Here is a 110,918-nt window from a genome sequence, read left to right as displayed (position 1 = left end):
AGGGGCGTCGTTGCTTGCTCTTGATGGATGAAGTCATTCTCTCTAATTACGGGCAGTGTTCCGTCAATTATGATTGTAGAGCGCTCATCGGACGCTACGGTCAGAATAGAGTTCCCGACATATACTTTCTCGCCAGAACGCAAATCGATTTTAAGCGACATAGCTTATAGCCAAAGGTTTGTGCGGAGGCAGGTCGCCGCCTCCGCACCTATTTGAACTAGCGGATGAGCTGCAGGATCGACTGGTCGGCCTGGCTGGCCAGGGACAGCGAGTTCTGCGACAGGGACTGACGGGTCTGCAGCGCCAGCAGGTTCGCCGCTTCCGTGTTCATGTCGGCCAGGGTCAGGTTGCCGGCACCGTCTTCGAGGGTGTTGATCATCGAGTCGGTGAAGGTCTGGCGGTTTTCAACGATCGACAGGTTCGAACCGAAGGTCGAAGCCTGCGACCGCACTTCATTTAGGGCGGACTTGAGCTTGGCCAGTTCGGCGTCGATATTGGTGTCGCTGTCCAGGTCCTTGGCCTCCATTGTGGTGGAGACGCCAAGGTTCGCTGAGTTGATGGTCTCGCCATCCTTGGTCTGGATGTCGATGGACGACGTGCCGGTCTCGTTGAAGGTGATGGCCAGCTTGTCGCCGCGCAACAGGTTGATACCGTTGAAGGTGGCATCGTCTGCGAGCTTGTCGAGCTGGTCGCGCAGTTCGTTGAACTGGTCGGCCAGACCGGCGCGGACGGAGTTGCCGGCAATGCTGGCAGTGCCGATTGTAGAAGTGCCGTCGATGGCCCCCGAGGAAGACACGCCGCCAACGTCTAGTTTCTGGGTCGACTGGTTCTCGATCCGCAGTTTGCCATTGTCGTTGGAAGCGCGAATCTTGCCTTCAAGGCTGGCATTCGCGTTGATCTGCGAGACCAGTTCGTCGGCCGTCTTGTTGACGGTGGCGTCAGTGCCGAAGGCAAGGACTGCCGCGCCGCCTGTAACAGTGCCTTCCGCAATTGTGAGCGCTGCGTTCGACTGGCTGGTCAGCTTGAGGACGCCGTCCTCAACAGTAGCCACTGTGTCCTGGCCGGCAGCTTCGGTGGCCGTATTGATCTTGGAGGCGATGGTCTCGAGCGTGTCACCTGTGTTGAGCGTAATGTCGGCAGTAATGGTGCCGTCAGCGGCACCGTTGTCGATGGTGAACTGCTTGCCGTCGTCGGCAGCTTCGACAGGGCCGGTAAAGCTGGAAACTTTCTCGGTCTTGACGGTGCCGACATCGACAGCAGTGGAGCCAACCGCGCCACCCTGGAAGGAGATTTTGTCGCCGGCGGCGGCAACGGTGTCCATGGTATAAGACGCGGTCTGGAAGGACTTGTCCTGACGGGCCTGACGCAGGGTCGACTGCATCGATTCCAGCGTCTTGGTCATGGCGCTGAGGCCATTGTCGGCGGCTTCAAGCGTCTTGACGCCATTGGCCATGGAGTCCAGCAGCGAACCGAGGTCGGAAGCGCGGTTGGTGAGGCCCTTGGCGGTGAACCAGCTTGAGGGATTGTCCAGAGCCGAGTTGACCTTGTTACCGGTCGCAAGGCGGTTCTGGGTGGAGGCCATCATGTCGGCAGTGCCCTTGAGGGACAGCAGGTTCGAGCGGACGGCTTTGGACAGAGAAATATCAGACATTTACTATTTCCTTCTGGTGTCTTACGCGTTCTCATTCTTGAGGAACGGAGCGACAATGCCCGTGCCGAACTAACAAGCAATTAAACAGCTCGCTAAAATTTCTCATGCGACTTCCAGTTGATTGCGATCGCGCCGGTTTAGGCCATCGATTTGTCTCCATTTTGTCTTCTTGCGCGCGCTGAACCCACGGGGATCCGCCAACAGGTCAGTGCTGGTGTTCGGGAGGCGCGATCAGGATCAGTTTGACCCGATCGGTACCTTCGACATAGGCGTCATGCCTTGGCGGGATCTCGAAGAAGTCGCCCGATCTGATGTGAGTTTCTTTGCCCGTGTCCATCATGCGGACGACGAGATGGCCAGGCGCGCCACCTCGTCGCGGCTCAGCACCACTGGCAAATTGCGGGGACGGCTCACGCGCACCAGCTTGCGCGCCAGATCGGGCCGATCCAGGGTATTGGTGAAGAAGAACCGCAGCGCCGAGACCACGCTGTTCATGGTGGGCACCGGAACGCCGGCTTCACTCTGGGCCAGCTGAAACTGGCGCACATCCTCGGTGGTCGCGGTATCCGGTGGCCGCCGCAGGAAGCTGGCGAAGCGCCCCACATCACGGATGTAGTTGCGCTGGGTCGCCACCGAGAAGTGGCGCATGTTCATATCGTCGATCAGCTTCTGGCGCAGCGGGCTGACAGGGGTGTTGGGGAGTGGCGTGGTCATCGTTCGGCTCCTGGGTTGAAGGAGCCAAAAGGGAACGCCTGAACCAGGCGATCCTCAATAAAGCCGTGACGACCAATGCCTTGCCCTTATCTCACCGCGCGCACCCTCCCGCGCAGCGGGTTAGTTCATCGGCCCCATTCTTGCCGTTTGTCGATTCCTGATGAATGGCAGAATGGGGGCCGTTTGTAGCCTGTCGGCTTTCGGGCCGACCTAGTGGATTAACTGCCATTCGCTGGCCCTCGCGTTGTCACTCATGAGTGTCAAATGAAAGCCAATACGGGTCTACTGCGGCGCCCATACTGGCAAAGCCACGAGCCAACGCAGCTGTTCAATCAGCCTCTTCCAACTATTTCCAGACCAGCCGTCGGTAGAGGGTCGAGCGGTCGATGCCGAGAGCGCGCGCAGCGGCGGAAAGATTGCCGTTATTCTGGTCCACCGCGCGACGCATTGCGGCTTCGGTGAGACTGCCCAAATCGTTCTGGAACAGCAGAGGTGCCGCGGTGACCTGTTCGGTGAACTGGGGTAGATCGGCCAAAGTGATGGGCTGTTCTGGTTCACACAGCGCTGATAGGGCGCGCAGCGTCCCGGTCAGTTCGCGGAAATTGCCTGGCCATGGCTGGGCGGCGAGGCGGGCAAGCACCGGGGCGGGCAGCGGCGGATGGCCCGTCGCGAGCTGGGACCAGAGGCTCGAGACGACAGTGGCGCGATCGGGGAAATCACACAGGGCCGGCAGGCGGATGGTGAACTGGGCGATGCGGTAGTAGAGATCGGCGCGGAAGGTGCCTGCCTCGACCATGGCCTTGAGATCGCGATTGGTGGCGCAAACGGGCACGAAATCAGCCTTCTGCGCGGTGCCGCCGCCCAGTGGCACGACTTCCTTGTCCTGCAAGACGCGCAGGAGGCGCGACTGCAGCAAGAGCGGCATGTCGCCGATTTCATCGAGGAAGAGAATGCCGCCCTCGGCTTGTTGCACCAGGCCAATGGCGCCCTGCTTGCGGGCGCCGGTGAAGGCGCCGGGCTGGTAGCCGAAGAGTTCGGATTCGATCAGGCTCTCGGGCAGTGCAGCACAGTTGATGGCGACAAAGGGCTTGCCGGCGCGCTGGGTGAGGCCATGCAGGTAGCGGGCGAAGACTTCCTTGCCGGCACCGGTTTCCCCAGCGATGAGCAGGGGGATTTCGGCATTGACCAGGCGGATGGCCTTGGCGAGATCGGCGCGGGTTTCGGGAGTGAGAAAAGGCGCTGGCTCGCCCGACTTGGCGACGCGCGGCAGGGTGCCGGTGACGCGCAGCGGCGACTTGCGCGGCTCGGACACGGCGGCAAAGAAGCGCTCGCCATTGCGGGCGCGCAGTTCGCCGCGCTGTGTGGCGAGCGCCGCGGTTTCAAAGATTTCCTCGGCGGTGGACTGGCGCAGCGCCTTGCGGTCGAGCCCGACGAGATGGAGCGCGCGACGATTGCCGGCGATCAAACGCCCGCCATCAAAGACCAGAATGCCTTCGCGGGCGGTGCCCAGGAGATCAGCGGCACGGTGGAAGCGCACCACGGTCATGTCATCGAAGCCGCGGGCGAAGAAGCGATGTTCGATCTGCTCGACGGCGAGGCGCACCAGGCCCATGGCATGGGTGTGCTCAGCCGAGGCATGGCCGGAGAGATCGAGCACGCCAGCGAGCTTCCCGAAAGGGTCGAAAATGGGCGATGCGGCGCAATGCAGGATACCATGTGGTTCGAAGAAGTGTTCTCCCCCATGCACCTCGATGGCGCGACGTTCGGCGAGAGCCGTGCCGATGGCATTGGTGCCAGTGGCAGTTTCGGACCAGGTGACGCCGGGGCGGAGCGCCACTTCGGCGGCGCGGCCGGCGAATTCGGGGCTTCCCGTGGTATCGAGCACGAGGCCCTTGGCATCGGTGAGGATGACGACACTGTCGGTAAGCCGCGCTTCGGTGCGCAGCGACACCAGTTCAGAGCGCGAGAGGAGGCGTAAGGTCTCGTTCTGCTCATGCAAGGCGCGAAGCTCGGGTGCGGTGACCGGTTCGGCATGAATGACCGCCGAGGCATCGAGGCCCTGTTGTGCGCAGCGCTGCCAGGACCGCAATATGGGCGCAGGCACCAGGCCCTCAGGTAGATCGTGCCCAGAAAAGAAACGCTCGCGCGCGGCTACCAAGGCAGCATCGGACGCCTGTTGCATGGCTCTCTCCCTACCAGTTGTGGCAGTTTGCAACAGGTGTTGCATCGGCCATCGCGTCTGGTTGTTGCAAAGTGTTGCATCCGAATTCGCACCGCGTCCACCCCTGCTTGGTGCCACAAGAATTCCCTAACAGCTTCAACAGGTTGATATCATCTGGCACGCCGGTTGCAATGACGGTGGCATCCAAGAACAAGGGAGGATGCCATGAATAAACCTGAATTCGTCGGCCAGCGGACCAAGTCTCCGTACAAGGCGAAATACGGCAATTATATCGGCGGACAGTGGGTGGACGCACTCGACGGCGAGACCTTCGAGAACACCTCGCCAGTCACTGGGCAGGTGATTTGCGAAGTCGCGCGCTCCAAGGCTGCGGATGTCGAGCGGGCGCTGGATGCGGCCCATAAGGCCGCGCCGGGCTGGGGCCAAACCTCGGTGGCGCAGCGCGCGGTGATGCTCAACAAGATTGCCGATCGCATGGAAGAACATCTCGACGAGATCGCGCTGGCCGAGACCTGGGACAATGGCAAGCCAATTCGTGAGACGACTGCTGCCGATATTCCGCTGGCGATCGACCACTTCCGCTATTTCGCCGGTGCCATCCGCGCCCAAGAGGGCGGCATTTCCGAACTTGACCATGACACGGTGGCTTATCATTTCCACGAGCCCCTCGGCGTCGTGGGGCAGATCATTCCGTGGAACTTCCCTATCCTGATGGCGGTCTGGAAACTGGCGCCCGCGCTAGCGGCAGGCAATGCCGTGGTGCTCAAGCCTGCCGAGCAGACGCCGGCATCAATCCTCTTTCTCATGGAATTGATCGAAGACATCCTGCCGCCCGGCGTGGTCAATATCGTCAACGGCTTTGGCCTTGAAGCCGGCAAGCCGCTGGCCAGCTCGAACCGCATCGCCAAGATCGCCTTTACCGGCGAGACCACGACGGGCCGGCTGATCATGCAATATGCCAGCCAGAACCTGATCCCGGTGACGCTGGAACTGGGTGGCAAATCGCCGAACATCTTCTTTGCCGACGTATTGGCCGAAGACGATGATTTCTTCGACAAGGCGCTCGAGGGCTTTGCCATGTTCGCGCTCAATCAGGGCGAGGTGTGTACCTGCCCGAGCCGCGCCCTGATCCAGGAAAGCGTCTATGACCGCTTCATGGAACGGGCGATCAAGCGGGTGGAAGCCATCAAGCAGGGTTCTCCCTTCGAGATGAGCACGATGATCGGGGCCCAAGCCTCGTCCGAGCAACTCGAGAAAATTCTCTCCTATCTCGATATCGGCCGGCAGGAAGGCGCCACGGTGCTGACTGGCGGCGAGCGCAACAATCTGGGTGGCGAGTTGGCGGGTGGTTACTACGTCAAGCCGACGGTGTTTGCTGGCAACAACAAGATGCGCATTTTCCAGGAGGAAATCTTTGGCCCGGTGGTCTCGGTGACGACCTTCAAGACCGATGCCGAAGCCCTCGAGATCGCCAATGACACGCTTTATGGCCTGGGCGCCGGCGTGTGGACGCGTGATGCCAACCGGGCCTATCGCTTCGGCCGAGGCATCCAGGCGGGGCGCGTATGGACCAATTGCTATCACGCCTATCCTGCCCATGCCGCCTTTGGTGGTTACAAGCAGAGCGGCATCGGACGCGAAAACCACCGCATGATGCTTGACCACTACCAGCAGACCAAGAACATGCTGGTGAGCTACTCGCCCAAGAAGCTGGGCTTCTTCTAAGCCGCTCCTCCCTGAGCGGGCGCCCGGGGAGAGCTCCGGGCGCCAGAAATCATTCCGGCGGGAAGAGCCCTAACCCCACTCTCTCCCTGGCCACCTCCCGCTGGAATGATCGTCGAGCAAGGAACCCGCCATGACTGATCTCGTTCCGCGCGTCGTCGCCACCGACGCCGCCTTAAGTCTTATCGCCACCATCACGGCCCGCCATGGGCCGGTTATGTTTCATCAGTCCGGCGGGTGTTGTGATGGCTCGTCGCCGATGTGCTATCCTGAAGGCGAATTCATCGTCGGCGACCATGACGTCAAGATGGGTGATATCGGCAGCGCTCCCTTCTACATGTCACCCAGCCAGTTCGAATATTGGCAGCATACCCAGTTGATCATCGATGCGATTCCAGGTCGTGGCGGCATGTTCAGTCTCGATAATGGCACCGAGCGGCGGTTCCTCACGCGCTCCCGCTTGTTCACCGATGACGAGTACGCACGCCTTGGGCCAATAGCACGGCGAGGAACGCCAACACTCTTTTCCTGAAGCCTTGTCTCTTCTGCGGAGTGACTGATGCTGAAGTTTGGTCCATTGCGATTTTTTGATTTTGCATTCTCACATCAGGTGACAATCCAGGTCATGTCCGTTTTCTCGTTGATGCAATAATCCGTTGAATGACCGAAATTGGGCGCGTTGCGGATCGGCAGGTCCCGACCCCATGCACGAACCCGCTTCGCGGGAGGGTGCGCGCGGTCAGTTCAGCGTCATCGTTTAGGTCTTTGAGCGGCTGAGGTCGCAGTCGGACCATGGAGTTTCTTTCAACGAGAGGAACTCCCCATGGTTACGTCACCGACCGCCGCTCCCACCACGCCGCTCCGCCAACGCATGCAGCAGGACATGCTGATGCGCGGCCTAGGCGTCCACACCCAGCACGATTACGTGCGTCACGTCCGGCGCTTTGCCGCCTTCCTAGGGCAGAGCCCTGATGTGGCTACGGCAGATGATATCCGCCGCTACCAGCTCTTTCAGCATGAGAACGGCGTCGGCCCCTCCACGATCAATGGCGCGGTCTCGGCATTGCGCTTCCTGTTCGATGTGACGCTGAAGCGGCGGGATCTGTCGCGGGCCCTGGTGATCACCCGTTATCAGCGCCAGTTGCCCGACGTGCTCAGCATCGAGGAGGCGGCCCGGCTGCTCCAGGCGGCGCCGGGCATCAAGTACAAGGCCGCGCTCGGGGTCGCCTATGGCGCAGGCCTGCGCGTCTCTGAGGTCGCCCACCTCAAGGTCGACGATATCGACAGCGCACGAATGCTGATCCGCATAGAACAGGGCAAAGGCCGCAAGGATCGCAACGCCATGCTTTCGCCCCAGCTGCTGGAGCTGCTGCGACTGTGGTGGCGCGAAGGCAAGCAGCGGGGCGTGATGCTGCCCCATGGCTGGCTATTTCCGGGGCGCTCGCGCACCGATCCGATCTCGTCACGGCAATTGCATCGCGCGGTGCAGGAGGCGGCCGAGGTTGCCGGCATCCGCAAGAAGGTCAGCCCGCACACCTTGCGACACAGCTTTGCCACGCACCTTTTGGAGCAGGATGTCGATATCCGGGTCATCCAGGTGCTGCTCGGGCACTCCAAGCTTGAGACAACTGCGCTCTACACCAAGGTCTCGACCCGCACGATCCAGGCGGTTGCCAGTCCCCTCGACCGGCTGATGGCCCTGATGGAGGACAAGCCTCCGCCCGCCTGAGCGGTGCGCGCCACCATTGAGGTCGCCGATATCTTCCGCTCTGCCGGCCCCGCCTATCGCGCGGCCCATGCCGGGCATCTGAGCCTGGGCCAACTCAAGGTGATGTCGGCGATCGAGACCTGTCGCACTGCTGCTCTGGGCGGTCACGTCGAAGCCTGTTCTGACTGCGGGCATCAGCGGATCGCCTACAACTCCTGCCGCAACCGGCACTGTCCACGGTGCCAGGGCGCGGCAGCACGCACATGGCTCGAAGCCCAGGAGGCCAATCTCCTGCCAGTCGGCTACTTCCATGTCGTCTTCACGCTGCCCGCCCAGATCGGCGACATCGCCTTCCACAACAAGGCGCTGATCTACGATCTGCTGTTCAAGGCGGCGTCCGAGACCATGCTGACCATTGCCGCCGACCCAAAACATCTGGGCGCCCGCATCGGCATTACCGCCGTGCTCCATACCTGGGGCTCGGCCATGACCCATCATCCGCACATCCACATGATCGTGCCTGGTGGCGGCCTTACACAGGATGGGCGGTGGATCTCATCGCGCCCAGCCTTCCTGTTGCCGGTCAGGGTGCTGGGGGCGGTGTTCCGCCGGTTGTTTATGAACCGCCTGATCGAACTGCATTCCGCCGGAAAACTCGCCTTCTTCGGCAAGCTGGCAGGGCTCAGCGACCGCCGTGCCTTCCAGCGTCATCTCTCGCCGGTCCGCAGAAAACGCTGGGTGGTCTACGCCAAAGCGCCCTTTGCCGGGCCTGAGGCGGTGCTCGCTTATCTCTCCCGCTACACCCATCGTGTGGCGATCTCGAACAGCCGCCTCATCGCCTTCGACGGCAATGAGGTCACCTTCCGCTACAAGGATTATCGCCGCAGCTGCGCCAACCGGCAACGCGTCATGACCCTGGCCGCCGATGAGTTCATTCGTCGCTTCCTGATCCACGTCCTGCCGCGCGGCTTCCACCGCATCCGGCACTACGGCCTGCTCGCCGGTTCCGCTCGCAAGGAGAGCCTCGCCCAGGCCCGCGACATGCTGGAGGTGGCGCCGGCGACGGACGAACCGCCGGCCGCCGAGACCGCCCCAGACCCGTGCCCGCCTTGTCCCTGTTGCGGCGGCACCATGGTGATCATCGAGACCTTCGCGGCATGGTGCCAGCCGCGGGGCCCGCCGACCGCGCGACCTCCAACCCGGGAGACCATCCATGACCCGGCGTGATCCGCTCGTCCAAACGGCCGCGCCACATCGTGGGCCGACGGGATGGTTCGCGCCAGGCGCCACGGCGACCATCATCACGTACGCCAATCTCAGCAACACCGTCGCCGCTGAGGCTCAAAGGCTGCCCGGACGACGTTCAACAGGCAGGTGCGCCACGCCATATGCCGCCGCGCGCAGCAGGACTTCGGTCACGCCAAATCAGAAAACCCCATAGCCCAGCGCATGCGGACCGCGGGTTCCTGCATGGGTGGCTTTGCGACGCCGAACGGCATCCCAAACCCTTCACCATTACGGCCGTTCCGGGCATTCTCTCGAGATCATAAAACCAGACATTTAAATGGGGCGCTTTGCCCGGTAACGGATTGTGAAGCCGCTGTCGGGCCGAGCGTACTGGTAGCTGTGACCAGCGAGCAAAAAGCCGCGAGTGTAAAGCGACCTAGCAGGTGCCTGTATCTGAGGAGACGCAATTTGGTCTGCTGATGGCATGGCAGCGGCGGTAGTGATCCATTCAGCCAAGCAAATATCCTTGCCGACCACACTCGACGCCGCCACCGTTGGCGGCGATCGCCAATCCACAAAGGTCGGGGAGGGCAGTGGCTTGTTGTGGTGAATGGGGAGGAACGTACTGGGCGGCCTAGATCGTTCGCTTCTGATTTGGGCTCGTCAAAAGCTTTCCAGTGAAGCTAGGTTCCATAAAGCTAGCGCTTGATTTGATCGTTCTTCTCCGCGTCAATCAGGGCGATCATGTCGTCGGCTGGCTCCAAGACCCACCCCAGTGGATCGCCCATCATTCCACGTCCATCGGAATTCGCCTGAGGGCCTGCTTAACAACAGTTGCTAGGTACCTTCAGAGCCTCCAGCTTGTCGAGCACCATCCTTGCCATGGCGGACCGGGTCTCCATGGTGTTGCTGCCGGCATAGGGGGATAGCAGCAGGCGCGGCGCAGCCAAAATGGTATCGGATACCATGGGTTCGGACGCGAAAACGTCGAGGCAAGCGGCGCCAAGCCGCCCGTCGTGCAGCGCAGCGACCAGCGCCGTTTCGTCGACAATGCTTCCCCGTGCAACATTGACCACAATCCCATCCGGTCCGAGCCTGCCGAGGATATCGGCATTGATGGCATGGCGCGTGCCATCGCCCCCAGGCGCGGCAATGGCGAGCACGTCGGCCCAATCTGCAAGGTCGGCGAGGGTGGGAAAATAGGTCTCGCCGCGGCCCTGGATCATCGAGCGGTTGTGGTAGCCCACGTCCATGCCGCCCGCGGCAGCCCGCCGGCCGATCGACTGGCCGATGGCGCCGAAGCCGAAAACGCCGAGCCGCTTGCCCCAGAGCTGGCCGCTCATTGGAAATACCGCGCCCGCTCCCCAAGCTCCGGAGCGCACGAAGCGATCGGCACCGAGCAGATTGCGCGAGACAGCCAGCATCTGGGCAAAGGCCATTTCAGCGACGCCCTCGGACAGGGCACTGGCGGAGGTGAGAATCTCGATGGTGCGGTCCTGGCAAAGGCCGAGGTCAATATTGTCGGTGCCGGCGCCATAGACGACGATGGCACGCAGCTGCGGCATTGCGGCGATCACCTCGCGCGGCACGCCAGTCGACCCGCTCGTGACCACGAACTCGATACTCGAAATGCTCGCCGCCGCCAGGTCGGGTCGATAGGGAAGCACGGCAAAGCGGCTCTCCAGCTCGGACTGCATGGGTGCGAGCAGGCTGTCGAACTGCAGGACTGCCGGACGGCTCATATTTTCTCTTCCAGGCGCTGGGCCAGTTCGAACAGCGTCCTGGTGCGGAGAGCGGTCATTTCTGGGGTCACCGAGGTCTTGAGCGCGGTGAGGCTGATGGCGACCAGGCCGTCTTCGCGGTGGGCGGTGCTAGCCGTGCAGGCGATGCAGAATACTCCTGGCAGGACTTCCTCGTCGTCGGTTGAAAAGCCGTCGCGCCTGATTTCCTGCAGCCGGTCACGCAACACGCTGGGCGAGGAGATGGATTTGTCCGTCATGGTTGCCAGAGTCCTAACCCCGGCGAGCCGCGCTTCCAGCTCATGCACGGGCAGGGCGGCCAGCAGGGCCTTGCCGATGCCGGTGCAGTTGGCCGGTGTGCGGCGTCCGATTTCGGCGCGCAGGCCGAGCCGCAAGCCGCTGTTGCAGTCCTGCCGGGCGAGGTAGACGGCGTCCAGGTCGTCGCCGAGTACGGCCAACTGGACCATGGCGTCGATATTGGACGGCAGGTTGCGGCAGGCGTCATAGAATTCGCGTACCAGGTCGACGCTCGCCACATAGGCCGAGCCGAGTTGCACCAGACGTCGACCCAGCTGATAGCCATCCTCCGAGCGGCGGACCAGCTGGCCGTCGACCAGCGCATTGCACAGGTTCAGGGCGGTGGATTTGGGTATGTCGAGCGCCCGGGCGATTTCGGAAACGCCGAAGCGGTGTTGCGGCGCCGACTCCAGCAGCCCGAGTAGGCGGATCGATCGCTCGACGGCCGGTACCAGCGTTCGTTTGTCCGCGGTGTCGATGATCTCGTCCACATTCCCCTCCATCCGATCAACAGGTTGAACATTTAACGAGGAGTACGCGCCTGTTCAATGGACATTTGTTCGGGGCGGGCGGTAATGTGCCGTACTTTTTCATGGTCATTTGTGATGCGTTCAATAGACTGACCGTCATTCAGTATGTAGGTTGACAGTTATCGGAAGGTAGGCCATTGAAAAGGGCGCGCCAAGATGCTGGGTGGTTGGATCGTCGCGAGATGATGGAACCCGGCACGGGCGGCAATGCAATCGTCCCGCAAACGGACTGGCCCCGCTGGCCAGGGAGGAAGTTACGTGCAGAAATTTGTGAAGGTCGTATCCGCCGTGGCGGTCGCCACCGCGTTGTTCACCGGGCTGGCGCATGCCGACAGTGCGCTCGAACGGATCCAGGCTGCGGGCAAGGTCCGCATCGCCATGGATCTTGGCGTGCCGCCCTGGGCCTATAAGGATGCCAATCTGGAAAACACCGGGTCGGAAGTTGCCACGGCGAAGCTCCTGGCCGAGGACCTTGGGGTCGAACTCGAGATCGTGCCGACCACTGGCGCCAACCGCATCCCCTTCCTTCTCTCCAACAAGGCCGACATCGTGCTGTCGACCCTAGGCATTACCGAGGAGCGCAAGGGCATCATTCTCTATTCCATCCCCTATTCTGGCGCCAACAATGTGGTTGCCGCTCCCAAGAGCATAGAGATCAAGGGTTTTGAGGACCTCTCCGGCAAGTCCATTGCCGTGACGCGCGGCACCATGCTGGACACAGCCGTGACGGCCGGCGCGCCGGCGGACGCCAATATCGTGCGCTTCGAGGACGAGGCGACAACCATGACGGCCGTGGTGACCAATCAGGTCGATATCATCGGTCAGACCGAGTCGCTGATTGGCCAGATCAACCAGCAGAACCCCTCCAAGGATCTCGAATCCAAGTTCGTGCTGACCACTGTCTACTATGGCATTGCCATGCCGCTGGGCGACACGACCACCAAGGCCTGGCTCGACGAATGGGTCCGCACCAACCTCGCCAATGGCAAGCTGGGCGAGATCTACAAGACCTACCAGAATGCCGAAATTCCCGCCGAAATCCTCAAGGGCGAAGACCGCTAACGGTCCCATGGACTGCCGCCGGCCGCGTCTATCCCGCGTGGCCGGCATCCGTACCAGCCGAGGCGTGCAATGAGCTACCAATTCAACTTTTCGGCCGTTCTCGGCTATTGGCCGCTGGTCTGGACCGGCGTGCTGGTCACCCTGCGGCTGGCCTTCTTCTCCACCATCTTCGGCTTTACTCTCGGCACCCTGTGCGCCCTGGGGCGCACCAGCGGCTCGGCGTCGCTGCAGCGCGTGATCGCCGTCTATGTCGAGGTCATCCGCAATACACCGCTGATCATTCAGGCCTATTTCCTGATTTTCGGCCTGTCGAGCGTGGGCGTTCGCTGGCCCATCGAAGTGGGCGCGACGCTGGCTCTGGTCATCAACATCGGCGCCTATACGACCGAAATCATGCGCGCCGGCATCGAATCCGTGCGCAAGACCCAGCTGGAAGCCGCCGAATGCCTCGGTCTCAACCGCTGGCAGACCTTCATCCACATCGTGCTGCGCCCTGCCATGGAGCGCGTCTATCCCGCGCTGACCGGCCAATATGTGCTGCTGATGCTGGTGACCAGCATTCTCTCCTCGGTGGGCGTCGAAGAACTGTTCGGCATCGCCAATCGCATCCAGACCGAGACCTACCGCAACTTCGAGGTCTTCATCGTGCTGGGCTTTGCCTATCTGGTGCTGTCGCTCTTCGTGCGCTTTGTCTTTTACCTGCTCGGACTTGTCCTGTTTCCCCGCCGGCGCAAGCTCGGCACAGCGCTGTGAGGCCGCAATGAACTGGCAACAAGCCTATTTCCTGCTGCAGGGCCTCTGGGGCACGATCGTGCTCAGCCTGCTGACCTTTCTCTTCGGCGGCATCCTGGCCTTCGTGCTGGCGCTGACGCGCATCTCCCCGCTCGTGCCGCTGCGCTTTCTGGCAGCGACCTATATACAGATCATCCAGGGCATTCCCCTGCTGGTCATCATGGGCATCTGCTACTTCGGGCCCGCCATTGTCGGGGGCTATGACATGCCGGCGCTCGCCGCCGCCACCCTGGCGATGACCGTCTATTCCGCCGCCTTCCTCGCCGATATCTGGCGCAGCGCCCTCCAGGCCGTGCCCAAGCCGCAATGGGAGGCTGCCGAGTGCCTGGGCCTGACCCGTTGGCAGCGCATGCGCCAGGTGATCATTCCCCAAGCCATCCGCATCTCGACCCCACCTACCGTGGGCTTCATGGTTCAGATCATCAAGAACACGTCCATCGCATCGCTAGTCATCGGCTATTCGGAACTGGGCTACTTCGCCAAGCTGCTCAACAACTCCACCTTCCAGCCCTTCCTGTTCTTCGGCGCGGCGGCCGCGCTCTATTTCATCATCAGCTATCCGCTTTCGGTCGGAAGCCGCGTTCTCGAGAGGAAACTCAATGCCGCCAATCGTTGAGCTGAAAGACGTCCACAAGAGCTTCGGCCCGGTCGCCGTGCTCAAGGGCGTGAGCTTTTCCGTCGACAAGGGTCAGGTCGTCGCCATCATCGGCCAGAGCGGCTCGGGCAAGAGCACGGCCCTGCGCTGTCTTGACCGGCTGGAGACCATCGACTCCGGCGAACTGCGCGTCTGTGAGCAGGAACTCTCAGGCAAGGATGTCGACCTGCGCGCCCTGCGTCGCGACGTCGGCATCGTGTTCCAGAGCTATAATCTGTTTCCCCACCTGACCGTGGCCGAGAACATCATGCTGGCACCACGTAGCGTCAAGAAGATGGGTCGCAGCGAGGCGCGGCAACTGGCCGCCGACGTGCTGGGTCGGGTCGGTCTCGCCGACCGGCTCGATGCTTATCCGGAACAGCTTTCCGGCGGGCAGCAGCAGCGTGTCGCCATTGCGCGCAGCCTCGCCATGCAGCCCAAAGTCATGCTGTTCGACGAGGTGACCTCGGCGCTCGATCCCGAACTCACTGGGGAAGTGCTTAAGGTGATCGAGAAGCTGGCCGCCGACGGCATGACCATGATCCTCGTTACCCATGAGATGGAATTCGCACAGCGCGTCGCCGATCTCGTGATCTACATGCGCGACGGCAAGGTGCATGAGAGCGGGCCGCCCGACATCATGACCAATCCGTCAACGCCCGAACTGCGTCGCTTCGTCAGCGCCGGCCAGCATGCCCGTCCGCATGCCGTGGCCGACGATGCCGGCACCATTCCCGTGCTTGGCACCCCGGCGGAATGAGCATGGCCAAGGTTCTGCTGCCCCATCCGCTTGACGACATGATCCTGCTCTATGGCCGGGGGCTGCTCGACCGGCTCGATCCGCTGGCCAGTCTCGTGCTCAATGAGGATGGGCGGCACTGGTCTGCCGAGGAGGTCATAGACCGGGCAGGGGATTGCGACGTCATCCTGTCCTTCGGCGTCACGCCGGCCGGCAGCGACCTGTTCGCGGCCCTACAGCGCCTGCGCGCCTTCATGCGCTGGGCCGTCGATATCCGCAATATCGACGTGACGGCAGCCAGCGCGGCGGGCGTGCTTGTGACGCGCGGTCCGGCCGCCTTTGCCTCGGGCGTCTCCGAACTGATCCTGGGCCTGATGCTCGACCTGACGCGTGGCATCGCCACGGCGACGGAAAGCTATCGGCGCGGTGTCGTCCCGGCGCCCGCCATCACGCGCGACCTGCGCGGCGCGAAGCTCGGCGTCATCGGCTATGGCCAGATCGCCCGCTATCTCTGCGAGGTGGCGCAGGCCCTGGGCATGCGCATCCTCGTCAATGACCCCTATACGCCCGTGGAGGGCGAGGGCATCGTGGCCGTGGATCGCGCCCGGCTGCTGGCCGAGAGCGACTATGTCGTCTGTCTCGCCACCGCCACGCCGGAAACCGAGAACATGATGGACGCGGCCGCCTTTGCCGCGATGAAGCCCACGGCCTATTTCATCAACGTGTCGCGCGGCAACCTGGTCAACGAGGCCGACCTCAAGGCTGCGCTCGACGCCGGGACAATCGCCGGGGCTGGGCTCGACGTCGGCCGGGCACATCGGCAGATGCCTTCGCTCGAGCTGGCGCGGCATCCGCGCGTTGTGGCCACGCCCCATATCGGCGGCCTGACGCCCAATTCGCTGGAACTCCAGCACGACGAAGCGGCGCGGCAATTGCAGGCCATTCTCGCCGGAACCATGCCGGAGCGCGCCGTCAACCCAGCGCAGGCCACGCGCCTCGATCCCGCCTGGCGGGCGTGAGCCATGATGGCTACTGCGGGGGCAGTGCGGGCCGGCGGGTGGGACTGTGCCATCCACATCTATGAGCGCGATCGGCCGCTGGTGCCATCGGCGACCTTCCAGCCCCCTCACGCCCCGCTGGCCGACTATCTGCGCGAGCGCGACAGCCTGGGGCTGAGCCGGGTCGTCCTATCGCAACCCACAGCTTATGGCTTTGACAACAGCCTGCTGCTCGAGGGCCTCTGCCAACTGGGCGAGGCCGGCCGGGGCATTGTCGTCATCCACCCCGATATCGCCGATGCAGAGCTCGACCACCTGCATGCGCTGGGAGTGCGCGGCGTGCGCTTCATGCTGTTTGCAGGTGGCGTGCTGGACTGGGCTGCGGTCGAGCCCATTGCGCGGCGCGTGGCCCGTGTTGGCTGGCACCTCAAGTTCCAGCTCGACGGACGCCGCTTTGCCGAACTAGCGCCAACGCTGGCCGGCCTGCCGGTCCGCAGCGTCATCGACCTGCATCTGGGCAGTTTCCCGGCCGACGTCGACGCCGATTCAGCGGCAGCCGATGCGCTCTGCCGGGGTCTCGATGATGATTGGTGCTGGGTCAGCCTGTCGGCGCCCTATCCGATCTGGCCGACGCTTGGCCGCGCGCCAGAAGTCTTGCTGGCGCTGCCGCGCCGCGCCGTGGCGACACGGCCCGACCGCTGCATCTGGTCGTCGAACTGGCCCCATGTCAATGTGTCGCCGACCCCGCTGCCACGCGCCGGGCTCGATTGGCTGGAGCGCGTCATTCCAGACGCCGCCCAGCGTTGCGCCGTTCTTGAGGACAATCCTGGCAGCCTGTTCGGGCCGGTGTCATGATCGCCTCAGAGCAGGAGCGCGCCTATGGCATCCTCGTTCCAGGCCATGCCATGGCCGGGGCGGCGGTCGACGACCGAATGGCCATTCTCGATCCGCAGCGGCTCCTGCAGCACCGGACCGGCCCAGTCGACATACTCGAGATAGTGGCGGGTCGATGCCGCAGCCAGCAGGTGTTGGCTGGCCTCGGGGAAGAGATGGCTGGACACCGGCACGCCATGCCCGCTGGCAAGGCCCGCCGCCCGCAGCCAGGGCGTCATGCCGCCGATCTTCATCACGTCGGGCATGATGAGGTCGCTGGCGCCGGCGGCCACGGCCTTGGCGACATCGCCCACGCTCCAGAAATTCTCCCCGATCTGCACCGGGGTCGCGATCTGCCTCGCCAATGCGGCGCTGCCGGCATAATCGTCGGCGCGAATGGCCTCCTCGATCCAGGCGAGCCCTTCGCCGTCGAGCGCCTGGCACCGCCGCATGGCCTCGGGCAGCTCGAGGCACTGGTTGAAGTCGGCGACGATCTCGATCTCCGGTCCGACTGCGGCGCGCACCGCGCGGGTGACCGCGACATCTTCTGCCAGCGTCGGATAGCCCAGCCGCAGCTTGATGGCGGTGAACCCGAATTCGAGCAGTTCGACCGCCTCGACAGCGGCACGCGCGCTGCCCATCAGGCCGAGCCCGAGGCTGTTATAGGCCCTGAGCGGCTGCAGCGAGCCGCCCCAGAGCTCGGCCAGCGGCTTGTCGTTCAGCTTGCCCACAATGTCCCATGCCGCCATGTCCACCGCCGCCAGCGCCATGGTCACCAAGCCCGTTCCGCCCAGCAGCAGGAAGGACTTCTGCAGCTTTCGCTCCAGTTCCACCGGTTCGACCGGCTGGCCGGCGAGAAAGCTGCCGATCTCCTCGAGCAGGGCGGCCAGTGGCCGCAGCACCAGCGGGCTGGGGCTGAACAGATAGGCAATTCCCGTGATGCCCGCATCGGTCTCCATGTCGACCAGAACCAGCGGCACGCGCGGCAGCGACCCGCTGGCATTGACCAGCGGCCGGCGCAACGGCGCGAGCACGACACGGACCTTGAGAGCCTTTAGGCGGGGAGCAGACATGGATCATCCTGTTCATTGTGCTGAACTGCATTTTCTATTAGCGCATGCGAAGTGGGATGGTCAACGACAACAACAATAGGTATGCGTTCAACATATTGAACAATAGACAATATGTTGACTGAACAGCTCTGAGATGGCAGAGGAAGCCAGTGCAATTTGCGAGGCAGGACTGACGATGATCGAGGATGGGTTGATATCGGAGATGGCGCTCGCGCTGCGCCAGGCCGGAAAAGAGCCGGCCGTACTCTCCCCGATTGCGGATGTAGCGACGGCCTATGCTATCCAGAACGCGAATACTGCCGAAGGTCTCGCGGCTGGCCGTCGCATCGTGGGTGTCAAGGTGGGCCTGACCACGGCCGCCGCGCAGACAGCCTTCTACGCGCGCGAGCCAACGGTGGGCGTGTTGTTCGGCGACATGGAATGCCCCGATGCCAGTCTTGTCTTGTCCCATCGCCTGCGGCAGCCGCAGGCGGAAGGCGAGATCGCCTTCGTGCTGGCCCGGGACCTTATCGAGCCGGAACCCAGCCTTGCCGAGGTTATCGCAGCCGTCGACTTCCTGCTGCCGGCCATCGAAATCGTCGATCACCGTCAGGACAGCTGGACCATGCCGCTGACCAATGTGATCGCCGACAATGCCTGCGCCGGGCTCTATGTGCTTGGCGGCAGCCCGCGTCGCCTGGGCGACGTCGACCTGTGGCTGTGTGGCATGGTGCTCGAGATCAACGGCGAACCGGCCTCGACCGGCGCCGGTCTCGCCAGCCTCGGCAACCCGCTCAATGCCCTGCGCTGGGTCGCCGGTCATCTGGCACGGACAGGACGTCCGCTGCGGGCCGGCAACGTCATCCTGTCCGGCGCGCTCGGCCCCATGTCGCCCATTCGCTCCGGCGATGTCGTGTCCCTGCGTATCGCTGGCCTCGGCTCCTGTTCCTTCATTCTCGGCGAGGATCGCCCATGACGACCACCTCTCCCGATCTCGACGCGACGGCCGCCCTGCTCGATGACGCGGCCCGCGAGGCACGCGGCATGGACCAGCTGGGTCTCGATGCCAGCGTCGCCGAGGCCTATGACATCCAGCGCCGCTCCATGGCCCGGCGCGAGGCGCGCGGCGAACGGCTGATCGGCATCAAGATGGGCCTGACCAGTCGCGCCAAGATGGCCCAGGTCAATATCACCGAGGTGATCTGGGGCCAGTTGACCGATGCCATGGTGGTGGAAAACGGCGGCACGATGGACGCCAGCCGGTTCGGCCAGCCCCGCGCCGAACCCGAAATCGCCTTCCGCCTTGGAAAGTCCCTCTCGGGTGTAGTGACCGAACTCGAAGCCTGGGCGGCAATCGAGGGCGTGGCTCCGGCCGTCGAGATTCTCGACAGCCGGTTCCGCAACTTCAAGTTCAACCTCGCCGATGCGATTGCCGACAATTGTTCGGCAGCGGGCCTTGTCGTTGGCCCATGGACGGCGCCGGGCGTGGATTTTTCCAACCTGGGCATGTGCATGAGCATTGACGGCAGGCCGGTGGGCATCGGCTCCAGCGCTGCCATCCTAGGCCACCCGATCCGCACGCTCGTCGCGGCCGCCCGGCTCACAGCCCAATATGGCGGGGAATTGCGCGCCGGCGACATCTTCCTGTCTGGTGCGCCGACCGCCGCTGTACCGCTGAAGCCCGGCATGCGCGTGAGTCTTGAAGTGCAGTCCCTTGGCCAATGCGGCTTTTCCGTCACCACCCCATCCGAAGGAGCATGACCATGCCCGTTGCCGATCTCGTTCCGGTCTGCGTCGCGCATTGCACCGCCGACACCGCACAGCAGCATGAGGCCGATGGCAGCCCCACCTGGATCACCCGCGGTGCCAACTTCGTCGTCGCGGTCACCGCGGTGCATCCCGGCACTATCTTGTCCCGCAGCGGCCAGGCAGACGATTACATGGTCATCCTGCCCGTCGGCATGCAGGCAGAACTGTCGGGCGGCGGGCAAAATCTGCTGGCCGGCGACGACAGCCTTGCCATCGTGCCGCCCGGCGACAGCCGGGTCAAAGCCGGGGCGGCCGGACATGTCGTGCGCATCTTCTCCACCGCCGCGCGCGACCTGACAGCGCTTGCCCAGAACGCCGCCCATTACGGCCCCGATCTCAACCTGCCCGAGAACATTGCTCCGCTGGCCGGCCATTCCCTGCGCCAGTTCCGCATGGCGGACTATCCCCGAGTGGGCAATGCGCTGATCCAGCCGCGGATTTTTCGCTCGGGCAACCTGATGGTCAACCTGTTCCATGTGTTCGACCAGCTACGTCCAACCACCGAACTGCGCCCGCACTGGCATGACGATTTCGACCAGGGCTCGCTGGGCCTTGCCGGCCGCTGGCTGCACCATATCCGCACGCCCTGGGGCAGCGATATCGAGCAGTGGCGCGATGACCAGCATCTTGAAGTGGCCAGCCCGTCGCTGACCATCATTCCCCCGACCATGATCCATGCCTCGCGCAATCTCGATCCCGACAGCCGGCTGGTCGATATTTTTGCGCCGCCGCGCGTCGATTTTCTGAGGAGTGGCATCGTGATTAACGCTGCCGAATATCCCGCGCCACCCGCCGACGCCGCCAGCACCGACCGCGACGTGCCGCAGGACTGGCAGAAGGTCGGCCGCGCCACCACCTGACTCGAGGACTCCGCCATGACCCTGACGCCACAGCATATGGAAGCAGCGATCCGTCGCTATTTCGACGCCTGCAACAAGGCCGACTATCAGGCACTGATCGATAGTTTTACGCCCGACGCCGTGCATTACTTTCCACCCGGCCTGCCCGACGTCCCCTGGCGCGGCGCCGACACCATTGCCCGCAAGTGGATATGGTGCGTCGAGACGCTGGGGTCGCAGTGGACCATTGAAAAGGTGCTCTGCTCCTCCACCGCGCCCGAGGCGGTAATCGAATGGACCCATTGGAAGACGCGCTCCGGCACCGCCCTGCGCGGCGATGAATGGTATGTCTTCGACGAGGCAAGCGGCCGGATCGCCGAAATACGCGCCTTCTATGCCGCTTCGGCCAATCCGGCTCTGACCATCTCGCAGCTGGAAGACTTCGACTATGCCGGTCGCGGTTATCACCTCGCTCCGGCATCGGAGGTCTAGATGCTGTTTCTAATCCAGGCCTCCGACCGGCCGGACACCCGCGACCTGCGCAGCAGCCTGCGCAGCGAGCATCTTGAGATGCTCTACCGTCTGAAGGCCGAGGGCAGAGTGTTCGATGCCGGCGCCCGGCTGGACTCCGAGGGCCACATCGTCGGATCGGTGGTCATCCTCGAGGCCGATGATATGGATGGCGTTCGGGCCTATCTCGATGCCGAAGTCTTCGTGCATCACAAGGTCTGGGGAGACGTCGATATTTCCCCCTATCGCAGGGTGCAGTGGCCCGCGGCGTGACGTGAGCTGCGAGACCAGACTCCCCTATTCCCCTTTTGAGAGGCAAAAGAATGGCTGAACTGCACAAGAACCTGATCGACGGGGAATGGGTTGGCTCGGACGGCGTGGAAAATATCAATCCGTCAAATACGGCTGAAGTAGTGGGCGTCTATGCCCGCGCCACGGCGGAGGAAACCAAGCAGGCCATCGCCGCTGCCAAGGCCGCTTTCCCGGCCTGGTCGCGCTCGGGCATTCTCGAACGCCATGCCATTCTCTCCAAGGCATCGCAGGAAATCCTCGCGCGCAAAGCCGAGCTCGGCGAACTCCTGTCGCGCGAAGAGGGCAAGACACTGCCGGAAGGCATTGGCGAAGTGACCCGCGCCGCGCAGATTTTCGACTTCTTCGCCGGTGAAGTGCTGCGCCTCGCTGGCGAAGTGCTCCCATCGGTTCGTCCCGGCGTTGGTGTCGAAATCACCCGTGAGCCTTTCGGTGTCATCGGCATCATCACGCCGTGGAACTTCCCGATCGCCATCCCGACTTGGAAGATTGCTCCGGCCTTGGCCTATGGCAATACCGTCCTGATCAAGCCGGCTGATCTCGTTCCCGGCTCGACCTGGGCGATCGTCGACATTCTCGTCCGCGCCGGCCTGCCCAAGGGCGTGCTGAACCTCGTCATGGGCAAGGGTTCGGTCGTCGGCCAGACCATGCTCGACAGCAAGCATGTCACCGCCATCTCCTTCACCGGTTCGGTGGGTACCGGCAAGCGCGTTGCTGCCGCTTCGATCGAGGTCGGTCGCAAGTTCCAGCTGGAAATGGGCGGCAAGAACCCGGTCATCGTGCTCGACGACGCCGACCTCAAGGTTGCCGTTGAATCGGTTGCCCAGTCGGCCTTCTTCTCGACCGGCCAGCGCTGCACGGCCTCGTCGCGCGTCATCGTCACCGAAGGCATCCACGACAAGTTCGTCGAAGCCCTGGCCGAGCGTACGCGTAACCTGCGCGTCGGGGATGCACTGGACAAGAACACCGAAATCGGTCCGGTGGTCGATCCCAGCCAGCTCAAGCAGGACACCGACTATATCGCTATCGGCAAGTCCGAAGGCGCCAAGCTCGCGGCCGGTGGCGAACTGGTCAAGGCTGGCACGGAAGGCTACTTCCTGCAGCCGACGCTCTTCACCGAAGCGACCAACCAGATGCGCATTTCGCGCGAGGAAATCTTTGGGCCGGTGGCTTCGGTCATCCGCGTCAAGGACTATGAAGAAGCCCTCGCCACCGCCAATGACACCGATTTCGGTCTCTCGGCCGGCATCGTCACCACCTCGCTCAAGTATGCGACCCACTTCAAGCGCAATGCTGAAGCTGGCATGGTGATGGTCAACGTGCCGACCGCGGGCGTCGACTTCCATGTCCCATTCGGTGGCCGCAAGGGCTCGTCCTATGGCCCGCGCGAGCAGGGCAAGTATGCAGCCGAATTCTTCACCGTGGTGAAGACGGCGTACACGGCCGCTGGGTGATTGGTGACATAATCCAGTGAAGGTCTGCTTTCCTGCATTTCAACTCCAAAGCTGACAGTCTGCAGTCCACCCCTAAGCCGCGAGTCGGTAGTCGTTCCCCTTCCGGCGAAAACGAAGTCAACGCCCATTCACTTCGCATAGCTTGCATTTGACGTCTGACTCCCAATCACTACGCGATAACCATCGCTTATCACGTAGTGCCGAAATCCAGGTTGCGACCTGGCGAGCAGCGGGTTCAGAATTGGGATGCGGGATCACAAATGTGTGAGCGAAGAATTCGGAGATGGAAATCCGATTTCCCTTGACATGTTTGCAAGTATACTGGCCTGCTTGGAGTAGATGTGACAAAGACATAGTATTCCAGAAAGCAGTAGTAATACAGTAGTATTGTAGAAGTATATAGTATTCATAAGTATTGCTTTGGAATGCTATTTCTGTGATAGGGGTTGAAATTTTGGGGTCTACTCGACTCTTTTCAATCAATACTTCATCTCGGAAATGCCGGTTTCCGGTGCTTCCAGGCCCTCACAGCCTACCCAGCCTGCAATGCAAGCTACCCGAAGTGAAAGCCCATTCGCTTCGCTTGCAGGGGTCATCGGGACCACCTGTTGCGCTTGAGCTCGGTCCGCGCATGGCCAGCAAAGCCCCGTGCGGCCTGGCGTACAGCCTCTGCAATGGCGCTTCCAGGATCGGGTCGTAGGTCACGCGCTCTTCGGCGGCGACAAGGAGGCGTGGGCCTTCAGCGGTCCTGGCCCATATACCCTCTTTGCCACCATCACGAACCCGACCCCACCACAGGACACCGCCTTGGCCGGTCATCGAGAACAGGCGCTGCAGCGTACCTGGCGGCAAGTTGCCACCCTCGGTAGGGCTCACATTGATGCCCAAGGCAAGGACAGCTGCAGACTGCAGGTTATCCCACACGGGGATCATGACGTGCTTGTCCGCTGGTCCGATCTCACCCGGGTTACGCGTCTGCTCGCCTTCGCCGAGGGCGTACCGCAACCAACGGTGCTGGAGAGGCTTGATCTCGATCGCAGCACTGACGCCGGTAGCTGCCGATGCGCGGGAAGGGTGAGGCTGGCGTGCCGAGATCGCTTCGCGGGTCAGGGCTTCGGGCTTGTCGAAAACCTGGTCGATCGCTTTGTGGGCGCGGTCACGGGCATCCCTGGCGACAGCATTGGCAGCGGCCTGGAGAGGGCGTGAGGCATCGTCGACCAGGCCGGCCATGCGCTGCTCGAAAGCGCGGATTTGCCTCGGGTTGATACGGACGGCGATGGAGCTCTTGCGTGCCATAGCCGCAAGCGTCCGGTATCCGATCTGGCAAAATCAAGTAACTCGTGGCCTGCTAGGCAAAAAAAGACGCCCCGGAGGGCGTCTGAGGTCACGATACTAGATTAGTCCACGAAATGTATGTTGCGGTTTCGCATGACACAAGCCCTTGTATGCGATGTCCGGCACTGGGGCGGACGATTTTTCTACTCCACGCCGTAGCAGCCTATGTCGAGTGCACCCCCGTTACTCCATGGTACGGCGTAGCAGCGGCTTTCATGACCGCGATGTCTTTTTCGTCCCACGTGAGGTCTTTGCGCCGCGGCGGTGGGCTGTAGCCCTCGTCACGCATTTGGATGGAAGGTACCGCACCGGTTTCAAAGCGCGCTGGCGGGTGGAGGCGCTCACGCACTGCCGCTTGAGACATTTCTCGGTCCGCGCCGTCCCGCATGAGGACCAGTACCGCGACACGGAAGAGACGTGTCACACTGATGTACACACCTTCACCATCGTGCATCGCGTATTCCGGCCGCAGGCAGAAGCTCGTTGCTTCCGAGATCGCGGCATCGACCTTCCGGGCTTCCGGCCAGCCGATAGCGCTGCGCATCGCCCGCCACTCACGCGTCTTCTCCGCTTTCCTACGCCTGGATGCGGCAATGCGCGCCGGCCGGGTCATCGGCAGGTCGGGCTTCATCGCGCTGTCGGTCGCGGTCATCATGCCCCGACGATGACGAGGATCGTCGCAAGCCACAAGTGGGTACGCCGTACCAAATCCACGCCGTGGCGCTGTCCGGCGCTCCAGCGGCGCTTCGCGCTGTCTGTGCTATCGGGAAGAGAGGCCCCGTGCCCAGGAATCCCCAGAGCATCGTTCCCAAAAGCCCCATCTGAACCCCGCACGGAGGCGTAGCAACGCGGAGCCGACACAGAAACGGGCCGCAATGCCCACGATCCGTTTCGGGCCGCCAGGCCCGCATTCTCGTCGATCAATCTAGACTCTCGACCTCGGACCAAACGGCATCGCCGGATCGGTCTCGACCGGAACAGGATCGTCGATCTGGAGCCATCGTGGAGACCCAAAAAACCCCTTGGGTGAGGGATCCGTACCGACATCTTCGTTTCGAGCCTCCAGACCCCATCCAGATCGACAGGGTAATGATCGACACCTGGGGATCGATACCTATCTCGAGATGATCGGTCGGACATCCGTCCAGCAGGACATCGAAACCCGGTACGGGGATCGCAGGCCCTAAACGGGCACCTAGGCTCACCTGGGCCGGAGGCCATCTGTAATCCCTGTATCGGTTCCAGTGATCGCAGGGTCGCAAATGACCTCCGGTCTAGCCTTGTCACCCCATAGCCGCCCTGCGGCCCTAGTGATCCCAGAACCGCGGAGCGGACTGGAATCCTATAGGTGCAAAGCACCCTCGGAATCCCAGATTCCTATTCTTTCTTTATAGGGCACCGGCACGTGTCACCAGATCGGTAATTCGTCGTTATCCTGCAATTGTTTAAGAAATCGAGGGTGAGACACTTGATGTACGCGAGGATCCCCCTCATCTTTGATCTCGATATCGCCGTTAGAGGTCCCGATGCTCCCAGAACTGATCCCCATACCTGCTCAGACAGCAGCCGAGTTCAAGGTCGAGGGAACGTGCACTGGTCGTGACATCGCGTGGGCACTGGCGCTCCTTATGCAGTCCGTAGATCGTGGGGAAGCCGGCGAGGTCCTGATCTCAGACGAGAGGACCCGGGAAGCGCTTTTCATAAAGAGGTCCGACACGATCGAGCGCGAGAACGGGCGCTGGGCGCGTCTTTATCATCTCACGATCTGTGGTCGGCCAGCACCGTGCGTCCCCTTTGAGACCATGGGTGGTCAGGGCGCCTGGCCGCGTCGTCACAAGACTGCAGCTGGCGAGATCTCTGTGATCGTGGACCAGGATCTCGTCGACGCCTTCACTGATCGCTCTGGGGACGTCGTATTCCTGCCTCGTCGGTTGCTCGAGCTCGCTGACAGCAGATACACCGTGTCGATGATGATGCGGGTGCTGGCGTGGTCGGTGGGTGACTACCCGCGTGCCTGGAAAGTGGTCGACACTGCGCGCAAGGTGAAGATCCGCGTCCCACTCCAGGTCATCATCGAAGCTCTGGATTTGCCGGCATCGATGAAGCCCTCTCAGATCGCTGGTCGCGTTCTTTCCCAGGTCGCAGACGAAATCACCAGCTTTACAGACTACGAGGTGACTCTGATGCCCCGGGTCGCGCCATCGACTGGCCGGATACGCGACATCGAAGTCACGATCCATGTGCCCGATGTCGAAGCCACGCTCGACGCGATCGAGACTGCTGGCGGTGAGCTGGGTGGACGCAGGAAGCGCAAGCCCCGCGGGTATCCAATGCCGGCCACTAGGCCCGCAACACCGGTCCCTGTCTCACGCGCAGCGCTGGACGCCGCAGTACCACTTTCTGTCGTTCCCGCCCCGGACATCTTAGAAAAAATGGGCGATAGTTCAAATTCGACAGTTTCCCCAGGACCTTCTTCAACGGCTGTCGAATATGGTCTGCGGCAGAACGTCATTGAGTGGTGAGGAGCGAGGCATGTTTTCGGATTCTGAGATCCTGCTCATGATGCACAATGACCAGGACAGGTCACACGCGGCCCGAGAGATCACCAAAGCCAACAACGAAATCAGGCGTCTGCGCGCGCTCCTCACCGACGCCCAGGAAGAGCTCGCCGACGAGCGCAAAGCCCGTGTCTTCGCCGAATACCAGCTCAACAAGCGGCACTGACTCTGCCGCCACCGCCAGAATGAATTAGGGCCCGAGAGATGATCTCGGGCCCTTTGCTTTGATCAGATCGCGAGTGCTGCGATCGGCGTGTGCGCCATTTCCCGCTCTGCTGTCCGGCTTTTCGACGGACGCTCTTGCATCTGCAGGTAGGCTGGCAGCCCGCGGACTTCCCTGCGGCCGGACATGTACCCACCCAGGTCCTCGACGCAGATGAGCTTGCAGAGCTGGATGTGATCGAGCTGGCTCATCCATTTCACCGTGTCCGCCGGCACATTATGCATGTCCTGCATTGTCACCGTGCCCGCCGCCATGCGCTGCGCCAGCGTCTTCACTGCAAGCGCGGCACCGGTGGGCGCTGTTACCTGGCGGGCGCCGTTGTCATTGCTCCGGCGCTGAACTGCCGCAGCCGGCAAGGGTGCACCGGCCCCGAAGTCCGGGATCAGATGCATGACCAACCGACCCGTTTTCTTGCACGTCACCCAGACCGTCCTGCCGATTGCTCTGAGTGCGGCTCCGATTGCCGCGATTATCCTGTCCATTGTCGTCTCTCCTTTGCCTAGATGGCTTGTGCGAGAGTAGACCGAGCGCTGGCAAGAAAGAACGTGGTAGCGAATGTGAACAATGATTGTTCACATTTCCAAAGTGGCAATGTTGACACGCGGAAACCCGCAGAATTGCTGGCTTTGACGAATCCCTGTCGAGGGACGAATTGACAATGACAATCCTTCAAACTTTGAAACACCTGCCTGTTACTCAGATTTTGTCACTTTATGCTTGTGATATGCGAATGTTCGAGCGACCGTTTTTGCAGGACATGGAATTCAAGGATTCTTGCAGTGACCACCACCACCCAGCGTTCTCTCGGCCTTCGCCGCCTCGGCGGCCCCGGACCCGAAATGCTCTATTCCCCCGACACCACCTATGGGCTTCACCGCGGCCAGTCCCGCCTACGCACTCGCCCGATGGCCGACACGCCCGCAGCTGATGAGCCCACGGCCGAAACCGTCGTCGAGCACATCGAGCCAGCGGTCGAGAGTGATTTGGTTATCGAAGGTATCGAAACCGCAGCTCCTGTCGCCGAGAGGACGCCTTACGTCGACCCGAACCCAGATTTCCTCGATTGGGATGGCGAGCTGGTGCCCATGACGGGACCCTATATCTCGAAAGACGGCTGCCGCTGGATGCACGGGGTGCCGTCATTCCTGCATGAAGACCGCCCCCAGTCCAACATCCGCTAACCGGAGCAAGTCATGGAACACGCTCTCCAGGCCCGCCCCGGGTACCGCAAACTCAACCATCCAGATCTGACCCAGCCGCGCCCGCGTCTTGACCCAAGCAAGCCACGCGTCGGCGCTGGTATCGTTCTCGCTGACGTCAGTGACGAGCAGATCGTTGCGCTCCTAGATGCCGGACTCTCTCGCTCCGAGCTCGCCGCACACTATGGCGTCGGCGATCATGTCATTCGCTACCGCGACAAGATTCTGCGCGAGAGCGGGTTGATGCCGGCCAAGGCGCGCCCGAGCGGCCGCTTCTTCATCGACGACATTGTCGACGGGCACGGAGACCGCATCTTCTATCAGATCGCGGCTCACCGCCGGGCCGCTTGGGATGCTCTGGTCGCGATGGAGTCGCAAGAACGTCCGCGGCTGCCCTCGTGGGCGGTCGAGCTAGTTGATTTCAGCCTGCTTGAGTTCTCGAAGCCCCTTTCTTTCGGTGCCTATTTGACAGGAGCGCACGCAGAATGACCCACAGCTTTTCTCATTATGAGCAGATGTCGCGGCAGGGCCAGACCGCGCTCTATCTCTACATCGACATCGAAACCATACCGAGCCAGGATCCGGCCGTGCTCGACGCCATTCGCGCGAAGCATATGGTTGCCGAACCGGATCTGACCGCGATCGAGGCGGACAAGCGCCTGACTGATCCCGCAAAAATCGCCGCCGATCTCGAAAAGAAGCGTGTCAAGGCTGTCGAGGACTACGTTGACGCTGTCGAGAAGTCTAAGTCTGACATCAACACGGAATACCGACGCACCGCCCTCGACGCCAGCACTGGTCAGATCGTGTGCGCCAGTGCCGCTCTCGCGGACCGCGATGTCCATTGCATCTGGGCGCATGACCTTTCTGCCGACGCCGAAAAGGGTATGCTTCAGGCTCTTTTCGAAGGCCTGGAAAGCATGCTGTCCGAGCACGCCAAGGACCTGGCGCTGGCATCGCTCGTCGAGCAGGGTCGTAGCGACATCGATTCCGTCCGTCTGGAAATGCAGCGTCATCGCGTCGTCCCAGTCGTCGTCGCGCACCACGCCGGTTTTGACATCCGTTACATCTGGCAGCGCGCCATAATCCTTGGTGTCACCCCGCCGAGCTGGTGGCCGGTAGACGCCCGTCCATGGGACACCGATCGCGTCTTCGACACCATGACCGCCTGGGCCGGGCACGGCAATCGGATCGGCCTCGATCGCCTTTGCAAGGCCCTGAGCTTGCCGGGCAAGACGGGCGTCGACGGCTCACAGGTGTGGGACCTTGTCCGCGATGGTCGCATCGACGATGTCGTGGACTATTGCGACGACGATGTCCGCCGCCTCCGCAGCGTGCACCGCCGTCTCATCGGGCTGCCGGTCCTTGAGATCGACGCGATCGAGGTGCCTGACATGGGCGCCGCAGAGAAGGAGGCCGCGTGATGTTTCTGCACGTCCAGACCACAGTCGACCGCGTCATCATCGAAGGTGACGACTGCAATGTCTCTGCAACCATCGAGACGCTGAAGCGCACCCGCGGGGCCATGTTCCCGGGGCCCAGCATCGACTTCACGCTCACAATGCCTGCATGCGAGATCGAAGACGCCTACGACCGCGCGATCGAGGAGGGGCGCCGGATTTTCGAGCGCTTCAATGCCAAGCAGGAGGCCGCGTGATGCGCGGTCACGAAATCCTGTCTTCGATCGCGTGGTCTAGCGACGTCCACCCGGACACCATCGCATCGATCGAAGCCGCAATCCTGGACCTGGATCGAAAGGTCCACGGGACCAACAGGACGACATATCGTGAGCAGGAGCTCCATTTCCTCTTGAAGGATTTCATAACCAAGCACGGGGGGATTCGGAAAGCCGCCGACGCCGCCGGCGTGTCAAAGAGCTATCTCTCCGATGTCGACTGCGGTCGGCGCCCAGCCGGCGACAAGATCCTTGCAGCATTAGGCTTGGTTCGGTCAGTGAAGAAAACTTTCGTCAAAATCGCCTGACCCCATTTGTGGCTTGCCAGACTGTCCGTCATCGTGACGGACACCACCACCCTGGAGAACTCCATGACCCAGACTCCCGTCACCCCGCCACCATTTGCAGGCCTGGTCTGGACCGATCTCCAGGCTCCGGCGAACGAGCGTTTCTGGGAGCTTTATCGCTTTCCCGGTGGCGAAGGAAAACGCACCCTCGGACTGGCTGGTATCACCGCGCGCAAGCTCGAAGACGCCTGGACCGTTTCCTTTAATCCTACCGTCGCCGGCGACAAAGCGGCCGACATCGTCTCCACTCTTGAGCTTCTGGTCTTCGCTGCACGCCGCAAGACCGATGACGCTATCGCTGAAACCGCCCGTCGTAATCGGGAAATGCAGCGCGAGCAGGATCAAGACCGCGAGCTCCGTGCTGACATTGCCCGCCGCAAGCTCGTCGATCACTTCGGCGATCAGACCGACACAGACCTAATATCTGCCGCCCAGGCCGCCGGTCGCGCATGCTGGCAGAAGTGGCACAACTTCTGTGTGAACAAGCGCAAGATGGCCGAATTCACCAACGTCGACGCGCGGATCTCGCTCGCGCAGGCGGTTTGGCTGACCGAGCTTGTCGATCAGACTGCGCGGAAGGCCGAGCATTTGCGCGACAACCTGACCGCCTCTGACAACGCCGTTGATTGGCCCGATGACCAGGTCGTGAGTGCGGTCGAAAGCCTGTGCTGGGCCGATCACGACCAGGCCAGGGAAGAGAACGGGGAAGGCTGGTCCAAAGCCGACAGCTCTAAGGGCCACTGGTGCCATGGCATGATCAAGTCCGGCGGCGCCAACCGCTCCATCGGCATCGATGCGGCGAGGGCGATCGTCGGGAAATACAGCCGTCAGCTCGAGAAGGGAGCCGCATGATGGCACACGCATATGTCGAGCAGACCCTAGTCGCCCATGGCTATCTAGAAGTCCTGAAAATGCTGCCAACACGTGAGATGGATGAGCAGCCGCTTGATTGGCTTGAACGCTGCGACGAGAAAATGTCGTCTTGGCTGATGACAGGGAAGGCCGATCGAGACCTCGCCGAACGCGCTATCGGCTGCGCGGAACACCTCGCGGCCGAGCTGCAGCGAATCCCGGCGATGGTGGGGTGGTGTCACCGCGAGTACATGGTCGCCGTAAACCACCGCCTGAATCCCGAGGACGATCGCGCGCGCTACAAGCTGGCGTCGGAATACAAATTTTTCGATGATGAGAGCGAAGATGATTTCATCGAACGTACGATTCTGGGTCTACTCGCATGACCCGGATTTGGGTGCTCTCAGACCTGCACATCGATGTGGTTGATGACCTTGACCTCGGGCGTCACCCCGACGCCGATCTCATCCTGATGGCCGGCGATCTATGCGACGGTGATTTCGATCCCGTACCGTGGCTGCTGTCGACATTCTCGGACGACGAGCGCTCCAAGCTTGTCTATGTCCCCGGCAACCACGACAGCTACAACGTCGGCCTGGACGGCGTCCCTGACCGCCTGCGCCATCTGCGCGAAACCACAGGCATTGCGACGCTCGATCGCGAGACCATCGAAATCGACGGCCGGCGCATCGTGGGGTGCACGATGTGGTCACCCCTGTCGCCTGCGCTCGACAATGCCGGCGGCGACCTGGCGGCTATTCCGGATTTCGATGGTGATGCTTGGCGCGCAGCTCATGGTCGGGACCGCACGTGGCTGGAGGAGACGGTGGCTGAGGGCGACATCGTCGTCACCCACCACGCTCCGAGTTGGGCTGGGCTGGACATCCGGATGCAGCAGAACCCGCGTCTGATGTCGCTCGCGAGCGGGTATTTCGCTGACATGACGGACCTAATTGAGCAGCGGCAGCCAGCTCTGTGGATCCACGGGCATACGCACGTGACGCGCGAGTATGAAGTTGGTGATACCCGGGTCGTCAGCAATGCCGCCGGTCGCGGCCGGGCTTTGGATTTCCAGCCGGGCTTGGTCGTCGAGATCGATGATCCGTCGCCGAAGTGTAGGAGTGTCCAGCATGGCTAAAGTGCATTTCACCGCGGATACGCATTTTGGCCACGCAAGCATAATCAGGATGGCCGGTCGCCCCTTTACATCTGTCGAGGAGCACGACCAGGCCTTGATCGACAACTGGAATGCCGTTGTAGCGCCGGCGGACACTGTCTTCGTCGTCGGTGATTTTGCGCACAAGGCCGACAATGATCGTGCGCGCAAGATTTTCGAGCGGCTCCGCGGCACGAAACATCTCGTGATCGGAAATCATGACTCAGAATTCGTACGAACTGGGCTCCCTTGGGCGTCCGTCATGGACCGCGTCAAGATCACCGTCGACGGCCAGAAAATTGTGCTCGACCATTATCCGATGCGCTCGTGGGAAGGCGTCAGGTCGGGTGCGATCCAGTTGTATGGCCACGTCCACAATCGGATCGACGTGTGGCCGAATTCGTGCGACGTCGGCGTGGATTGCTGGGGGTACCGGCCGGTGACGCTGCTCGATATCCGGGCCAGGCTAGACGCGGCACCTCATCATTTGATGGAGGAGTATGTGCTTGATGACGGCGAGGTGCCGGCGGAGGGAGAAGACGTCGAAGTCGTTAACGGAGTGAAGCTCTAGCGTGTCGCCAAAGTGCGCGTAAGAGTGCCGGAAACGGCCCCGATATCGTTATAATGCACTTAAGGACGGGTTTCGTTCGTTAAGTGCACATAAGGCACGTCATCGGTTGCGGGTATTCGATCACACTTCGACCTCTACAACTGCCGCTTTCCGCTTCCTGCTAGGCTTCGCGGCCAACTCCAGCAACGCCGCGCGCTCGCGTTCATAGATCCCCATCAAGTGCTCGGCCCGATTGCGATCCGACGCGAACGGCTCCTTGCGGTACGACTTGTCTACCGCCGCATCCAGCTTCCGATGCGCGGCTTTCAGGTCTGGCGGCATGCCGAGGGGGTCATATAGGTGAGCCAAGGAAGACGCCGGCATCCACTTTGCTCGCTCCTCGAGCACTTTCTCCGCCAGCTCCGCGATCTGCGCGGTCTTCGTGTCGTCCAGAACGGGCATAGGGAAGGGGTTGTAGACGATGTCGATGGAGTAGCGCGGATCGCTTTTCATCCGGCCGCCGATAATCTTCAGCCAGGCATTGTGCATGCGAGATGTGATTATGCCGAAGAGCAATGGCGTTGCGTGCGGCACGATCCGCACCAGGCTGCTGGGTATCGTGGGTGGTTCAGCCCATCCGATCGGGATGTACTCCCGTCTCTCCGAGCTCGTCTCTGGAACGACCAAGAAAGGCTCAGTTGGCCGTATCGTGACATGGAAGCGCGTGGGATATTCGGCGAGCTTGGCGCCATCGGCGCTGCCTTCTTTGATCTTGCGCTTGTTCTTGCCCTTTATCAGCCCCAACCTGAAATCTCGGACCTGGGAGATGATGTGGCGGACGTGAGGCAATGCCGCAAGGTCTGTCGGAGAGAGCCTGTCGACGCGAAGGAGCCACCGACTTTCGCCATTGATGAACTCATGGCTTCCGATAAACGGCACGAACAGATCGACCGATTCGGGCTCTATCTCCTCAAAGGCCGCTCTCTCCTCGGGTGTGAAGATGTAGAAGCCGCCGTCGATGGGCTTGGAGCCGATCATCATCGGAGGACGGTCTGCCGGAGACCGTGACAGCCTGGCGACGACGGTGTGTGGGTCCGACAGGCCGCCGGCATCAAATAGGTAAGGAGAGATCGACTTCACGGAGACCTCAATCGGATCCCCCTTAATGTCAGGGTAGTCGAAAAGACGACGGGTCGACGGTGCCTGCTGCGCTCGGCATAGGCCGAGGATCACACAATGTACATTGGCCTTGCCGCGGGCCTCACTGCCCCAGGCGAAGGTGCGGTGGGCGAAGAAGATTTCGAGCTTGTAGCGTTGAAAGAGGATCGGCCACAGTTGCGCGACCTGCTCGCCCTGCGTGATCGAGTTAGTGGTCACGAAGCCAATGGTGGCGCGGCTGGTCTGCACATATGCACCGGCCTTGAGAAACCAGCCAGCGACAAAATCCAGGGTGCCCTTGCGCCCCTTCATGGCCGCCAGGCGGTGGATCTGCGCGCGCTGCTCATCCTCGCCTTGCTTCGATCCCACAAATGGCGGGTTGCCGATGATGTAGGTGCACTCTTCCGGCGGCAGGACGGAGGACCAGTCGGTTTCCAGCGCATCACCCTGGCGAATGGTCGGCCGTGCGCGAAGCGGAATGCGCGCGAAATACTGCCCCAGGTCGTCGGATAGGAGCACGTTCATGATGTGATCGGTCATCCACATCGCAACCTCGGCAATGCGTGCCGGGAATTCCTCAAGCTCGATGCCGTAGAACTGGTCGACGTTGACCTTTGAGAGGATCGCGACGTCCAGCTCTCGCTGGTCGCTCAATTCCTTGATGACCTCGGTCTCGAGCCGGCGGAGCTCGCGATAGGCGATGACCAGAAAATTCCCGCAGCCACATGCCGGGTCGAAGCACTTGATCGACGCCAGCTTGTCCTGAAACGCCCGCAGCATTGCGGTGCGCCGACTGGACTTGTCGGCCATGATCTTGGCGAGTTCGGCGTTCAGATCATCGAGGAACATTGGTCCCAGGACCTTCAGAATGTTCTGCTCGGTGGTGTAGTGAGCTCCGATAGCACGACGCTTCTTCTTGTCCATGACGGACTGGAACAAGGCGCCGAAGATCGCGGGAGACACCTTCTCCCAAGTGAAATTTGCCGCCTTGAGCAGCTTATCACGCATGTTCTTGTCGAAGGACGCGACGGCCAGGCGCTCGGCGAAAAGATCCCCGTTGATGTATTCAAACTGGGCCAGATCGGGGTCGAGATTGGTCTGGCGCCGCGACTTGTCGGTATTGAGCACCTCGAAGAGATGCTGAAGCTTCCCGCCGAGGTCGGAGCCATCCTCGTCGGTGTGGTCCCGCACGTAGTCGCGGAACAACCATTTGGTCTGGAAGATGCCGGTGCTGTCGGCAAACATGCAGAAGAGCAGACGGACCAGCAGGCGCTCCAGGTCGTGGCCGACGAAGCCGGACTGCAAGAGGGCATCATGGAGCTGGCCCATGAGCTCCGATGCCTTGATGTTGGCTGGATCCTGATCCTTGAACGCCGCTGGTTTGTCGCCGATGATGAACGAGAAGGCCCTGACGTGCTTCGGCAGGTCGGCCAGGGGGAACTTGATCGACCGATTTTCATCCAGGTCGTAAAGCTCGAAGCGCTGGAAGTCGCAGGCCAGGACGAACCGCGGCAGATCGGCATCCTTTAGTCCTGGAAAGTAGTCGAGAGCCTGCTGGTGAGCCTTCTCCAGGTCGTGGCCCATGCTCTTTTGCTCGACGAGTAGCACGCCCTTCCAGAAGAGGTCGATGAATCCGCGTTTATTGTCGGGGAGACCCTTGACCGGCTGCTCGAAGGAGGCAACGCGCCGACGGCTTGCACCGAAGACTTCGAAGAACTCGTTATAGAAACTCTGGGCATCGCCCTTTTCGTAACCGTGCCCTTTCCAGTCTCGAGCGAAGCGGGCGGCATTGGCCCTGATGTCGTTCCATGACAGTCCCACGGCCGCTATTGATCCTCGTCATCGGATGCGGGTCTTGGCGGCGTCGAGAACAGGTCAACCTGCATCGGCGCCGGCTTATACTCGAGCACCTTCTTGACTATGTGCTCGGTCTTGAGCCCGTCCACACCCTGTTTCTGGATCGTCTGCACAGAGCAGATCAGGACGTCGGATTTCGCGAAACGGATCTCGGATCGATCGACCCGGCCAAGGAATTCCTTGTCCTCGATCGTGGCGGTAATGACGTTTTGACCATCAAAAAGGCGCCACTTGTTACCTTCCTGGAAAGCGAGACTTCTGATCGACAGCGCCATCCTGCGGGTCTCATCGACCACCGTCTCATCTTCGGGAATCGGCAGCGAGAAACTCTCGCGATCCTGCTTGGTCAACACCTCCATGGGGCGAGCCCCGGGTGCTGGCCGGAATTCGATGCGGGTAATCCGATCGCTTTCGAGCGTCTCCATCAACTCCCCGACGGCGTGATTTACGGCGACTTCCTTGTACAGTCGCAGGACCTCAAGTGGGATGGTGATGGTCTCGCCATCAGAAACAGTGATCGTGACGAGAGAGCCTTCCTGCCGGGCGGCGATGACGGCGCGACCCGCAAGTTGACGATACAGCTGGATCAGACCCACGGTTGCTACGCCGACGGTGGGGATGCCGAGAAAGCCCAGCCACTGCAGCAATGAAGTTGCTGCCTGGCCATCCTCTGATAGGAGCAGGCCTTTGACAGCCGCCCACCCGTGCAAGACCAGGTTGAGATCGACCTCAAAGCAGCCTACCGCCGTCGCCTTGACCTGGATGCGGGCGGGCACAGATTCGCCATTGACGGCCCGGTTGGCTGCATCCACCGCCTTGCTCAAGGCAAGCAACGCCGGCGCGAGATCGCGCACGTCGATAGTCCCGGCGTCAACGCCAGGCCCATCAAATGCAATAACGAATCTCGCGGTACTCATGACGGTGATGATAGCCCATAGACGAGGTTAACGGGCGCTTAAGAAAAGCCAATGACAGCCAACTTAAGTACTGTAGCGGCACGGAAAATTCTTCATTCCTCGACGAATTGATCTGCGCCGTCGACGTCGTGGGGGATAGCTTGCCGGTATTCGTCGATCACGAGGAATGCCTTATGTGCGGCGTCTAGGTCAACGCGGTCGCGGATCACGATGCCGAGGAATTCGGACATTATATAGTGTCGGGCCTCGATCCCTGCCGGCTTCCTGACTTCTGTGTATGCCGCGCCACCCGTCTTGCGATATGGACGGGTCCAGTCGATGTCACCCTCTTTCACGAATCCGCCTACAGCGATTTCGTTGCTGTTGGCGTTCCAGGCGATCAGGCTTTCCGCGAGCTTCATTCAACTTCCTCCGCTTCCTCAGTTATATTACATGCACTCCGGCAGCTCGTCCCACCGCGTCGTAAACTTGGGCGATCGCATCTCGAACTTCGTCGAGAACGTCTGCGACTTCGCTGGCCCTCCCAACGTCGCCGCCGGCACCACGGTCGCCCGACCCCACCGCCGGTTCGCCTCATCCATCGCCGCCATCACCTTCGCCGCCCGTTCATGGTCCAGGTTGTCGAACAACGCCCGCTGCGGGATCGGCGGCGGCACCAGATCCTGGGTGATGATACCGGCCTTCGAGTAGCGAAATCCTGATTGCCATAGCTGGTCGACTGCCCGCGTGGCTGCCTTGATCAGCGTGAGGCTGTCGTTGGTCGCCTCGGGGATGTCCACGGTCATCGAGACGCTGCGCTGTGGCTCGTCGTCATTGAACCTAGAAGTGTGCATGAAGACCGTCACGTGGTCAGTGGCTAGGCCATGGCGCCGAAGCTTCTCGCCCAGGCGGGTGGCATAGCCGGCGACGGCCTGCTCCATCTCGACCTTGGTGGTGACACGGCTGCCGAACGACCGGGTGACCGCGCATCCCTTACGCTGCAGCGCTACCGTCTCCAGCGCGATGCACGGACGGCCGTTGAGCTCGTGGACGATCTTCTCGCCGACCACGGTCATGAGCTGCCTGGCGAGCTTGGGATCCATGTCGCGCACCTGGCCGGCGTACTCGATGCCGAGGTGCCGCAATTTCTCCTGCGACGCCGGCCCGATGCCCCACACGTCGCCAACCGGGAACGTCGCCATCACCTCCGCCCGGGTGCGTTCGTCGGACAGATCCAGGACGCCGGCCGGCAGCTTCTTCGCCGCCTTGTTGGCGAGCTTCGCCAGCGTTTTCGTGGGACCGATGCCGACGCAGCAAGGGATGCCGGTCCATGTCCGCGTCGTCGATCGCAGGTCGCTCGCCCATGCCGTCCTGTCCTTGATCGCCAGGTGCGTGATGTCCAGGAAACTCTCGTCAATCGAGTAGATCTCGATGTCGGGTGAAAATCCCTGGTAAACGGAGTTCATGCGCCGGCTCATGTCGCCATATAGGGCGTAGTTGCTGGAGAAGACCGCGACGTTGTTCTGCCGGCAGAGGTCGCGAATCTGGAACATGGGTTGCCCCATTTTGATTCCCAGGGCCTTGGCTTCGGCTGTCCTGGCCACCGCGCAGCCATCGTTGTTGGAAAGCACGATGACTGGCCGCTTCTCCAGCTTGGGATCGAAGACGCGCTCGCAGGAACAGTAGAACGAGTTGCCGTCGATGAGGGCCAGCGCGGTCATTTTGCGAGCTGCCGGATCGTCGCAGTGACGACGCCCCAGATGCTGACCTCGGTGCCCTCGGAGATCAGGAACGGCGGCAACTTCGCGTTTTCGTTGTGCAGCACCATGACGCCACCGCGACGGTTGAGGCGCTTCAGCGTGGGCTCGCCGTCGATGATAGCCAAGACGATGGAGCGGTGCTTTGGCGTAAGGCTGCGATCGACGATGACCACGTCGCCTGGATGGATTTTGACGTCGATCATGCAGTCGCCGGCGACGCGCCACAGGAAGGTCGCAGTCGGATTGGCGACGAGGACCTGGTTCAAGTCGATCATGTCCTCGATGAAGTCGTCGGCCGGCGACGGGAAACCGGCGTGCACGGACTGGCCGACCAGACTGATTCGCACCGAGATGCGGCTCCAAACCGCGGTGGGGACCGTGAGAGCGGGAAAGGGCGTGGGCTTTTTGGGGGTGAAGTTCACTTTTTGAGTCCGGGTCGGCACACGCCAGCGTCAGACCATGGCATGAACAAAAAGAGAACAAAAGTGCGGTTTCGGGAACTTCCCCTCGTCCGGTCCGAAGTTCACACCTAACATCACCTCAGGTTGGGTGAACTTCGAGGTGAAGTTTGCGGCCGGTGGGGGTGAAAGATAAGTCGCGCGTTTTCTAGAGTTTACGATGTTTTCTTGCCGATTGTTGACGCCCCACTAGAACCGGGCGACCATTTTCGTATGTTCACTGCTTTCGATTCATTTCCGATCTCGATCCCGTCGCTCGCCGTCCAGCGCAGCAGCGTTACGATGCGATCGACAGCGCCAGGGCACACGGTTCACGAAGACGCGCCGCTTGCGATCGACGACGTGCTGGAGCTTGCGGAGTTCTGTGGCGCGATTTCCAGGTATCAGTTGCGCCAGGCGATCGCGTCCGGAAAGATCGAAATCGAACGGCACGGGCGCCGCGTTATCCTTACAGCTTCGGCGGTGAGGCGTTGGAGAGAGAGTTGTCGCGTAATTCAAAAGGGGCCCGGCTTTGGCTCAAGCCAGCCGAACACGATCGGAAAACGGGCAAGCTTCGGAAGCGATCGGTCTGGCTCATCAGAGATGGTGAGATCTCAGTCGTCACTGGCTGCGCTCCGCTTGAGCGCGAGCAAGCTGAAAAGCAGCTCGCGGAGTACATAGCCCAGAAATACAAGCCGAGCCGGGAGAAAGATCGGCCCGCAGCTCAGATCCTCGTCACAGATGTCCTGCAGATGTACATCGAGGACGTGGCCCCAACGACGGCTCGCCCCGAAAAGGTCTCGGCCACCGTCCTTCAGCTCGGCGAATGGTGGCAGGGCATGACCCTGGCCGACGTGACGGGCAAGACATGCCGTGAATACGTCGAGTGGCGGTGCCAGCAACCATGGAAGTCGGCGAGGCCGGAGAAAACCGGCAAGCCTCCGCGCATGGTCACCGCCGCCGGTGCCCGTCGCGAGCTCGAGGACCTGCGCGCGGCGATCAATCACCATCGTAAAGAGGGGTATTGTCGAGAGCACATCGATGTCGTGCTTCCCGACAAGTCACCCCCAAAGGACCGATGGCTGACCCGTGACGAGGCTGCGCGACTGATCTGGACATGTTGGCGGATGCGGGAGATGCGCACGATCCCGCGCGGCCCGCGGAAGGGCGAGAAGGTGCCGAGCGACCGATATCGGTGGCGCCACCTGGCGAGATTCATCTTGGTCGGGCTGTACTCGGGTAGCCGCGCCGGTGCTATCTGCGGGGCGGCTCTCAAGGTCCAGGAAGGCAGCGGCTATATCGATCTCGAGCGCGGCGTGTTCTATCGGCGCAAACATGGACGGGCGGAGACGAATAAACGACAGCCACCCGCCAGGCTGCCGTCACGCCTACTCGCGCATATCCGGCGGTGGGCGGAGGATCGCGGCGACGATACGATTTCGAAAGAGCACGTCATCGAGTACCGCGGCAAAGCGATAAGCGTCGACGTAAATAAGGCCTTTGCCCTGGCAGTCCGGGCCGCCGGTCTGGGACCCGACGTAACACCGCACGTCCTGCGCCACACTGCGGCGACGTGGATGATGCAGAACGGGGCTGATTTGTGGGATGCGGCTGGGTATCTCGGCATGTCGGTACAAGTGCTCGAGAGTACGTACGGTCACCACCACCCTGATCACCAGCAGTCGGCGATTGACGCCATCACCGCAAAGCGTCGAAAGTAGTGCCGACTTGGGGGACTGAATGAAGCGAAATCTGGTGATCGGCCTAGCAGCAGCCGCAGTCATCGCCGCGGCGGTCGGTGGTACTTTCGGCGTCCGGTATATGACATCGCCAACGACCTACGACGAATGCATGCTTGCAGAAATGCGCGGGCAAACCCAAGCCATGTACGCGACGGCCAGGACCGCTTGCGAGCGACGGCATGATGTCGAGGTCAGCATCTGGATTACCAAGGACGACTGGCGCTGGAGAAACGACGGACCCTTTACAATTGTCACACTTTCAGACGCCATCCTTGCTCAATACACGCCCACCCGAGCGCAGTTCGCTTACTCCATGGACACATGCGAGAATACTGATGTCAGTGCAATGGAGGAGCATATCCCTAGCTTTGCGAAAGATGGCGGTTTCCAGCTCGGCATAATCGCTCCATCCGACCCGAAGTGCTTGCGCTTCATAGACCTTTGGGGAACCCGTAAATGACCGCGGAGAACAAACGCGGTTAGGGGGACAGGACGGGGACAGAATGAGCAGAACAAAGGCGGATTTCGTCGAAACGGGGACAGAAACGACCTTGACCACCCATCCCCTGAGACCCTAGGGAACACAGGCGTCTCAGACGTGTGGGCCTATAGCTCAATGGTTAGAGCCGACCGCTCATAACGGTCTGGTTCCAGGTTCGAGTCCTGGTGGGCCCACCAGCAAATCCGGTCGTTAATGCGACCAAAAAATGTTGAGTCGATTTAACCCCGGAAAACCAGGCGTCGACCAAAAGTCGTGAGTCGATTGAACTGCAATATGAGAGTCGGATCGTCACGGTCCGGCTCTCATATTTTTCTTGGCGGCATCTCGTTGATCGACAATGGCCAGATGCTGCGCTTGTCGAACTCAGTTCCGGCATGTGCCGCAAGCGTGGCGTCCGAACATTCGAAGCCGTGGCGGGCAATGAGATTGAACTCTGCAGGCGATAGCCTATTCAGTGCCGTGGGATGCGCCACGGCAGCCTTCGTCAGTTCATCGCTGAGATATGCGGAATGCTCCGCCTCTGATCGAATGACGCCAGCCTTAAGGTCGATATCGCGGATCGAGTTGCCCATGCGTACTATGACGCCGCGCATGGGCCCGTAGTCGAACTCGCGCATGAGCATCCTCGACCGCAGGCTTCTGACCTGGTCCCCCATCAGGTCGAACAGGCGAGGCGTGGCCAAATTCCCTTTGATCAGGTTCGCCACTACTCCCCCCGAAGGCGGAGCCAGAACCCCGGATGCATCGCTGCAGATGAGGAAATCGAAATCGGCCGAGGGCTTGCCCGGCTTCACCAGGGCCTCCAGACCAAGATTATCATACGCTCCGCCGTCCCAGATCCGCAGGACCTTGGCGTTGGGATCGATCGCCCGCTGCGGTTTCCTCGTGGCCGGATCGGTTCGGTACCAGCCGCCCTGCGGTATTTCGAGCCGAAAGGCACCGATGGCGTAGGGCACCGCTGCCGAGGCCGCCGCAGCTTCGGCGATCTTGACGGCAGGCGAGTAGTGCCGACCGAATTTCCAGTCACCCATCTCGCCCTTATTGAAACGCCAGTTCTTGCCGGAATGGATGGAGGCAGCGTTGATCCACCATTTCGGACTGATCGGCAAATCCGCAAGGTTGCCGGTGACGCCCCACTCCGTGCCCAGCCGATCGGCCAATACGTGAGCACGCCGGTTCACGAGCCGGAAATTGTGTTTGAGCAGGCTGCTAGGACCCAACAAGGCAGGAATGCTGAAGAGATCTTTCTCGGTTAGGAGACCCCTTAGTTTCGGATATACCTCTTCCCTGAAGACTGCCGATGTTGGCCAATTGTTGCTGTTGTTGCCGAACACCGCGGCGACAACCAGGCTGCCGCCCGATACCGTCGATAGTGCCGTGACGTTTTCGAGCTGATCTTGAATGGCAAGCCTGAGCAGCAGCCCCAGATGAAAGACTGCAGCCCTGGTCCCACCGCCCGACAGCGCCAGCCCGAGGCGAAGGGGTTGTTTGGCCGCGGCAACCCTCGTTTCCATATCGGTCATCGAAACGTCCCGACCAGATGCCGGGCCTCGTTCTCTCCGACGATGACCATCACACCAGGCATGCCATCACCGGCCATGGTCGTGCTCAACCAGGTAAGTTGTTCGATGTCGATGGTGCTGGGCTGGCTTGAACTGCCCCGGGGATGAGAATGCCATTCGCCCACGTACCTGATCTGCCCCGCGGAACGGGCAATGGCCGCCTCCACGGTTTCGCGCAGTCCCATCGTGCCGCGAACGAATTCGGTCGGCGCTTCCGTGCTATCGATCGGAGCAGGAACCGCGGCGACCAGTTCGATGCGCTTCGATTGCGGATCGACTATACCGAGCAGTGCGCCCCCCGTTTCGTTCGGCAGCCGCTTCAGGCGCTCCTCGGCGAGCTGCGCCGAAAGGGTATCTGGCATTCTGATCGTCCAGTCCCCAGCATGCTCAATGGCCAAATCGACTTGCGGTGTGACCAACGAGACTACTCCCTCTTCGCCGAGGGACCAGATCTTGACGCAGGCTTCGCAGCTGCCAAGCGCCCGGCTGAGGCCGCCTGCCACTAGGCCAGACAATACCTGCACCCGTGACGCGGGGATGCGGCTGGTCAGCATCCGGCATGCACCGGTGTACCGGATCATCTCGCTGTCGACGAGGTGGTTCTCAAGCATGGGTTCGGTCTGGATGACGCGATGATAGACCGCCTCCAGAGCGCGCAGGTCGATGCGGCGATCCTGGTCCTCAGCGAGCAGCACGACCGCGGTGCCGGTCGGGTTGAAGAAGATCGACACGCGCCGCGCATGTCCGGCAAGGTCGCTGAGCGCGCGGCCCACTGCCACCGAAGCGGAGGCGTCGACAATGATGTCAGCAGCGTGCAGCAACGCTTGCGCTTCGGGGGATGGTTCGGCAAGGAAGTTCGCGTCAATCGCCGACACGTCGAGGTCGGGCCTGATGAACTTCAGCCGCTGACCGACACTGGTCGCCTTCGGCCGCGGCACCTCCTGGGACGTCAGCGTGTGGCGGGAAACATTGTGCGGAAGAAGGGTGTCGTCGTCCATTACGGACATACTGTCGAAAGCGCCTTCACGGACAAGGATTTCCGCGACGGCGGAGCCGATCGCACCGGCGCCGATCATCACGGCCTTGCCCAAGACGGGCGAAGCCACGCCGGAAATGGCTCGGGCCAACTGGGTGTCAAACGCGCCGTGGATTAGGCATCCTTCGAGGCGAAGGGCGTCGAGATCCGGATCGCCGGCAGGAAAGCGGAGCTGATATCCTATACTGTTCAGGTCGCTGCTGCGGTCGCTATAGAACAAGCCGAGAGCCACCCCGATGTCGCCGACAGTGCCCTCGACCATGAAGCCAACCGTGTCGAGCCCCTCCATATGGCCTGTGATCGGGTTGATCATCGGCAAGCGGAGCAGGATGCACGGATAGGAGTTAAGCAAGGCGGCTCGTCTTGTCTCGTCGGCATACCAGATCTTCAACCGCGCTTTCAGGTCAGCGACGATGTCCAAGCCACGTCGCAGGGTCTCCTCGGCAAGATCGGCGAGTGTCGCCGGCGCTTGGCGCATGCGGGACATGGTTTCCGCGGACAGGTCGTAGGCAATAACGGAGATCACCGGGTTGGCGCTTTGTCGCTCTTTCGCAGGCAGCAATGTCACCATCGTCGGACGCTGCTGATCCTGAACGATGCCGATCAGCTCCGCGACCTTATCGGCGTCGTTGCCCCAGGCCTCGCGGGGCATGATCAATTCATATGGTGATTGCAGCGAGAAGAATGGTTCGAGGGGCTGGGCCGCGTCGTGCAACTGGCCACGTGCCGCCTTGCGGAACCACTGCAGGATGCGATGACCCAGCTCTGCCGGGCCGTATGACGATTTCGCCTCCGACCATGGCCGGTCGTCGATACAGATACAGAACGGCATGCCCTTGGGCAGACGTGCCTGGTGCGGCGTATCAGGGAAATCCTCACGAAGCGCCAAAACACAGGGGCCGTGCTTGCCATCGCCGAAGACGATTGCGATGGGCTCAACCCGATCGATTGTGACGACCGACCGCTGTGGGCGTTCGGTCCGCACATTGGCCAGGATCAGCTCCATGCTGCGATCGCGGCGGGCCTCTACCAACTCGAAGATGCCGTCCCCGCCGTCGCGTACATGGTCGACGAAGGCTGCGGCCAGGGAATTTCCGAGGGTGGAACATTCTACCACCGGAAACGAGGCGATCCAGGGCTGCATGTCAGCCGCCCCGAACCGGCGTGGAGGTCGCCGTCCCGGTCGAACTGCTGCTGATATAGCTGATCGCCGCGCCAAATGCGGTGATGTCGATGCGGAACGGTTTCGGCCTGATCCTGTCCGGTGTCTCCATGGTCACCTTGAACTCTCCACCGCGGTCGGCGACGACGCGCTTGTAATGATTGGCGGCCTGGCGGTGCGGCGGCTGAATGTCGTCGTCCTCCGCGGTGCCCTTCTGCGGGATCTCCCAACTGGGCGACACGATGATGCATCCATCGCGGGACTGCTCCTCGAAGAGCCAGCGCGTCTCGTCCACGGATTCCGTTTCGTCCTCGCCGATCTCGGGCCCGATGGACTTGTAGGAGCAGTGGTGGAAGAGCTTGAGCACATCCCACTCGAGGCGGTGCTCGTTCCCGTGGTTCTTGCTGGTCTTTACGATCTCGCAGAGCGTTCCGTATTCCACGTCCGAGCCGAGCAGCGCCTTGGTCTCGACGCCGCCCTCCATGAAGGTGACGTGGAGCACGACGGAATCCTTGTTGCGGTCCTCGAGCCCACGCTCGTCGGTGCGCCAGGCAAAGGGGCAATGCACAAAGAATTCCGCTTTGGCCGAGCCTTCCTTGGTGAACCCCGGCACCAGCTTACCTGCGTCGACGATGCAGTGCTTGCGGTCTTCGAGCGTCAGGCCGTGCGATGCGAGGAAGTCCTTTAGCAGTTCAGGACGGGAAAAGACTTTGATGCCCGTGCCTTCGATAAGGCGGTAGCGCGCCTCTTTGCGGATGGTGGCCGCATTGCCGACCAGGCCGGTTTCGGTGATCGCGCCTGCCGGCACCCACAACTCATCGATCTTCGGCCGGCCTTTACCCTGGTAGGCCGTGGAATGCCGCAACCAGAAGAAGTCGCTGGCGCCGCAGATGTGGTCGTTGTCCAGATGGGTGAAGCACACTACGGCGAAGTCGGTCTGGCCGGCTTCTGACATTTCCTTGCGCAAGACGACAGGCAGGTCGCAGCGACTTTCGAACTGGTCGTTCGGGTTGCGAATGTCCGCATAGTCGAGAAGGACCAGGCGGTTGTCCGTCAGTCGGATCAAGGTGGTGTCGGCGTTGCCGAGCGGGAAGAAGGTAAGCCTGGTCATGTTGAGTAAGCCCTTACATAGTGAATTAGCGACCCGTTAAGTACGTCTACTCCGAACAAATGGAATTCCTTGCTGCTGCTGTCAAGGGTGCTACAATGCGTCTACACCGAACTTTTTTCGTTCGATGCGTTTTGCAGGAGTTTGACCACGCATGGCCGCACCGTTCGGCGACAGGATTCGCGAGCTTCGTAAGAAGAAGGGCATGACGCTTGACCAGCTCGCGACCGCCACTGACTCGAGCAAGAGCTATATTTGGGAGCTCGAGAACAAGGACCCGCCACGACCGTCAGCGGAGAAGATCGCTAAGATCGCGGCAGCGCTTGACGTCACCGGCGACTATCTCATGGGGGTTGACGACGGGAACTTGCAAGCTGCTGAGGATAAGGCATTCTTCCGCAAGTACAGCCAGATGAGTCCAGAAGCTCGGGCACGGCTGCGACGATTGGCAAAGGCGCTCGACGAGGACGACTGATGGGGCCAGAGGGCTGGGCTATACAACTGACGAAGCTGTTGGACGCCGCCCACCGAGATGGCCCCGACCGCTATCCGGTCGACGTCCGATCACTGGCATTGCAATACTCGGTCCAGCGATTTCCCGATTCTCCGATTAAGCGGGTCGAGGCCGACGATCTCGACGGCTTCGAGGGGGCGCTTCTTCCCGGCGAGACTAGGAAGAACGTCTGGGGCATCCTCTATGACAGCAAGCAAACGGCTGAGCGGGCCCGGTTCACGGTAGCCCATGAACTGGGCCACTATCTCCTGCATCGGGACAAGCAGCCCAAGGGGTTCTGGTGCGGCGAGGACGTTATCGTGCGTCGCGAGGTCGAAGGCATCGAGAAGGAAGCCGACACCTTCGCCGCGTTCCTCCTGATGCCCTTGCACGACTTCCGGGCGCTGATCCCGCCGGACCACAAGCCCACCTTGGAGGAGCTCGGCGACTGCGCCAGGCGTTACGGCGTATCGCTGACAGCCGCGATACTTCGCTGGCTGGAATACACCAACCGCCGCTCCATGCTGGTGGTTTCGAATGAAGGTTTTGCGCGCTGGGCCAAGGCCAGCGGTCCTGCATTCCGTTCGGGCAAGTTCATACGGACACGGGCTTCCGTGTTCGAGCTGCCGGGGGCATCGCTGGTCGCCACCATGGGTGCCGATGTCGACCCCACCGTCGTGGTCAGGCAGAGTGCCGGCGTCTGGTTCGACGAGCCGGTGGAGGAATCCTGCATAGCGTCCTCCCGCTATGAAATGCAACTCACGCTCCTGCACCTCGGCGCGCAATCGGCGCGTTCATGGCATTCCGAGGCTCCGGATGAGGAGGATTCGTTCGATCGCTTCAAGCGTTGAGGGGGACGTATTCGCCCGACCCACGACGTTGCGGTCCGCCGACCGGCTACGTGTCGGTGAACCGAGACAACTGGTCGTCGAAATCTTTTACGCCCAAGAATATCGCCAATGCCATGAGGGCCGGGACGAGTTCTGCCTGCATGGGCCGCAGATCAGGTCCGACCCCCGGCGACAGGCTATCGACGCCGTGCTCCCCGATATCGGCATAGGCGACTTCGAGGACATGCCGGCCTGCATCCAGCAGGACGAAGACGGGGAGCGGTTCGTCCCGCTTCGCGTCTTGACGCCAGCCGCAATAGAGGGTGGTGCAGTCATATCGCATCGAAACCCTACCGAACGCTCGACGGACGCGTTGGGCCACGGACCAGTCGGTCACCTGATACCAGACCAGTGCTCCCGCTCCGAGAAGGGGCGTCATGCCGGTGCAAGGCACACGCCCTCTCGCCAGCACGCGGAAGAGGATGATGTCGGCCATTTCGCCGGTGACCGAACGAAGCTGGTTCCAACGGTATTTTGCCACGGAGCGAAGGGTCCAGGCGACCACCACCGCCCGGTCGGCTACCGTCAGTCGGTTCTCGAACAGCACCGTCTCGAACAATGGCCGCGTGAACAGGGCTCGATCCAGCCGCCGCCCGAGGGGTTCGCGATGTTTGTTTGCCATCCCGCCAATACGGTCTGCGAATCCGTCGCTGGCAAGCCGCCTCGACCGGAATCCACAGGCTTCCGCAGCGGGGGCGCTCCACATGTCTGACACCAGCCGAGATCGCCGACTTTTCAGAACCGCGGGGGTGTCCGCGACCTTTTGAAGGCGCGCTGCTTGCGCTGGTGATCGAGGTGGTCGACCAGCTGGGTGATCTCGTGCCGAAGCCGGTCCTGGTCCGTCTCTTCATCCTGCGCGATCTCTATAAGCATGCTCGCGAGAACGGCGGCGCCGCCGAAGTTCCGACCCCTGCCATTCGGTCTCTGGGTCCGACGCTTGTTGCCGTCGACCTCCACCGGGCCGAGGACGTCGGCGATGCGGATCATGGCGTTCCTGATACGCGTGCTGCTGGCGCCGGTCTGCTGCTTGAGCGCAGTGGTGGGAAAGACGGCCTCGTCTCCGTGGACCAATGCCCCCAGACGAGCCAAGACCAAAAGGTCTCCCAAAGTTACATCCGGCTCGAAAGCCACTCGACGAGGCATCCCATGTCTCCGAAGGTACCTCGTCATTGTGCATTCGGCATCTTGCGAAAGGGTTTAACCCCAAGTTGCCATCAATCGTGACATAGTGATGGTTACAACACCTCTAATGACGTCGACTCGACATCATCGGACCTGAATTGGCGGCTAACTGCCATCGCAACTCTATTTTTGACCTCGTTCCACCATCGAAAGCCACTGGTTGGTGGTTATCACCCATCATTCCAGGCGGGGAAGCCTTGATCCCCCATCATAATGGTGGCGCTCATGGGCAAGGCTGCAGCGACGGCTGTCGGATCAGCGTCCACTCTCCTCTTACCATCCTCGTCCGCAGGGGTATTGACCTTCCAATGATGGGAAGGTGCAGAAAGGAAGCACGACAGCAATTCGACAAGGAGCAAACCTATGTCCACCGTGGTGGCCAACGCCGGCAAGAAGGCGGTTATCCATCGTATGGTGATGCCGAGCCACACCTGCCCCTATGGTCTCAAGGCCGTGGATCTGCTGAAGCGGTCCGGTTACGAGGTCGAGGATCACCACTTCACCACCCGCGAAGAAACCGACGCATTCAAGACCGAGCACGACGTCAAGACGACACCTCAGGTGTTCGTCGATGGCAGGCGGATCGGCGGCTACGACGACACGCGACGTTTTCTGGGCAAGACGGTCGTGGATCCCAAGGCGACCACCTACCGCCCGGTTGCGGTGCTGTTCGCCATGACCGCCCTCACCGCCATGGCAGCGAGCTTTGCGGTGAGCGGCAACCCTCTCACCCTCCGGGCGCTAGAATGGTTCATCAGCTTCTCGATGGTGGTCCTGGCGCTGCTCAAGCTCCAGAACGTCGAGACCTTCGCGACCATGTTCCTGAACTACGACCTGCTGGCCAAGAGCTGGGTGCCCTACAGCTACATCTATCCCTATGCCGAAGGTCTTGCGGGCATCCTGATGGTGGCCGGAGCGCTGACTTGGCTTTCGGTGCCCGTTGCCCTCTTCATCGGGACGGTCGGGGCCGTTTCAGTGTTCAAGGCCGTCTACATCGACAGGCGGGAGCTCAAGTGCGCCTGCGTTGGTGGGTCGAGCAACGTGCCTCTCGGGTTCGTTTCGCTCACCGAGAACCTAATGATGATCGCAATGGCCGTCTGGATGGGACTTTCCGCTCTCGGGATCATTCCCACCGGGCACGCGATGTAACCTTTCGCAGCGCGGATCGAGGATCCCATTCGAGGACATTATCCTTAGACTAGACCGTGACGCTTGGCAGTCGCCTCACCCAGGCTTGATGTGGAGTGGCGTCCAGCACACAATCCTCCAAGGCGCTGGGGGCGAAGTCATGGTGAAGATCAATGCCGAATGGTGGGAACACCTGACGCCCAAGCCCGTGCATCGCAAGCTAAAGGAAGTGGAGAGGCTCCTTAACGAATGGTCTCGAACGCCATACGGCGGGCACTGGCTCGGCAGCGCCATAACGGAGCGTGGCGTGATCAGGGTCAAGCCGGGCCAGCCGATCCCCGTGGTACAGCTCATCGCACTGGGTGATCGCCCGATGTACATCGCGCCGCAGATGAAGGCGCGGATCGGACACCGTACGATCGGACCGGATCATTTCGGGTCTGGCAGGCCGCTCGCGGAGAACGAGCTTGCCATCGAGCCGTCGATTCAGGTCGACGTCGTGACGGACCCTGCCCATCTGGCTGCGGCCAAGGTGACCGCCGAACGGATTATGTCTGGTCAGAGCCTCGATCCGTCGCCATACATCCCGGGACTGCAGACCCCTTCGCTTCTTTTTTCGGCCCCGGCCCGGATGCTGCTCGCCCCAAAGAACTGGGTGAAGAAGTCCTTCGTGCTCTATCAGCACATCTTCGGCAACGGCGCGTCCTATCCAGTCGACGGCTACTTCTACGTCGGCGTAACCACGCGGAGCTGGCAGAAGCGCTGGTCAGAGCACAAGCGACAGATCGAAACCGGCAGTCCGCAGCTGTTCCACCGAAAGTTTCGAGAGGAGATGGAGGCCGGGCGCATCACCTATGTCCACCATAAGGTCATTGGGATCACCGACGACCTGGAGGTGCTGTACAACACTGAAGAATACCTCGTGCGGGCGCACTGGCATGACGAGCGCCGGCTGAACATGATCCCGGGCGGGAATTCGGGCCTCAAGTACCTTCGGGAGCATGGGTTGTTGACGCCACGCGTGGTGCCGACGCCGGATGAACGAGATGTTCTGCTTGAGCGATGGTTGCGCGATAACCCTCGTCGCGGACCGCCCGCGCCCTGGGTTTCCGAGAAGTGGAAGGACGACGAATGGGCGGTGGCCCAGATCTGCGGACGCGATGGTCGGCTGTCCGTCGAGCAGGTCCGGAGCATTCGGCGTCTTGCCGACGAGCACTCTGCCGAGGTGATCGCCGAGCGCATCGGCGCTCTCAACAAGGAGCAGGTGCAGCGGGTGATCGACGGCGAAACCTACACGAGGGTGAACTGATGCACATCCACTTCTCGCCCCAGACCATCGATGCCCTGGTCCAGGTAATCTCAGGAGGCAACGGGCAAGACCGTGTTGGTATCTACCGCAGCGGCACGCAGCTCGACAGCTTCATGCGTGGGTGCAACGTGAGCATGCGGGTCGGCAACGGCTCAAGGCTCCCGACACTGGCCGAAGCCCTTGAGCGAGCTAACCGTTCCGAGGACCAGACCATCCTCCGCACCATTGCCGAGAGGGCCGCCGATCCACGGGATTTCCTCGACGAGCCGGAGCGCCAGCAAGCTGTCGTCGACTGCGCTACGACGGTCTCGAGCTGCAGGTCGTCGGCGGCAAGGCGCGACTGGTACCATCGGGGCAGTCGGCTGCGGTGATGGACGCTCTGGCGTCCACCGTGGCGGTGATCGACTTCGACACCGTGAACCACGACATCGAACGCGCACTTGCCAATTCCGATACCGATCCCGAGGACGCGGTCACCGCCGCATGCTCGATCCTGGAAAGCGTCTGCCGCTCCATCCTGGTGGAACTTAGCCTCCCCCTGCCGGCGCAGAAGGACATCCAAGGCCTCTACAAGGCCGTACGCGAGCCGCTCGGGCTCGATCCAGCCAAGGCCGGGGTCCCCGACAGCATCGCGACCGATGTTCGCACCATCCTTGGCGGGCTCAACTCCACGATCCAAGGCATCGGTGCATTACGAACCCATGGGGGCGATGCACATGGCAGGGAGCGCGGTGCGCGCCGATCAATTGACCGCCGCATCGCCCGATTAGCGATCCATTCGGCCAGCGCTGCCGCATTGTTCCTCATCGAGACCTGGCAACTTAAACACCCAACAAGGACCCTCCATTCGGCAGGCGATCAAACCTGATCATCTTGTTTCCGGCCTGTGATGGGGCACCCAGGCTGCGACATTTTCTTCCTTGCTCCTCTAGCGGCTGGAGGTCGTAGGCAGAGGCGGAACGCAGAGGGGAGCCCATGCCGAAGAACGCACGACCCTGGACGATGATCACGCTGGCTTGGCTGGTCGCCATAGCAGCGACCTTGGGCGCCTTGTTCATTGGCGAGGTCATGGGCCAGATACCATGCACCCTTTGCTGGTACCAGCGCATCGCCATGTTCCCGCTGGTGGCGATCCTCGGCACTGCCGCCTACCGTGGTGACCCCAGTGCATGGCGTTACGCCTTGCCGCTAGGGACGATCGGGCTGACCATCGCAGCTTATCATTCGCTCCAATATGCGGGGCTGCTGCCGCCTCCTATCGTCCCGTGCCAAACAACCGGTCCATCCTGCTCGAGCACCGGCATGCTCGTGTTGGGCATCCCAATCCCGTACCTATCGACTGCCGCCTTCTCCGGCATCGTCCTCCTGCTCCTGCCCCTCGCGAGAACACGTTCATGAACAAGCGCCTGACCGTCGTCGCGGTCGCCGTTGTCGCCATCGTCGCCTTCGGACTGGCCGCCTGGCTCTACCGGCCCGCGCCCACACCAAATGCATCGCCCGTCGTGGCGACAATCGAGGAAGCCGGATACGTCCGACCCCACTCGCCGGTGATCGGCCCCACCGATGCGCCGGTGACCATCACAGAGTTCTTCGACCCCAGCTGCGAGGCGTGTCGGGCCTTCTACCCGATCATCAAGCAGATCATGGACCGCCACCCGGACCAGGTAAGACTGGTGCTGCGCTACGCACCCTTCCACCAGGGGTCGGACACTGCCGTGAAGATCCTTGAGGCAGCGAGACTGCAGGACAAATTCATTCCTGTGCTGGAAGCCCTGCTCGCGCGACAGCCGGAATGGGCGGTGCATGGTGACCCGAACCTCGACCTTGCCTGGAAGATCGCTGGCGAAGCCGGACTCGATGTCGAACTGGCCCGGCAGGATGTCATGCGCCCCGGCATGACCGGTGTGCTCAATGCCGACATGGCCGATGTGGAGCGCCTCGGCGTGCAGCAGACGCCCACCTTCTTTGTCAACGGCAAGGCGCCAGCGAGCACCGATCCGCAAGCCCTTGCCGATCTGGTCGCGAGCGAGGTCGAAGCTACGCAATGACGGAGCAGATCGACGTCCTGATCGTCGGGGGCGGCCAAGCCGGTTTGGCCGCTTCCTACCGTCTCGCACAGGCTGGCGTGTCGCACCCGGTGGTCGATGCGTCTGCCAAAGTAGGCGACAGCTGGCGACACCGCTATCATAGCCTGACCCTGTTCACGCCGCGGCGCCTGAGCTCGCTGCCAGGCCTGCCGCTTTATGGCGACCCCGAAGCCTATGCAGGACGACTCGAGTTCGCCGACTACCTCCAGTCCTACGCCGAAACGAATCGTCTCCCGCTGATGAGCGGAACCCGGGTGGTTCGATTGGAGTGCGACAATGCCGGCGCGTTCGTCGCCGAGCTGGGCAACGGCGCCACTGTGCGCAGCCAAGCCGTCCTGGTCTGCACGGGCGGTTTCCAGCAGGCGATCATCCCAGAGGTGGCGTCGCGGTTCGGGTCCAACGTCGCCCAGCTCACAGTATCCACCTATCGATCGCCGCAGAGCATCGGAACGGGCCCAGTGTTGGTGGTCGGCGACGGCGCGTCGGGCCGGGACATCGCTGTCGAGCTGGCGGCCACCCATGACGTGCTGCTCGCTACCGGCAAGCCCCGTCGCTTGTTCCCGCAGCGTGTGCTCGGTATCAGCACCTGGATGCTGATGGATCGGGTGGGGCTGCTGTCTGTCTCATCTCGATCGCCCATCGGCAGGATAATGATGGCCACCGATCCCTTTCCGGACCGCGGGCGCAGCTTGGCCGCCCTGCGCGGTCAAGGCGTGAACATCCGCTCTCGCCTTGTGGACGCATCGGATCGTACTGCCATCTTCGCGGACGGCAGCCGTGCCGACGTCGCGTCGGTGATCTGGGCGGTCGGCTATCGGAACGACGACAGCTGGATAGAAGTGCCAGCGGGCAAGCCGGGGCTGCAGTTCCTTGGCCGTCCATGGCAGCGGAATCGGGCATCGGCCCTGATCCTCGGTGCCGATAGAGACTCAAAGGTCGTGGTGAAGAACCTACTTCAACATCTCGATCAGCCGTGATCGTAATCGTGGTGATCAGGTGGAAGCTCATCGGCCCCTAAGACCTCGGCATCCACCGTGACTTCAGACTCGCCGATGGAAACGGTCACTGACACGGCCGCACCCACTGATAGTCCCAGCGCTTCGATGCGTACGCCCCCCGGCTGCATGTACAGTTCCGCATGCGGTGGCAAGGTCGGCTCGAAGGTCCCTCCGTCCGATCTGATCACCCCCGTGAGCGATGCGCGTGGCACTTCTATGCTTATGGGCCCGACCCCGCTGGTGGTACGGTTGTTGATGACGAGGTAGATCTCGACGCCGTTCGGCTGCGTGCTGGCCCAGGCTTCCTCGACCACCACGCCGTCGATCACCGATACAGGCAATTCGGCAGCGACCGAAATGGACGCCGCTCCGCTCGCGAGGAGTGCAACGATCAGGTTCTTCATCATCCCAGCCTGACACTCCAGCGGGAACAGGGCAACGCCTCAAACGCGGCTGCGACAATGGGCTTTCCCCTCTAGCGACTAGAGGATTTGCGGTGCAGCCAGTCAAGGAGGTTCTGCATGTCGCATTCGCCCGAATCCGCAACCGACCGCAGCCCGGGACAGGGCCGCCGGCTGCTGAACGCGCTGGCGCTTAACCTCGGCATCGCCTTGGCCGGGTTGTGGGTGGGGTTATCGCCGGCTCACTCGCCCTGATCGCGGACGCCGTGAACAATCTCTCGGATGCCGGCTCGGTGCTGGTCTCCTACATCGCCTGGCGCATTGCCCAGCGGGCCGCAAACGAGAGGCGAACCTTCGGCTATGCCCGGGCAGAAACGGTTGGCGCCCTCATCAACCTCACGACATTGATCATGATCGGCCTCTATCCGCTCGCTTTGCGGCGGGCTAGAAAAACTTCTGGGTTGTTGCAAATGCTTCCTACAACCATTGTCAACTCGTTGATTCGGTTGACCTTTTGTGAAAACCTCAGTAGGTAGTCTGACCTCGGGGAGTAGCCACTACCTAGTAGGACAGTGTCAACACGATTGCCCAACGGGCATGGTGCTGTCAGTCGATGGATCGGTCAGGCGAGACCGTTTCGAACCCGCGGCGGGTGTCGCGGAAACCCGGTCAATTCTGGAATCTGTCATGTCCCCCGTTGCTGTCTTGCTGCTCTCAGCAAGTATGTCCGTCGATGCTTTCGCCGTTGCTGTTGGCCGCGGTGCCACAGAAACCCGCGGTCGCTTGACCGAAGCGCTCCGCACGGGGCTGGTGTTCGGTATCGTCGAAGCCATCACCCCACTCCTCGGCTGGCTGGCTGGTATCGCCGCCGCCGGTTGGGTAGCGAGTTTCGATCACTGGTTGGCCTTCGCTCTGCTGGCCGCTGTGGGTCTGCACATGATCTACGGCCCTTTTAGGCCTGACGAACCCGGGGAAGCGGCGCCAAAGAAGGCCTCGCTGTTGATCCTAATAGTCACGGCGCTTGGCACCAGCGTTGATGCCATGGCCGTAGGGCTGTCGCTAGCGTTCATCGATCTGGATCTCAGAGGCATCCTTGCCGTCAGCCTTGGCGTCGGGATAACGACCTTCGTGTTTGCCGTCATCGGCATGAGCCTTGGAAACGTCATCGGAAGTCGTTTCGGGAAGATTGCCGAGGTGATCGCCGGACTAGTTTTGTTTGCTATCGGCTCCGTGATCCTGTGGGAACATCTGGTGGGTGCTTAAGGTCCAGGCAGAGTTGTCGTACTTGCAGCGGATTGCCGCTTGCGTGGGGCTACGGCGCCATGCCCCACCTGACATCGATCAGAGCCCGGTCACTTCGATTGCCCTCGCATCGCTCGGCTGTCTGCCCGGTAGGGTCAAACCTGGCGAATGGGTCGTCGGCATCGACGTGCACCGGATACTCCCCCCGTCCGGGCGGATGCTTGCCCTCGCACACCAGTCCGATCAGGGCATCATCCTGGCCCATCGTCTCCCTGAACGTTTTCCTTCTCCTCTTTCCGGTTCGCGCCATGGCCATAGAGGCTGGCGTTTCGATGGGCCTGATCCTCACGCTCGAACTCGAGTGTCGAGTGAGTGATCTCGAACTTCTCCTCAAGTACGCGCTTGATCGCCCGCTTGATCTCTTCGAGACGCCCCCAGGCCTTCTCCTCGACGACAACGTGCGTATCGAGTGCAGCGGCATGTTCTTCCATTTGCCAGAGGTGAGCGTGATGGATGTCGGCTACTCCGTCGACCTCACGAACCGCGTTCACGACAGCGTCGTTGTCGATATCGGGCGGGCTGCCCAACATCAGTGTCCGGATCGGGCCGCCGATCTCCGTGAAAGCCAGATACAGGATGTAGAGGGCAATGCCGATCGTAATGGCAGGATCAACCCAGCGCAGATCGTAAAGGATAATCAACGCGCCACCAACGATCACAGCGACCGAAGCGAGCGCGTCCGACAGGTTGTGCAGGAAAAGAGCACGGATGTTAACGCTGCCCTTCTGCATCGAGTAGGTAAGCAGCGCCGTCAGCGTGTCCACCGCCAACGCAACACCCCCTAGCATGACAACCAGCCAGCCCTGCACCTCGGGAGGATCGATCATCCGCATGCCGCCCTCGTAGATCAGATAGAAGCCCACGAGGATCAGGGTGGTGTAGTTGATCAACGCGGCGACGATCTCGATCCGGCCGTAACCGAAAGTCATCCTTTCGTCCGCCGGCCTCCGCGCGATCTTGCGTGCGGCGAAGGCGATGACCAGCGAGGCCATGTCGGAGAAATTGTGAAGCGCATCCGCGATTAGAGCGAGACTGCCGGCGAGGATACCACCGACGATCTGGGCCACGGTAAGGAGGCCATTCGCCCAGATCGCGACGGACACCCGGCGATCGCCGGACTTATGATCAATGTGGGTGTGGCCGTGATCATGCGGCATGATGGATGTTCTCTTCGACGAGCTGTACCGCGGAACCAGTCTCACGTGCCGCTTCCTGGCCCAGAGCCGTCTCGAGGCCGGCAGAGACAAGAGCAAAGAGCGCGAAGCCCCCGACGAAGGCGAACGTCGAACTGCGCGAGTCGGCCTTCGCTTCATGGGCCTCCTCGAGCATGTCCTCGACTGCCGCGACCGTGAGCAATCCGGCGACAAAGCTCAGCGCGACGTATTTGGCCGCGTCCGGCGCGTCCCGCAGCAGGAACCAAGCAATCAGCGCCATACCGAGGCAGTAGAGCGGAAAAGAGATAGCGACGGCGATGCGCCGACTGCGCGGAATCCCCTTCTCCCGTAAGTTCGCGACGACGGAGTAGCCCTCCGGAAAGTCAGCGAGTGTCTGTCCGGCGGCAAGAACGATCGCAAGGGAGATGGCGACCGCCGAGCCAGTGCCGATCATCAGTCCATCACCGGAGAGGTCGATCGCGACGGCGACGTAGATCATCCACATCGAACTGCCGCCGCTGCGTGCGGATGAGATGCGCTCGATCAGCATTTCAGTGCCGATATAGGCCGCGCCACCTGCCGCAAACGATGCGGCAATCCACCACCCAGCGAGGTTCTCGAGCGCTTCCGGCATCAGCTCGATCGCGACGACACCGATGACGATACCCGAAGCCGCGTGCAGGGTAATGTTGAGCAGCCTCGGCGTGGTCCGCACGAGCTCGGCCACTATGCCGCCGGCAAGATTTCCGAGGCCCGGCAGGAGGGAAAGCCCGATGATGAGCCACAGGTTGTCCATACATGCGCCCTCGGTGAAATCGCGAGGTCAGCCACCGCTCAACGCCAGCGGACAGCCAATGATTAAATTCCCGCGTCCAGAAGTCGTTTTTTCATGACCGCCGATATCAGTTTGGTCGCAGGAGAAATGCATAGCGGCCTCTAAAGGTTTCGAGGAACAAGCTCGAGGCTCGCTCACCTCCTTTACACAGCCGCGGTCGTGATCGCTGCTGTCGTCATTGTCGGCTGCAGCCAGTTCATCGGCAACAGTCGCCACAATTCCCGTTGCCGAAGGGCGTACTGGATCAAATGGGCGATCGGGTTCCCGCCGACCGAGCCGACGATGATCAGAGTCTTCAAGCGGAATTCCCAGCTTAAGATCTAGACCCGCACTAACACCGGCCCAGCTCGCACTGCTCAAAACCTATCCGATCTGCAATGGTCAGGCACGCTTGGGCCCAAGATTCAGGAAGGAGAATACCATCGCCGGAAGGCTTCTACGACGTCACGCCTGCCCTGATGGACCAAAAGTCGAGCTACTTCCTGTCGTTCAACGTGGCCTTCCCGAACAGGTTCGGCCAAGCCTAAGGGCGTAGCGGCAGCTATCTGTTGGAGCCACGGCGACTGCAAGTAGGTGGGCTGTTACGAGATGACGGACGACGGCACAAAAAGAACTCCGCGCCAAGGTTCGCGAGAGCCTACGCGGCGGCACCGCTGCAGTTCCTGCCGTTACAACTGACAGAGGGAAACCTTGCCTCACGCCGCCAGCCCCATACCGCCGCCTTCTGGCGCAACCTGAGGATAGGCCGGACCTGTTCGACAAGATACTGACGCCGCCAGCGGTCGACGTCTGCGAGAAGCGATATGCCTTCAACCCTGGTGTTGGTCAGCCGCCGGTCGACTCCAACGGCGCATGCGCTGTCGGATTGCACCCCACGAACGCACCTCTCTGAGCTGAGACGAACTGAGGTTGAGGTCGCGTGACGCGAGTCGGCCCCCCCTAAAAAGGCTGAAGGCGGCGCCCGGAGGCCCGCCTTCCTAATCCTGTCTGCAGCAGATATACGCGAGGCGCAGTGATCAAATCCGCAGCGCATGCGGTAGGAATAGTTGAACGGGGCCAAGGTTGCAATACCAATTCTCGTGCGTGCCGGCGACATATGATGCGGTCGAGAGGACGCTGTCCCCAGCAAGGCTGGGACGATACCTGGTTGCCGCCAACGGCGACAAGCACTTGGCGTTCAGGCTGTACGTTTGGAACGGCCACATCTGCCAAGCCCTGTACTTTCCCCTGCAGACCGTCGAGGTGGCAATACGAAACGCCGTCGTCATCCCGGTGCAAAAGCGGTTCGGAACGGAATGGTTCAGCAACCCGAAATTCGAAAACCTTCTGCCGCAGCGCATGAAGGAGGAGCTGGCCGAGACCGTCGCAAGGGAACGCAGGCGGCGAAGGCACATCACCACCGCCAACCATCTGGTGGCGAGTCTCACCTTCGGATTCTGGCAACACTTGATGACCACAGCATACGACAAGCAACTCTGGGCGAACGGCATCCGCTTCTCGTTCCCCCATGCACCGAGCAATGTCGATCGTGCAGGGATTCACCTCATGCTGGACGAAATCCGCATCCTTCGTAACGACGTCATGCATCACTACGCAATCTTCGACCAGCGTCCTCAGGCACGCTACCAGACCGCCCTCACCCTCGCTGGTTACATCTGCCCCGAGACCCACTGGCTGATCTCGCACCTGTCGCAGGTGAGCCAGGTCATCAATGAGCGGCCGGTCATCTGACCAGTCAACTCGCCAGTGGCTGCAGCCGGGCAGTTGGCAGCCTCAGCTACCTAGCCCCTTGGCGCGAACAGGATGACCGCCGCAGCCACCAAGGCCAGTGCACCTCCACCCAAGTCCCACCGGTCGGGCACATGCCCTTCGGCCAACCAAAGCCAGAGCAGCGACCCTACGATATAGACACCGCCATACGCAGCATAGGCGCGGCCCGCATGCTCCGAAGGAGCCAACGTCAGGAGCCAGGCGAAGGCGATCAGCGATGGGATTCCCACTACCAGCCACAGCAGCGACTGGCCTTGGCGCAGCCATGCCCAAAACGAGAAACAGCCGACGATTTCGGCCAGGGCGGCGCCCGCGTAGATCAGGGCTGTGGTCGCGTATATGGGCATGGCGGTTTTCCTCTTCGGCGGGATGTATCAGCTGCTCGCTGACAAGTCGCTGGTCTTGCAGCTGCTTGTAGGACTGCAACCGCAGGAGCTCGCAGCAGTCTGCTTCCGTTGGCGAGCGCGGTGCCAGACGAAGCCGCCCAAGCCCACGGCCAGCAGAAGGGCGAAGCCTATCTGCCCTGCCACAGCCAGGCCGATTCCCCCTGCCGCCAACAACCCGAGCACCGGAGCTGCGATCAGCGGAGCGCAGCAGACGGCGCAGGCGGCGAAGGCGAGACCGCCCGTTGCGGCAGCACCCCTTACGGCGTTCTTCACCTTCATGTCGCCGACCTCGCCAGTTCGGGCGCGAAGTGGGCGAAAAGCTCATCGGCCGCCGCCGCAGCGCCTTGTGGAGCCGTTATTGTCAGTTCCACGGTTTCACCCGCGTGCAGGTTGAAATCGAGGAACGTGCAGCAATCCGATTCCTTCGCCACCAAGTCCTCGACCTCGGGCAACGCCGCCGCGGCATAGGTCAAGTGCAGGGTCAGCATCTCACGGCGGCTGGACAGCAGGTGCCGAGATGCGAGGTTGCGCATGCTGGCGACCCTCTCCTCGAAGTTGCCCGAGCTCAAGGTGCAGGCAATTGCCAAGTCGGTCTGATCCTGGGCTGCGGATGCCGCGCAGGACGGGCAGCATGCGTCTTCAATGATCATATTCCATCTCCTCTCAACTGAGATGGACGAGACCATATTTCTTCAAGTAGCTTGAAGGGCAAGCGCATAAACGAGGTCGTTGATGTTCAACATCGGTAAGCTGGCCAAGGCGGCTGGCGTCACCACGCCAACGATCCGATACTATGAAGAGATCGGCCTGCTCCCCGCCGCCGATCGCACAGAGAGCGGTCAGCGCGTCTATGGCGCCGACGATCTGGAGCGACTCACCTTCATCCGGCGCTGCCGGGACTTCGGCTTCAGCATAGAGCAGGTGCGGCTGCTGGCTGGCCTGTCGGTCAGCTCGGACAAGGACTGCCGCGAGGTCGGCGACATCGCCCGTCTCCACTTGGGAGAGGTGCAGGCCAAGCTTAAGGAACTCAAGGCACTCGAGCGCAGCCTTCAGCGCTTCGTAGCCCAGTGCGATGCGGTCTGCTGCGGCGGCCCAGGGCGTGAGTGCGTGGTGTTCAAGGACCTGACTGCATGACAGGTAGACCTGCGGCCCGCCATTCTGGTAGCCCTTCTTGCAGTCGACGAGCGCGGTAGCCCTGCTTCTGCAGCACACGGACCGCGTCGACGCTGAGCATGCGGTACCGCCCGCGGCAGTAAGCAACCACTTCGCGGTCGAATGGAACATCTGTCTGCCTATCCTCAAGCTCGGCCAGCGTGATGTTGACAGCACATGGAAGATGGCCGGCAGCGAACCCGCCAGGAGGCCCCACGTCCAGCAAGGTCACGCTGTCGATCCGCATGCGCTCCAGCAGCTCCACTGAGCTGATCGCCTCCAAGTCAGCGGGCGCGTCGAAGGAGGTTCGGACCCAGGTAACCACCGCAGGCGACGTTGTGCTCAGCAAGAGCACGCAACGCGGTCACCACCTGGACTACCGAATCCTCGACCAAGGGTAAACGCTCCGTTCGCCGTCGACCAACAACCAGGCCAGCCTTTTCGAGGTGCTGCGGGTGCTGCGATAGACTGCGGCTCTTGGCCCGCTCAACGACGGGCATAATTGCGGTGGCCAGTATTCCCGATCAGAAGGTCAGATTGCATCAATTCTGCGTCCCAAACTTGGCTGCCGGCCACAAGCTTGTCGAAACCGTAAGTTTGCAGACAGGTGGCCGCAACGGCACGCACCTAATTTCGCTTCGAAAGGGAAGCGCAGTTGCTCCCTTCACATGGAGAAGCCAAAATGAATAAGCGCATCGCACTTGCTGCAACCCTGCTCGCGGGCATCGTGGGCGCCACTTCCATCGTGCCGGCGATGGCCGAGAACCACACTGCTGCCGACAAGGCCGAAGTCCAGGCGATGGCCGACGTCAAGCTGACGGTGGCTGAGGCCTCGGCTGCTGCTGAGGCCCAGTTCGGCGGCAAGGTGGTTGAAGTGTCCCTCGATGTCGTCAACGGCAAGCCCATCTACGACGTAAGCCTGATCGGAACCGACGGAACTGAAACCGAAGCGATGGTCGATGCCGTGACCGGCGCCGTTGCAGCCGCTCCGGCCGAGCAGGCCGACGATGAAACTGGCGGCCAGACCGAGGACGGCGAACAGGGTGGCGAGAACGGCGAGGCCAATGAGGGCGCCGAAGGCAACGAAGCCCAGTAATCTGCCCACCAACAGCAAACCGGGGGACCTCGGTCTGGTGCGCCAGCCGAGGTCTCTTTGCTTCAATTCGGCATAGGCTTGTAGCCGTAGATGGCCTATTCGTTAGCGGCACCGAATAAGTGAGGTACCGTGCAAGCTACGTTTCAGTCCATTGTCGTCTTTCTTGAGCAGAACCCGACGCTCGCCATCCTTGTCACCTTCCTTGCTGCCGGCTCGGAATCCCTGGTCGTCGTGGGCGCGTTCATTCCTGGAACAGCGCTAATCTTGGCGCTCGGCACGGCAGCGGGCCTCGGCTACCTGCCAATCTGGCCCCTGTTGTTTGCCGCAACGGCGGGCGCGGTGCTCGGCGACGGGCTCTCGTATTGGATCGGGCATTCGCAACGCAGCAGGATCTCTGTTGTCTGGCCGTTCTCCACGCGCCCGGACATCCTTGCGGTGGGTGAAGTCTTCTTCGCCAAGTACGGCTGGACGGGCATCGTCATTGCCCGCTTCCTTCCCGGGGTCCGAGCGATTGTGCCAGTTGTCGCCGGGACCAGTGGGATGAAGCCGCTGCCGTTCTACGCCGCCAACATCGGATCGGCCCTGTTATGGGCTCCGGCACATCTGCTACCCGCAGCGTTCGCCGGGTTCGGCCTGAGTTCGCTTAATCGTATCGACCCCCGGACGGAAATCGAGCTGGTCGTCGGTGCTGTGGTTTTGTCGCTGGCGGTATGGGGGGTGCACCGAGCACGGGGGCGAATACTGCGATTCTTGGTTGTGCTCTACCGGCGGTTCCGAGGTTTTGCGTCGGACGAGGAGGAAGCAGGCGGAGGCTTGGCCGTGGAGAACGATGGGACGCAAGATGACATCATTCGGCCACCAGCTGCATCGGAACAAGTTCGGGACCGAAATTGAGTTGGGTCGACTCGGTGCAAGCGCAGCTTTGGCAGGCGGTAGGAAGCCCGGCGATCGTCATCTTCACGGCGCTGCGGGTCGCTGTCGTGTTCGTGGTCGTCCTCGGTTTATTGAGGATATCCGGCAAGCGGGTGCTTGGGCAGTTCACTCCGTTCGACCTCGTGGCCCTCCTGCTGATTTCCAACGTCGTGCAGAATGCGATGATCGGTCCGGACACCAGCGTCGTCGGCGGCCTCTTGGGCGCCGCGGTTATCCTCGCGCTGAACCGATTGGTGTCCAATGACGACCGGTTGAGGCACTTCCTGGAAGGCAGCCCGACCCTGCTGGTCGAGAACGGCCGCTTGCTAGAGGGGAACCTGCGTAAGGAGAGGATCAGCGCGGCCGAGATGCAGTCGGCTTTGCGCGAGCACGGCGTCGCCACGATCGGCGACGTAGCGTCCGCGGTGCTCGAGACCGATGGCACGATATCCGTATGCCAGGTGGGGCATCCTTCGGTAAAGCGGCTGCGGACGGTCCGGTCGAGCAGGAACCGCTAGCAACGTTCGACGCTGCTCCCCAGCAGGGAGCGGCACCGGCGATCGCCCACTTATTTTTGGAACGGCGCCACCAAATCGGCGCATGCTAATACCTTGTCCACGATCACCGCTTTGCGCGTCGTGACGTCCTCGGTGCATTGGGCAATGGCTTGGCCCTTGGTCAGGTAGTAGCGGTATTGCACGCGGTCGAATGGCGACAGGTGCAACACGACGGGCAGCGACAGCACATAGCCTTCGGCGACGTACGCCGACAAGGTCTTGTTCGAGGGCTGCCACTGGTCCTCGTAGGCAAAGGCCGTGGTGGCCAACGACGAGGCAATGACCGCTAGCCCCGCCAACTTCACGATACTGTTCATTGGGTCTCTCCTTTTCGTGGGGTCGATGCTGACTCTTGATACTGGTTCCAGGTTATCCCACCCAGTTCTGCAATGCAGGTATCGTAACCACGGTTTGGTGCCTTGCGCGTTCTTCGGCATCGGTTTCCCTGATCATGCGCTCGACGTCCACCAAGTCCGATATCGCGAGGACCAGATCGGACGGGGCGAAGGGGGATGGCGCAACGAAGGTCGCTTCGACATAGCTCGGGACCGGCAGCACGGTAGCGGGATTGGCCGAACTACCTGCGATCGAGAATAAAGTGATTGCGGTGGCGGCAAGGGCTGCACCGATGAGGCCGGTTCGTTTCATCGTTTTTGTCCGGTGAGGTTCTTTTTCGACACACTCCTTATGATCGGGCGTCAATACGGCCTCATGTCCCAGGTCTTACCGATCCGTAAGGTGCGAGGCCGGCTACCTTACGGATCGGTAAGACCCCCGACAGGTGGGGGAAAACTACTCCTGACAAGTTCCTGGACGAACCCGCAGAGCCGGTTCGCCAAGCAACCGATCGTCAGGAGCCGAAATGAACACCTTTGTCGTCGAAACCAGACAGTTGACCAAGCGGTACGGCGACCGCGCCGCGGTCAAGGACCTGACGCTTACCGTCGAGCGCGGGGAGGTGTTCGGCTTCCTCGGGCACAATGGCGCGGGGAAGACCACCACCATTCATATGCTGACGACGTTGCTCAAGCCCACCTCGGGGACCGCGCTCGTCTGCGGCAAGTCCGTCACAGAACAGAGCCTCCAGGCGCGTCGCCACATCGGCTACGTGCCCGAGAACGTCCGGTTGTACGACACGATGACCGCCCGGGCCAACCTGCTGTTCTTCGCACGGCTTTCAGGCGTCGAGAACCCAGAGCGTCGTATCGACGAGACCCTCGACTTCCTCGAATGCCGCGACCTGGCTCCACGCCTCGTCGGCTCCTTTTCCAAGGGGCTGCGCCAGCGCATCGGTCTCGCCCAGGCGATACTGCATCGTCCCGATGTGCTCTTCCTCGATGAGCCGACCTCGGGCCTCGACCCGATGGGCATCAAGACGCTGCGTGACCTGATCATCCGCCTCAACCGCGAGTTCGGCACCACGATCTTCATGAACACGCACCTGATCAGCGAGATATCCCGCACCTGCACCAGCATCGGCGTGCTCAACCAGGGCGAACTCGTGTTCCGCGACACCATCGACAAGGTCACCCAGCGATACGGCAGCGAAAGCTCCCTCGAGGAACTCTACCTGTCGGTCACGCCGGTACAGGTCAAAGGGGCGGCATGATGGGCACCACCCTAGCAAACGCTCCCATCAGATTGCTTGCGGCGCATTCGCTGGCGACCATCGCCCGCGAACGTACCGTCGCGCTGCTGGCACTGCTCTTCCTCGTGCTCGTGGTAGTCGCGGCATATTTGGGTTGGTCGGCGACGTCCACCGTCAACGCGATCTACCTTCGCTCCGCCGAATACATGGCCGCACAGGGTCAGCCGATCCCGTCCAACCCTGTCCTCGACACCTCGCCGCTGGCTTTGTTGCGAAACATGGCCACCTATGTGTCCCTGATCGGGGCCCTTGCCGCGATCGTCGTAGGGCACCAGCTGGTCGCCGGCGACAGGAAGGCGGGGACGATGCCCCTCCTGGGAACCCGACCGCTGCGGTCCGTCGATCTGGGGGTGGCCAAGGCGCTCGCGTTGGTTGTCGCCATAGCCGCCCTCGTGCTCTTCGCCGCAGCCATCAACACCGCAACATTCCTGGTTCTCCCGGAGTTCCATCTGGATGCCGGCGGATGGGCCAGGCTTGGGGGCTTCTACGGGACCTCGGCGCTCTACCTGCTTGTTTTCGGCTTTCTCGGCATGTGGTTCGGGGCTTCCGCCAAATCGGAAACCGTGGGGCTGCTGATCCCCGTCACCGTCTGGCTCACCGTCACATTCGTGCTGCCGCAGATCACCTCCAACATCAATCCGGTCGCCGCCTTGAACCCGGTTTCGGCACTTGCCGACGCACCGGCGTCGACCTTCTTCCAGCTCACTGGATGGGCGCTCGGACCCTTTTCCCTCGCAGAGGCCTACCGACTGGTCTCCGCCCAGCTGCTCGACTTCATGCCGCCTACCTTCATCGATCGCTCCGCTATCCCGCCGCTTGCCTCGCTCTTGATCGCGGTGACGGCCCTCGGCGGGGCCGCGGTGGCCGCCGTCGCGCGCATGGACATGACCAAAGGAGACTATGATGCATGACCTCGTCCAACCCGTGTTGACGATCGCAGGCAAGGATATCCGCGACGCGGTGAAGGACCGCTTCGTCATCCTGATGACGGCTTTCCTGTTGCTCGCCTCCCTGGTCGCACTCGCGGTCGCAGCGATCGCCCTAAAGGGAGACGTGGCAACCTATGTCGAGGCAAAGGCAGGCCTTATTGCCCTGGGCAAGGACGCTTCCACCATACCGGACCCGGCCTTCTACCCGCTCAAGCTCCTGCGGGGCTTCGTCGAACACGTCGAGATCATCGGCGCCATCATCGGCATCCTGATCGGATACCGCGCCGCGGCCAGCGAACGCGGACGGCAGACGCTGGCGCTGATCGTAACCCGCCCGATCGCCCAGTGGCAGTTTCTAGCCGGCAAGGTTCTCGCGGGAACGGCGATCATCTCCGCGGGCCTCGTCCTGGCCTTCGTCGTGGCCGGCGCCGCGGTGATCCTGATTTCGGGCGTCACGCTAAACCCCGAGGACATCGTGCGGCTTGCGAGCGTCATGTCGGCGGCGGGCCTTTATGCGCTCGCGTTCTTTCTGCTCGGTTTCGTGACGGCGCTGTGGGCCAAGAAGCTGCCCAACGCGCTTCTCCTCGCCTTCACTGTTTGGCTCGGCTTCGTGCTGATCGCTCCACAGATCGGTGACACGCTCGACCCGGACAATCAGGTCGCTGGCGGCGTCTTCAAGCAGTTGCAGATCGCCAAGCCGCAGCAGCTCGAGATCCTCCAATCCTTTTCTACGTACGAAACCATCCGCAACGGGATCGAGGTGGCATCGCCCACCAAGCATTTCGAGCGGTTGAGCTTCGCCGTACTCGGCATCAAGGACACCTATGCGGGCCAACCCCTGATGCCGATCCTCGCCGAGAAAACCAGCGATCTCGTCTGGCTTCTGGCGATCGCCCTGGCGCTCGGCCTGCTCCTGTTCGCGCGCCGCCTCGACCCCAACCGTCTCTCAAAGGAATAGAACAATGAAACGCGCCAACACCCTTGCCGTCTCTGCACTTGCTCTGGTCACCGCCCTCATGCTCTCGCACGGCGCCTACGCCGCCGGGGTCGACACCGACGGCGACGGCATCCCGGACGCCTCCGAAGTCCTGCTCGGGACCGACCCGATGAATCCCGACACGGATGGTGACGGTATCGATGACCTGCAGGATACGGCGCCAGTGTCCCTCGCGGATCCGACGCCCCAGACGGGTGCTCCTGCCCCGTTCGCCATCAAAGAGGCGCTGGTCGAGAACAACTATGATTACGCCGCCAAGAAGGACGCCCCTGACCACCTCGAACTCCTGGTGACCAACAGCACCGCAGCGGAGATCAAGGACTTCAGCCTCTATCTGACGGTAAAGGATGCCGACAGCGGCGCAACCGAGACTTATTTCAAGCCCCTGCCAGGGTTTACGGTGCCCGCGTCTGGGGAGGCACGCGTCCATCTCGACGACGGAGCCATGGCCGGCCACTTCCGCGACAACCCAAACGGCATCTATCACTCCACCCAGAGCGCCAAGGTCATGACCTTCGAGCTCGCGGTCGCCGGCTTCGCTCCGGTCCGTGTAGACGTGAACAAGGACAAGGGGGGCGCCGAAACCGCCGACTGAACTTCCCCGATTCAAGGGCGGCCTGAGTAGGGCCGCCCTTTGTTCAGGGATGCCTGAAAACAAGGGCCGGGCTCTGTTTATTACCAATCCGTATGCTGGGTGCCAGAAGCGCGTAATACCGGGCGGGCAATGTCTCCAAGCTGCTGGATCGCAGCAACGTCAATGGAGGTTCCCATGCACAAGCTACTCGTCGCCCTTGCCTTTCTCTCTGCTCCCATCGCGGCCTCGCCCTGGCTGCTTACCCCGACCTATGCCGCCCAGGCGGCCGAGCTCGGGGACCTGTCACCTCTACGGACGATTGCGGCCGATACACTAGCTTTGGTTGCCACAGGCGACATGACTGCAGCCACTTCCCGCATCACCGACTTTGAAAGCGCCTGGGATGCGGAGGCGACCAAGTTGCGTGCCTTGAACGCGGAGAAATGGAGTGTGATCGACGGGGCTGCCGACTCCGCCATAGCATCCCTTCGCGTCTCCGCTCCCAGTCCTGACGCAGCAACCCAGGCGGTCACCGCGCTGATCGCCGCCCTGAACGATCCTTCGGCGGTTGCCGTCCAGGCCGTGGGTCCGGTTACGGCCGTCACCGACGCCCATGGTCGCCCGCTTCCCTGCGAGGACCTCCTGGCGGACGTGCGTGCAAGCACCGCGGCTACGACCGTGAGCGCAGCCGACAAGCCCACGCTAGACGAGCTGACCAACAAGGGTATCGAGCGATGCAACGCCGATGACGACAGGCGTGCCGACGACTTCTTCGTGCAAGCCCTCGCAATCTTGGGCAAGTGATATCCCAACCTGACGAGGATGAAAAAAATGTTGTCCACATATGAGCAGCCGGTTTCGCCCAACCGTGTCCCGGAGGTCACCGTCGACTTTTGGCTCATCAAGCTGATGGCGGTCACGGTCGGCGAAACAGCCGCGGACTTTCTCTCGCTGAACCTCGGCCTCGGCCTGCAGAACACGACCTACCTGATGTCGGCCATTTTGGTCGGAGTGATAGCGCTGCAGTTCGCGCAGAAGCGTTACGTGCCATGGGTCTACTGGTCCGCTGTGGTGATGGTCAGCGTGGTCGGTACACTCCTGACCGACAACCTGATCGACACGTTCGGCGTTCCGCTCGCCACCACCACCATAGCCTGCACCGTCGTGCTGGCGGCCATTTTCGCGGCCTGGTATGCCAGCGAGAAGACACTCTCTATCCACACCGTCGTGACAACGCGTCGTGAGGTCTTCTACTGGCTGGCGGTCCTGGCCACGTTCGCGCTTGGGACCGCTGCCGGGGATTACGTGTCGGAGGCCTTGGGGGTGGGTTACCTGGGGACCGGAGCGTTGTTCGGCGCCGTCATCGCGGCGATCGCTTTCGCGCACTACGTGCTCAAGATGAACGCCATCCTGGCTTTCTGGCTCGCCTATATCTTCACCCGGCCCCTCGGTGCCTCGTTGGGTGACCTCCTCTCCCTGCCGACCGACTACGGTGGGATGGGCTTCGGGACCATCGTCACCAGTGCCATGTTCCTCGCCGTCATCGCCGGTATCGTGGTCTACATGACGGTTATGCGAGGCCCGCGTGACGGCGCCCAACCGGTCAGGTAAGAACGAGATGCCTTGCCGCCTGCCCGACCAGCAGGCGGCACCGCATCGGAAGGGACCATATGCGTATTCTCATCATCGAAGACGACCGGCGCACCTCGGAGTATGTCGTCAAGGGTCTGTCCGAGGCTGGACACCTCGCCGAAGCATTGGCGGACGGACGGGACGCGCTGGTGCATGCGACGCACACTCCATATGACGTGCTTGTTGTTGACCGCATGTTGCCGGGTCTTGACGGCCTCTCGCTTGTCCGAGCACTACGAGCAGCCGGAGTGCAGACGCCGGCGATCTTCCTCACCTCCATCGGCGGCGTGAACGATCGCGTGGACGGACTTGAGGCTGGTGGCGACGACTACCTCGTCAAGCCATTCGCGTTTTCGGAGCTGTTGGCTCGGGTGAACGCCTTGGGACGACGTCCCGCAGTGCAGGCTGAAAAGACGTTGCTGAGGGTGGCCGACCTTGAACTCGACCTGGCGCGCCGGACGGTCAGGCGTGCCGGGCAAAAGATCGAGCTGCAGCCACGGGAGTTCACGCTTCTGGAGGTACTGATGCGGAACGAAGGCCGCGTCGTCACACGCACGATGCTGCTCGAGCGCGTCTGGGATTTTCACTTCGACCCGAAGACCAGCGTGGTCGAGACCCACATCAGCAGGCTCAGGTCCAAAATAGACAAACCTTTCGAGGTGCCGCTCCTTCATACGGTTCGAAGCACCGGCTACAGCATCCATGCTCCGCTCTGAAACCCTTCGAAGCACGGCCTTCCGGCTCGCGCTGATCTTCAGTGGGTTGTTCTTCGCGACGTTTCTGATCGCGGGCTTTCTGGCCTACCAGATCATCTCTACCGATCTGCATGACCGGCTCGATCTGACTTTGTCAGAGAGCTTTGACATGATCGCCAGCTCATATGGGGAAGGCGATCTCGAGGACCTTGTGGGCACCTTACGGACGTACTCGGCATCAACGAATGATCATGAACGGATCTTCTATCTGGCCGATGCGACGGGTCAGGTGCTCGCCGGAAACGTACCCGTAGCGCGGACAGAGCCTGGCTTGTCGACACTCACAGGCGCCGCGTTCGGACTCGAAGGTGATGTGCGCTATCGCGCGCTGAAGGGCGAGATCGCCGGCAACACCATGGTGGTAGCCTGGAGCTACGAAGAGACGGACGAACTAGGCGGGCTGGCTTTGTCCAGCTTCGCTTGGGCCGGTGTCATCGCCACCGCGATCGCGGTGGCCGCCGGCCTTCTCCTGGCTGGCGCGGTGAAAAAGCGGATGGACGCCATCGGAGGCACGATGGATCGCGTCGGCCAAGGCGAACTGACGGCACGCATACCGCTCCGGGGATCCGGTGACGACATCGACGTCCTGTCCGGGCAGGTCAATTCGGCCCTGGAGCGACTGAGCGCCCTCGTGGAGGGCATGCGGCAGGTGAGCGTAGACATCGCGCACGACCTGAAAACTCCGTTGAACCGCCTGTCCATCATAATTGAAAGTGCCCTCGACATGGCAGAGAGTGGTGAAGGCAATTCTGCCGAATTGGTCCAAGCCCAGAACGAGGCCGGCCGGATCAATGCCACATTCGAGGCGCTGCTGCGCATTGCGCAGCTCGAATCCGGTGCCCGACGCGAAAGGTTCACCGAGGTCTCCCTCACCTCGGTTCTGTCGACCTTGGCCGAGGCCTACGAGGACGTGGCGGTCGAGAACGGCCAGTCTCTTTCGCTTTCAGCGGAGGGACAAGACGTCGCGTTTGTCAGGGGTGACAAGGATCTCCTGACACAGCTATTCGCCAACCTGATCGAAAACGCCATCCGCCACGCCAAGGGCGGAACGGCGATCGAAATGTATGTCCATCGCCGGAACGGCACGGTGAGTGCGCGAATCGTCGACGATGGGCCTGGCATTCCCAAAGACGAAAGCGAAAAGGTGTTTCGACGGCTCTATCGTCTTGAGAAGAGCCGCAGCACGGAGGGCACGGGACTTGGGTTGAGCATGGTCAAGGCCATAGCAGATCTACACGGCGCGTCGGTTACCCTGTCGAGCGCCAATCCCGGATTGGCGGTCACGATAAACTTTCCGGCCACGCATGGATCGAAGGCATGAAACTCAAGAACTACGTTCCCCTTGGCATCCTCGCAGCGCTCCTGGGAGCGTTCGGCATGGTGGCCGATGAGGTCTCCGAAGGTGAGACGCTCGCTTTCGATAATTCTGTGCTGCTGGCGCTGCGCGTGCCCGGGGACCCCGCTACGCCGGTCGGTCCGTCCTGGGTGCCGGAAGCCGCGCGCGACGTGACAGCGCTAGGCAGCTTTTCTGTCCTGACCATTCTGGTCGTTGGCGTCGTCGCATTCCTAGCGTTGATCGGGAAGCGCGGCACCGCTCTTTTCCTGACCGCGTCCGTTCTTGGTGGAACCACCGTCAGCACCTTGTTGAAGGCGCTCTTCGACCGTCCAAGACCGGAGCTCACGGGCGTCGCTAAGGTCTTCACGGCCAGTTTTCCGAGCGGCCATGCCACCATCTCGGCGGTCGTCTATCTGACGCTCGGTGCCATTCTGGCGGAGATTTCCGCGTCGCGGAAACTCACCACGTTCTTCTATTCGGCCGCCGCCTTTTTGAGCGTCCTGGTCGGACTGAGCAGGATATATCTCGGGGTCCACTTTCCAACCGACGTGGTCGCGGGCTGGTCGATCGGGTCCGCTTGGGCGCTGCTGTGCCTTTTGATCTTCAGCGCCGTCCGAGCCAAGTGGGCTGATCGAGAAGTTATACGACCGTCGACGAAATAGAGATTTAATCTAGGCAAACGGACCGCGATGCGCTTGCAGTACGAAGACCACGCATAATTGTTTCGCCGACGGAGCCGAATAGCAGTTTGGCAGAGCCTATAGGATTGCGGCAGGCTCCGTACTTAACCGGGCCAACCGCGGTGAACCGCACTTTATCCGACTGGACCACATCAATGGCAATACCTTTGTCTTCTTGGCAGTTCTGGGCACTGCTCTCCGCAGTGTTCGCTGCACTTACGGCGATTCTGGCAAAAGTCGGGATTGAGAACGTAAATTCTGATTACGCGACCTTCATCCGAACCGTCGTAATCCTGATAACCGCGGCCGGCATCCTTTTTGCAACCGGCCATTGGCAGGCACCCGATACTGTACCTGGACGAACGTGGGTGTTTCTAGTTCTGTCAGGCCTAGCGACCGGATTGTCGTGGATCTGCTATTTCAGGGCTCTTAAAGTCGGTAGTGCTTCCCAGGTTGCCCCCATCGACAAGCTCAGCGTTGTTCTGGTCGCCTTGTTTGCAGTGCTGTTCTTGGGTGAAAAGCTTTCAACTCCTAACTGGATTGGAATCTTGATGATCGGGCTTGGTACAATCCTTGTGGCGTATAAGGGATAACTACAATGAACGTGCGAACAAAGAAAATGGTGAAGGCGTAGTGCGATACGCCGCTCAAACCTTTTGAGCTGAAAGACGATAGAGGATGCGACGGTGCATAATGGCGGAGATGACGACCTCACGCCTTCGCGGCATGGTGCTCCTCGTGGGCTGCTTCCCAAACTTCGCGTGCGGCGTCGATGTTCATGGCTGCGATAGCCAGTCCCACGACCACATCGGGCCACACTGAGCGCCAGACCAGCGCCGTGACCAGCCCGGCAACTACGATGGCGATATTGGCGATGGCGTCGTTGCGGGCTGACAGGAAGGCCGCACGAGTTAGGCTACCGCTCTGATGTCGAAAGCGAGCCAGGAGAAAAGCGCAACTGAGGTTCACCGCCAGTGCGCCAAGACCGGTAAGCGATAGCGTAATGGGCTCCGGCGGAACAGGGTTGGTGAACTTGCCCCAGAGGGACCAGAGCAACGCGATGGCGGGCAAGAGAAGGATGCCTGCAAGCAGCATACCGACCCTGGCGCGCGTGGTGGCGGTCCACGCCAGAGCAAAGAAGATCAGCAGATTAACTGAGGTGTCCTCGAGGAAATCGACGCTGTCGGCAAAGAGAGAGACCGAGCCGATGGACAAGGCGACCGCAAACTCCACGCCAAAATAGGCGAGGTTGAGCAAAGCTACAATGAGCACCGCCCGCCGAAGCCCCGCATCCATTGTTTCCATTGTCATATCGTTCTCTTCTCAAACTGCACGTTGCCCGAAGTTGCCCCCGTAGGGCACCCGGGGGTCAATTACGGGTCAATCGTGGGATTGGACATGGCCCTCGCTCGAGGTGGTAGTGGAGAGCGACAGGCAGCGAGTCGACCCTTACAAGATACCTGGACGCCAGCCCTCGCGCTGAAGCAGCAAAAACCTCCTGCCCAAGACGTGAGCGCGGCGAAGAAGGCGTACTGTGCATTCATTCCTCCCTTTGGAGGGCAGCTCCGCCTATTTGGCCGGCCACATCACGTGTTGATCGTCGATGACAAAAGCATGCTTATGGATATGGCCATCGCCAATATGCTGCGCACCTTGAAGATGCTGGTGATCAGCGGCGAGGTTGTGATGCTCATGCTCCAGTTCGACGGGGTCCACGGCAGGCCACAGACGCAGCGCGGCAACCGACCCAAGCCCGGCCATCGCCGCCATGACGAAAAAGGCCGTCGGCATTCCTGCAGTGGCACCAAGCCAGCCTGCAAGCGGATACGTAATCAGCCAAGTCGCATGAGATAGGGCGAATTGAGCGGCGAAGAGGCTGGGGCGATCCTCAGGATTGGAGGAACGCCTGATTAGGCGGCCCGATGGCGTCTGAGTGATCGAATAGCCAATGCCGGTGATGAACCAGAGGACCAGCAAGAACAAATAACCTGGCAGTAGACTGCCAATCAGCATGCATGCACCTAGCATGCTGGCGCCGATCAGCATGACTGGCCGGTCGGCGTGGCGGTCGAGTAACCTGGGCAAAGCGAGCGCGGCCACCATTGAGCCTAAGCCGAAAGCAGCCAAGGCGATGGCGGTCGCCTGCTGATCAAGGCCAAAGCGCGATTGCACCAAAACTACTGTGTTCACGATGACCATCGCACCGGCCGCAGAAACGGCGAGAGTGAGCGCTAGCAGGCCTCGCAGCCGGGGGGTTCCAAGATAGATCCGCATGCCCCGCGTGGTACGATCGTAGATGCCGCGCGGTGCGGGGGGCTTGGGACTGGGCAAGACCACGGAGACCACCAAGAGGGCGGAGGCGACGAAGCCGATGACCGTTCCGGCAAAGAGGCTGTTGAAGGATATGACCGTCAGGAGCGCTGCGGCGAGTAGGGGGCTGGCCACGCTTTCGAGGTCATAGGCCAGGCGCGAAAGCGACAAGGCCCGCGTATAGTCCTTCTCGTCAGGCAGGACATCAGGAATAGTGGCCTGGAAGGTCGGCGTGAAGGCAGCCGAGGCAGATTGCAGCACGAAGATCAGCACATAGACCTGCCAGATTTCCGTAACGAAAGGCAGGAGCAGAGCGACCCCCGCACGCACCACGTCGAGACTAACCAGCATGGCCCGACGAGGTACTCGTTCTGCAAAGGCAGATGCAATGGGCGCCACGGCGACATAGGCGACCATCTTGATGGCAAGGGCCGTACCCAGGACCGCACCGGCGTTATCGCCGGCGAGGCTGAAGGCGAGCAGGCCCAAGGCGACGGTCGCAAGACCCGTTCCAACAAGGGCGATAACCTGCGCCATGAAAAGGTGACGATAGGTGCGGTTGGCGAGAACGGAGAGCATCAGAGATACCGGGCAATGTCGCGGAACTGGTCGATCGTGGCACGGTCATCGGCGGATAGACTGCCGACGGCGTCCTCGAGGCAATGGTCGAGGTGATCGTGGATCAGGGTCTTCTTGGCTTGGGTGATGGCCTTTTCGACCGCGTGCAATTGATGCGCGAGCTCGAGGCATGGCTTGCCAGCCTCAATCATGGCGATGACCGAGTTGAGATGGCCGCCGGCACGCTTGAGCCGCTTCACGATATCGGGATGGGTGGAATGGACATGATCGGACATGTCTACAAAGTATCCCCCCAGGGGGATGAGTCAAGGGGCGGTACTCGCCGCCCCTTGAGTGATCAGATGAGTTTCCGCAGCTCACTGTATTGGCCGCCGGTGCGTAGGGTGACTGTCACATCCATGTCGCCGCGATTGCGGAAGAACCAGCCATGGGTGCCGGCGAAGGGCGGCTGCAACTGACCGCTTTCGCTGGAAATACCGCGCACCTGTTCATAGGTGACGGATTGGCCGCCGCCTTCGCCATGGGCGTCGAAATTGATGACGCCACCTTGAACCTCGACCTCGAAATTGGCTACGGCACCGGCATCCATGACCAGCTTGTATTCGGTGCCTTCCATCGGCGTGAGGGTGAAGCTGATCTCGTCCCGCCAAGCGGATGCAGATGCTTGCGCCGGCTCCTCGGCAGCAACGGGCGCCGGCGCGGCCGACACTGGCGTTGTTGGAATGGTGGGGTTGGTTTCTGGCACGCTGGCAGGTGCCAGCACAGCCTCGATGGCGCTGATGCGTTCGGTGAGGGCTGAGATCTCGGCTGAAGCCACCGGCGGAGATGACTGGATGGGCGCGGTGCCGGTGGCAACCTGGGCACTCAACTGCTCGGCGGCAGCGGCCTCCTCGGCCAGCTGCATTTTGATCTCGCCCATGGTGGTGAGGCCGGTGAGGCGACCGAAGCCGGTGAGATCGACGCCGTATTCGGAGGGGAGAACCACGGTGACGAGAATGGCGAGGGCCGAGACGCCGGCAATGATGGTGGACCGGATCAGCCTGGCAGTGCTGGGCAATTCGGCCTGGGTCGGGAAAGAGGTGTTGTACATGTTGGAAATCCTCAGGGCACGACAATGAGGCCGACAAGCTGGTACCCGAAGAGTACGAAGCCGGCGCACATCATGGCGACATTGGCGGAATAGGCATACTTCCAGAACGACCGCGTGCGGCGCCAGAAACCCATGGCGATTAGAATGGTGGCCAGGGCGAGAAGCTGGCCGATCTCGACGCCGACATTGAAGGCGATCAGGTTGGGCAACAGGCCGTCTTCGGCCATGTTGTATTCGAGTACCTTGGTCGCGAGCCCCAGCCCATGAAACAGGCCGAAGATCAGGGTCGCTGCCTTGGTGTTTGGTTGGAAGCCAAGCCAGCGCTGGAAGGCGCCGATATTGTCGAGCGCCTTGTAAGCGACCGACAGGCCGATGATGGCGTCGATGAAGTAGGAACTGATGGCCCAGTTGAAGTAGACGCCCAGTACCATGGTGGTCGAATGGCCGATGGCGAACAGCGACACATAGGTGCCGATATGCTCCATCCGGTAGAGGAAGAATATGACCCCGAGCAGGAACAGGATGTGATCGTAGCCGGTGATCATGTGCTTGGCGCCCAGATAAACATAGGGCAACAGGTTCCAGCCGGTGATTTCGGCGATATAGCCGGCGTCGCTGGTATCGACGCCATGGGCGCTGGCGCCGCCCGTCAGGGCGAGCAAGGCCAGCAAGGCGATGGCCGCGACCGGAAATGACGGTCGGACGGCCCGCAGGGAGTGCAGGGACATGATGATAAACCGTGATGCATTAAAACGGCGCCGTCAGGCGCGTCGGATCACGGTGACTGTCTTGGCGGTCGGTCCAGGCCTGAAGGCGTTTGGTCAGGCAGGCTGTCGAGCAGGCTGATCAGGTACGACTGCGGGAGTTGCGGAATCGTCAGTGTCCACCCTGGAAGGTCGTGGGGGACGTCATGGGCATGGTCGATAGCATCATGTGCATCGGTAACCTCGCCGCCATGCGAATGTCCATGGCCATCCAAGGCTTCAATCATTGTGCCTGTGGCCGACAGATGTGCGGCATTCGCCGACATAGGCGCAGCGAGCATCGCGCTCGTCAGAGCGAGCATCAGCAAAGCCAGCGATATTGTCCTTTGGAACGACATCCCAATAGGATGCAATATCGCCGTTAAGAAGCTGCTAACTGTTCTACGGGTCCGGCACAGGGCACCAGGTTGTCCGCTTCCCGAGACGAAGACTTGTGACCCGGTGGCCGAGATGGCGAAGGGTTTGAGACCGCCGCCACGGGGCGCGAAGGAAAGGTCGATATTGCGCGGGCGTCCATGCACTATGGTCTTGCTTAGGTCGCAGGAGCGCGCCAGTCCACTGCGAATGGCGAGAAGTCGACGCTGTAATATTCTGCACGCCACGCATCTCGCGTCGACTAGATCGAACTCATCGCAGGAAACAGCAACAGTTGCGGCCCAGCCCACGCGGGTTGCGACATAGCGAACGCAAGCACCGCAATCTGCCCGCCAAGTTTTTCCACCTCCTGCGGCTTAAGCGGCCCGGGCATGCGCCTCCACCGTCAGGTGAGAGAGATCATGAATATGAGCGAGCTTGGCATGGTAGACTTCCGGAGACTGAACATTGCCGACCTCAAGCGTCACGATAGCACCGAAATGCCCGGGACCGAGGCGCCAGATGTGGAGATCGATGACCTTGTCGCCGCCGACCTCGATGGCCTCGCAGATTTCCTCCGGCAAGTCTTCACCAGCGGGAATGTAGTCGAGCAGGTTGCCGCCGGCTTCCTTGATCAGTCCCCACGACCAACGCGCGATGACGAGGCCACCGACGACACCCATGGTAGGGTCCAGCCACAGCCAGCCGTAGATGCTGCCCAGCAACAGCGCCGCAATCGCCAGCACCGATGTCAACGCGTCGGCAAGAACATGCAAATAGGCCGCTCGCAGGTTAAGATCCCGAGTGCCGCCGACCTTGCTCTCCTCGGCATCCCCGTGGTGGTCGTGGCCATGATGGTCGTGATGATGGTGCCCATGGCTATGGCCATGGTGGCTGTGATCATCGCGCAGTAGCCACGCGCAGACCAGGTTCACGACAAGCCCGATGACAGCAACAACGATCGCCTGCTGGAAATTGATCGCCACGGGGTTCTGGAACCGAAGGAAGCTTTCATAGCCGATGAGGAGGGCGATAAGCGCCAGGACGATGGCACTGGCAAATCCGGCCAGATCACCGAGTTTACCAGTGCCGAAGCTGAACCGGCGGTTGTGGGCATTCTTGCGGGCGAACATATAAGACAGGGCCGCAATGAGCATGGCGCCAGCATGGGTCGACATGTGCCAGCCATCGGCAACAAGGGCCATCGACCCGTAAGCTGTGCCCGCTACGATCTCTGCAACCATCATCGTGGCGGTCAAGCCGATGACCAGCCAGGTGCGACGCTCGTTTCGATCATGATCGTTACCAAGGAACACGTGGTCGTGTGGTGCCGGGAAAGACTGCATAGACATGAAGAGTGCCTTCGTAAATTACTTGAAATAGGTCCGAACGATCTCGATCAGGTCAGCGGCGCCTTTAGCCCGCTCTCCGTCGGCGTCACGGTTTGGGTCCACGACGTGATGGACGATATGGTCCTCGATCAGCTCGACAGTGAGCCCATTGATGGCTCCCCGAACCGACGCGACCAACTGCAGGACCTCCGCACAGCCCGCCTCGGCCTCAAGCGACCTCTCTATGGCCTCCATCTGTCCTTTGAGCCTGCGGACCCGCGCCAGAAGCTTGGCTTTCTCTGTGATGGTATGGGACATGGCGTTCTCCTCTTGATAAGATAGGGGGGTACCCTATCTAAGTCCACAGATTCTTTGATCCATGTTTGGAGACCTGTCGTGCGAAAAGACGATCCTTGTATCCGGATCTGTGAATTCGATCGCCAGACCGGTTGGTGCAAAGGCTGTGGCGTGACCGTCGCTGAGATCAGGGGATGGAAGAAGCAGACACCCTATCGGCGCACAGAACTCTTGCGCGACTTGGGCCGACGAGTATTGCAACTTAAGGCTTCGACGCCGAAGACGGGCTAAGCGGCTCCGCAGCGGGGCATGGGAATACCCAAGGGGCAACTTGATTACGCGTAGAGGGGACACGTGAGAACGACCGCTTCTGGACATCGATGTCGCGGACTTCCCCGTCGTGCCCGGAACCACCGAAATCATCGATCAAGGGTACATCGACAGAAATCTGCCGGTCGCAAAGCAGCGACTTCCGTTCAGGGGAATCCATCTGGCCGCGTGCCCAATGAACTCATCGAGGACCCACTGCCTCCAGGATTTTGAGCCCGCGGGCTTCAGCTTGCGTGCCACGCCAGCGAGTACATTCTACGCTCCTGCCGACAATCCGGATTGCTGGTTCTTCCTGCGTCGAAACTGCACCAGACGCTCGAACAGCGTAGTACGCGGCCTCGTACCGAAATGTTCCGCAACGAACTCCTTCATGCCATCGTCGCGGGCAAACACGAACTCGACCGCAGCCCCGGCAACCACCTTATTCAGGCCGGTCACCCATTGCTCAGGGTCGACAGCCTCGATCCTGCGTTGCGTCTCAACATTGTTCACCGCGCAGAAGGCGGCCTGCGGACCTATGGGCAAGAGGAGATAAGAGTCCGCGGCGGCGAATTCGTGCCAGGTGATGATGGGCCGATCGCTGGTCAGGAATTCCGCGCTACCATCAATCCGACGTATGAACCACCGCATATTGTTGATGAGCTCGCCAATCCAGGCGTGGTCCACCAAGGTCGGCAGGATGCTGATCATCCAGCTCCGCATTTCTTCCGGCGGCAGGCTGTCCATGTATTGGGCGAACGTGGAAGGATCGCCGAGCCCCTTCTTCTCTGCATAGGCTGCTTCTAACTCGGGCAGCTGGCGCGCCCACTCCTCGGCCAGACCAGCCTCAAGCGTGTCGAGATGGTCCGGCATGCGCATCATGAGCGACATGAGGAAGCGAGACCACGCGCTGCGCAACTTTCCATCCCGTCCAATGCGTGGATCATCCTGCTCGAGTGCCGTAAGAGCATCGGCCGCCAGGGAGTCCAAAGGCGACATGAACTTCTGCTCCAACGTCTGGGCAGCCTTCGGTTCCGCGACGGGATCAGAATAGAGCAAATCCTCGCCCCCCGAAACATGAGGTGAAACCCACTTCACGACCAGCTTATCTGGACGAGGCTTGCTGAACCGACGCAGCTTGCCGGCCTCATTTGCCCAGCGAGCCTGATAAAACGAGGGCAGGTAATGATGGTAGAGGGGAAGTCCGGACCCTTCGCTCATCGTCGTACGGTCCTATCAGGAACACTGCGCGAGCAGCGAGATACGTCACTTGCCTGCGTCACTGTGGTGCCTGCACTTGCCGTGGTCGGCAAGAATGTCGATGACCTTGCACGTCTCCACTCGACCATGGCTGCAGCCATCGACCATTCGCTCGAGTTCGGCCTGCAAGGCCGTCAAGCTCGCGATCTTGGCTTTCACCTCTACCAGGCGCGCCTTAGCTATGGTGTCGGCATCCGCGCATGACTGATCGGGCCGATCCTGCAAATCGAGCAGGGTCCGTATCTGGTCGATCTCAAAGCCGAGCTCGCGCGAATGCCTGATGAAGGTTAGCCGCTCGGCGTCCTTGCGGTCATAGGTGCGCCGGTTGCCTTCGGTACGAGGCGGCGCCGGGAGCAGCCCAATCTGCTCGTAGTACCGGATGGTGGGGATCTTCACCCCGGTCGCTTCCGAGACTTTTCCGATCGCGATGCCGTGACTCATTTCCGCTTGCTCCTATAGTCGCTGGAGGATGTACGCAGACGGTGACGAATTCAAGGAGTCGCTGCCAATGGATGCAAGGATTGGAACCACACGCTTCCGTGTTGAGGGCATGGATTGTGCCAGCTGCGCTTCCAAGGTCGACACGGCTGCCAGGCGTATTCAGGGCGTGGAAGATGTTTCCGTCTCGGTCGTCTCCGGCACGATGTCGGTCAGGCACACCGGCGACGTCGACCTCACAGATCTTGCGCGCCGCGTCTCTAACCTCGGCTATCCGACTCGCCAGCTGCAGATCGCATCCAATGCCCGGCCCGTGGACCAGCATGGCGATAGCCATGGTGAGCATGATGATCAGGCAGGCGGCGGCCATCTTCATCTGCATGGTTACGATGATGCCGATGAGGGCGTACCGTGGTGGCGCACCCGAAAGGCTATCTTGACGGCGTCCTGCGGCATCGCGCTGCTGCTGGCCTACCTCGTGGGCCGGGTCGTCCCGGATGTCGGGCACTGGGCGTTCCTGGTCGGGCTGCTGGTGGGCTTGATCCCGATAAGTCGCCGCGCCGTCGCCGGAGCCATGGCCGGCAGCCCGTTCTCCATCGAAACGCTGATGTCGATCGCCGCCGTAGGCGCCGTGGTCATCGGCGCCACGGAAGAAGCGGCTACAGTCGTCCTGCTCTTCCTCGTCGGGGAAATGCTGGAAGGCTTCGCCGCTGGCCGGGCCCGTGCCAGCATCAAGGGTCTGGCCGATCTGGTGCCCAAGACGGCACTGCTGGTCGATGGCGACGAGGTGCGTGAAGTCCAGGCATCCAGTCTTGCCCTGAAGCAGTTGGTGCTGGTGCGCCCCGGCGACCGCATCCCGGCGGATGGAGAGATCGTCGAGGGCAGCGGTGCCATCGACGAGGCACCGGTCACCGGTGAAAGCGTTCCCAAGAGCAAGGGCGTCGGCGACGCTGTTTTCGCCGGCACCATCAACACCGACACCGCCATCAGGGTGCGAGTCACCGCCGCCGCTGCCGATAACACCATTTCCAGGGTCATCGCCCTGGTGGAGGAGGCACAGGAAGCGAAGGCGCCGACCGAGCGCTTCATCGATCGGTTCTCCAAGATCTACACGCCCGGCGTTCTGCTGGTCGGCGCCTTGGTCGCCACCGTGCCGCCGCTGCTGATGGGCGCATCCTGGAGCGAGTGGGTCTACAAGGGCCTCGCCATCCTTCTGATCGGCTGCCCCTGCGCACTGGTGATCTCCACCCCTGCCGCCATCGCCGCGGCCCTGTCTGCCGGTGCCCGTCGCGGGTTGCTGCTCAAGGGCGGAGCGGTACTCGAACAGCTCCGCACCATCACCATGGTCGCCATGGACAAGACCGGTACGCTGACCGAAGGGAGGCCGAAGGTCACCGATATCGTCGCCGTCGGCCGCAGCGAAACCCAGGTGCTCTCGATGGCTGCGGCGCTCGAGACCGGATCGAGCCATCCGCTCGCCCTCGCCATTCTCGCCAGGGCCAAGGCGGACAAGGCACCCGTGCCACCCGGTTTCGATCTCGCGGCTGTTCCCGGTAAGGGCGTCACCGGCAGCATCGGTGCCGACAAGGCATTCCTCGGCTCTATCGAAGCAGCCGCCGACCGCGCCACGATCCCCGACGAATTGCGGGCACGCATCGTCGCATTCAACGACGAGGGCAAGACCGTCTCGGTGCTGCTTGCCAACGGCACGCTCGCCGGCATCTTCGCCATCCGCGACGAGCCCCGGGCCGATGCCAGGGCCGGTCTGCAGGCGTTGCGCAATGCGGGCGTCGGCGCGGTGATGCTCACCGGCGACAACCAGCGCACCGCCAGCGCCATCGGCGCCTCGCTGGGTATGGATGTTCGGGCCGGCCTGCTTCCCGAGGACAAGCAGCGGATCGTTCGAGAGCTTCAATCGCGAGGCAAGGTTGTGGCCAAGGTCGGCGACGGCATCAACGACGCACCCGCACTGGCTGCCGCCGATGTCGGCATAGCCATGGGCGGTGGCACCGACGTGGCGCTCGAGACTGCCGATGCCGCCGTGCTCCATGGCCGCGTAACCGACATCGCCGACATGATCGGCCTGTCGAAGGCCACGATGGCGAGCATCGGGCAGAACATCAGCCTGGCCCTCGGGCTCAAGGCCGTGTTCCTCGTGACGACTGTCATCGGCGTGACCGGCCTGTGGCCTGCCATCCTTGCGGACACGGGTGCGACCGTGCTGGTGACCGCGAACGCCATGCGCCTCCTGGCCTGGCGGGGCAGCCGGTCGCATTCCGTCTGACCTGTCGAGGCGGTATTGCTCCAGAAAAAGGATCGGACCACATGAAGCTATTTGTCACCATCGCCTTGATCGGCATCCTTACGACCGGGAGCGGGTTTGCCCATGACTTCACGCAAGGTTCGATCTATCTCGACCATCCGATGATCGAGGAGGCCCCGCCGAACGCGCCGGTACTCGGCGGATACCTCTCCATTCAGAACACGGGCGACACCGATGACCGTCTCGTCGCCATCGAGAGCAGCGCTGCCGAGAAGGTGGAGATACATCGGTCAACCGTGACCGATGGCATCGCGCGCATGCAGCCCATGACGGAGGGCCTCGTTATTCCCGCCGGTGAGACCGTGTGGTTGGACAACGGCATGCATGCCATGTTCGTCCAACCTGCCGAGCGGTACCGCGCCGGCGACGAGGTCCCCGCTACCCTGGTGTTCGAGAAGGCTGGTCGAATCGACGTTACGTTCAAGATGGAGGAGCGGTCCACCGGAGCCGGCGCTTCTCATGAAGGTCACGGCCAGTGAACGGCTTGCGCAGGTTTCGAGGTATCCTTTGGGTGCTGGTGGCGATCGCAGCTGCCGGCGCTGCCTTCCTGGCTTTTGGCCCCCGGTTCGCGCCAGCGAACGCTGGGGAAGCCATTTATGCCAAGCCCTTTTCATTGGTGAACCAAGACGGCGCTCCGGTCACGCAGGCCGACTTCCTCGGCAAGCCTTCGGCCTTTTTCTATGGCTTCACCCATTGCCCCGACGTCTGCCCCACGGCCCTGGCCGAGATGTCGGCCATCCTCGAGGCGCTCGGACCGGACGCGGACAAGCTGCAGGTCGTCTTCGTCTCCGTCGATCCGGAGCGGGACACGCCGGAGATCATGAAGGACTATGTGGAGTACTTCGACCCTCGCATCGCCGGCCTGACCGGTGACCTTGCGCAAGTGGCCACCATGGCCAAGGACCGCTACATTTTCTTCGGGAAAGTGCCCATGGAAGGCGGCGACTACCAGATGGAGCACCAGGCATCCATCCAACTGGTGACGGCGGACGGTCGCTTCTTCGGCACCCTTGCTGCCGAGGAAGGTTTCGACATCAGGCTGGCCAAGGTTCGCCGCCTCATCGGCGAGGGATAACACCCTTCCCAGCGTCACCTCACGTCACCACCGGGAACCTCACGGCTAGCGGAGGACCCGATGCACGCCTTCGGGTTCGTCTTCGCCACTGAACCTGATGCCGGCACGCTCCAAGGCCTCTTTCATGGCCACGACGCTGGTAGGCATCACCCTGTCGCCACCGTTCTCGTAGGCCGCCACGGTCCGGCGACCGATGCCGCTATACCCCGCAAGCTCCTGCTGGCTCCAGTCGAGGAGGGCTCGTCCCGCCCGGATCTGGGCGGGAGTTGGCCGGTGCTGATGTTCGCTCAAGACGCTGTTCCGAATCGATCTGAAGACAACCGAAACCTAACGCAACTGGCAGTCGTTGCACAAAATGTACATCCGGCCTTGACATCCGTAGCAAATATCTATAGTCACTAGAGCATTGGAAGCCGCAGGTGTCCGTCGTTCAGGCACCGCAACAAGACCTTCCCCCGCGTGCATAGCCCGCACGACGTCCTGAATATTCATCGTGTTCGGCCTGTTCGTTGCATGCAGGGAGAGTACCTGTGTCTTTGTTCGTGCGTCCCCAAGACCTTAAACCGAAATCACGTACGCTGCGCCACCGGGATACCCGGCGGAAACTTTCCTCCATCCTGTTCGACTCGCTCTCCCGGCTGGACGAAGTGGCCGTGATCGGCTCGGATCCCCTCGTCACCCATTTCGCCGTGTCATTGGGGTTGGAGGCTGCCTCCTTGGCGACCTGCCAGGCCATCCTCGACGAGCGGCCGGTGACCCTGGTCGGCGTTCCCTCCCGGCACTGGTTCCGTCCCGACACCATGAAGCTCCTTCTGTCGCTGAAGGTGTCCATGGAGAAATGCGGTCGGCCCTGCGTGCTCCTTCCACAACGCGCCATAGCCATGCTTCCCGACCCGGATGGCACCAGTGAGAAGGCTCGGATCTTGATCGAGTTGATCCGGGATCCGGTGCGGATGGGCGTCGACCTGGCATGCTACGACAAGCACGTCGGGGATCCTGTTGGATGCCGGGCACTGCAGCTACTCACCGGCCACGACTGCGTTTCCTGATCCACCCGCGTCATCGCCCTTCTTGATGGTCTCGAGCTTTCGAGCCGGAGGAAACTCATGCCCGCAAACACAACGACTGCTTTGTCGGAGACACCGGCCCTGCTGTCGCAACTGATCTACCGCGCCGGGTTCGACCGCCATGAGCTGGAGATCGTCGAAGGCAAAGACGGCGGGTTCATCCGCCTTCCTGCCGGAATGGACCCCATTACCTTCAAGGTCCGAGACCTGGGGCACATGCTCAAGTCCTACGGACTGCCCTACGAGATCATGACCGACCCGGCGAACTAAACGACAGCTCGTCTTCCCTCTCTACCTCACCGCTTCCGTTAAACATGGAGTACTCGCATGCTCGATGCCGATGCTGCACGCCTTCCGTCCGGCTCCGCCGATGCCGGCCCTATCTCCGGACGCCGCCGCCGCACCCTTCGCCAGTCCGCGGAGGCCCTGGTCCTGGTCCACCCTTCGGTCAGGCGCCTCACCGACGATCTGGTGCCAGACGAGCTGGCCGATGATCTCATGATTCCCGCGGATGACTTCACTGCTATCAAGGTGGCCCTTGGCCGGCGCGAGGTCTACCTGGTCTGCGTTTGCAAGGCGGCCTTGCGCGGCCATGGCAGGCATGCCTTTTTCGAACTGAAGGCACTGGCCGCAACCATGGGCCACACGGTCGTGCTGGTGCCGGAATCGTTCATCCGCCGCGAGCCCCGCCTGACCAATGCCATGATGATCGCGGGTGCCGCAGGTGCCGAGATCGGCTTGACCGACCGCATGAAGCTGTTGGCCCACCTGATCGACAACGGCGGCAGCGCACCTTTGCTGGACCTGGCGGTGATGGTCCGCGGGGAGGAGCCGATCTCGGCCATAATGGCCCTGGTCGTCGAAGGCGGCCTCTATGTCGACCTCGACAAGCCGATCCTTCCCGCCACCGAAGTGCACCTGGTGCAGCCGCTATGAGCCGGCGCCACCAGGCCGTGAATTTCTTCGGCGCCGATCCCTTCGCCACCGCGGATCGACTCGAAGCCTTGGCCGCGGACCTTCGCCGGCTTGCATCCGGTCACGCTCCGTCTGCCGCGCAATTGGCGGAGGCGCCCACGCTCCGGGACTGGGGTGTGCTGTCGCGCTCCGGCATCGCCCTTGTCGGCACGGTCCAAGGGCACCCCAGGATCGCGGATCATCGGCCTGCGATCACTTCCGAACTTTTCGCCATCGACGGCGCCGAACTGTGGGCGAGGACGATGAGCCGGTACTACCTGCTCGAGCCGCGCGGCACCGGGAGGAAACAGCATGGGTAAGCTCGACGATTTATTTTTCCACGAGGAGCAGCAGAGATGAGGACGATCAAGAACACCAAGGACGAGCGCACGATCCAGGAGCGATTGGCCGATCTTGTAGTCGAGCGCACTCTCCCCAAGTCGGTGCGCAATGCCTTGGCCAAGGGCACAAGTGGGCACCTGGTGGTCGTCGTGCCCTCGACTGAGTGGCAGGAGCCGATCGGCGAGGCTATTTCGGAGCTCCAAGACAAGGTCCATCCGGTCTACCCCGGCGGTCCCAAGGCGGCGAAGGACGACCGCAAGGCGGTCAAGTTCCATCTGGAAGCCGGGCACGTGGTGGTCGGGGTGGCGGTCACGCCGTCTACCCTTCCACCGTTGCTGCGGACCGTCTCAACCATGACCGCGACCGTGCCGGCTCCCGACCCGGCCTTGCTGCGGACTTTCCTTCGGAGCGTCTGCACCGGCCCGGTTCCCCGCAGCCTCGATGCACTGAACGTCGGCGCCCTCGACTTCGACGAAATCTGCTCTCTGGTGTCCTTCCAGGCGGAAGCCGCCGTGGTGGTGGAGAAGCTTGGCCAAGCGATCGCCAACAAGACCGGCATGACCCGCGGAAACGAGGTCCTGCCCTCCATGGAGGAGGCTGTCGAATTTGGTGAAGCTCGTCACTGGGCAAAGGACCTCAAGATCGACCTGGCAGACGTCGCCGCTCAACGGATCGGGTGGGCCGACGTCGATCGGGGTATTGTCCTCCATGGCCCTCCGGGCACGGGCAAGACCACATACGCCCGGTCGTTGGGTCAGTATCTCGGTATTCCGGTTGTCATCGGCAGCATTGCCGACCTGTTCGCCAGTACGACCGGATACCTCGATACGGTCATCCGTGCCCAGAGGGATTTGTTCGAGCGTGCTCGCAGCGCCGCCCCATGCCTGCTCTTCTTGGACGAGTTGGACCAGGTTCCGAATCTTGATGCCACTGACAGCAAGAACAGGGATTATTGGGCTCCGGTCGTCGCCGATTTCCTGATTGCACTGGACGGCGCGGTGGCCGAAAGGGCTGGTGTCATCGTGGTCGGAGCGACGAATCGGCTCCACGCGATTTCGCCCGCCATTCTGCGCAACGGGCGCCTCGAGCGAGCCGTTTTCCTGGGGCCGCCCGGACCGGATGGCGCGATGCGCATCCTCCGGCACCATCTCGGCTCGGCGCTGCCCGGAGCCGACCTCGGCGGTGTCGCCACGATCTGCGCCAGCCGGGCGATGACAGGTGCGGACATCATGGACGTCGTCCGTAGTGCCCGCCGCCGGGCCCGCCGCTCCGACAGGGACATCACGCTCGACGACCTCAAGTCCGTCCTTATGCCCGGCAAAGAAACACCCCCCGATGTGGCTAGGCGCATCGCCGTCCACGAGTCCGGCCATGCCATCCTTGCGGCACTTCACATGCCGGAGCGCCTGAACCTGGTCACCATCGAACCGGGCGGAGCCGGCGACAATAGCGGCGGTCACACCCAGATCGCCGTGTCAGGAACCCCAATCGAGACCATTGTCGAACTCGAGAACCGGGTGGAGATGCTCTTGGCAGGACGCGCAGCCGAGATCCTCATCTACGGCTCCCCCAGTTCCGGTGCGGGTGGGTCCGCCACAAGCGACCTCGCCCTGGCCGTCCAGACCTTGGCGATCGCCTACTTGACGCTTGGTTTGGTCGACGGCACCCCCCGTTGGCGCTGCGAACCCGAAGACGTGATGCTGCACCTCATGCGCGAGCCGGCATGCAGCTCAAGATCGCCGCCAAGGTCGACAAGGCCGACCAGACTTACTGGGATGAAACAATCGCCCCCCTCGTAGCCCGCTACGACAATGTCGAATTCGTCGGTGAGATCAACGAGCGAGAAAAGGCACAATTCCTGGGCGACGCCGCCGCACTGCTGTTCCCCATCGATTGGCCCGAACCGTTCGGGCTGGTGATGATCGAGGCCATGGCCTGTGGCACCCCGGTCATCGCCTTTCGTTGCGGCTCAGTGCCCGAGGTCGTGGATCACGGCGTATCCGGCTTCATCGTCGATTCGATTGAGGAGGCGGTGGAGAGCGTCGGGAAGGCCAAGGCGCTGGACCGGGCCGTCGTGCGCGCCACCTTCGACGCCCGTTTCACCGCCGGGCGCATGGCGGCGGACTATCTGGCGATCTACGAGCGGCTGCGCATGGGCCAGCCGGCAAACGGCAATGTCTATATCCCGCCGCGCAATGCAGGGCTCGGCCTCAACGCTTGACTGGAGACCGGCCAATGGATTCCCACTTTGCTGACGCGGGGGCCTTCGGGTCCCCGTCACCCAACGACCCGTCCTTCGGGGTGGCGGCTCGCGCCTCCTTGCAGGAGGGGCGGACCCGCACCCTCAAGCATGGCGACACCTTCGGGGTCTTCGACCATAATGGCGACATACATGCCCATCCCGCAGGCGCCGAGGGGCTGTTTCACCGCGACACACGGCACTTGTCCCGGCTTACCCTCGCCATTGCCGGCGCAAGACCGCTGCTGCTGAGCTCGACCCTTCGCGACGACAACGCCACCCTCACCTGCGACCTGACCAATCCCGACATCACCGATTCGCTGGGAGAGACAATCCTTGAACACGACCTTGTTCATATCCGGCGCTCGCGTTTCCTCTGGAAGGGGACGTGCCATGAGCGACTGGCGGTGCGCAATTTCGCCGACAAGGCTGTATCGATCGCCCTTGAAATCGGCTTTAACGCCGATTTTGCCGATCTTTTCGAGGTGCGCGGCACGGCGCGTGTCAAGCGCGGCCAGATTCACGACCCGCAATTGGGTCCCGACCATGTCGAACTCGCCTATACCGGACTAGATGGAATGGTCCGGCGCACGCATATGCGGTTCTTCCCCCAACCGGACGCCCTTTCGGGCAGCCATGCACGTTTCGATCTCGTTCTGGCCCCGGGCGAGACCAGATCGGTGTTTATAGCAATCGATTGCCTGGGGCAGCCCGACGAAGCCGCGAGCCGGAGCCACTTCTTTTCGGCCATTCGGGAAGCGCGGCGCGCTCTGCGTGGATCGTCCTCGCGCGCCACGGCAATCATCACCTCCAACGAGATTTTCAACGAGAGCCTGAGGCGCAGCGTTTCCGATCTTTATATGCTGATCACCGATAAACCGGAAGGACCCTATCCCTATGCCGGCGTGCCCTGGTTTAGCACGGTTTTCGGACGCGACGCTCTCGTCACCGCTTTCGAGACGCTCTGGCTGGACCCGGCCATCGCCCGGGGCGTGCTCCTTCACCTGGCCGCCAACCAGGCCAGCGCGGTCGATCCCGCCGCCGATGCGGAACCGGGCAAGATTCTCCACGAGGTCCGCTATGGCGAAATGGCCGAATTGGGCGAGGTGCCGTTCCGGCGCTACTATGGCAGTATCGATTCAACGCCGCTCTTTGTCATGCTGGCGGGCGCCTATCTCGAACGCACGGGAGACGTGGAGGCTATCAGTGGACTATGGCCCCATGTCGAGGCCGCTCTTGACTGGATCGAGCGCTACGGTGATCGCGACGGCGATGGTTATGTCGAATATGGCCGCCTGACCAACAAGGGTCTTGTAAACCAGGCTGGAAGGACAGCCACGATTCCGTCTTCCATGCCGACGGGACGCTGGCCGCCGGCCCCATCGCGCTCTGCGAGGTACAGGCCTATGTTTTCGGCGCTCTGCGGGCCGCGCAGGCCATAGCTGCGCAACTGGGACACACGGAGGCAGCCGCGCGACACGCGCGGCGCGCCGACGCCTTGCGCGAAGCGTTCAATCGGGACTTTTTCGATGCGGAACTGGGCACCTATGTGCTCGCGCTGGATGGCAACAAGCGCCCTTGCCGGGTGCGCAGCTCCAATGCCGGCCACGCGCTGTGGAGCGGCATAGCCGATTTGAACCAAGCCGCGACCGTCGCCGGCACGCTGCTCAGCCGTTCGGGCTTCAGCGGCTGGGGCATCCGCACCATCGCGGCCGGGGAAAGCCGCTACAACCCGATGAGCTACCACAATGGTTCCGTATGGCCCCATGACAATGCCCTAATCGCCGCCGGTCTCGCCCGCTACGGCTTCAAGAGCGCGGCAGCCCGCATTTTGGACGGCCTCTTCGCGGCATCGACCTATATCGACCTGCGACGGCTACCGGAGTTGTTCTGCGGCTTTTCGCGCAACACCTCGCAGGGGCCGACCTTCTATCCGGTGGCCTGCATTCCGCAGGCCTGGGCGGCCGCCGCGCCGCTTTATGCCCTGCAATCTTGCCTCGGCCTCCGCATTGCGGCCGAGACAGGCAGTATCGCATTCGACCGGCCCATCCTGCCTGATTTTCTGGACGTCGTGCGACTGCGGGGCCTGCGCGTCCGCGACGCGATGGCCGATATTGCCCTGCACCGCTCGGGCCAGAGCGTGATCGTTGAGGTGGAGCGTCGGCAGGGCGCGGTTAGCGTCGTGACGCGAGCATGATTTTTTTCACGCTAACCTATTGAAACAAAGCCGACTTATCTTAAATCACCTAGTGCCGGATGCCCAATAGGGATCCGGCTTCGGGGACCGGACGAAACCGGCCTCCATACTTGTATCCATGTTGCTCAAAGGAGGATATGGCTATGAGCACGACCTTTGATTTCACTCCCCTGTTCCGGTCGAGCATCGGCTTTGACCGCATGTTGAATGCTCTGCAGGCGGCAAGCCGCGTCGAGAGCATCGACAACTGGCCCCCTTACGACATCGAGAAGACCGGCGAGGATGCATACCGCGTATCGCTCGCGGTGGCCGGCTTCTGCCAGGACGATCTCACCATCACGCAGGAGCAGAACATGCTGATGGTGAGGGGCCAGAAGGCGGGCGAGGATAGCGCGCAATACCTGCATCGCGGCATTGCCGGCCGGGCATTCCAGCGCCGGTTCGAGCTCGCCGATCATGTCAAGGTAATGGGCGCGAACCTTGTCAACGGCCTGCTGACCATCGATCTCAAGCGCGAGATCCCCGAAGAGATGAAGCCGCGCCGGATCGAGATCGCCACCGGCGAGGCAGGCGCCAGTGCCGCGCCCCGGCAGATCGAGGCCGACAAGCAGGCCGCGTAAAGCCTTCCCCGAAGCGCCGACGAGCGCATGGTGCCGGACCTGGTCCGGCGCCGGGATGGCTTTGCCAGCCAAATGAACAGAAAGGAGAGAAACCATGAATGTACGTGACTTGATCCCGTGGGGCCGCCCCAATACGAACCCCGCACCCAGCATTTTCCACGAGAACGACCGCGACCCCTTCCTATCGCTGCATCGCGAGGTGAATCGGCTGTTTGACGATGCTTTCCGAAGCTTCGGCTCCGGGCTGCCGACCTTTAGCGGTTTTTCCGCATTCGGCGGAGGGTGGCCGAGCGTCGAAATCTCCGACCGTGAGAAGGAGATTGCCGTCACGGCCGAAATTCCCGGTCTTGAGGAAAAGGATATCGAGATCCTGCTCGACGATGGCGTGCTGACGCTGCGCGGCGAGAAGCGCTCCGAAACGGAGGACAAGGACCGGCAATTCTCCGAGCGCGTCTATGGCCGCTTCGAGCGGCGCATTCCGCTCGGTTACGAGGTCGAGCAGGATAAGGTCGATGCCCGCTTCCGGAACGGTGTGCTCACCGTGACCCTGCCCAAGAGCGAGAGGGCACAATCGCAGGTCAAGCGCATTGCCATCCGCAGTTAAGGAACCAAGGCCGGCGGCGATTGCCGCCGCCGGTCGCATTCTTCAAACCGAGGAAGGCGAAGAAGATGGAGAAGATTGACAGATTCAGTTCGACAGACACGCATTTGCCCCTGGGCATGCCGTCCAACGACAATACGCTCGCCCCGGCGCCTGCAAGACAGCCGACCTTTCCGGCCGATGCCGTGGCCCGCATCTACAAGCCGTCCCGATCGGCGACAACGTCAGCAAAGGGTCGCAGCCAGGGCTGGCGCCTGGTCTTCGAGCGGCGCAGCACACCCGTTATTGAACCTCTCATGGGCTACACCGGCGGTGGCGACACCCTGACCCAGGTGGCGCTGAGCTTCCCGACCCTGGAGGCAGCCTTGCGCTATGCCGAACGGCAGGGTCTGACCTATGTTGTCCAGCATTCGGCGGACTCACAGCAGGCCGACAAGACCGCCGGCGCAAACGAAACCGCCAGGGGCGCGCGTGCACGCAAGGTCTTTTCCGACGCCACGCTCGACCGACTCGGCCTTTCGGCCATACAGGGGAGCTACGGTCAGGCCCTCGATGGTGCTGCCGGCCGCAACGATCCCTCCGGCCCGAAGAATTGGTCGACGCCGATGGGTGTGGTGCGCGATCCGGGCCTCACGCTGGAGGCAAAGCGCTCGATCCTGATGAACTGGGCCTGGACCGAATATCTCATGGACCAGGCGACCACCGAAGGCATGCCGGAGAGTCGCTGGCCGTCGCGCCTGGGAGAGGTCGAGGCAGCGCTGCTGGCGCTTGAACGTGACGTGGCGGCCGGGCAGGACGCTTTGGCCGACCGCAAGGCGGCGTGAGGTGCCCCATGGACCCACTCGTCGTCTTCGATTGCCAGAAGATCGTGCCCGACCGGTTTGCGCTGACGCTGGCTGCGGTGGCGCGGAGCCGGGCACTCAACCGGGGCGCCCAACCCCGTCTCGAGCGGCCGGGGGAGAGCACCAGCGGATGCGCCCTGAATGAGATCGCAGCGGGTGCCTTCGCGCCGGAAGAACTGGCGCCCTTCCTCTCTCGCGGCCAGCGGTCTCTTGCCCTGACCGCGCCATCACCCCTTCGCGAGGACGATGCCGGCGGCCTTGCCCTCGCTTCGCCGTCTCCTACCAGTGAGACCCTTCATTGATGTTGCAAACCCGACAGAAAGGAGAATGAGAAATGCTGAAATCCTTGTCTTCCAATAACCGGACGGTCCTCAACATCGTTTCTATCGTGGCCGGTTTAGGCCTGCTGTTCTCTCCCTGGTATCTGGGCTATGCCGACCAGGCCAATGCTGCCTGGAACGCGTGGATCAACGGCGCGGGCGTGAGCCTCATCGCCGCGGCGGCTCTGCTGGCATTCCACGAGGCCGAGGAATGGGCCAATCTCGTTTTGGCCGCTTGGGCTGTCGTGGCGCCCTGGATCCTTGGCTTTGCCGCCGCAACCGCGGCGACCACCGTCCATGTCGTGGCCGGCCTGGTGGTGGCTGCGCTGGCCGGGCTCAGCCTCTGGTTCACCCATAACCGGCCGTTGTCCACGGCCTGACGCCCCGATGGGCCCGGCCCTTGCCGGGCCCGCTTTGGCTGTCCTCCGTCCGATCGGGGCGGAAACAGGATCAATTTCAGTCGAACGGAGCACGTGAATGTGTCGGCCCATGAGAAAGTTCCGCGCCCTGGCCTGGGCCTGCCTTGCCGCCATGGCGCTCATCATCGTCCTTCCCGCCAACGCCCGGGGCCAGCCCGTTCAGGGCATAGCCGGCGCACAACTGCCGACGCTGGCGCCGCTGCTCGAACAGGTGACGCCCGCCGTGGTCAATATCGCGGTGGTTTCCGAGGCGCCCGCCGCCACCAATCCGCTCTACAATGATCCCTTCTTCCGGCGCTTCTTCGCCCTGCCCCAGGCGCCGCAGGCCCGCCCCCGCATGAGCGCCGGCTCCGGCGTCATAATCGACGCCGACAAAGGCCACATCCTTACCAACCATCACGTGGTGGCGGATGCGCGCGAGATCATCGTCACTCTCAAGGACGGCCAGCGTCTCGGGGCCGAGCTAGTCGGCTCCGACCAGGCGACCGACATAGCCCTGCTTCGCGTCGAGGCCGAAAATCTGGTGGCCATCGAGATTGGCGATTCCGACCGGCTCAAGGTCGGCGACTATGTCTTGGCCATCGGCAATCCATTCGGCCTGGGTCAGACCGTCACCTCCGGAATCATCAGCGCCTTGGGCCGAACCGGCATTAATCCGGAAGGCTACGAGGATTTTATCCAGACAGACGCCTCGATCAATCCCGGCAACTCCGGCGGGGCCCTCGTCACCCTGGATGGCCGTCTAGCCGGGGTCAATACGGCCATCCTCAGCCCCGCCGGCGGTAATGTCGGTATCGGCTTTGCCGTGCCCAGCAACATGGCGGTCGCCGTCATGACCCAATTAGCCGAGCATGGCGAGGTGCGCCGCGGCCGTATCGGGGTCGGCATTCAGGACCTTACCCCCGACCTGGCCGAAGCTTTCAATTTAGGCGGGTTGCGCGGCGCCGTGATTGCCAATGTCGAGCCCGGCTCTCCGGCCGAGCAGGCCGACTTGCAGGTCGGCGACGTCGTGATTGCTGTCGACGACCGTCCCGTGCTCAGCTCGACCGACTTGCGCAACCGGATCGGCCTGACTCCGGTGGGCGAGAAGGTGACGCTTCGGCTGCTGCGCGACAACGAGACGCGCGAAATCACCGTCACCATCGCGGCCGAGAACACCGCCTCGACCTCCTTAGCCGGCACCCCGTTCGACGGCGCCGTGCTGCGGCCCGCGGGGGGCAATGCCGGCGTGCTTGTCGAAAGCGTAGCATCCGGCAGCCCTGCCGCTCGCGCAGGCCTGCAGGCCGATGATGTCATCGTCGCCGTCAACCGCACGCGGGTCGCTTCGCCTGAAGATCTGCGGCAGTTGACCGGAGACGGCCGGCGCACGCTGGCACTGGAGGTCATCCGGGGTGGCAGCGCCTTGCTGCTTGTGCTCCGATAACCCCCGGGAGCGGCCATGGACATGAAGAACAAGACGCAGTTCAATATCTGGTACTGGGTGGCGGCCTTATTCGGGCTGATACTGTTCCAGTATGCTTTCACCATGGCCACCCAAATCGCCGAGATCCCCTATAGCCAGTTCGAGACTTATCTCGAAGAAGGCCGGATCGCGCAGGTGGCGGTGTCCGACCGTTTCATCCAGGGCGTATTCACAACGCCCGTGGATGGTCGGCCAATGTTCATCACCACGCGAGTCGCGCCGGACCTCGCTCGCGAACTAGCGGGGCATGGCGTCGTCGTCACCGGTCAGATCGAGAGCACTTTTCTGCGCGATCTGTTGTCCTGGATCATCCCCCTGGCGCTGCTGGTGGGCCTCTGGCTCTTCATCCTCAAGCGCATGGGACCGGGCATGGGCGGCGGGCTGATGCAGATCGGCAAGTCCAAGGCCAAGGTATATGTCGAAAGTGACACCGGCGTCACCTTCGCGGACGTCGCGGGGGTGGACGAAGCCAAGGACGAGCTCAAGGAGATCGTCGATTTCCTCAAGAATCCGCAGAGCTATGGCCGGCTCGGCGGCCGCATGCCCAAGGGCATCTTGCTGGTCGGCCCTCCAGGCACCGGCAAGACCCTCCTGGCCAAGGCCGTGGCTGGCGAGTCCGGCGTCGCCTTCTTCTCCATCTCGGGCTCCGAATTCGTCGAGATGTTCGTGGGCGTCGGTGCAGCGCGGGTGCGGGACCTTTTCGATCAGGCACATTCGAAGGCTCCCGCGATTATCTTCATAGACGAGATCGATGCGCTCGGTCGGGCACGGGGGATCGGCCCAATGACCGGCGGGCATGACGAGAAAGAGCAGACGCTTAACCAGCTCTTGGTCGAGCTGGACGGCTTCGACTCCTCCACCGGCCTGGTGCTGTTGGCCGCCACGAACCGGCCCGAAATCCTTGATCCTGCGCTGTTGCGGGCCGGGCGCTTCGACCGACAGGTGCTGGTCGACCGGCCCGACAAGGACGGTCGCATCCAGATCCTCAACGTGCATCTGAAGAAGGCCAAGCTCGCCGCCGACGTAGAGCCGGACAAGATCGCCGCGCTTACCCCCGGCTTCACCGGTGCCGACCTTGCCAACCTGGTCAACGAGGCCACCTTGCTCGCCACGCGCCGCAATGCCGACGCGGTCGAAATGGACGACTTTAATAATGCGGTTGAGCGCATCGTCGCCGGCCTCGAAAAGCGCAATCGCCTGCTGAACCCGCGGGAGCGCGAGATCGTCGCCTATCACGAGATGGGCCATGCCTTGGTGGCCATGGCGCTGCCCGGCGTCGATCCGGTCCACAAGGTCTCGATCATTCCGCGCGGCATCGGCGCGCTTGGCTATACCATTCATCGGCCGACCGAGGACAGGTTTCTGATGACGCGCGAGGAACTGGAAAACAAGATGGTCGTTCTTCTCGGCGGGCGCGCCGCCGAATGGATCGTTTTCGAGCATCTTTCCACCGGTGCGGCGGACGACCTTGCCAAGGTGACCGATATCGCCCGCGCCATCGTCACCCGATATGGCATGACCGCCAAGCTCGGGCATGTGGTCCTCGAGAAGAACGAGCGCTCCTTACTCGCTACCTGGCAGCCCTACCAAGGTGCCCAAGAGCGAGCATATTCCGATCAAACTGCTGCCAATGTCGATGAGGAGGTGCGCCGCATAGTGGACGAGACCTTTGAGCGGACCGTGGAGCTATTAAAAGAGCGCCGGGACGCCCTTGAGCGCACCGCCCGCAGGTTGCTGGTGAAGGAGACGCTGGATGAGCAGGAAATAAGGGCAATGTTGGATAGGCGGGAAGCCTAGGCAGGCGGCTAGTTAAGAAGTTGGCCAGGACAGGTACTACTTCGCGCCTGGGCCTCAATCTTCTCCGCTGGCAAACTAAGCGCCGAGTTGTCGTTGGCTAAGCTCCAGCCCTAGAAATCTCGGCTCCTAGGCCGCAAACCCCGAGTCCGCTTGTCTGAGCGCGCCGCTGAAAGCCGCCAGTCCGCAGACGGCCCCGCTGGAGGCGCTACCGAGGAGAATTGTGCGGCAGGGGGTAGTTCTCCCGAGACTGCACGGCGCCGGCTGACGAACTGTTCGCCTTAATCGTTCTCCGATTGGCCGATGTTGGCCACAGGAGAATGAAAATGGGTATCTCACAATATGACCCCGCCGCCAGAGGTCGGCCGGCGTGGAACGCCGGTCGGCAAGTCGGCGCCAAGCGAGCGCTCAAGGTCCGCCAGATCTGGGCAATCCGGTTCTTTCTGGATCGGGAGGGTCGCATGCGCGACCGAGCGCTGTTCGACCTGGCTATCGATAGCAAGCTGCGCGGCTGCGATCTGGTCAAACTCAAGATCGGTACGCTGGTCACTGGTCATGACATTCGCGCCCGGGCGATGGTTATCCAGCAGAAGACCGGTCGACCGGTGCAGTTCGAGATCACAACAGACGCCAGGACAAGTTTGCTGGCGTGGCTCGAAAGGCGAGGAGGCTCGGTAGAGGACTTCGCGTTTCCCAGCCGAGCGGATCCGAACGATCATCTGAGCACCAGGCAATATGCCCGGTTGGTAGACGAGTGGGTGACTGCCATCGGTCTGCGCAAGGAGGAGTATGGCACGCATTCGCTTCGACGTACCAAAGCTTCGCTCATCTACAAGGCGACCGGCAATCTCCGGGCCGTGCAGATCCTTCTTGGCCATACCAAGATCGAGAATACGGTCCGATATATGGGCGTCGATGTTGAAGACGCACTGGAACTGGCAGAACACACCGAAGTCTGACGATCAGCGGCCCCACCTCAGGTGAGGCCGCGCAGGAGAACACCGCCGGTCCACGATCCTCAGTTCGAACTCGGCAACCGGACGGTCAGAAAGTCCATGATCGCGTTTCTTCCGATGAGCACATTCGGACCATCCCCGATGCGCCCCATTTCGGTCATCCGAAATGTCAATTTGGCTTCTTGACATCGGTCGGTCCGGTACGGGCGCGGACTTCGAGACAGGGGGCTTTCCGCCCTATCTGAACCAAGACGGCTTGGTAACCGCCTGTGTCATTTCTCAGGCACCAGCACATGGGATTGGAATGCCCAAGACGAAATCAGAGTAGTTGCTGCCAAATCACATGACGTCGGATTGCTGAGCGAGGTGCCCAATGCCAATGAGACCAGCATCGGCACCAAGGGCAGCGAAGACCACATGCGGGCGCAGCGCGGTGTCAAACAATTCAAGCGATCGGTTCAGAGCAGCCTGAAATGCGGGTGCCAGGCCAACGCCGCCGCCGACCACCACAGCCTGGGGATCGACCAGCCTCTGCAGGTCGACCAGGCCAGTGGCGATCCGCGCCGCCGCTCGGTCAAGAATTTTGCCCGCCATGGTATTGCCGGCCTTCGCGGCGTCGAAGAGTAGGCGCGTGTCCGCAGGCAGGCCCGCCTCGCCTGCTGTGGCTGCCATGGCAAAACCCGAGGCAAGATCCTCAAGTCGGAGATCGCCCTTGCTCCCCTGAACCTGGCCGAGGCTTCCGGCAAGGCCACGAGCGCCCTCGACCAGTCTGCCGCCCAGTACAAGGCCTCCCCCGATCCCCGATGAGACGGTGACAAAGGCCATGTCCCTCTGTTGCCCTGCGCCGAACTGGTACTCGCCCCAGGCAGCCGCCTGGGCGTCATTGCGCGCCACGATCGGACAATTCAGTCTTCGAGCCAGTTCACCAGACAGCGAAGTGTCTGGAGGAATGGCCAGGGTGCCGGGGTTAAGGGCATTCCAGAGGCCATCCCGAACGAGTCCGGTGGCGGCAACGCCAGCGACGTGGTACTCGCCGCGCCAGTCTGCGGCCATGTCTGCGATAGCGTCAAACCAACCGGCACTTCCAACGTCAGGCGGCGTAGGCACAAGGCGGCGATCAATGACGGTCTCGCCGCGAACAAGGGCTGCGAGCGTTTTGGTGCCGCCGATATCGAAGGCGAGTACAGTCTCGCCACGACGACGGTCGGCATCAGCGACCGCTTTGGCGAACCAGCCCGTGACGTGTTCGGTGCGGGTAATGGCCGAACCGGCGCAAACGGCATCTGCTCCAGCCAAAATGGCCGCAGCCGCCAAGGAGGGTGAGTTATATCGCCCCTCCGCGACAACAAATCCGCCCAGCGCCTTGCTGGCCGTGACGAATGCCAGATCGGGACCGTCTGGAGTGCTTCCACCCGTATAGCCGGACATGGTCGTGCCCACGATATCGAAGCCCATGGCGAAGGCGGCGTAGGCTTCCTCGATGGTGGAGAGATCGGCCATGGCCAAGCGTCCATAGCCACGGATTGCGGCCAGCAATTCTGCAACGGCAACAGGGCGCTCCCGCAAGGTCGCATCGACTGCGATAACATGCGCGCCGGCTGCGGCCAGTGCGGCCACGTCCTCAATATAGGGCGTGATGCGCACCGGGCTGGTGGACAGGTCGCGCTTGACGATGCCGATGATCGGCAGGTCGCAGGCTTTCGCCACTGCCGCGACATTGTCGGCCCCTTCAATGCGCAGGGCCCTGGCGCCTCCATCCCGGGCGGCCAGTGCGAAACCCACAATGGCCGGAATGGAGTCGAGCGGACCATTGTCCACCGGCTGGCAGGAGACGATAAGCCCGCCGCGCAGAGTATCAAGAAGTGAGGTGGTCATTGGGATGCCGTCTCCACGAGAATTTCCTTGCGGTCGCGGCTCGATTGGCGCGCCGCTGCAATGATGGCAACCAGATGCCTGCCATAGCGGGCGTCGATCGGTGGTGGCTTGCCCTCGGTGATCGCACCAAGGAAGGCCTGCCATTGGCGGCGGACTGCCGCCACCATCGGGTCCTCATCAAGAGGGCAGGGCAGGTCCTGCCAGACTCCGTTCTGTCCAATCTGCAGGCGTCCGTTGAGGTCTAGTACCAGGGTGCCATGCTCGCCGACAATCTGCAGGGCGGCGGTCACGGCGCCATCGGCATAGCCAAGGCTGGTCACCTGGCCCAGCCGTCCGTCGGCGAAGCGCAGATTGAGAAAGGCGATGTCGTCGGCGTCTTGGCTATGGAAGGCAGTGCCCATGAGCGCGCCGACACTTTCGACCGGGCCGCCCATCAGATGGAGTAGACGATCCAGCGCGTGGATGCCGGCGGTCATCAGCATGCCGCCCCCGGAACTCGCGGACAGGTGCCAGGGTTGACGATTACCCTCCATCCAGAGCTTGATGAAGGCGCTGGTGCCGGCGATCGGGCGACCGATGCGCCCGGAGGCAATGACTTCGCCAGCGGACTGCATGGGGGCAAAATAGCGTGGCACATGCCCGATCATCAGCACTCCTGCCGCCATGGCGGCCGCCTCGGCGATGGCGTCGCAATCCTCAATGGTGATCGCCATGGGTTTTTCAAGCAGCACATGCTTGCCGGCCGCGAGACAGGCAATGGCAATGTCCCGGTGCAGGTCGTGCGGCGTGGCGATGACCACGGCATCGACCGAAGGATCATCGAGCAGGGCACGCCAGTCGGTATAGGCTCGGCCACCGTGCTCGGCGGTGAACCGCCCGATACCGACCGCATCATTGCGGCATGCCGCCACGAGGCGCGCATTGCCCAGCCCTGCCATCGCACGTGCGTGAACAGCCCCGAAATGCCCCGCTCCGATAATGCCGACGCCGATCACGATGCGACCCTTTCATAGATGGCGTCGATCAGCCTCATGGCCGCAACATAGTTGTCGAGCGTGACCAATGGCGGCCTTCCGCTTTCGAGTCGCGCCAAAGTGTCAGCCAAGAAGGCCCGATAGCGGTGAGCCGGCAGAAGCGGCGGCAGCTGTCCCCCTCCGTCGGCCTGTAGAGTGGTCACCTGCGCGCCCCGGTCGATGCAGTAACGTCCCGGCGTCGCGGTGCGCCACTCGAAGTCGCCACCGGCGCTCAGATTGGGGGCGGTATAGCCCGCCTCGATGGTGAAGAGCGCGTCCGCCGCGTCGGCAAGGACGACCAGGGCGTGGTCCTCGACCAGTTCGCTCGCATGCATGCGGCGCGCGACACTGGCGGATATGATCTGGAGCGGCCCCTGCCCAAGGCTCAGGGCGCAATCGATCCCGTGAATGCCCAGATTGCGCAGGGCCCCCCCGCCACCAATGGCCGGATCGAGGACCCAGCCGACGCCGTCATCGCGATAGCGCTGCGGCGGCCCGTTGACGATGCGGAAATGCGCATGCGCCACCGGTCCCGTCAGGTCGGCCAGCGCCGGGCTCAGCCGGTTGGCGAGGGGTACGGCCACGAAGAGGTGGGCCTGCCTCGCCTGTTCGGCAATATGCTCGAGCGTGGCCGTATCGCTGGCGGCCGGCTTTTCCAGAAGCATCGGCAAACCCGCCGATATCACCGTTTCGGCAAGGCTCGGTACATGCGCGGGATGCCCCATGACGACGACCAGGTCCGGCCTCGGCACGAGGGCCGCCTCGAGAGAGCGTACAACAATTGTGTCCTGCGCCGCCGCAAACCGCGCTGCGCAGTCGGGGTCCCAGTCCCACACCGCGCCGATTGTGGCGCCGGCATGCCGGACTGCGTCTGCATGCATGCCAGAGTGCCAGTGGCTGACGCCGAGGAGGGCGATGTTCATGGTGCAACCTCGTCAAGTGCGGGGCGGCGGTTCTCGCCGCCCCCGGGTTTCAGTCAGCGAAGGACAGCGTCGCGCCGTCCCATTGCATCAGGCGGACATCGGGCCGGGCGGCGCCGGTGCCGTCCTCACCCCCGACGAGCAGGACGCCATCCTCAAGGGTGAAGCTCGCGCCGTAGCCCATGCCCTCGGGCAGGACGCCGATTTCGGCCCACTGGCCGCCCGACAGGGCATAGACTTCGTTACGCCAGGTCTTGGTCAGGCCCTCGTGGGCAAACCAGGCTCCCGCTTCGCTTCTTTCACGAGCGCCGGGAAAGTTTGCGCCTCCAGCCAGCAGAACGGTGTCGCCGATCCGTCCGGCATAGGCGCCGGCAACGCCTTCCTGCGTCCCGGCATTGGCCGGCGCGGGAAGCCTGGGGCCTTCTGACCAGTGCGCGGTGCCGCCGGCGAGCGAGATCGTCTTGACCACATCGGTGCGCAGGCCGGGCTTGATCTCGCCATTGAGCAGCAGGAAGCGGTCGCTCCCCAGATCGACATAGGCCGCGTCGCAATTGGGCGGGAACGGGTTCTCGCCAAGGTCCGCCCAGGTGTTGTTGGCCGGGTCGTAGGACAGCAGCAGGTCGTTCCATTGGTAGAATTCGGGCGGCTGGTTCATGTAGCCCTGCACCAGGGCGGCATACTTGTCGGGCTCGGCCTTGGCGTCGGTGGTCGACACGTCGAGCAGGTATTGGTCGAAGAGGGGCTTGTTATAACCGCCGGCAAACAGGAGCCGGCCATCAGAACTGGCCATGGCCCGGGCGCCGGAGAGGCCCACAGGCGTTTTTGTATCGAGCTGGCTCCAGCTGTCGGCCGCCAGGTCATAGACATAGGCAGTGTCGTGAATGACAGGGGAGACCGCATCGGGCGTCGCCTTGCCGTTGCCGCCAAAGACATAGAGCTTGCCCTCGCTGGCGACCGAAGCCGCGCCGTTGGTTGGGGCGCCGACGAAGTCGGCCCGTTCCCTCCAGCCGGCAGCAAGGTCATCGAGGTCGAGCGCGTAGATCGACTGTCCGGCCGTCCCCAGGCCGACCAGGATCGTCTTGCCGATGCGGGCTGAAATCCCGTTCTTGATGCCCGTGGGCAGGTCGGGCCAATCCTGGGCCATGGCGTGTGTGCCTCCTAGAAACAGGCTCAATGCCAGGGCGCTGGCGAGCAAGCGTGTCGTTGTCATTTGCATTTCCTCCCTCCGTGACTCCCCGTCACGGGAGCCGCAGATAACAATGGGATATCCTACAAGTCAATATCACACATTTAAGCTTGCAGGATATCCTACAAGTAGGTTATAGGATGTGTCGCAAGGGAGGCCGATCGGTGCTAATGCTCCAGCATTCACCCGTCAGCCAGGAGATCCAGCAATGAACGCAACCCGATCGATAAAGCCGCTGAACAGGCCGCCTTTGCTGCACGTCACGGTGCAGGAGAGCCTGCGCGACTATATCGAGAGCAATGGCCTCAAGGCCGGCGATCCGCTGCCCCCCGAGACTTTTCTGGCCCAGCAACTGGGCGTGGGCCGCAATTCGGTGCGCGAGGCCATCAAGGCGCTCGAGTCCCTGGGAATCCTCGAGACGCGCCGCGGCGTCGGAGTCTTCGTCAAGGAATTCTCGTTCCAGCCGCTGCTCGACAATCTCGCCTATGGTCTGGGAGACAGCCTGCGCGATATCGAGGAACTGCGCGAGATCAGGCGGGTGCTCGAAACCGGGCTTATCGGCAAGACCATCGCGCAGATTTCCGAGGCCGACATTGCCGAACTCCGCGCCGTCACCGAGCGCATGCGCCAGCGTGCCGAGCGCAATGAGAGCTTTGTCGAGGAAGACCAGCAATTCCACGAACTGCTGTTCCGCTGCCAGAACAACCGCATGCTCAACGGGCTGATCGAGGTATTCTGGCGCGCTTTCTACAAGGCGTCCGACTTCGCCAACCTGACCAATGCCGATCCGCTGTCCACCTGGCGCGATCACCACGAAATCGTCGAGGCGATTGTCGCCCGCGATGTCGAGAAGGCCCGCACGCGCCTCGATGAACATTACGAGGGCATTAAGCAGGTCATCGACAGGAACAAGCAGACATTTACGACCTAACGGGGAGGAACCCAATGACACTGAAGACCATGACACGCTCGCTCGCCTTGGCGGCCCTGCTCGGCGCTACCGCGCTGACCCTGCCGGCCATGGCACAGGACCCCAGCACCATAACCGGAGGCTTCGACGTCGGCCCGGGCGGCTTCCAGGGCAATTTCAACCCGCTGGCGGCCACCAGTGGCCTGACCTGGCTCAGTGTTTATTACGAACCTCTGGTCATCTATAACGCCGAGCTGACCCAGCTCGAGGGGGCCCTCGCCAGCGAATGGTCCATGAGTGAAGACCAGCGCGAAATCACCTTCACCCTCGTCGAGGAGACCTGGCATGACGGAGAGGCCTTCACCTCCGCCGACGTCAAGTTCACGCTCGAGCTGGCCAAGAATGCTGCCGCCGGCAGCGTTTTTGCGGCCCGTCTTGGCTCCATAACCTCTGTTGAGGCGCCCGATGACCGCACAGTCGTGGTCAAGCTGAGCAACCCCGATACTGGCCTGCTCTCCACTCTCGCGCAGGTGATGATCCTGCCTGAGCACGCGCTCAAGGACATCGCGCCCGAAGAATTGGCCACCAGCACCTGGTGGGCGACCACGCCAATCGGCACCGGCCCCTACAAGTTCACCCAGTATGTCACGGACCAGTATGTCGAACTGGCCGCCGACGAGGACTATCGCAACGGCCGCCCGCTGACCGACCGCCTCATCAACCGCTATTTCGACAACTCGGCCGCCGCCGTTGCAGCCCTGCGCGCCGGCGAGATCGACTTCACCTATGTGGAGCCCGATGATGCCGCGACCTTGGCCGACAATGCGGATTACCGGGTGATCGAAGGCGCCTCGTTTGTCGTCAACTATGTCGGCTTCAACCACATGTTTGGTCTCTGGGATGATGTGAGGGTACGCAAAGCCTTCATGCACGCCATCGACCGCCAGGCGATCATCGAGAGCCTTTATGGCGGGGCCGCCGAGGCCGCCAATTGCGGCTACGTCGCCGACCAGCTCGTGCCCGCCGACATCGATCAGTACGAATACGACCCCGAAAAGGCGCGTGCCTTGCTGGCCGAGGCCGGTTGGTCCGAGATCAATGGCGACAAGCCGATCACTTGGCTGACCTATTACAACACGCCTCTGGCCGCTAACGTCATGGCCGCTACCCAGGCCATGCTATCCCAGGTGGGCATCAATGTTGTGCCGCGTGTGGTCGATACCCCGACCTATAACGGCATCGTCTACAAGGAAGGCACGCCGGACTGGAACGAGTTTCCGCTGGTCTATGCCGGCCTGCAGAACGGTCCCAATCCTGCCGGCATCAATGTGGGCCTCAACGAGTCCCAGCTGCCGCCGAATGGCGCCAATATCATGCGGGTGCAGATCCGCATGCTGAGCGCTGCCTTTGACGCAGCCCTGGGCGAGACCGATCCGGTCGCGGCCGAAGCCCGCTGGCAGGATGTGTGTCGCGTGATGAATGCCGAGCTGCCCTGGGCGACCATGTGGGTCGCCAACCGCTACGGCGTCGCCTCCAACGATCTGGTGGACTTCGTCTGGACCCCGGCCCCGGCCGGTGGCCCCTTCGCTTCCCACCCGGAAAAGTGGTCCAAGTCCGAATAGAGCAGGGCAGTCTCCCAACCTGCTTCCCCGATGGCGCGGTTCGCCGCGCCATCGGTTCCGACGACAATGCGGTGCCCCCATGATCTCTTTCATAGCCAGACGGCTTGCTATTGGTGCTCTGATGGTGCTGGCGCTCAGTGTGCTGGTCTTCATCCTCCTGCGCCTGGCGCCCGGTGATCCCATCGATGCCTATGTCAATCCGGCTTCGCCCCTGTCGCCCGATGCGATGCAGGCCCTGCGCGATCGGCTCGGCCTCGATGCACCCCTGCCGGTCCAGTATTTCGGCTGGCTGCGCGCTGCCGTGACAGGCGACCTCGGTTTTTCTATCCAGCGGGTGGGCGTGCCTGTTCTTCCCCTCGTCATGGAGCGCATCGGACCCACCCTGCTGCTGATGGCTGCGGGCCTCGCCATTGCCATTGTCGTGGGCATCAGTGCCGGCATCATCAGTGCCGTGCGCCGCAATTCACCCACCGATATCGGTTTTTCGGTCCTAGCCTTTGTCGGCATTTCTAGCCCAGCTTTCCTTACCGCGCTGCTCGGCCTCTATTTCTTCTCCGTGCAGCTGCGCTGGGCGCCCTCGGGCGGCATGTTGACCCCCGGCGCCGGCTTTTCGCTCGGCGATCTGCTGGCGCATCTGGTGCTGCCGGCCTGCCTGCTCTCCATCGGCCATGCCGCTCTGATCATGCGCTACATGCGAGCCTCGCTGCTCGAAGTGCTCAACCAGGACTATGTCCGCACCGCTCGCGCCAAGGGCGTCCGAGAGTTCTTCGTCATCGTCAAACATGCGGTGCGCAATGCGCTGCTGCCTGTCATCACGCTGATCGGCTCGACCATCGGCATTGCCGTGGGTGGCGCCATCTTCATTGAGAGCGTCTTCAACTGGCCAGGCATGGGCCTGTTGCTGGTCAATGCCGTGGAGACCCGCGATTACCCCGTGATCATGGGCGCGACGCTGGTCATCGGTGCCACGGTGATCGTGGTCAATCTCCTCACCGACATCACTTACGCTGCGGTCGACCCGCGCATTCAGGTGGCCTGAAATGACTGCCGAAACACCCGCAACCGTCCGTTCCGTCAGCAAGGGCCCCTGGGTCCGCGCCTGGGGCCGCTTCAGCAGCAATGGCGCCGCCCTGGCCGGGCTTGCCATTCTGGTGCCGATCCTGGTCCTGGTGATCAGCTATCCCATGTGGTGGGCCTATTCGCCCAATGACATCGATCTGCGGGCCCTCAACCAGGCACCCGGGCCGGTTCATTGGCTGGGCACCGACGGGGTCGGCCGCGATATCCTGGCTCGCCTCATGCAGGGTGGACGCATTTCGCTCACCGTCGCCGTGGTGTCAGTGGCCATATCGATAGTCATCGGGTTCCTCGTGGGTGCCATTGCCAGCTTCGGCGGCAAGGTGGTCGACAATGGCGTGATGCGTCTCGTCGACCTCGCCATGACACTGCCGCCGGTGATTTTTCTGCTCGTGCTGGCCTCGATAGCGGGCACCGGCGTCGCTCCCACCATCGTGGTCATCTCGCTCCTCTCCTGGCCGGTGCTGTCCCGCATGGTTCGGGCGCGGCTCCTTGAATTGCGCGAGCGTGATTTCCTGGTGGCGGCCCGCGGCATGGGCGCATCCCTGCCGCACCTGCTGTTCCGGCACGGCCTGCCCAACAGCATCGATATTCTCGTCGTCTACGCGACGCTGCAGATCGCCAACGCCATCCTGCTCGAAGCAGGCCTGTCCTTCCTCGGGCTTGGCATAGCCCCGCCCGAAGCGAGCTGGGGCAACATGCTCAATGCCGCCCGTTCGACCGTCGTGCTCGAGCAATATGTCTGGCAGTGGATGTTCCCCGGTGGGGCGCTGGTGCTGACTGTATTGGCCATCAATTTCCTGGGTGACGGGCTGCGCGATGCCTTTGACCCACGATCCGACCTCAACTGATTGAACCTTCAAGGTATAAAATGACCGTCCTTTCCGGTGTCGTTCCCCCCGTTGTCACCCCCCTGACCGAGAATTTCGAGGTCGACTATCCCTCGCTGACCCGCGTGATCGAGAACCTTCTTGATGGCGGGGTGCATGGCCTGTTCGTGCTCGGTTCAAGCGGGGAAGTGGTCTTTCATGACGATGCCAGCCGTGCCCGCATCATCGAACACACGATGAAGGTTGCCGGCGGGCGGGTCCCCGTCCTGGCCGGCACCATCGACCCGGCCACCGAGCGGACGATTGCCAATGCCCGTGTGGCCCAGTCGGCCGGCGTGGATGCCGTGGTCGTCACCGCGCCGTTCTACGCCCGCACCAGCCAGGCCGAAGTGGGTGACCATTTCCGCTACGTGCGGGACGCGCTCGATGTTCCGGTGATCGCCTATGACATTCCGGTCTGCGTCAACATCAAGATCGAGCGCAAGACCACTGTCACGCTGGCCCGCGAGGGCGTTATTGCCGGCCTCAAGGATTCGAGCGGCGACGATGGCAATTTCCGCTTCTGCCTGCTCGATCTGGCCGACAAGCCCGATTTCTTCCTGATGACCGGCTCCGAGATCGTCGTCGACAACGCCCTGCAGATGGGGGCGCATGGCGTGGTGCCGGGTCTCGCCAATGTCGATCCACATGGTTATGTGCGCCTCTGGAACCATGCCAAGGCCGGCAATTGGGAGGCCGCCCGCAAGGAGCAGGAGCGCCTCTGCCGCCTGTTCGAAATGGTCTGGGTGTCGCTGCCGCGCACCAGCCCTGGCGCTGCGGGTGTAGGGTCCTTCAAGACGGCTATGCAGCAACTGGGGATCATCGAGACCAACCTGATGGCTCGGCCGCAGCGTCGCATCGAGGGCGCGGAAGTTGCGCGCATCGGCGAACTGGTTCGCGCCGCCGGCCTCGGGGCCTGATCGCGATGACCGCCGCGCCCGTCCTCGATATCCGCAACATGCAGACGGTGTTCCGCATCGGCGGGCGCGACATCGCGGCCGTCACGGACCTGACGCTGACCGTCGCGCCCGGCGAGACAGTGGCGCTGGTTGGTGAATCGGGCTCGGGCAAGTCGGTCACCAGCCTTTCCATCCTCGGCTTGTTGCCAAAAAAGGTGGGGCGCCTGGCCCAGGGCAGCGTCGCCTTCCGCGGCAAGTCGGGCGAAACGCGCGACCTGGCCAAACTCGATGCCGAAGCGTTGCGTCGGGTCCGGGGCAATGACATCGCCATGGTGTTCCAGGAGCCCATGACCAGCCTCAACCCGGTCTATACCGTGGGCGAACAGATCGCCGAGCCGATCCGGATCCATCTGGGCCGGTCGCACCGGGAGGCTGCTGCCGATGCCGTGAGCCTCCTGGCCGATGTCGGCATTCCCGATCCGGAGCGGCGGGCGCGCCAATATCCGCATGAGCTTTCGGGCGGCATGCGCCAGCGCGCCACCATTGCCATGGCCCTGGCCTGCAATCCCTCGCTGCTGATTGCCGACGAGCCGACCACTGCGCTCGACGTCACCATCCAGGCGCAGATTCTCGATCTCCTGGCCCGCCTGCAGCGCGAGCGCGGCATGGCCATGCTTTTCGTGACCCACAATCTGGGCGTCGTCGCCGAGATCGCCGATCGGGTCGCGGTGATGTATGCGGGCCGCATCGTGGAGACGGGCAGGGTGGCTGATGTCTTCGCTCATCCCCGCCACCCCTATACCAAGGGCCTGCTGCGCTCGGTCCCGAGATTGGGGGAGGCCAGCGCCCTCAAGGCTGCCGGAACGCCTCTGCCCACCATCGCCGGTGCGGTGCCGAGCCTTTCCAACTTGCCGACGGGCTGTTCCTTCGCACCCCGCTGCCCCTATGCCATTCCCGCGTGCAGTGCCGCCGTGCCGCCTCTAGCCGAAACCGGCGACGGGCAGCTCAGCCGCTGCATCCGCTGGCAGGAGATCTGATCATGTTTGAACAGCCACTGCTCGCCGTTTCCGGACTCACCAAGCATTTCAAGCCATCGACGTTTTCGCGAGGACCGGTGGTCCGCGCCATCGAAGATGTGTCCTTCGAGGTACCGCGCGGCAAGGTCGTCGGTCTCGTCGGAGAATCGGGCAGCGGCAAGACCACGATCGGACGGTCCGTCCTGCGCCTCGTGGAGCCCACATCAGGCACGGTGCGCTTCGACGGCGTCGACATGACGGCGCTTCCGCCAAGCGAGCTGCGCCGCCAGCGCGCCCGCATGCAGTATATTTTCCAGGATCCCTTCGCCAGCCTCTCACCCCGCATGACCATCGGGCAGATACTGATGGAAGGGCTTGAGATCCAGGGCCTGCGTCCGCGGGAAGCTCGCGTCGCGCGTGCCAAGGCGGCGCTGGCTGCGGTTGAACTGCCCGCCGACGCCTTCGATCGCTATGCGCACGAATTTTCTGGTGGCCAGCGTCAGCGCATCGGCATCGCCCGGGCCCTGGCGCTCGAACCCGAGCTGATCGTCGCTGACGAGCCGGTATCGGCGCTCGACGTCTCTATCCAGGCCCAGATCATCAACCTGCTGCGCGACCTGCAGCAGCGGCTGGGTTTGACGATGCTATTCATCTCGCATGACCTGGCCGTTGTGGAATACATCTGTGACACGGTCATCGTGCTCTATCTGGGGCGAGTTATGGAGATGGCGCCGGCGGCGGAGCTCTACGCTAACCCGCGCCACCCCTACACCCGTGCGTTACTATCGGCGATTCCCGAACCGGCGCCTGGCCGGGCCAAACAGCGCCAGGTGCTCGTTGGCGATATTCCCAGCCCCGCCAATCCGCCTTCCGGCTGCGTTTTTCGCACCCGCTGCCCTCATGCGGCGGCCGCCTGCGCCAACACGGTGCCACCGCTTGACAACGTGGCGCAGGCCCATCGGGTCGCCTGCATCCGTAAGGAGGAACTCGCGGGGGTGGCCTGATCTGGGCGATCTTGAGCGGTAGCAATGCGCCCCATTCCGGTCATTGGGGCTACTGCCGCAATTGCCTGAAAGCTGCCGGTCTCTTCGACGCCCCGACCTTCGCTATTGGGCGATTTGATCCTGTCAGCCTTTCGACGCCTCTACCGAACCTACTTGGACAAGAATGAAGCTCGGTCTAAGGCCATAGTCAGCCTAGAGGATAGGCGACAAAGGCAATTCTTCGACTGTCCGGTGACCAGGAATTGACATTGATCGTGCCCTGGCCGCCGAAAAAGCGTGCCAAGATGCGGTAGTCGCCACCCGTCGGCGCCATCAGGCGCAGTTGGACATCCTTGTCCGGTGGGTGTCCGATCGTGCCTTCCGGATAGCTCAGATAGACCAGGCTTTGCCCGTCCGGAGACAAATGTGGGAACCAGTTGACGCGA

The 110,918-nt window shown here is 62.2% G+C and carries 123 protein-coding genes, 1 tRNA gene and 3 pseudogenes (2 of these 127 running past the window's edge); 83 read left to right on the top strand and 44 right to left on the bottom strand.

From position 1 onward, the window contains the following. The 4 genes from K1X15_RS21640 to K1X15_RS13505 all read right to left on the bottom strand — a co-directional run. Positions 1-161: the start of a flagellar biosynthesis repressor FlbT gene (locus K1X15_RS21640; RefSeq protein WP_220304144.1), read on the bottom strand. 199 nt of this gene lie to the left of the window's left edge; only the first 161 of its 360 coding nucleotides appear in the window; the start codon lies at positions 159-161; its stop codon lies off the left edge, out of view. A gap of 56 nt (positions 162-217) precedes the next feature. Continuing rightward, complete coding sequence (locus tag K1X15_RS13515; RefSeq protein WP_220304143.1) at positions 218-1,651, bottom strand: flagellin N-terminal helical domain-containing protein; 1,434 nt, start codon at positions 1,649-1,651, stop codon at positions 218-220. Between the two features lie 336 nt (positions 1,652-1,987). Then, positions 1,988-2,365, bottom strand: coding sequence for a site-specific integrase (locus K1X15_RS13510; RefSeq protein WP_220304142.1), 378 nt, complete (start codon positions 2,363-2,365; stop codon positions 1,988-1,990). A gap of 346 nt (positions 2,366-2,711) precedes the next feature. Next, positions 2,712-4,547 (bottom strand): sigma-54-dependent Fis family transcriptional regulator, encoded by a 1,836-nt coding sequence (locus tag K1X15_RS13505; RefSeq protein ID WP_104894141.1) that lies wholly within the window; start codon positions 4,545-4,547, stop codon positions 2,712-2,714. A gap of 204 nt (positions 4,548-4,751) precedes the next feature. Here K1X15_RS13505 and adh point away from each other — a divergent pair, with 204 nt between their 5' ends. The 4 genes from adh to K1X15_RS13485 all read left to right on the top strand — a co-directional run bounded on the left by adh (position 4,752) and on the right by K1X15_RS13485 (position 9,204). Further along, entirely contained in the window at positions 4,752-6,272 is a 1,521-nt protein-coding gene (adh, locus tag K1X15_RS13500; RefSeq protein WP_090597854.1) for an aldehyde dehydrogenase, read from the top strand. 130 nt (positions 6,273-6,402) lie between these two features. Then, complete coding sequence (locus K1X15_RS13495) at positions 6,403-6,801, top strand: DUF779 domain-containing protein (protein ID WP_090597856.1); 399 nt, start codon at positions 6,403-6,405, stop codon at positions 6,799-6,801. 291 nt (positions 6,802-7,092) lie between these two features. Next, the gene (locus K1X15_RS13490) at positions 7,093-7,998 is read left to right on the top strand and encodes a tyrosine-type recombinase/integrase (RefSeq protein WP_240549492.1); all 906 of its coding nucleotides are present in this window, start codon (positions 7,093-7,095) and stop codon (positions 7,996-7,998) included. 3 nt (positions 7,999-8,001) lie between these two features. Then, positions 8,002-9,204, top strand: a complete 1,203-nt coding sequence (locus tag K1X15_RS13485) for an IS91 family transposase (RefSeq protein ID WP_220304141.1) — start codon at positions 8,002-8,004, stop codon at positions 9,202-9,204. A gap of 824 nt (positions 9,205-10,028) precedes the next feature. Here K1X15_RS13485 and K1X15_RS13480 read toward each other — a convergent pair. After that, positions 10,029-10,946: an NAD(P)-dependent oxidoreductase gene (locus K1X15_RS13480; RefSeq protein ID WP_220304140.1), complete on the bottom strand. Its 918-nt coding sequence runs from the start codon at positions 10,944-10,946 to the stop codon at positions 10,029-10,031. Beyond that, on the bottom strand, positions 10,943-11,731 hold the full coding sequence (locus tag K1X15_RS13475; protein WP_220304139.1) for an IclR family transcriptional regulator: 789 nt from the start codon (positions 11,729-11,731) through the stop codon (positions 10,943-10,945). The genes K1X15_RS13480 and K1X15_RS13475 overlap by 4 nt, the downstream gene beginning before the upstream one ends. A gap of 297 nt (positions 11,732-12,028) precedes the next feature. On the opposite strand from K1X15_RS13475, the gene K1X15_RS13470 reads away from it, so the two are divergent. The 6 genes from K1X15_RS13470 (at position 12,029) to K1X15_RS13445 (ending at position 16,850) form a co-directional block, all read left to right on the top strand. Next, the gene (locus K1X15_RS13470; RefSeq protein WP_220304138.1) at positions 12,029-12,832 is read left to right on the top strand and encodes a transporter substrate-binding domain-containing protein; all 804 of its coding nucleotides are present in this window, start codon (positions 12,029-12,031) and stop codon (positions 12,830-12,832) included. A gap of 69 nt (positions 12,833-12,901) precedes the next feature. Continuing rightward, a complete protein-coding gene (locus tag K1X15_RS13465) occupies positions 12,902-13,585 on the top strand; it encodes an amino acid ABC transporter permease (RefSeq protein WP_220304137.1) in 684 nt (227 codons plus the stop codon). Positions 13,586-13,592: 7 nt separating this feature from the next. Beyond that, on the top strand, positions 13,593-14,240 hold the full coding sequence (locus tag K1X15_RS13460) for an amino acid ABC transporter permease (protein WP_220304136.1): 648 nt from the start codon (positions 13,593-13,595) through the stop codon (positions 14,238-14,240). After that, complete coding sequence (locus K1X15_RS13455) at positions 14,224-15,018, top strand: amino acid ABC transporter ATP-binding protein (protein ID WP_220304135.1); 795 nt, start codon at positions 14,224-14,226, stop codon at positions 15,016-15,018. Before K1X15_RS13460 ends, K1X15_RS13455 begins: the two co-directional genes overlap by 17 nt. 2 nt (positions 15,019-15,020) lie before the next feature. Next, a complete protein-coding gene (locus tag K1X15_RS13450; protein WP_220304134.1) occupies positions 15,021-16,016 on the top strand; it encodes an NAD(P)-dependent oxidoreductase in 996 nt (331 codons plus the stop codon). Positions 16,017-16,019: 3 nt separating this feature from the next. Next, on the top strand, positions 16,020-16,850 hold the full coding sequence (locus tag K1X15_RS13445; protein ID WP_220304133.1) for an amidohydrolase family protein: 831 nt from the start codon (positions 16,020-16,022) through the stop codon (positions 16,848-16,850). A gap of 5 nt (positions 16,851-16,855) precedes the next feature. Here K1X15_RS13445 and K1X15_RS13440 read toward each other — a convergent pair whose 3' ends face one another. Beyond that, positions 16,856-17,941, bottom strand: a complete 1,086-nt coding sequence (locus K1X15_RS13440) for an enolase C-terminal domain-like protein (RefSeq protein ID WP_220304132.1) — start codon at positions 17,939-17,941, stop codon at positions 16,856-16,858. Between the two features lie 133 nt (positions 17,942-18,074). Between K1X15_RS13440 and K1X15_RS13435 the strand changes: the two genes are divergently transcribed. The 6 genes from K1X15_RS13435 to K1X15_RS13410 are packed head-to-tail and all read left to right on the top strand — an operon-like array spanning position 18,075 to position 22,841. Further along, complete coding sequence (locus K1X15_RS13435; protein WP_220304131.1) at positions 18,075-18,896, top strand: 2-keto-4-pentenoate hydratase; 822 nt, start codon at positions 18,075-18,077, stop codon at positions 18,894-18,896. Continuing rightward, a complete protein-coding gene (locus tag K1X15_RS13430; RefSeq protein WP_220304130.1) occupies positions 18,893-19,681 on the top strand; it encodes a 2-keto-4-pentenoate hydratase in 789 nt (262 codons plus the stop codon). Before K1X15_RS13435 ends, K1X15_RS13430 begins: the two co-directional genes overlap by 4 nt. After that, entirely contained in the window at positions 19,678-20,589 is a 912-nt protein-coding gene (locus K1X15_RS13425; RefSeq protein WP_220304129.1) for a cupin domain-containing protein, read from the top strand. Before K1X15_RS13430 ends, K1X15_RS13425 begins: the two co-directional genes overlap by 4 nt. 15 nt (positions 20,590-20,604) lie before the next feature. Further along, a complete protein-coding gene (locus K1X15_RS13420) occupies positions 20,605-21,060 on the top strand; it encodes a nuclear transport factor 2 family protein (RefSeq protein ID WP_220304128.1) in 456 nt (151 codons plus the stop codon). After that, positions 21,061-21,351 carry a YciI family protein gene (locus tag K1X15_RS13415; RefSeq protein ID WP_220304127.1) on the top strand — a complete coding sequence of 97 codons (291 nt, stop codon included), beginning with the start codon at positions 21,061-21,063 and terminating at the stop codon, positions 21,349-21,351. 50 nt (positions 21,352-21,401) lie between these two features. Continuing rightward, the gene (locus K1X15_RS13410; protein ID WP_220304126.1) at positions 21,402-22,841 is read left to right on the top strand and encodes an aldehyde dehydrogenase family protein; all 1,440 of its coding nucleotides are present in this window, start codon (positions 21,402-21,404) and stop codon (positions 22,839-22,841) included. A gap of 525 nt (positions 22,842-23,366) precedes the next feature. On the opposite strand, the gene K1X15_RS13405 is transcribed toward K1X15_RS13410, so the two are convergent. Continuing rightward, positions 23,367-24,137 (bottom strand): hypothetical protein, encoded by a 771-nt coding sequence (locus K1X15_RS13405; RefSeq protein ID WP_220304125.1) that lies wholly within the window; start codon positions 24,135-24,137, stop codon positions 23,367-23,369. A 202-nt stretch (positions 24,138-24,339) separates the two neighbouring features. After that, positions 24,340-24,831 (bottom strand): hypothetical protein, encoded by a 492-nt coding sequence (locus tag K1X15_RS13400; protein WP_220304124.1) that lies wholly within the window; start codon positions 24,829-24,831, stop codon positions 24,340-24,342. Positions 24,832-25,702: 871 nt separating this feature from the next. Between K1X15_RS13400 and K1X15_RS13395 the strand changes: the two genes are divergently transcribed. Both K1X15_RS13395 and K1X15_RS13390 read left to right on the top strand, forming a co-directional pair. Next, positions 25,703-26,698: a hypothetical protein gene (locus K1X15_RS13395; RefSeq protein WP_220304123.1), complete on the top strand. Its 996-nt coding sequence runs from the start codon at positions 25,703-25,705 to the stop codon at positions 26,696-26,698. 10 nt (positions 26,699-26,708) lie between these two features. Next, complete coding sequence (locus K1X15_RS13390) at positions 26,709-26,900, top strand: hypothetical protein (protein ID WP_220304122.1); 192 nt, start codon at positions 26,709-26,711, stop codon at positions 26,898-26,900. A 62-nt stretch (positions 26,901-26,962) separates the two neighbouring features. Here K1X15_RS13390 and K1X15_RS13385 read toward each other — a convergent pair whose 3' ends face one another. Next, on the bottom strand, positions 26,963-27,439 hold the full coding sequence (locus K1X15_RS13385) for a hypothetical protein (protein ID WP_220304121.1): 477 nt from the start codon (positions 27,437-27,439) through the stop codon (positions 26,963-26,965). Between the two features lie 297 nt (positions 27,440-27,736). Between K1X15_RS13385 and K1X15_RS13380 the strand changes: the two genes are divergently transcribed. From K1X15_RS13380 to K1X15_RS13340, 9 genes are all read left to right on the top strand, one after another. After that, positions 27,737-28,138 (top strand): hypothetical protein, encoded by a 402-nt coding sequence (locus K1X15_RS13380; protein ID WP_220304120.1) that lies wholly within the window; start codon positions 27,737-27,739, stop codon positions 28,136-28,138. A 12-nt stretch (positions 28,139-28,150) separates the two neighbouring features. Continuing rightward, positions 28,151-28,645: a hypothetical protein gene (locus tag K1X15_RS13375; RefSeq protein ID WP_220304119.1), complete on the top strand. Its 495-nt coding sequence runs from the start codon at positions 28,151-28,153 to the stop codon at positions 28,643-28,645. Further along, entirely contained in the window at positions 28,642-29,580 is a 939-nt protein-coding gene (locus K1X15_RS13370; RefSeq protein ID WP_220304118.1) for a 3'-5' exonuclease family protein, read from the top strand. Before K1X15_RS13375 ends, K1X15_RS13370 begins: the two co-directional genes overlap by 4 nt. Next, positions 29,580-29,813 carry a hypothetical protein gene (locus tag K1X15_RS13365; RefSeq protein ID WP_220304117.1) on the top strand — a complete coding sequence of 78 codons (234 nt, stop codon included), beginning with the start codon at positions 29,580-29,582 and terminating at the stop codon, positions 29,811-29,813. Before K1X15_RS13370 ends, K1X15_RS13365 begins: the two co-directional genes overlap by 1 nt. After that, a complete protein-coding gene (locus K1X15_RS13360) occupies positions 29,813-30,139 on the top strand; it encodes a hypothetical protein (protein ID WP_220304116.1) in 327 nt (108 codons plus the stop codon). Before K1X15_RS13365 ends, K1X15_RS13360 begins: the two co-directional genes overlap by 1 nt. A gap of 63 nt (positions 30,140-30,202) precedes the next feature. Beyond that, positions 30,203-31,030, top strand: coding sequence for a hypothetical protein (locus K1X15_RS13355; protein ID WP_220304115.1), 828 nt, complete (start codon positions 30,203-30,205; stop codon positions 31,028-31,030). Beyond that, positions 31,027-31,416: a hypothetical protein gene (locus tag K1X15_RS13350; protein WP_220304114.1), complete on the top strand. Its 390-nt coding sequence runs from the start codon at positions 31,027-31,029 to the stop codon at positions 31,414-31,416. Before K1X15_RS13355 ends, K1X15_RS13350 begins: the two co-directional genes overlap by 4 nt. Further along, the gene (locus K1X15_RS13345) at positions 31,413-32,168 is read left to right on the top strand and encodes a metallophosphoesterase (RefSeq protein ID WP_220304113.1); all 756 of its coding nucleotides are present in this window, start codon (positions 31,413-31,415) and stop codon (positions 32,166-32,168) included. Before K1X15_RS13350 ends, K1X15_RS13345 begins: the two co-directional genes overlap by 4 nt. Beyond that, complete coding sequence (locus K1X15_RS13340) at positions 32,161-32,757, top strand: metallophosphoesterase family protein (RefSeq protein WP_220304112.1); 597 nt, start codon at positions 32,161-32,163, stop codon at positions 32,755-32,757. Before K1X15_RS13345 ends, K1X15_RS13340 begins: the two co-directional genes overlap by 8 nt. A gap of 120 nt (positions 32,758-32,877) precedes the next feature. Here the strand turns inward: K1X15_RS13340 and K1X15_RS13335 are convergent, their stop codons facing one another. From K1X15_RS13335 to K1X15_RS13315, 5 genes are all read right to left on the bottom strand, one after another. Then, positions 32,878-35,715 carry a class I SAM-dependent DNA methyltransferase gene (locus tag K1X15_RS13335; protein ID WP_220304111.1) on the bottom strand — a complete coding sequence of 946 codons (2,838 nt, stop codon included), beginning with the start codon at positions 35,713-35,715 and terminating at the stop codon, positions 32,878-32,880. Positions 35,716-35,720: 5 nt separating this feature from the next. Further along, positions 35,721-36,668: an LAPAL motif-containing putative phage structural protein gene (locus tag K1X15_RS13330; RefSeq protein WP_476700508.1), complete on the bottom strand. Its 948-nt coding sequence runs from the start codon at positions 36,666-36,668 to the stop codon at positions 35,721-35,723. A gap of 92 nt (positions 36,669-36,760) precedes the next feature. Continuing rightward, positions 36,761-37,069, bottom strand: coding sequence for a hypothetical protein (locus K1X15_RS13325; protein ID WP_220304109.1), 309 nt, complete (start codon positions 37,067-37,069; stop codon positions 36,761-36,763). A 27-nt stretch (positions 37,070-37,096) separates the two neighbouring features. Beyond that, a complete protein-coding gene (locus K1X15_RS13320) occupies positions 37,097-38,368 on the bottom strand; it encodes a Y-family DNA polymerase (protein ID WP_220304108.1) in 1,272 nt (423 codons plus the stop codon). Continuing rightward, complete coding sequence (locus tag K1X15_RS13315; protein WP_220304107.1) at positions 38,365-38,829, bottom strand: LexA family protein; 465 nt, start codon at positions 38,827-38,829, stop codon at positions 38,365-38,367. Before K1X15_RS13315 ends, K1X15_RS13320 begins: the two co-directional genes overlap by 4 nt. 518 nt (positions 38,830-39,347) lie before the next feature. On the opposite strand from K1X15_RS13315, the gene K1X15_RS13310 reads away from it, so the two are divergent. From K1X15_RS13310 to K1X15_RS13300, 3 genes are all read left to right on the top strand, one after another. Next, entirely contained in the window at positions 39,348-40,565 is a 1,218-nt protein-coding gene (locus K1X15_RS13310; protein ID WP_220304106.1) for a tyrosine-type recombinase/integrase, read from the top strand. 19 nt (positions 40,566-40,584) lie between these two features. Continuing rightward, positions 40,585-41,046 (top strand): hypothetical protein, encoded by a 462-nt coding sequence (locus K1X15_RS13305; protein ID WP_220304105.1) that lies wholly within the window; start codon positions 40,585-40,587, stop codon positions 41,044-41,046. 142 nt (positions 41,047-41,188) lie between these two features. Further along, positions 41,189-41,264, top strand: a tRNA-Ile gene (locus tag K1X15_RS13300). A gap of 126 nt (positions 41,265-41,390) precedes the next feature. On the opposite strand, the gene K1X15_RS13295 is transcribed toward K1X15_RS13300, so the two are convergent. Genes K1X15_RS13295 through K1X15_RS13285 form a run of 3 tightly spaced genes read right to left on the bottom strand, consistent with a single transcriptional unit; the run spans position 41,391 to position 45,959 of the window. Next, on the bottom strand, positions 41,391-42,611 hold the full coding sequence (locus K1X15_RS13295) for a patatin-like phospholipase family protein (protein WP_220304104.1): 1,221 nt from the start codon (positions 42,609-42,611) through the stop codon (positions 41,391-41,393). Further along, on the bottom strand, positions 42,608-44,830 hold the full coding sequence (locus K1X15_RS13290; RefSeq protein ID WP_220304103.1) for a ThiF family adenylyltransferase: 2,223 nt from the start codon (positions 44,828-44,830) through the stop codon (positions 42,608-42,610). Before K1X15_RS13290 ends, K1X15_RS13295 begins: the two co-directional genes overlap by 4 nt. A gap of 1 nt (position 44,831) precedes the next feature. Further along, positions 44,832-45,959: a ComEC/Rec2 family competence protein gene (locus tag K1X15_RS13285; protein ID WP_220304102.1), complete on the bottom strand. Its 1,128-nt coding sequence runs from the start codon at positions 45,957-45,959 to the stop codon at positions 44,832-44,834. A 151-nt stretch (positions 45,960-46,110) separates the two neighbouring features. On the opposite strand from K1X15_RS13285, the gene K1X15_RS13280 reads away from it, so the two are divergent. Together K1X15_RS13280 and K1X15_RS13275 are read left to right on the top strand one after the other, a co-directional pair. Beyond that, complete coding sequence (locus tag K1X15_RS13280; protein ID WP_220304101.1) at positions 46,111-46,431, top strand: helix-turn-helix domain-containing protein; 321 nt, start codon at positions 46,111-46,113, stop codon at positions 46,429-46,431. Positions 46,432-46,469: 38 nt separating this feature from the next. Next, positions 46,470-47,300, top strand: coding sequence for an ImmA/IrrE family metallo-endopeptidase (locus K1X15_RS13275; protein ID WP_220304100.1), 831 nt, complete (start codon positions 46,470-46,472; stop codon positions 47,298-47,300). A gap of 46 nt (positions 47,301-47,346) precedes the next feature. Here K1X15_RS13275 and K1X15_RS13270 read toward each other — a convergent pair whose 3' ends face one another. Together K1X15_RS13270 and K1X15_RS13265 are read right to left on the bottom strand one after the other, a co-directional pair. Then, positions 47,347-47,961: a hypothetical protein gene (locus K1X15_RS13270; protein ID WP_220304099.1), complete on the bottom strand. Its 615-nt coding sequence runs from the start codon at positions 47,959-47,961 to the stop codon at positions 47,347-47,349. 113 nt (positions 47,962-48,074) lie between these two features. Next, positions 48,075-48,428 carry a hypothetical protein gene (locus K1X15_RS13265; protein WP_220304098.1) on the bottom strand — a complete coding sequence of 118 codons (354 nt, stop codon included), beginning with the start codon at positions 48,426-48,428 and terminating at the stop codon, positions 48,075-48,077. 456 nt (positions 48,429-48,884) lie between these two features. Here K1X15_RS13265 and K1X15_RS13260 point away from each other — a divergent pair, with 456 nt between their 5' ends. From K1X15_RS13260 to K1X15_RS13230, 7 genes are all read left to right on the top strand, one after another. Further along, a complete protein-coding gene (locus K1X15_RS13260) occupies positions 48,885-49,670 on the top strand; it encodes a glutaredoxin family protein (RefSeq protein WP_220304097.1) in 786 nt (261 codons plus the stop codon). A gap of 139 nt (positions 49,671-49,809) precedes the next feature. Next, positions 49,810-50,958, top strand: a complete 1,149-nt coding sequence (locus K1X15_RS13255) for a GIY-YIG nuclease family protein (RefSeq protein WP_220304096.1) — start codon at positions 49,810-49,812, stop codon at positions 50,956-50,958. Further along, entirely contained in the window at positions 50,958-51,329 is a 372-nt protein-coding gene (locus K1X15_RS13250; RefSeq protein WP_220304095.1) for a hypothetical protein, read from the top strand. The genes K1X15_RS13255 and K1X15_RS13250 overlap by 1 nt, the downstream gene beginning before the upstream one ends. Beyond that, positions 51,329-51,826 (top strand): abortive infection family protein, encoded by a 498-nt coding sequence (locus K1X15_RS13245; RefSeq protein WP_220304094.1) that lies wholly within the window; start codon positions 51,329-51,331, stop codon positions 51,824-51,826. Before K1X15_RS13250 ends, K1X15_RS13245 begins: the two co-directional genes overlap by 1 nt. 107 nt (positions 51,827-51,933) lie before the next feature. Continuing rightward, positions 51,934-52,356, top strand: a complete 423-nt coding sequence (locus tag K1X15_RS13240; RefSeq protein ID WP_220304093.1) for a disulfide bond formation protein B — start codon at positions 51,934-51,936, stop codon at positions 52,354-52,356. Then, a complete protein-coding gene (locus tag K1X15_RS13235) occupies positions 52,353-53,006 on the top strand; it encodes a DsbA family protein (RefSeq protein WP_220304092.1) in 654 nt (217 codons plus the stop codon). The genes K1X15_RS13240 and K1X15_RS13235 overlap by 4 nt, the downstream gene beginning before the upstream one ends. Continuing rightward, on the top strand, positions 53,003-54,022 hold the full coding sequence (locus K1X15_RS13230; protein WP_220304091.1) for a flavin-containing monooxygenase: 1,020 nt from the start codon (positions 53,003-53,005) through the stop codon (positions 54,020-54,022). Before K1X15_RS13235 ends, K1X15_RS13230 begins: the two co-directional genes overlap by 4 nt. Here the strand turns inward: K1X15_RS13230 and K1X15_RS13225 are convergent. Further along, the gene (locus K1X15_RS13225; RefSeq protein WP_220304090.1) at positions 54,013-54,450 is read right to left on the bottom strand and encodes a copper chaperone PCu(A)C; all 438 of its coding nucleotides are present in this window, start codon (positions 54,448-54,450) and stop codon (positions 54,013-54,015) included. The two genes, K1X15_RS13230 and K1X15_RS13225, sit on opposite strands and share 10 nt — an antisense overlap. 114 nt (positions 54,451-54,564) lie before the next feature. On the opposite strand from K1X15_RS13225, the gene K1X15_RS21450 reads away from it, so the two are divergent. From K1X15_RS21450 to K1X15_RS13215, 3 genes are all read left to right on the top strand, one after another. Further along, positions 54,565-54,699 (top strand): hypothetical protein, encoded by a 135-nt coding sequence (locus K1X15_RS21450; protein WP_276315265.1) that lies wholly within the window; start codon positions 54,565-54,567, stop codon positions 54,697-54,699. 11 nt (positions 54,700-54,710) lie between these two features. Then, positions 54,711-54,980 carry a cation efflux transmembrane domain-containing protein gene (locus K1X15_RS13220; protein WP_240549491.1) on the top strand — a complete coding sequence of 90 codons (270 nt, stop codon included), beginning with the start codon at positions 54,711-54,713 and terminating at the stop codon, positions 54,978-54,980. Positions 54,981-55,131: 151 nt separating this feature from the next. Next, complete coding sequence (locus tag K1X15_RS13215) at positions 55,132-55,707, top strand: manganese efflux pump MntP (RefSeq protein ID WP_220304088.1); 576 nt, start codon at positions 55,132-55,134, stop codon at positions 55,705-55,707. A gap of 230 nt (positions 55,708-55,937) precedes the next feature. On the opposite strand, the gene K1X15_RS13210 is transcribed toward K1X15_RS13215, so the two are convergent. The 3 genes from K1X15_RS13210 to K1X15_RS13200 all read right to left on the bottom strand — a co-directional run bounded on the left by K1X15_RS13210 (position 55,938) and on the right by K1X15_RS13200 (position 58,034). Beyond that, on the bottom strand, positions 55,938-56,903 hold the full coding sequence (locus K1X15_RS13210) for a cation diffusion facilitator family transporter (RefSeq protein WP_220304087.1): 966 nt from the start codon (positions 56,901-56,903) through the stop codon (positions 55,938-55,940). Next, the gene (locus K1X15_RS13205; RefSeq protein ID WP_220304086.1) at positions 56,893-57,696 is read right to left on the bottom strand and encodes a ZIP family metal transporter; all 804 of its coding nucleotides are present in this window, start codon (positions 57,694-57,696) and stop codon (positions 56,893-56,895) included. Before K1X15_RS13205 ends, K1X15_RS13210 begins: the two co-directional genes overlap by 11 nt. A gap of 182 nt (positions 57,697-57,878) precedes the next feature. Then, positions 57,879-58,034 carry a hypothetical protein gene (locus tag K1X15_RS13200; protein WP_220304085.1) on the bottom strand — a complete coding sequence of 52 codons (156 nt, stop codon included), beginning with the start codon at positions 58,032-58,034 and terminating at the stop codon, positions 57,879-57,881. Positions 58,035-58,797: 763 nt separating this feature from the next. Here K1X15_RS13200 and K1X15_RS13195 point away from each other — a divergent pair. Then, positions 58,798-59,466: a hypothetical protein gene (locus tag K1X15_RS13195; RefSeq protein WP_220304084.1), complete on the top strand. Its 669-nt coding sequence runs from the start codon at positions 58,798-58,800 to the stop codon at positions 59,464-59,466. Between the two features lie 50 nt (positions 59,467-59,516). Here K1X15_RS13195 and K1X15_RS13190 read toward each other — a convergent pair whose 3' ends face one another. Then, the gene (locus tag K1X15_RS13190; RefSeq protein WP_220304083.1) at positions 59,517-59,852 is read right to left on the bottom strand and encodes a YnfA family protein; all 336 of its coding nucleotides are present in this window, start codon (positions 59,850-59,852) and stop codon (positions 59,517-59,519) included. A 314-nt stretch (positions 59,853-60,166) separates the two neighbouring features. After that, positions 60,167-60,541 carry a hypothetical protein gene (locus K1X15_RS13185; protein ID WP_220304082.1) on the bottom strand — a complete coding sequence of 125 codons (375 nt, stop codon included), beginning with the start codon at positions 60,539-60,541 and terminating at the stop codon, positions 60,167-60,169. A gap of 82 nt (positions 60,542-60,623) precedes the next feature. Between K1X15_RS13185 and K1X15_RS13180 the strand changes: the two genes are divergently transcribed. Beyond that, positions 60,624-61,025 (top strand): MerR family transcriptional regulator, encoded by a 402-nt coding sequence (locus tag K1X15_RS13180; protein WP_220304081.1) that lies wholly within the window; start codon positions 60,624-60,626, stop codon positions 61,023-61,025. On the opposite strand, the gene K1X15_RS21635 is transcribed toward K1X15_RS13180, so the two are convergent. After that, the gene (locus K1X15_RS21635; RefSeq protein ID WP_220304080.1) at positions 61,006-61,308 is read right to left on the bottom strand and encodes a rhodanese-like domain-containing protein; all 303 of its coding nucleotides are present in this window, start codon (positions 61,306-61,308) and stop codon (positions 61,006-61,008) included. The genes K1X15_RS13180 and K1X15_RS21635 overlap by 20 nt on opposite strands. A 417-nt stretch (positions 61,309-61,725) precedes the next feature. On the opposite strand from K1X15_RS21635, the gene K1X15_RS13170 reads away from it, so the two are divergent. The 3 genes from K1X15_RS13170 (at position 61,726) to K1X15_RS13160 (ending at position 63,569) form a co-directional block, all read left to right on the top strand. Then, positions 61,726-62,139, top strand: coding sequence for a PepSY domain-containing protein (locus K1X15_RS13170; protein ID WP_220304079.1), 414 nt, complete (start codon positions 61,726-61,728; stop codon positions 62,137-62,139). 129 nt (positions 62,140-62,268) lie between these two features. Further along, the gene (locus K1X15_RS13165) at positions 62,269-63,033 is read left to right on the top strand and encodes a DedA family protein (protein ID WP_220304078.1); all 765 of its coding nucleotides are present in this window, start codon (positions 62,269-62,271) and stop codon (positions 63,031-63,033) included. After that, entirely contained in the window at positions 63,030-63,569 is a 540-nt protein-coding gene (locus tag K1X15_RS13160) for a DUF421 domain-containing protein (protein ID WP_220304077.1), read from the top strand. Before K1X15_RS13165 ends, K1X15_RS13160 begins: the two co-directional genes overlap by 4 nt. 50 nt (positions 63,570-63,619) lie before the next feature. On the opposite strand, the gene K1X15_RS13155 is transcribed toward K1X15_RS13160, so the two are convergent. Together K1X15_RS13155 and K1X15_RS13150 are read right to left on the bottom strand one after the other, a co-directional pair. Next, a complete protein-coding gene (locus K1X15_RS13155; RefSeq protein WP_220304076.1) occupies positions 63,620-63,925 on the bottom strand; it encodes a hypothetical protein in 306 nt (101 codons plus the stop codon). A 52-nt stretch (positions 63,926-63,977) separates the two neighbouring features. Continuing rightward, on the bottom strand, positions 63,978-64,256 hold the full coding sequence (locus tag K1X15_RS13150) for a hypothetical protein (RefSeq protein ID WP_220304075.1): 279 nt from the start codon (positions 64,254-64,256) through the stop codon (positions 63,978-63,980). A gap of 214 nt (positions 64,257-64,470) precedes the next feature. Between K1X15_RS13150 and K1X15_RS13145 the strand changes: the two genes are divergently transcribed. The 10 genes from K1X15_RS13145 to K1X15_RS13100 all read left to right on the top strand — a co-directional run bounded on the left by K1X15_RS13145 (position 64,471) and on the right by K1X15_RS13100 (position 72,752). Next, complete coding sequence (locus tag K1X15_RS13145) at positions 64,471-65,217, top strand: ABC transporter ATP-binding protein (protein WP_220304074.1); 747 nt, start codon at positions 64,471-64,473, stop codon at positions 65,215-65,217. Next, on the top strand, positions 65,214-66,167 hold the full coding sequence (locus K1X15_RS13140) for an ABC transporter permease (protein WP_220304073.1): 954 nt from the start codon (positions 65,214-65,216) through the stop codon (positions 66,165-66,167). Before K1X15_RS13145 ends, K1X15_RS13140 begins: the two co-directional genes overlap by 4 nt. Then, positions 66,160-67,143, top strand: a complete 984-nt coding sequence (locus K1X15_RS13135) for an ABC transporter permease subunit (protein ID WP_220304072.1) — start codon at positions 66,160-66,162, stop codon at positions 67,141-67,143. The genes K1X15_RS13140 and K1X15_RS13135 overlap by 8 nt, the downstream gene beginning before the upstream one ends. A gap of 4 nt (positions 67,144-67,147) precedes the next feature. Next, positions 67,148-67,777 (top strand): thrombospondin type 3 repeat-containing protein, encoded by a 630-nt coding sequence (locus tag K1X15_RS13130; protein ID WP_220304071.1) that lies wholly within the window; start codon positions 67,148-67,150, stop codon positions 67,775-67,777. Positions 67,778-67,951: 174 nt separating this feature from the next. Then, positions 67,952-68,560 carry a hypothetical protein gene (locus K1X15_RS21305; protein ID WP_240549490.1) on the top strand — a complete coding sequence of 203 codons (609 nt, stop codon included), beginning with the start codon at positions 67,952-67,954 and terminating at the stop codon, positions 68,558-68,560. 27 nt (positions 68,561-68,587) lie between these two features. Continuing rightward, positions 68,588-69,367 (top strand): COG4705 family protein, encoded by a 780-nt coding sequence (locus K1X15_RS13120; protein ID WP_220304070.1) that lies wholly within the window; start codon positions 68,588-68,590, stop codon positions 69,365-69,367. 59 nt (positions 69,368-69,426) lie between these two features. Further along, on the top strand, positions 69,427-70,104 hold the full coding sequence (locus tag K1X15_RS13115; RefSeq protein ID WP_220304069.1) for a winged helix-turn-helix domain-containing protein: 678 nt from the start codon (positions 69,427-69,429) through the stop codon (positions 70,102-70,104). Then, positions 70,091-71,464, top strand: a complete 1,374-nt coding sequence (locus tag K1X15_RS13110; protein ID WP_220304068.1) for a HAMP domain-containing sensor histidine kinase — start codon at positions 70,091-70,093, stop codon at positions 71,462-71,464. The genes K1X15_RS13115 and K1X15_RS13110 overlap by 14 nt, the downstream gene beginning before the upstream one ends. Then, the gene (locus K1X15_RS13105; protein ID WP_220304067.1) at positions 71,461-72,141 is read left to right on the top strand and encodes a phosphatase PAP2 family protein; all 681 of its coding nucleotides are present in this window, start codon (positions 71,461-71,463) and stop codon (positions 72,139-72,141) included. Before K1X15_RS13110 ends, K1X15_RS13105 begins: the two co-directional genes overlap by 4 nt. Positions 72,142-72,314: 173 nt before the next feature. Continuing rightward, entirely contained in the window at positions 72,315-72,752 is a 438-nt protein-coding gene (locus tag K1X15_RS13100) for an EamA family transporter (RefSeq protein ID WP_220304066.1), read from the top strand. A 118-nt stretch (positions 72,753-72,870) separates the two neighbouring features. Here K1X15_RS13100 and K1X15_RS13095 read toward each other — a convergent pair whose 3' ends face one another. The 7 genes from K1X15_RS13095 to K1X15_RS13065 form a co-directional block, all read right to left on the bottom strand. Beyond that, complete coding sequence (locus K1X15_RS13095) at positions 72,871-73,455, bottom strand: cation efflux transmembrane domain-containing protein (protein ID WP_220307542.1); 585 nt, start codon at positions 73,453-73,455, stop codon at positions 72,871-72,873. Between the two features lie 273 nt (positions 73,456-73,728). After that, positions 73,729-75,048 carry an MFS transporter gene (locus K1X15_RS13090; RefSeq protein WP_220304065.1) on the bottom strand — a complete coding sequence of 440 codons (1,320 nt, stop codon included), beginning with the start codon at positions 75,046-75,048 and terminating at the stop codon, positions 73,729-73,731. Beyond that, positions 75,048-75,323 carry a metal-sensing transcriptional repressor gene (locus K1X15_RS13085; protein ID WP_220304064.1) on the bottom strand — a complete coding sequence of 92 codons (276 nt, stop codon included), beginning with the start codon at positions 75,321-75,323 and terminating at the stop codon, positions 75,048-75,050. The genes K1X15_RS13090 and K1X15_RS13085 overlap by 1 nt, the downstream gene beginning before the upstream one ends. Before the next feature lie 62 nt (positions 75,324-75,385). After that, positions 75,386-76,138, bottom strand: coding sequence for a hypothetical protein (locus tag K1X15_RS13080; RefSeq protein WP_220304063.1), 753 nt, complete (start codon positions 76,136-76,138; stop codon positions 75,386-75,388). Positions 76,139-76,149: 11 nt separating this feature from the next. Continuing rightward, a complete protein-coding gene (locus K1X15_RS13075; RefSeq protein ID WP_220304062.1) occupies positions 76,150-76,866 on the bottom strand; it encodes a HupE/UreJ family protein in 717 nt (238 codons plus the stop codon). A 767-nt stretch (positions 76,867-77,633) separates the two neighbouring features. Further along, positions 77,634-78,608 (bottom strand): CDF family Co(II)/Ni(II) efflux transporter DmeF, encoded by a 975-nt coding sequence (gene dmeF / locus K1X15_RS13070; protein WP_220304061.1) that lies wholly within the window; start codon positions 78,606-78,608, stop codon positions 77,634-77,636. Between the two features lie 18 nt (positions 78,609-78,626). After that, positions 78,627-78,905, bottom strand: a complete 279-nt coding sequence (locus tag K1X15_RS13065) for a metal/formaldehyde-sensitive transcriptional repressor (RefSeq protein ID WP_220304060.1) — start codon at positions 78,903-78,905, stop codon at positions 78,627-78,629. Between the two features lie 78 nt (positions 78,906-78,983). Here K1X15_RS13065 and K1X15_RS21445 point away from each other — a divergent pair, with 78 nt between their 5' ends. Continuing rightward, positions 78,984-79,175: a DUF1289 domain-containing protein gene (locus tag K1X15_RS21445; protein WP_220304059.1), complete on the top strand. Its 192-nt coding sequence runs from the start codon at positions 78,984-78,986 to the stop codon at positions 79,173-79,175. A 294-nt stretch (positions 79,176-79,469) separates the two neighbouring features. On the opposite strand, the gene K1X15_RS13055 is transcribed toward K1X15_RS21445, so the two are convergent. After that, positions 79,470-80,414 (bottom strand): DUF4238 domain-containing protein, encoded by a 945-nt coding sequence (locus K1X15_RS13055; protein WP_220304058.1) that lies wholly within the window; start codon positions 80,412-80,414, stop codon positions 79,470-79,472. Between the two features lie 45 nt (positions 80,415-80,459). After that, complete coding sequence (locus K1X15_RS13050; protein WP_220304057.1) at positions 80,460-80,894, bottom strand: MerR family transcriptional regulator; 435 nt, start codon at positions 80,892-80,894, stop codon at positions 80,460-80,462. Positions 80,895-80,961: 67 nt separating this feature from the next. On the opposite strand from K1X15_RS13050, the gene K1X15_RS13045 reads away from it, so the two are divergent. The 3 genes from K1X15_RS13045 to K1X15_RS13035 are packed head-to-tail and all read left to right on the top strand — an operon-like array spanning position 80,962 to position 84,289. Beyond that, positions 80,962-83,175, top strand: a complete 2,214-nt coding sequence (locus K1X15_RS13045; RefSeq protein WP_220304056.1) for a heavy metal translocating P-type ATPase — start codon at positions 80,962-80,964, stop codon at positions 83,173-83,175. Between the two features lie 41 nt (positions 83,176-83,216). Continuing rightward, on the top strand, positions 83,217-83,693 hold the full coding sequence (locus tag K1X15_RS13040) for a copper chaperone PCu(A)C (RefSeq protein WP_220304055.1): 477 nt from the start codon (positions 83,217-83,219) through the stop codon (positions 83,691-83,693). Between the two features lie 5 nt (positions 83,694-83,698). After that, positions 83,699-84,289: an SCO family protein gene (locus K1X15_RS13035; protein WP_220304054.1), complete on the top strand. Its 591-nt coding sequence runs from the start codon at positions 83,699-83,701 to the stop codon at positions 84,287-84,289. 45 nt (positions 84,290-84,334) lie between these two features. Here K1X15_RS13035 and K1X15_RS13030 read toward each other — a convergent pair whose 3' ends face one another. Further along, the gene (locus K1X15_RS13030) at positions 84,335-84,580 is read right to left on the bottom strand and encodes a helix-turn-helix domain-containing protein (RefSeq protein ID WP_220304053.1); all 246 of its coding nucleotides are present in this window, start codon (positions 84,578-84,580) and stop codon (positions 84,335-84,337) included. A 239-nt stretch (positions 84,581-84,819) separates the two neighbouring features. On the opposite strand from K1X15_RS13030, the gene K1X15_RS13025 reads away from it, so the two are divergent. From K1X15_RS13025 to K1X15_RS12955, 15 genes and pseudogenes are all read left to right on the top strand, one after another. Further along, a complete protein-coding gene (locus tag K1X15_RS13025) occupies positions 84,820-85,338 on the top strand; it encodes a hypothetical protein (RefSeq protein ID WP_220304052.1) in 519 nt (172 codons plus the stop codon). 57 nt (positions 85,339-85,395) lie between these two features. Next, the gene (locus K1X15_RS13020; protein ID WP_220304051.1) at positions 85,396-85,626 is read left to right on the top strand and encodes a hypothetical protein; all 231 of its coding nucleotides are present in this window, start codon (positions 85,396-85,398) and stop codon (positions 85,624-85,626) included. A 57-nt stretch (positions 85,627-85,683) separates the two neighbouring features. Then, the gene (locus K1X15_RS13015; RefSeq protein ID WP_220304050.1) at positions 85,684-86,292 is read left to right on the top strand and encodes a hypothetical protein; all 609 of its coding nucleotides are present in this window, start codon (positions 85,684-85,686) and stop codon (positions 86,290-86,292) included. After that, positions 86,289-86,630 (top strand): DUF6634 family protein, encoded by a 342-nt coding sequence (locus K1X15_RS13010; protein WP_220304049.1) that lies wholly within the window; start codon positions 86,289-86,291, stop codon positions 86,628-86,630. The genes K1X15_RS13015 and K1X15_RS13010 overlap by 4 nt, the downstream gene beginning before the upstream one ends. A 36-nt stretch (positions 86,631-86,666) precedes the next feature. After that, positions 86,667-88,181: pseudogene (locus K1X15_RS21520) on the top strand (AAA family ATPase); the annotation flags it as partial. A gap of 74 nt (positions 88,182-88,255) precedes the next feature. Next, a pseudogene (locus K1X15_RS13000) lies at positions 88,256-88,873 on the top strand (glycosyltransferase); the annotation flags it as partial. A gap of 14 nt (positions 88,874-88,887) precedes the next feature. Then, a pseudogene (locus tag K1X15_RS12995) lies at positions 88,888-91,088 on the top strand (amylo-alpha-1,6-glucosidase). 143 nt (positions 91,089-91,231) lie between these two features. Beyond that, on the top strand, positions 91,232-91,708 hold the full coding sequence (locus tag K1X15_RS12990; protein WP_220304047.1) for an Hsp20 family protein: 477 nt from the start codon (positions 91,232-91,234) through the stop codon (positions 91,706-91,708). Positions 91,709-91,802: 94 nt separating this feature from the next. Then, positions 91,803-92,312 carry an Hsp20/alpha crystallin family protein gene (locus K1X15_RS12985; RefSeq protein ID WP_220304046.1) on the top strand — a complete coding sequence of 170 codons (510 nt, stop codon included), beginning with the start codon at positions 91,803-91,805 and terminating at the stop codon, positions 92,310-92,312. 65 nt (positions 92,313-92,377) lie between these two features. Continuing rightward, on the top strand, positions 92,378-93,133 hold the full coding sequence (locus K1X15_RS12980) for an NADH dehydrogenase ubiquinone Fe-S protein 4 (RefSeq protein ID WP_220304045.1): 756 nt from the start codon (positions 92,378-92,380) through the stop codon (positions 93,131-93,133). 8 nt (positions 93,134-93,141) lie between these two features. Next, a complete protein-coding gene (rpoZ, locus tag K1X15_RS12975) occupies positions 93,142-93,453 on the top strand; it encodes a DNA-directed RNA polymerase subunit omega (protein ID WP_220304044.1) in 312 nt (103 codons plus the stop codon). 32 nt (positions 93,454-93,485) lie between these two features. Further along, on the top strand, positions 93,486-93,851 hold the full coding sequence (locus K1X15_RS12970) for an SPW repeat protein (protein WP_220304043.1): 366 nt from the start codon (positions 93,486-93,488) through the stop codon (positions 93,849-93,851). Between the two features lie 109 nt (positions 93,852-93,960). Beyond that, positions 93,961-95,313: a DegQ family serine endoprotease gene (locus K1X15_RS12965; RefSeq protein WP_220304042.1), complete on the top strand. Its 1,353-nt coding sequence runs from the start codon at positions 93,961-93,963 to the stop codon at positions 95,311-95,313. Positions 95,314-95,328: 15 nt separating this feature from the next. Then, positions 95,329-97,149: an ATP-dependent zinc metalloprotease FtsH gene (gene ftsH / locus K1X15_RS12960; RefSeq protein ID WP_220304041.1), complete on the top strand. Its 1,821-nt coding sequence runs from the start codon at positions 95,329-95,331 to the stop codon at positions 97,147-97,149. A gap of 323 nt (positions 97,150-97,472) precedes the next feature. Next, on the top strand, positions 97,473-98,105 hold the full coding sequence (locus K1X15_RS12955; RefSeq protein ID WP_220304040.1) for a tyrosine-type recombinase/integrase: 633 nt from the start codon (positions 97,473-97,475) through the stop codon (positions 98,103-98,105). A gap of 336 nt (positions 98,106-98,441) precedes the next feature. On the opposite strand, the gene K1X15_RS12950 is transcribed toward K1X15_RS12955, so the two are convergent. The 4 genes from K1X15_RS12950 to K1X15_RS12935 are packed head-to-tail and all read right to left on the bottom strand — an operon-like array spanning position 98,442 to position 103,120. Beyond that, positions 98,442-99,977, bottom strand: a complete 1,536-nt coding sequence (locus tag K1X15_RS12950) for a putative N-acetylmannosamine-6-phosphate 2-epimerase (RefSeq protein WP_220304039.1) — start codon at positions 99,975-99,977, stop codon at positions 98,442-98,444. Further along, on the bottom strand, positions 99,974-100,972 hold the full coding sequence (locus K1X15_RS12945) for a Gfo/Idh/MocA family protein (protein WP_220304038.1): 999 nt from the start codon (positions 100,970-100,972) through the stop codon (positions 99,974-99,976). Before K1X15_RS12945 ends, K1X15_RS12950 begins: the two co-directional genes overlap by 4 nt. Continuing rightward, positions 100,969-101,913, bottom strand: a complete 945-nt coding sequence (locus K1X15_RS12940; protein ID WP_220304037.1) for a Gfo/Idh/MocA family protein — start codon at positions 101,911-101,913, stop codon at positions 100,969-100,971. Before K1X15_RS12940 ends, K1X15_RS12945 begins: the two co-directional genes overlap by 4 nt. A 49-nt stretch (positions 101,914-101,962) precedes the next feature. Then, a complete protein-coding gene (locus tag K1X15_RS12935; RefSeq protein ID WP_220304036.1) occupies positions 101,963-103,120 on the bottom strand; it encodes an N-acetylneuraminate epimerase in 1,158 nt (385 codons plus the stop codon). 184 nt (positions 103,121-103,304) lie between these two features. Between K1X15_RS12935 and K1X15_RS12930 the strand changes: the two genes are divergently transcribed. From K1X15_RS12930 to K1X15_RS12900, 7 genes are all read left to right on the top strand, one after another. Then, the gene (locus K1X15_RS12930) at positions 103,305-104,027 is read left to right on the top strand and encodes a FadR/GntR family transcriptional regulator (RefSeq protein ID WP_104894132.1); all 723 of its coding nucleotides are present in this window, start codon (positions 103,305-103,307) and stop codon (positions 104,025-104,027) included. A 14-nt stretch (positions 104,028-104,041) separates the two neighbouring features. Further along, a complete protein-coding gene (locus K1X15_RS12925; protein ID WP_220304035.1) occupies positions 104,042-105,628 on the top strand; it encodes an ABC transporter substrate-binding protein in 1,587 nt (528 codons plus the stop codon). A 79-nt stretch (positions 105,629-105,707) separates the two neighbouring features. Then, entirely contained in the window at positions 105,708-106,667 is a 960-nt protein-coding gene (locus K1X15_RS12920) for an ABC transporter permease (RefSeq protein ID WP_220304034.1), read from the top strand. Position 106,668: 1 nt separating this feature from the next. Continuing rightward, on the top strand, positions 106,669-107,556 hold the full coding sequence (locus K1X15_RS12915) for an ABC transporter permease (protein WP_220304033.1): 888 nt from the start codon (positions 106,669-106,671) through the stop codon (positions 107,554-107,556). Between the two features lie 20 nt (positions 107,557-107,576). Continuing rightward, positions 107,577-108,494: a dihydrodipicolinate synthase family protein gene (locus tag K1X15_RS12910; protein WP_220304032.1), complete on the top strand. Its 918-nt coding sequence runs from the start codon at positions 107,577-107,579 to the stop codon at positions 108,492-108,494. Between the two features lie 5 nt (positions 108,495-108,499). Continuing rightward, positions 108,500-109,510 (top strand): ABC transporter ATP-binding protein, encoded by a 1,011-nt coding sequence (locus tag K1X15_RS12905; RefSeq protein WP_220304031.1) that lies wholly within the window; start codon positions 108,500-108,502, stop codon positions 109,508-109,510. Between the two features lie 2 nt (positions 109,511-109,512). Further along, positions 109,513-110,493, top strand: a complete 981-nt coding sequence (locus tag K1X15_RS12900) for an ABC transporter ATP-binding protein (RefSeq protein ID WP_220304030.1) — start codon at positions 109,513-109,515, stop codon at positions 110,491-110,493. 187 nt (positions 110,494-110,680) lie between these two features. On the opposite strand, the gene K1X15_RS12895 is transcribed toward K1X15_RS12900, so the two are convergent. Then, positions 110,681-110,918, bottom strand: partial view of a TolB family protein gene (locus tag K1X15_RS12895; protein ID WP_220304029.1) — the end only. The gene runs 656 nt beyond the window's last position; only the last 238 of its 894 coding nucleotides appear in the window; its start codon lies off the right edge, out of view — the gene reads right to left on this strand; its stop codon occupies positions 110,681-110,683.

The organism is Devosia salina (assembly GCF_019504385.1).
GTDB lineage: Bacteria > Pseudomonadota > Alphaproteobacteria > Rhizobiales > Devosiaceae > Devosia > Devosia salina.
This window is presented reverse-complemented; position numbering and strand designations above follow the sequence as displayed.

Bases quoted from the DNA above. Each gene is read 5' to 3' on its own strand.
- K1X15_RS13510 (WP_220304142.1), bottom strand. From the start codon at position 2,365: ATGACCACGCCACTCCCCAACACCCCTGTCAGCCCGCTGCGCCAGAAG.
- K1X15_RS13400 (WP_220304124.1), bottom strand. From the start codon at position 24,831: ATGATGACCGCGACCGACAGCGCGATGAAGCCCGACCTGCCGATGACC.
- K1X15_RS12920 (WP_220304034.1), top strand. From the start codon at position 105,708: ATGATCTCTTTCATAGCCAGACGGCTTGCTATTGGTGCTCTGATGGTG.
- K1X15_RS13020 (WP_220304051.1), top strand. From the start codon at position 85,396: ATGCCCGCAAACACAACGACTGCTTTGTCGGAGACACCGGCCCTGCTG.
- K1X15_RS13430 (WP_220304130.1), top strand. From the start codon at position 18,893: ATGACGACCACCTCTCCCGATCTCGACGCGACGGCCGCCCTGCTCGAT.
- K1X15_RS13320 (WP_220304108.1), bottom strand. From the start codon at position 38,368: ATGACCGCGCTGGCCCTCATCGACGGCAACTCGTTCTACTGTTCCTGC.
- K1X15_RS13385 (WP_220304121.1), bottom strand. From the start codon at position 27,439: ATGGACAGGATAATCGCGGCAATCGGAGCCGCACTCAGAGCAATCGGC.
- K1X15_RS21450 (WP_276315265.1), top strand. From the start codon at position 54,565: ATGTCGCATTCGCCCGAATCCGCAACCGACCGCAGCCCGGGACAGGGC.
- K1X15_RS13255 (WP_220304096.1), top strand. From the start codon at position 49,810: ATGGTGAAGATCAATGCCGAATGGTGGGAACACCTGACGCCCAAGCCC.
- K1X15_RS12915 (WP_220304033.1), top strand. From the start codon at position 106,669: ATGACTGCCGAAACACCCGCAACCGTCCGTTCCGTCAGCAAGGGCCCC.
- K1X15_RS12990 (WP_220304047.1), top strand. From the start codon at position 91,232: ATGAGCACGACCTTTGATTTCACTCCCCTGTTCCGGTCGAGCATCGGC.
- K1X15_RS13190 (WP_220304083.1), bottom strand. From the start codon at position 59,852: ATGCCCATATACGCGACCACAGCCCTGATCTACGCGGGCGCCGCCCTG.
- K1X15_RS13210 (WP_220304087.1), bottom strand. From the start codon at position 56,903: ATGCCGCATGATCACGGCCACACCCACATTGATCATAAGTCCGGCGAT.
- K1X15_RS12950 (WP_220304039.1), bottom strand. From the start codon at position 99,977: ATGACCACCTCACTTCTTGATACTCTGCGCGGCGGGCTTATCGTCTCC.
- K1X15_RS13325 (WP_220304109.1), bottom strand. From the start codon at position 37,069: ATGAAGCTCGCGGAAAGCCTGATCGCCTGGAACGCCAACAGCAACGAA.
- K1X15_RS13455 (WP_220304135.1), top strand. From the start codon at position 14,224: ATGCCGCCAATCGTTGAGCTGAAAGACGTCCACAAGAGCTTCGGCCCG.
- K1X15_RS13105 (WP_220304067.1), top strand. From the start codon at position 71,461: ATGAAACTCAAGAACTACGTTCCCCTTGGCATCCTCGCAGCGCTCCTG.
- K1X15_RS13360 (WP_220304116.1), top strand. From the start codon at position 29,813: ATGCGCGGTCACGAAATCCTGTCTTCGATCGCGTGGTCTAGCGACGTC.
- K1X15_RS13075 (WP_220304062.1), bottom strand. From the start codon at position 76,866: ATGTCCCTGCACTCCCTGCGGGCCGTCCGACCGTCATTTCCGGTCGCG.
- K1X15_RS13480 (WP_220304140.1), bottom strand. From the start codon at position 10,946: ATGAGCCGTCCGGCAGTCCTGCAGTTCGACAGCCTGCTCGCACCCATG.
- K1X15_RS13140 (WP_220304073.1), top strand. From the start codon at position 65,214: ATGATGGGCACCACCCTAGCAAACGCTCCCATCAGATTGCTTGCGGCG.
- K1X15_RS13230 (WP_220304091.1), top strand. From the start codon at position 53,003: ATGACGGAGCAGATCGACGTCCTGATCGTCGGGGGCGGCCAAGCCGGT.
- adh (WP_090597854.1), top strand. From the start codon at position 4,752: ATGAATAAACCTGAATTCGTCGGCCAGCGGACCAAGTCTCCGTACAAG.
- K1X15_RS13040 (WP_220304055.1), top strand. From the start codon at position 83,217: ATGAAGCTATTTGTCACCATCGCCTTGATCGGCATCCTTACGACCGGG.
- K1X15_RS13225 (WP_220304090.1), bottom strand. From the start codon at position 54,450: ATGATGAAGAACCTGATCGTTGCACTCCTCGCGAGCGGAGCGGCGTCC.
- K1X15_RS13090 (WP_220304065.1), bottom strand. From the start codon at position 75,048: ATGCTCTCCGTTCTCGCCAACCGCACCTATCGTCACCTTTTCATGGCG.
- K1X15_RS12955 (WP_220304040.1), top strand. From the start codon at position 97,473: ATGGGTATCTCACAATATGACCCCGCCGCCAGAGGTCGGCCGGCGTGG.
- K1X15_RS13420 (WP_220304128.1), top strand. From the start codon at position 20,605: ATGACCCTGACGCCACAGCATATGGAAGCAGCGATCCGTCGCTATTTC.
- K1X15_RS12985 (WP_220304046.1), top strand. From the start codon at position 91,803: ATGAATGTACGTGACTTGATCCCGTGGGGCCGCCCCAATACGAACCCC.
- K1X15_RS13285 (WP_220304102.1), bottom strand. From the start codon at position 45,959: ATGACCAGGCTTACCTTCTTCCCGCTCGGCAACGCCGACACCACCTTG.
- K1X15_RS12900 (WP_220304030.1), top strand. From the start codon at position 109,513: ATGTTTGAACAGCCACTGCTCGCCGTTTCCGGACTCACCAAGCATTTC.
- K1X15_RS13065 (WP_220304060.1), bottom strand. From the start codon at position 78,905: ATGTCCCATACCATCACAGAGAAAGCCAAGCTTCTGGCGCGGGTCCGC.
- K1X15_RS13435 (WP_220304131.1), top strand. From the start codon at position 18,075: ATGGCAGAGGAAGCCAGTGCAATTTGCGAGGCAGGACTGACGATGATC.
- K1X15_RS13085 (WP_220304064.1), bottom strand. From the start codon at position 75,323: ATGTCCGATCATGTCCATTCCACCCATCCCGATATCGTGAAGCGGCTC.
- K1X15_RS13445 (WP_220304133.1), top strand. From the start codon at position 16,020: ATGATGGCTACTGCGGGGGCAGTGCGGGCCGGCGGGTGGGACTGTGCC.
- K1X15_RS12935 (WP_220304036.1), bottom strand. From the start codon at position 103,120: ATGACAACGACACGCTTGCTCGCCAGCGCCCTGGCATTGAGCCTGTTT.
- K1X15_RS13010 (WP_220304049.1), top strand. From the start codon at position 86,289: ATGAGCCGGCGCCACCAGGCCGTGAATTTCTTCGGCGCCGATCCCTTC.
- K1X15_RS13280 (WP_220304101.1), top strand. From the start codon at position 46,111: ATGGCCGCACCGTTCGGCGACAGGATTCGCGAGCTTCGTAAGAAGAAG.
- K1X15_RS13080 (WP_220304063.1), bottom strand. From the start codon at position 76,138: ATGTACAACACCTCTTTCCCGACCCAGGCCGAATTGCCCAGCACTGCC.
- K1X15_RS13375 (WP_220304119.1), top strand. From the start codon at position 28,151: ATGGAACACGCTCTCCAGGCCCGCCCCGGGTACCGCAAACTCAACCAT.
- K1X15_RS12910 (WP_220304032.1), top strand. From the start codon at position 107,577: ATGACCGTCCTTTCCGGTGTCGTTCCCCCCGTTGTCACCCCCCTGACC.
- K1X15_RS13185 (WP_220304082.1), bottom strand. From the start codon at position 60,541: ATGATCATTGAAGACGCATGCTGCCCGTCCTGCGCGGCATCCGCAGCC.
- K1X15_RS12930 (WP_104894132.1), top strand. From the start codon at position 103,305: ATGAACGCAACCCGATCGATAAAGCCGCTGAACAGGCCGCCTTTGCTG.
- rpoZ (WP_220304044.1), top strand. From the start codon at position 93,142: ATGGACCCACTCGTCGTCTTCGATTGCCAGAAGATCGTGCCCGACCGG.
- K1X15_RS13395 (WP_220304123.1), top strand. From the start codon at position 25,703: ATGCTCCCAGAACTGATCCCCATACCTGCTCAGACAGCAGCCGAGTTC.
- K1X15_RS13345 (WP_220304113.1), top strand. From the start codon at position 31,413: ATGACCCGGATTTGGGTGCTCTCAGACCTGCACATCGATGTGGTTGAT.
- K1X15_RS13100 (WP_220304066.1), top strand. From the start codon at position 72,315: ATGGCAATACCTTTGTCTTCTTGGCAGTTCTGGGCACTGCTCTCCGCA.
- K1X15_RS13340 (WP_220304112.1), top strand. From the start codon at position 32,161: ATGGCTAAAGTGCATTTCACCGCGGATACGCATTTTGGCCACGCAAGC.
- K1X15_RS13355 (WP_220304115.1), top strand. From the start codon at position 30,203: ATGACCCAGACTCCCGTCACCCCGCCACCATTTGCAGGCCTGGTCTGG.
- K1X15_RS13205 (WP_220304086.1), bottom strand. From the start codon at position 57,696: ATGGACAACCTGTGGCTCATCATCGGGCTTTCCCTCCTGCCGGGCCTC.
- K1X15_RS13110 (WP_220304068.1), top strand. From the start codon at position 70,091: ATGCTCCGCTCTGAAACCCTTCGAAGCACGGCCTTCCGGCTCGCGCTG.
- K1X15_RS13450 (WP_220304134.1), top strand. From the start codon at position 15,021: ATGGCCAAGGTTCTGCTGCCCCATCCGCTTGACGACATGATCCTGCTC.
- K1X15_RS13155 (WP_220304076.1), bottom strand. From the start codon at position 63,925: ATGAACAGTATCGTGAAGTTGGCGGGGCTAGCGGTCATTGCCTCGTCG.
- K1X15_RS12940 (WP_220304037.1), bottom strand. From the start codon at position 101,913: ATGAACATCGCCCTCCTCGGCGTCAGCCACTGGCACTCTGGCATGCAT.
- K1X15_RS13410 (WP_220304126.1), top strand. From the start codon at position 21,402: ATGGCTGAACTGCACAAGAACCTGATCGACGGGGAATGGGTTGGCTCG.
- K1X15_RS12925 (WP_220304035.1), top strand. From the start codon at position 104,042: ATGACACTGAAGACCATGACACGCTCGCTCGCCTTGGCGGCCCTGCTC.
- K1X15_RS13290 (WP_220304103.1), bottom strand. From the start codon at position 44,830: ATGCAGCCCTGGATCGCCTCGTTTCCGGTGGTAGAATGTTCCACCCTC.
- K1X15_RS13330 (WP_476700508.1), bottom strand. From the start codon at position 36,668: ATGAGTACCGCGAGATTCGTTATTGCATTTGATGGGCCTGGCGTTGAC.
- K1X15_RS13115 (WP_220304069.1), top strand. From the start codon at position 69,427: ATGCGTATTCTCATCATCGAAGACGACCGGCGCACCTCGGAGTATGTC.
- K1X15_RS13260 (WP_220304097.1), top strand. From the start codon at position 48,885: ATGTCCACCGTGGTGGCCAACGCCGGCAAGAAGGCGGTTATCCATCGT.
- K1X15_RS21305 (WP_240549490.1), top strand. From the start codon at position 67,952: ATGCACAAGCTACTCGTCGCCCTTGCCTTTCTCTCTGCTCCCATCGCG.
- K1X15_RS13270 (WP_220304099.1), bottom strand. From the start codon at position 47,961: ATGGCAAACAAACATCGCGAACCCCTCGGGCGGCGGCTGGATCGAGCC.
- K1X15_RS13505 (WP_104894141.1), bottom strand. From the start codon at position 4,547: ATGCAACAGGCGTCCGATGCTGCCTTGGTAGCCGCGCGCGAGCGTTTC.
- K1X15_RS13305 (WP_220304105.1), top strand. From the start codon at position 40,585: ATGAAGCGAAATCTGGTGATCGGCCTAGCAGCAGCCGCAGTCATCGCC.
- K1X15_RS13135 (WP_220304072.1), top strand. From the start codon at position 66,160: ATGCATGACCTCGTCCAACCCGTGTTGACGATCGCAGGCAAGGATATC.
- K1X15_RS13095 (WP_220307542.1), bottom strand. From the start codon at position 73,455: ATGGATGCGGGGCTTCGGCGGGCGGTGCTCATTGTAGCTTTGCTCAAC.
- K1X15_RS13460 (WP_220304136.1), top strand. From the start codon at position 13,593: ATGAACTGGCAACAAGCCTATTTCCTGCTGCAGGGCCTCTGGGGCACG.
- K1X15_RS13015 (WP_220304050.1), top strand. From the start codon at position 85,684: ATGCTCGATGCCGATGCTGCACGCCTTCCGTCCGGCTCCGCCGATGCC.
- K1X15_RS13490 (WP_240549492.1), top strand. From the start codon at position 7,093: ATGGTTACGTCACCGACCGCCGCTCCCACCACGCCGCTCCGCCAACGC.
- K1X15_RS13350 (WP_220304114.1), top strand. From the start codon at position 31,027: ATGATGGCACACGCATATGTCGAGCAGACCCTAGTCGCCCATGGCTAT.
- K1X15_RS13050 (WP_220304057.1), bottom strand. From the start codon at position 80,894: ATGAGTCACGGCATCGCGATCGGAAAAGTCTCGGAAGCGACCGGGGTG.
- K1X15_RS13180 (WP_220304081.1), top strand. From the start codon at position 60,624: ATGTTCAACATCGGTAAGCTGGCCAAGGCGGCTGGCGTCACCACGCCA.
- K1X15_RS12970 (WP_220304043.1), top strand. From the start codon at position 93,486: ATGCTGAAATCCTTGTCTTCCAATAACCGGACGGTCCTCAACATCGTT.
- K1X15_RS13405 (WP_220304125.1), bottom strand. From the start codon at position 24,137: ATGGCACGCAAGAGCTCCATCGCCGTCCGTATCAACCCGAGGCAAATC.
- K1X15_RS12980 (WP_220304045.1), top strand. From the start codon at position 92,378: ATGGAGAAGATTGACAGATTCAGTTCGACAGACACGCATTTGCCCCTG.
- K1X15_RS13370 (WP_220304118.1), top strand. From the start codon at position 28,642: ATGACCCACAGCTTTTCTCATTATGAGCAGATGTCGCGGCAGGGCCAG.
- K1X15_RS13415 (WP_220304127.1), top strand. From the start codon at position 21,061: ATGCTGTTTCTAATCCAGGCCTCCGACCGGCCGGACACCCGCGACCTG.
- K1X15_RS13170 (WP_220304079.1), top strand. From the start codon at position 61,726: ATGAATAAGCGCATCGCACTTGCTGCAACCCTGCTCGCGGGCATCGTG.
- K1X15_RS12965 (WP_220304042.1), top strand. From the start codon at position 93,961: ATGAGAAAGTTCCGCGCCCTGGCCTGGGCCTGCCTTGCCGCCATGGCG.
- K1X15_RS12905 (WP_220304031.1), top strand. From the start codon at position 108,500: ATGACCGCCGCGCCCGTCCTCGATATCCGCAACATGCAGACGGTGTTC.
- ftsH (WP_220304041.1), top strand. From the start codon at position 95,329: ATGGACATGAAGAACAAGACGCAGTTCAATATCTGGTACTGGGTGGCG.
- K1X15_RS13365 (WP_220304117.1), top strand. From the start codon at position 29,580: ATGTTTCTGCACGTCCAGACCACAGTCGACCGCGTCATCATCGAAGGT.
- K1X15_RS13515 (WP_220304143.1), bottom strand. From the start codon at position 1,651: ATGTCTGATATTTCTCTGTCCAAAGCCGTCCGCTCGAACCTGCTGTCC.
- dmeF (WP_220304061.1), bottom strand. From the start codon at position 78,608: ATGTCTATGCAGTCTTTCCCGGCACCACACGACCACGTGTTCCTTGGT.
- K1X15_RS13235 (WP_220304092.1), top strand. From the start codon at position 52,353: ATGAACAAGCGCCTGACCGTCGTCGCGGTCGCCGTTGTCGCCATCGTC.
- K1X15_RS13240 (WP_220304093.1), top strand. From the start codon at position 51,934: ATGCCGAAGAACGCACGACCCTGGACGATGATCACGCTGGCTTGGCTG.
- K1X15_RS13145 (WP_220304074.1), top strand. From the start codon at position 64,471: ATGAACACCTTTGTCGTCGAAACCAGACAGTTGACCAAGCGGTACGGC.
- K1X15_RS13390 (WP_220304122.1), top strand. From the start codon at position 26,709: ATGTTTTCGGATTCTGAGATCCTGCTCATGATGCACAATGACCAGGAC.
- K1X15_RS13250 (WP_220304095.1), top strand. From the start codon at position 50,958: ATGCACATCCACTTCTCGCCCCAGACCATCGATGCCCTGGTCCAGGTA.
- K1X15_RS13245 (WP_220304094.1), top strand. From the start codon at position 51,329: ATGGACGCTCTGGCGTCCACCGTGGCGGTGATCGACTTCGACACCGTG.
- K1X15_RS13130 (WP_220304071.1), top strand. From the start codon at position 67,148: ATGAAACGCGCCAACACCCTTGCCGTCTCTGCACTTGCTCTGGTCACC.
- K1X15_RS13465 (WP_220304137.1), top strand. From the start codon at position 12,902: ATGAGCTACCAATTCAACTTTTCGGCCGTTCTCGGCTATTGGCCGCTG.
- K1X15_RS13055 (WP_220304058.1), bottom strand. From the start codon at position 80,414: ATGAGCGAAGGGTCCGGACTTCCCCTCTACCATCATTACCTGCCCTCG.
- K1X15_RS13045 (WP_220304056.1), top strand. From the start codon at position 80,962: ATGGATGCAAGGATTGGAACCACACGCTTCCGTGTTGAGGGCATGGAT.
- K1X15_RS13150 (WP_220304075.1), bottom strand. From the start codon at position 64,256: ATGAAACGAACCGGCCTCATCGGTGCAGCCCTTGCCGCCACCGCAATC.
- K1X15_RS13215 (WP_220304088.1), top strand. From the start codon at position 55,132: ATGTCCCCCGTTGCTGTCTTGCTGCTCTCAGCAAGTATGTCCGTCGAT.
- K1X15_RS13295 (WP_220304104.1), bottom strand. From the start codon at position 42,611: ATGACCGATATGGAAACGAGGGTTGCCGCGGCCAAACAACCCCTTCGC.
- K1X15_RS13440 (WP_220304132.1), bottom strand. From the start codon at position 17,941: ATGTCTGCTCCCCGCCTAAAGGCTCTCAAGGTCCGTGTCGTGCTCGCG.
- K1X15_RS13120 (WP_220304070.1), top strand. From the start codon at position 68,588: ATGTTGTCCACATATGAGCAGCCGGTTTCGCCCAACCGTGTCCCGGAG.
- K1X15_RS13495 (WP_090597856.1), top strand. From the start codon at position 6,403: ATGACTGATCTCGTTCCGCGCGTCGTCGCCACCGACGCCGCCTTAAGT.
- K1X15_RS13425 (WP_220304129.1), top strand. From the start codon at position 19,678: ATGACCATGCCCGTTGCCGATCTCGTTCCGGTCTGCGTCGCGCATTGC.